At 57.7% G+C, this 84,602-nt stretch carries 84 protein-coding genes, 1 tRNA gene and 1 riboswitch (1 of these 86 only partly in view); of the genes, 31 read left to right on the forward strand and 54 right to left on the reverse strand.

Annotation, left to right across the window (positions count from 1 at the left end):
* A protein-coding gene (locus AC5S26_RS25625; protein ID WP_494187801.1) for an ArnT family glycosyltransferase crosses the window boundary here: on the forward strand, positions 1–888 show its 3' portion. 1,155 nt of this gene lie to the left of the window's left edge; only the last 888 of its 2,043 coding nucleotides appear in the window; the start codon falls outside the window, past its left edge; its stop codon occupies positions 886–888.
* A 213-nt stretch (positions 889–1,101) separates the two neighbouring features.
* On the opposite strand, the gene AC5S26_RS25630 is transcribed toward AC5S26_RS25625, so the two are convergent.
* Together AC5S26_RS25630 and AC5S26_RS25635 are read right to left on the reverse strand one after the other, a co-directional pair.
* Entirely contained in the window at positions 1,102–2,292 is a 1,191-nt protein-coding gene (locus AC5S26_RS25630) for a glycosyltransferase (RefSeq protein WP_494187802.1), read from the reverse strand.
* A gap of 105 nt (positions 2,293–2,397) precedes the next feature.
* Entirely contained in the window at positions 2,398–3,984 is a 1,587-nt protein-coding gene (locus tag AC5S26_RS25635; protein ID WP_494187803.1) for a DHA2 family efflux MFS transporter permease subunit, read from the reverse strand.
* Positions 3,985–4,457: 473 nt separating this feature from the next.
* On the opposite strand from AC5S26_RS25635, the gene dnaK reads away from it, so the two are divergent.
* From dnaK to AC5S26_RS25655, 4 genes are all read left to right on the forward strand, one after another.
* Positions 4,458–6,368 carry a molecular chaperone DnaK gene (gene dnaK, locus AC5S26_RS25640; protein WP_494187804.1) on the forward strand — a complete coding sequence of 637 codons (1,911 nt, stop codon included), beginning with the start codon at positions 4,458–4,460 and terminating at the stop codon, positions 6,366–6,368.
* A gap of 219 nt (positions 6,369–6,587) precedes the next feature.
* Complete coding sequence (locus AC5S26_RS25645; protein ID WP_494187805.1) at positions 6,588–6,758, forward strand: hypothetical protein; 171 nt, start codon at positions 6,588–6,590, stop codon at positions 6,756–6,758.
* A 144-nt stretch (positions 6,759–6,902) separates the two neighbouring features.
* Positions 6,903–7,787 carry an Fpg/Nei family DNA glycosylase gene (locus tag AC5S26_RS25650; RefSeq protein WP_494187806.1) on the forward strand — a complete coding sequence of 295 codons (885 nt, stop codon included), beginning with the start codon at positions 6,903–6,905 and terminating at the stop codon, positions 7,785–7,787.
* Positions 7,788–7,902: 115 nt separating this feature from the next.
* Positions 7,903–9,144, forward strand: a complete 1,242-nt coding sequence (locus AC5S26_RS25655; RefSeq protein ID WP_494187807.1) for a DnaJ C-terminal domain-containing protein — start codon at positions 7,903–7,905, stop codon at positions 9,142–9,144.
* Positions 9,145–9,148: 4 nt separating this feature from the next.
* Here AC5S26_RS25655 and AC5S26_RS25660 read toward each other — a convergent pair whose 3' ends face one another.
* Positions 9,149–10,294 (reverse strand): SDR family NAD(P)-dependent oxidoreductase, encoded by a 1,146-nt coding sequence (locus tag AC5S26_RS25660; RefSeq protein ID WP_494187808.1) that lies wholly within the window; start codon positions 10,292–10,294, stop codon positions 9,149–9,151.
* 52 nt (positions 10,295–10,346) lie between these two features.
* On the opposite strand from AC5S26_RS25660, the gene AC5S26_RS25665 reads away from it, so the two are divergent.
* The gene (locus tag AC5S26_RS25665) at positions 10,347–10,763 is read left to right on the forward strand and encodes a MerR family transcriptional regulator (protein WP_494187809.1); all 417 of its coding nucleotides are present in this window, start codon (positions 10,347–10,349) and stop codon (positions 10,761–10,763) included.
* A gap of 110 nt (positions 10,764–10,873) precedes the next feature.
* Entirely contained in the window at positions 10,874–11,236 is a 363-nt protein-coding gene (locus tag AC5S26_RS25670; protein WP_494187810.1) for a VOC family protein, read from the forward strand.
* A 72-nt stretch (positions 11,237–11,308) separates the two neighbouring features.
* On the opposite strand, the gene AC5S26_RS25675 is transcribed toward AC5S26_RS25670, so the two are convergent.
* From AC5S26_RS25675 to AC5S26_RS25700, 6 genes are read right to left on the reverse strand one after another with little or no spacing between them, the layout of a single operon-like run.
* A complete protein-coding gene (locus AC5S26_RS25675) occupies positions 11,309–12,307 on the reverse strand; it encodes a type II secretion system protein (RefSeq protein WP_494187811.1) in 999 nt (332 codons plus the stop codon).
* Between the two features lie 9 nt (positions 12,308–12,316).
* Complete coding sequence (locus AC5S26_RS25680; RefSeq protein ID WP_494187812.1) at positions 12,317–12,910, reverse strand: hypothetical protein; 594 nt, start codon at positions 12,908–12,910, stop codon at positions 12,317–12,319.
* Positions 12,907–13,596 (reverse strand): hypothetical protein, encoded by a 690-nt coding sequence (locus tag AC5S26_RS25685; protein ID WP_494187813.1) that lies wholly within the window; start codon positions 13,594–13,596, stop codon positions 12,907–12,909. The genes AC5S26_RS25680 and AC5S26_RS25685 overlap by 4 nt, the downstream gene beginning before the upstream one ends.
* A complete protein-coding gene (locus AC5S26_RS25690; protein WP_494187814.1) occupies positions 13,593–14,342 on the reverse strand; it encodes a PilN domain-containing protein in 750 nt (249 codons plus the stop codon). Before AC5S26_RS25690 ends, AC5S26_RS25685 begins: the two co-directional genes overlap by 4 nt.
* Positions 14,342–15,400, reverse strand: a complete 1,059-nt coding sequence (locus tag AC5S26_RS25695) for a type IV pilus biogenesis protein PilM (protein ID WP_494187815.1) — start codon at positions 15,398–15,400, stop codon at positions 14,342–14,344. The genes AC5S26_RS25690 and AC5S26_RS25695 overlap by 1 nt, the downstream gene beginning before the upstream one ends.
* A gap of 49 nt (positions 15,401–15,449) precedes the next feature.
* Complete coding sequence (locus tag AC5S26_RS25700) at positions 15,450–17,084, reverse strand: GspE/PulE family protein (RefSeq protein WP_494187816.1); 1,635 nt, start codon at positions 17,082–17,084, stop codon at positions 15,450–15,452.
* A gap of 229 nt (positions 17,085–17,313) precedes the next feature.
* Between AC5S26_RS25700 and AC5S26_RS25705 the strand changes: the two genes are divergently transcribed.
* On the forward strand, positions 17,314–17,874 hold the full coding sequence (locus AC5S26_RS25705) for an HdeD family acid-resistance protein (RefSeq protein ID WP_494187817.1): 561 nt from the start codon (positions 17,314–17,316) through the stop codon (positions 17,872–17,874).
* A 94-nt stretch (positions 17,875–17,968) separates the two neighbouring features.
* On the opposite strand, the gene AC5S26_RS25710 is transcribed toward AC5S26_RS25705, so the two are convergent.
* The 5 genes from AC5S26_RS25710 to AC5S26_RS25730 all read right to left on the reverse strand — a co-directional run bounded on the left by AC5S26_RS25710 (position 17,969) and on the right by AC5S26_RS25730 (position 21,469).
* The gene (locus AC5S26_RS25710; RefSeq protein WP_494187818.1) at positions 17,969–18,637 is read right to left on the reverse strand and encodes a DUF2959 family protein; all 669 of its coding nucleotides are present in this window, start codon (positions 18,635–18,637) and stop codon (positions 17,969–17,971) included.
* 48 nt (positions 18,638–18,685) lie between these two features.
* Positions 18,686–19,885: a type II secretion system F family protein gene (locus AC5S26_RS25715; protein WP_494187819.1), complete on the reverse strand. Its 1,200-nt coding sequence runs from the start codon at positions 19,883–19,885 to the stop codon at positions 18,686–18,688.
* A gap of 179 nt (positions 19,886–20,064) precedes the next feature.
* Positions 20,065–20,694, reverse strand: coding sequence for a hypothetical protein (locus AC5S26_RS25720; RefSeq protein ID WP_494187820.1), 630 nt, complete (start codon positions 20,692–20,694; stop codon positions 20,065–20,067).
* A gap of 1 nt (position 20,695) precedes the next feature.
* Positions 20,696–20,941: a helix-turn-helix transcriptional regulator gene (locus tag AC5S26_RS25725; RefSeq protein WP_494187821.1), complete on the reverse strand. Its 246-nt coding sequence runs from the start codon at positions 20,939–20,941 to the stop codon at positions 20,696–20,698.
* 141 nt (positions 20,942–21,082) lie between these two features.
* Complete coding sequence (locus AC5S26_RS25730) at positions 21,083–21,469, reverse strand: HesB/IscA family protein (protein ID WP_494187822.1); 387 nt, start codon at positions 21,467–21,469, stop codon at positions 21,083–21,085.
* 191 nt (positions 21,470–21,660) lie between these two features.
* Here AC5S26_RS25730 and AC5S26_RS25735 point away from each other — a divergent pair, with 191 nt between their 5' ends.
* Positions 21,661–21,834: a hypothetical protein gene (locus AC5S26_RS25735; RefSeq protein WP_494187823.1), complete on the forward strand. Its 174-nt coding sequence runs from the start codon at positions 21,661–21,663 to the stop codon at positions 21,832–21,834.
* 634 nt (positions 21,835–22,468) lie between these two features.
* On the forward strand, positions 22,469–22,741 hold the full coding sequence (locus AC5S26_RS25740) for a hypothetical protein (protein WP_494187824.1): 273 nt from the start codon (positions 22,469–22,471) through the stop codon (positions 22,739–22,741).
* A 109-nt stretch (positions 22,742–22,850) separates the two neighbouring features.
* On the opposite strand, the gene gnd is transcribed toward AC5S26_RS25740, so the two are convergent.
* Both gnd and AC5S26_RS25750 read right to left on the reverse strand, forming a co-directional pair.
* Positions 22,851–24,311, reverse strand: coding sequence for a decarboxylating NADP(+)-dependent phosphogluconate dehydrogenase (gene gnd, locus AC5S26_RS25745; protein WP_494187825.1), 1,461 nt, complete (start codon positions 24,309–24,311; stop codon positions 22,851–22,853).
* 200 nt (positions 24,312–24,511) lie between these two features.
* Complete coding sequence (locus AC5S26_RS25750) at positions 24,512–28,054, reverse strand: TonB-dependent receptor domain-containing protein (protein ID WP_494187826.1); 3,543 nt, start codon at positions 28,052–28,054, stop codon at positions 24,512–24,514.
* A gap of 640 nt (positions 28,055–28,694) precedes the next feature.
* Here AC5S26_RS25750 and AC5S26_RS25755 point away from each other — a divergent pair.
* Entirely contained in the window at positions 28,695–29,948 is a 1,254-nt protein-coding gene (locus AC5S26_RS25755; RefSeq protein WP_494187827.1) for a dipeptidase, read from the forward strand.
* 64 nt (positions 29,949–30,012) lie between these two features.
* Here AC5S26_RS25755 and AC5S26_RS25760 read toward each other — a convergent pair whose 3' ends face one another.
* From AC5S26_RS25760 to asnB, 3 genes are all read right to left on the reverse strand, one after another.
* Positions 30,013–30,495, reverse strand: coding sequence for a Rid family hydrolase (locus AC5S26_RS25760; RefSeq protein WP_494187828.1), 483 nt, complete (start codon positions 30,493–30,495; stop codon positions 30,013–30,015).
* A 31-nt stretch (positions 30,496–30,526) separates the two neighbouring features.
* On the reverse strand, positions 30,527–32,104 hold the full coding sequence (locus AC5S26_RS25765; RefSeq protein ID WP_494187829.1) for a flavin monoamine oxidase family protein: 1,578 nt from the start codon (positions 32,102–32,104) through the stop codon (positions 30,527–30,529).
* Positions 32,105–32,304: 200 nt separating this feature from the next.
* Complete coding sequence (gene asnB, locus AC5S26_RS25770; RefSeq protein ID WP_494187830.1) at positions 32,305–34,266, reverse strand: asparagine synthase (glutamine-hydrolyzing); 1,962 nt, start codon at positions 34,264–34,266, stop codon at positions 32,305–32,307.
* A 443-nt stretch (positions 34,267–34,709) separates the two neighbouring features.
* On the opposite strand from asnB, the gene AC5S26_RS25775 reads away from it, so the two are divergent.
* Complete coding sequence (locus AC5S26_RS25775) at positions 34,710–35,444, forward strand: MgtC/SapB family protein (protein WP_494187831.1); 735 nt, start codon at positions 34,710–34,712, stop codon at positions 35,442–35,444.
* Between the two features lie 121 nt (positions 35,445–35,565).
* A tRNA-Leu gene (locus AC5S26_RS25780) sits at positions 35,566–35,650 on the forward strand.
* A gap of 199 nt (positions 35,651–35,849) precedes the next feature.
* Here AC5S26_RS25780 and AC5S26_RS25785 read toward each other — a convergent pair.
* Positions 35,850–37,361, reverse strand: coding sequence for a PepSY domain-containing protein (locus AC5S26_RS25785; protein ID WP_494187832.1), 1,512 nt, complete (start codon positions 37,359–37,361; stop codon positions 35,850–35,852).
* 14 nt (positions 37,362–37,375) lie between these two features.
* The gene (locus AC5S26_RS25790; protein ID WP_494187833.1) at positions 37,376–39,673 is read right to left on the reverse strand and encodes a TonB-dependent receptor domain-containing protein; all 2,298 of its coding nucleotides are present in this window, start codon (positions 39,671–39,673) and stop codon (positions 37,376–37,378) included.
* 262 nt (positions 39,674–39,935) lie between these two features.
* A riboswitch (cobalamin riboswitch) is annotated at positions 39,936–40,125 on the reverse strand.
* A gap of 222 nt (positions 40,126–40,347) precedes the next feature.
* Between AC5S26_RS25790 and AC5S26_RS25795 the strand changes: the two genes are divergently transcribed.
* The 10 genes from AC5S26_RS25795 to AC5S26_RS25840 all read left to right on the forward strand — a co-directional run bounded on the left by AC5S26_RS25795 (position 40,348) and on the right by AC5S26_RS25840 (position 50,888).
* Positions 40,348–40,656 (forward strand): DUF3467 domain-containing protein, encoded by a 309-nt coding sequence (locus AC5S26_RS25795; RefSeq protein WP_494187834.1) that lies wholly within the window; start codon positions 40,348–40,350, stop codon positions 40,654–40,656.
* Positions 40,657–40,666: 10 nt separating this feature from the next.
* Positions 40,667–42,268, forward strand: a complete 1,602-nt coding sequence (locus AC5S26_RS25800; RefSeq protein ID WP_494187835.1) for an ArnT family glycosyltransferase — start codon at positions 40,667–40,669, stop codon at positions 42,266–42,268.
* A gap of 43 nt (positions 42,269–42,311) precedes the next feature.
* Positions 42,312–43,979: a tetratricopeptide repeat protein gene (locus tag AC5S26_RS25805; RefSeq protein ID WP_494187836.1), complete on the forward strand. Its 1,668-nt coding sequence runs from the start codon at positions 42,312–42,314 to the stop codon at positions 43,977–43,979.
* A 7-nt stretch (positions 43,980–43,986) separates the two neighbouring features.
* Positions 43,987–45,363: an NfeD family protein gene (locus tag AC5S26_RS25810; protein WP_494187837.1), complete on the forward strand. Its 1,377-nt coding sequence runs from the start codon at positions 43,987–43,989 to the stop codon at positions 45,361–45,363.
* Positions 45,364–45,444: 81 nt separating this feature from the next.
* A complete protein-coding gene (locus AC5S26_RS25815) occupies positions 45,445–46,152 on the forward strand; it encodes an outer membrane beta-barrel protein (protein ID WP_494187838.1) in 708 nt (235 codons plus the stop codon).
* Between the two features lie 33 nt (positions 46,153–46,185).
* Positions 46,186–46,482 (forward strand): DUF503 domain-containing protein, encoded by a 297-nt coding sequence (locus tag AC5S26_RS25820; protein WP_494187839.1) that lies wholly within the window; start codon positions 46,186–46,188, stop codon positions 46,480–46,482.
* A 95-nt stretch (positions 46,483–46,577) separates the two neighbouring features.
* Positions 46,578–46,991 carry a 30S ribosome-binding factor RbfA gene (gene rbfA / locus AC5S26_RS25825; RefSeq protein WP_494187840.1) on the forward strand — a complete coding sequence of 138 codons (414 nt, stop codon included), beginning with the start codon at positions 46,578–46,580 and terminating at the stop codon, positions 46,989–46,991.
* On the forward strand, positions 46,988–47,959 hold the full coding sequence (locus AC5S26_RS25830) for a DHH family phosphoesterase (protein WP_494187841.1): 972 nt from the start codon (positions 46,988–46,990) through the stop codon (positions 47,957–47,959). Before rbfA ends, AC5S26_RS25830 begins: the two co-directional genes overlap by 4 nt.
* Before the next feature lie 2 nt (positions 47,960–47,961).
* A complete protein-coding gene (locus AC5S26_RS25835; RefSeq protein WP_494187842.1) occupies positions 47,962–49,794 on the forward strand; it encodes an ArnT family glycosyltransferase in 1,833 nt (610 codons plus the stop codon).
* 80 nt (positions 49,795–49,874) lie between these two features.
* Positions 49,875–50,888: a GNAT family N-acetyltransferase gene (locus tag AC5S26_RS25840; protein ID WP_494187843.1), complete on the forward strand. Its 1,014-nt coding sequence runs from the start codon at positions 49,875–49,877 to the stop codon at positions 50,886–50,888.
* 30 nt (positions 50,889–50,918) lie between these two features.
* Here the strand turns inward: AC5S26_RS25840 and guaB are convergent, their stop codons facing one another.
* Positions 50,919–52,442, reverse strand: a complete 1,524-nt coding sequence (gene guaB, locus AC5S26_RS25845) for an IMP dehydrogenase (protein ID WP_494187844.1) — start codon at positions 52,440–52,442, stop codon at positions 50,919–50,921.
* A 342-nt stretch (positions 52,443–52,784) separates the two neighbouring features.
* Here guaB and AC5S26_RS25850 point away from each other — a divergent pair, with 342 nt between their 5' ends.
* The 4 genes from AC5S26_RS25850 (at position 52,785) to infB (ending at position 59,507) form a co-directional block, all read left to right on the forward strand.
* Positions 52,785–53,705 (forward strand): beta-1,6-N-acetylglucosaminyltransferase, encoded by a 921-nt coding sequence (locus AC5S26_RS25850; protein WP_494187845.1) that lies wholly within the window; start codon positions 52,785–52,787, stop codon positions 53,703–53,705.
* A 242-nt stretch (positions 53,706–53,947) separates the two neighbouring features.
* Positions 53,948–54,538, forward strand: coding sequence for a ribosome maturation factor RimP (gene rimP, locus AC5S26_RS25855; RefSeq protein WP_494187846.1), 591 nt, complete (start codon positions 53,948–53,950; stop codon positions 54,536–54,538).
* Positions 54,539–54,616: 78 nt separating this feature from the next.
* Positions 54,617–56,200, forward strand: a complete 1,584-nt coding sequence (gene nusA, locus AC5S26_RS25860) for a transcription termination factor NusA (RefSeq protein WP_494187847.1) — start codon at positions 54,617–54,619, stop codon at positions 56,198–56,200.
* Positions 56,201–56,324: 124 nt separating this feature from the next.
* Positions 56,325–59,507, forward strand: coding sequence for a translation initiation factor IF-2 (gene infB, locus AC5S26_RS25865; RefSeq protein ID WP_494187848.1), 3,183 nt, complete (start codon positions 56,325–56,327; stop codon positions 59,505–59,507).
* A 109-nt stretch (positions 59,508–59,616) separates the two neighbouring features.
* Here infB and AC5S26_RS25870 read toward each other — a convergent pair whose 3' ends face one another.
* Positions 59,617–60,393, reverse strand: coding sequence for a GntR family transcriptional regulator (locus AC5S26_RS25870; RefSeq protein ID WP_494187849.1), 777 nt, complete (start codon positions 60,391–60,393; stop codon positions 59,617–59,619).
* Between the two features lie 380 nt (positions 60,394–60,773).
* Here AC5S26_RS25870 and AC5S26_RS25875 point away from each other — a divergent pair, with 380 nt between their 5' ends.
* The 4 genes from AC5S26_RS25875 to AC5S26_RS25890 all read left to right on the forward strand — a co-directional run bounded on the left by AC5S26_RS25875 (position 60,774) and on the right by AC5S26_RS25890 (position 66,209).
* Positions 60,774–64,067, forward strand: a complete 3,294-nt coding sequence (locus AC5S26_RS25875; RefSeq protein ID WP_494187850.1) for a TonB-dependent receptor — start codon at positions 60,774–60,776, stop codon at positions 64,065–64,067.
* A 299-nt stretch (positions 64,068–64,366) separates the two neighbouring features.
* Positions 64,367–65,575: a M24 family metallopeptidase gene (locus AC5S26_RS25880; protein WP_494187851.1), complete on the forward strand. Its 1,209-nt coding sequence runs from the start codon at positions 64,367–64,369 to the stop codon at positions 65,573–65,575.
* Between the two features lie 44 nt (positions 65,576–65,619).
* Entirely contained in the window at positions 65,620–66,036 is a 417-nt protein-coding gene (locus tag AC5S26_RS25885) for a DUF6677 family protein (protein WP_494187852.1), read from the forward strand.
* A complete protein-coding gene (locus tag AC5S26_RS25890) occupies positions 66,033–66,209 on the forward strand; it encodes a hypothetical protein (protein WP_494187853.1) in 177 nt (58 codons plus the stop codon). Before AC5S26_RS25885 ends, AC5S26_RS25890 begins: the two co-directional genes overlap by 4 nt.
* A gap of 178 nt (positions 66,210–66,387) precedes the next feature.
* Here AC5S26_RS25890 and rplQ read toward each other — a convergent pair whose 3' ends face one another.
* From rplQ to rpsJ, 31 genes are all read right to left on the reverse strand, one after another.
* Entirely contained in the window at positions 66,388–66,864 is a 477-nt protein-coding gene (rplQ, locus tag AC5S26_RS25895; protein ID WP_494187854.1) for a 50S ribosomal protein L17, read from the reverse strand.
* A 102-nt stretch (positions 66,865–66,966) separates the two neighbouring features.
* Positions 66,967–68,064 (reverse strand): DNA-directed RNA polymerase subunit alpha, encoded by a 1,098-nt coding sequence (locus AC5S26_RS25900; protein WP_494187855.1) that lies wholly within the window; start codon positions 68,062–68,064, stop codon positions 66,967–66,969.
* A gap of 153 nt (positions 68,065–68,217) precedes the next feature.
* Entirely contained in the window at positions 68,218–68,850 is a 633-nt protein-coding gene (gene rpsD / locus AC5S26_RS25905; protein WP_494187856.1) for a 30S ribosomal protein S4, read from the reverse strand.
* Between the two features lie 117 nt (positions 68,851–68,967).
* Complete coding sequence (rpsK, locus tag AC5S26_RS25910; RefSeq protein ID WP_494187857.1) at positions 68,968–69,390, reverse strand: 30S ribosomal protein S11; 423 nt, start codon at positions 69,388–69,390, stop codon at positions 68,968–68,970.
* 3 nt (positions 69,391–69,393) lie between these two features.
* Positions 69,394–69,774, reverse strand: coding sequence for a 30S ribosomal protein S13 (gene rpsM / locus AC5S26_RS25915; RefSeq protein WP_026387042.1), 381 nt, complete (start codon positions 69,772–69,774; stop codon positions 69,394–69,396).
* 147 nt (positions 69,775–69,921) lie between these two features.
* On the reverse strand, positions 69,922–70,035 hold the full coding sequence (gene rpmJ / locus AC5S26_RS25920; RefSeq protein WP_013581269.1) for a 50S ribosomal protein L36: 114 nt from the start codon (positions 70,033–70,035) through the stop codon (positions 69,922–69,924).
* A 129-nt stretch (positions 70,036–70,164) separates the two neighbouring features.
* Complete coding sequence (gene infA / locus AC5S26_RS25925; RefSeq protein WP_130418683.1) at positions 70,165–70,383, reverse strand: translation initiation factor IF-1; 219 nt, start codon at positions 70,381–70,383, stop codon at positions 70,165–70,167.
* A gap of 198 nt (positions 70,384–70,581) precedes the next feature.
* Positions 70,582–71,331: a type I methionyl aminopeptidase gene (gene map, locus AC5S26_RS25930; protein WP_494187858.1), complete on the reverse strand. Its 750-nt coding sequence runs from the start codon at positions 71,329–71,331 to the stop codon at positions 70,582–70,584.
* 3 nt (positions 71,332–71,334) lie between these two features.
* Complete coding sequence (locus tag AC5S26_RS25935) at positions 71,335–72,090, reverse strand: adenylate kinase (protein ID WP_494187859.1); 756 nt, start codon at positions 72,088–72,090, stop codon at positions 71,335–71,337.
* A gap of 13 nt (positions 72,091–72,103) precedes the next feature.
* The gene (gene secY / locus AC5S26_RS25940; protein WP_494187860.1) at positions 72,104–73,516 is read right to left on the reverse strand and encodes a preprotein translocase subunit SecY; all 1,413 of its coding nucleotides are present in this window, start codon (positions 73,514–73,516) and stop codon (positions 72,104–72,106) included.
* Positions 73,517–73,624: 108 nt separating this feature from the next.
* The gene (gene rplO / locus AC5S26_RS25945) at positions 73,625–74,086 is read right to left on the reverse strand and encodes a 50S ribosomal protein L15 (protein WP_494187861.1); all 462 of its coding nucleotides are present in this window, start codon (positions 74,084–74,086) and stop codon (positions 73,625–73,627) included.
* 90 nt (positions 74,087–74,176) lie between these two features.
* On the reverse strand, positions 74,177–74,365 hold the full coding sequence (gene rpmD, locus AC5S26_RS25950; RefSeq protein ID WP_494187862.1) for a 50S ribosomal protein L30: 189 nt from the start codon (positions 74,363–74,365) through the stop codon (positions 74,177–74,179).
* 15 nt (positions 74,366–74,380) lie between these two features.
* Positions 74,381–74,887 (reverse strand): 30S ribosomal protein S5, encoded by a 507-nt coding sequence (rpsE, locus tag AC5S26_RS25955; protein WP_494187863.1) that lies wholly within the window; start codon positions 74,885–74,887, stop codon positions 74,381–74,383.
* A 60-nt stretch (positions 74,888–74,947) separates the two neighbouring features.
* Positions 74,948–75,313, reverse strand: a complete 366-nt coding sequence (gene rplR, locus AC5S26_RS25960) for a 50S ribosomal protein L18 (RefSeq protein WP_494187864.1) — start codon at positions 75,311–75,313, stop codon at positions 74,948–74,950.
* Positions 75,314–75,509: 196 nt separating this feature from the next.
* Positions 75,510–76,049 carry a 50S ribosomal protein L6 gene (gene rplF / locus AC5S26_RS25965; RefSeq protein WP_494187865.1) on the reverse strand — a complete coding sequence of 180 codons (540 nt, stop codon included), beginning with the start codon at positions 76,047–76,049 and terminating at the stop codon, positions 75,510–75,512.
* Between the two features lie 122 nt (positions 76,050–76,171).
* Positions 76,172–76,570, reverse strand: coding sequence for a 30S ribosomal protein S8 (gene rpsH, locus AC5S26_RS25970; protein WP_494187866.1), 399 nt, complete (start codon positions 76,568–76,570; stop codon positions 76,172–76,174).
* A 214-nt stretch (positions 76,571–76,784) separates the two neighbouring features.
* Positions 76,785–76,970 (reverse strand): type Z 30S ribosomal protein S14, encoded by a 186-nt coding sequence (locus tag AC5S26_RS25975; RefSeq protein ID WP_026387052.1) that lies wholly within the window; start codon positions 76,968–76,970, stop codon positions 76,785–76,787.
* A gap of 61 nt (positions 76,971–77,031) precedes the next feature.
* Positions 77,032–77,583 (reverse strand): 50S ribosomal protein L5, encoded by a 552-nt coding sequence (gene rplE, locus AC5S26_RS25980; RefSeq protein ID WP_494187867.1) that lies wholly within the window; start codon positions 77,581–77,583, stop codon positions 77,032–77,034.
* Positions 77,584–77,678: 95 nt separating this feature from the next.
* A complete protein-coding gene (gene rplX, locus AC5S26_RS25985; RefSeq protein ID WP_494187868.1) occupies positions 77,679–78,008 on the reverse strand; it encodes a 50S ribosomal protein L24 in 330 nt (109 codons plus the stop codon).
* Between the two features lie 78 nt (positions 78,009–78,086).
* A complete protein-coding gene (gene rplN / locus AC5S26_RS25990) occupies positions 78,087–78,458 on the reverse strand; it encodes a 50S ribosomal protein L14 (RefSeq protein ID WP_130418695.1) in 372 nt (123 codons plus the stop codon).
* 89 nt (positions 78,459–78,547) lie between these two features.
* Entirely contained in the window at positions 78,548–78,883 is a 336-nt protein-coding gene (rpsQ, locus tag AC5S26_RS25995; protein ID WP_494187869.1) for a 30S ribosomal protein S17, read from the reverse strand.
* Positions 78,884–78,886: 3 nt separating this feature from the next.
* A complete protein-coding gene (gene rpmC / locus AC5S26_RS26000) occupies positions 78,887–79,153 on the reverse strand; it encodes a 50S ribosomal protein L29 (RefSeq protein ID WP_494187870.1) in 267 nt (88 codons plus the stop codon).
* A 26-nt stretch (positions 79,154–79,179) separates the two neighbouring features.
* Positions 79,180–79,614, reverse strand: coding sequence for a 50S ribosomal protein L16 (rplP, locus tag AC5S26_RS26005; RefSeq protein ID WP_334270035.1), 435 nt, complete (start codon positions 79,612–79,614; stop codon positions 79,180–79,182).
* 87 nt (positions 79,615–79,701) lie between these two features.
* Positions 79,702–80,376 carry a 30S ribosomal protein S3 gene (gene rpsC, locus AC5S26_RS26010; protein WP_494187871.1) on the reverse strand — a complete coding sequence of 225 codons (675 nt, stop codon included), beginning with the start codon at positions 80,374–80,376 and terminating at the stop codon, positions 79,702–79,704.
* A 91-nt stretch (positions 80,377–80,467) separates the two neighbouring features.
* Positions 80,468–80,983 carry a 50S ribosomal protein L22 gene (gene rplV / locus AC5S26_RS26015; protein ID WP_494187872.1) on the reverse strand — a complete coding sequence of 172 codons (516 nt, stop codon included), beginning with the start codon at positions 80,981–80,983 and terminating at the stop codon, positions 80,468–80,470.
* Positions 80,984–81,031: 48 nt separating this feature from the next.
* A complete protein-coding gene (rpsS, locus tag AC5S26_RS26020; protein WP_494187873.1) occupies positions 81,032–81,316 on the reverse strand; it encodes a 30S ribosomal protein S19 in 285 nt (94 codons plus the stop codon).
* A 17-nt stretch (positions 81,317–81,333) separates the two neighbouring features.
* The gene (rplB, locus tag AC5S26_RS26025) at positions 81,334–82,158 is read right to left on the reverse strand and encodes a 50S ribosomal protein L2 (protein ID WP_494187874.1); all 825 of its coding nucleotides are present in this window, start codon (positions 82,156–82,158) and stop codon (positions 81,334–81,336) included.
* A 103-nt stretch (positions 82,159–82,261) separates the two neighbouring features.
* On the reverse strand, positions 82,262–82,555 hold the full coding sequence (locus AC5S26_RS26030; protein WP_494187875.1) for a 50S ribosomal protein L23: 294 nt from the start codon (positions 82,553–82,555) through the stop codon (positions 82,262–82,264).
* Position 82,556: 1 nt separating this feature from the next.
* Positions 82,557–83,234 carry a 50S ribosomal protein L4 gene (gene rplD, locus AC5S26_RS26035; RefSeq protein ID WP_494187876.1) on the reverse strand — a complete coding sequence of 226 codons (678 nt, stop codon included), beginning with the start codon at positions 83,232–83,234 and terminating at the stop codon, positions 82,557–82,559.
* 139 nt (positions 83,235–83,373) lie between these two features.
* Positions 83,374–84,114 carry a 50S ribosomal protein L3 gene (gene rplC, locus AC5S26_RS26040; RefSeq protein WP_494187877.1) on the reverse strand — a complete coding sequence of 247 codons (741 nt, stop codon included), beginning with the start codon at positions 84,112–84,114 and terminating at the stop codon, positions 83,374–83,376.
* Positions 84,115–84,212: 98 nt separating this feature from the next.
* Positions 84,213–84,530: a 30S ribosomal protein S10 gene (gene rpsJ, locus AC5S26_RS26045; protein WP_013581294.1), complete on the reverse strand. Its 318-nt coding sequence runs from the start codon at positions 84,528–84,530 to the stop codon at positions 84,213–84,215.
* Positions 84,531–84,602: the final 72 nt, after the last annotated feature.

An 84,602-nucleotide genomic window follows, 5' to 3' on the forward strand; every position in this document is an offset into this window, starting at 1 on the left:
CTGGAAGCAGCCCTTTCGCTCCTTCTCTGGACTGCCCTTGTCCTCGGGTTCTTCACCCTTTCCAGCAGGCAGGAGTACTACAGTCTCCCCGCTCTGCCAGCCCTGGCCCTGATGGCCGCCGGCCTGCTCGCGCAAGCCGATTCCGGCTCCGGCAAGGAAGGCAACTCGGCACGGACCAGCGCTCTCTCCTGGACACTCTGGTTCCTCGTCCCTCTCACCACGTTGGTCGCTCTGGTCTGCGGATACTTTGTTCTCACTGCACCGCGCCCCGCGCCCGGCACAGACATCGCTTCACTGATCGCGGCCAATCCGGAGTTCTACAATCTCTCCCTCGGCCACATCTTCGACCTCACGGGAGCGGCAATGGGCCTCTTCCGGGAACCGCTGGCCGCCGTCGCCCTCAGCATGTTTGCCATCGGCACCGGAAGCTACCTCCTCCGTCGCCGCGGTCTCCTCTTCGCCGCCAATCTCACCCTGGCAGCCGCGATGATCGTTACTCTATTGGCTGCGCACGAGGGCCTCGTTCGTTTTTATCCCATCCTCGGTTCCAAGAGCCTTGCCCTCACCATCAACCAGGCCGGGCTCCAACCCGGCGATCAGATCATTCTCGACGGCGAACTTACTTCCGGCTCTTCGCTGATCTTCTATACACACCACCCGCTTCATTTCATCAACGGCAACGTCAACGGCCTTTGGTACGGCTCTTTCTGGCCCGACTCACCCCGCATCTTCGAGACCGAAGACACTCTTCGCCATCGCTGGGCCGGCCCCGAGCGCATCTTCCTGCTCACCTATACGCCCTCTGCACGAGCGCATGATCTTGCCCGCTTCGGCCCAGTCCACACCCTTGCCTCCACAGGAGGCAAGACCGTCCTCACCAATCGCTGAGGATCACATCACTTAACGATCGTCATTCCGAGCGAAGTCGAGGAATCCCTGTATTTCTCCGGAGCTCCCGCAACTCTATCCCCGGCCATCTGCATCGATTCGCCACAATCATTCGAGGCTCTTCGCCTTTATCGCGCCTATGTGAGAACAAAAGAAATACACGGCATTCGTCGTTGCACAGAAGACGAACCAAGCATCCACCGCCTTGAAACGCTAAGGAGCTTCGACTCTTCCACCCTCACGAAGCCGGTACGTCTGCCCGCGATAGTAGAAGCGGTCCCCTCCGTAGCTTCCCACCCAGAGAATGCTCCCCAACAAGTCGCGCACAGGATAGATCGCCATTCCGCGCAGCCACTCCGTATCTCCCATCATCCGCAACACCATTCCAGCCTGCACCCAGCGGTTCGCCACCATCGCAGCAAGCCATGCCAGCCCCAGCGCAGGATGCCCGCTTAGCAGCCCCCACAGGAGCCCTAGCAGCCCGAAAGGCATCGCGAAGGTCAGCCCGCTGCCAAGATGTCCCCACGGTCGCGAGCGACGCGTGCTCTGCATCCAGCGAAGTTGATTGCGGAAGGAAACCCAGAACGGGGTATCCTCCACCAGCAGCCGGATCACATGCGTCGCCAGTACAACCCCCACCCCGCGAGTCGCCAGTCGATTGCCCAGCACAAAATCATCGGCATAGAACTGCCCCAGCTCTTCAAAACCTCCCGCCTCGACGAAGGACTGCTTCCTTACCGCCATGGTTACGCCGAGCGCGAACTTCGTCCCTTCAAGCATGTCGGCAACCATGACGCCCGAGCTCATCTCGACGCTCTTGCCCACCGCATCCAGCTGCGAAGAAAATCCCGCCGCCTGGCCGCGATGCACCGTTCCCAGATAGATACTCGAAGCCAGCCCTACCTTCGGGCTCTGCAGGTTCTGCACCATCTTTCGCAGATAGTCGGGAGTCACCCGTGCGTCGGCATCGCTGGTGATGTAAAGCTCATGCTTCGCTATCGAATCCATCTTCGACAACGAAAAGACCTTCGCATTGTGAAACTGCGGAGGAGGCTCTCCACAGGTTACATACCTTGCATCTACATCCGGATAGCGCTTCCCAACCTCCTGCGCCAGCTGCAGGCCTGCGTCACTCTCATGCCGCGCACAGAACAGTAACTCGAACTTTGGATAGTTCTGCTCGAAGAAGGTCTCGAGATTGCGCTCCAAACCATCCTCGGTGCCATGCAGCGGCTTCAACACGCTGACGGCAGGCAGGAAATCGGACATCTCGGCGGCTCGGTCTTCGCGGCGTCGGCGTACTCCAAACCGGATTGCTGCCGCAATCACCATCAGGCAGTAGATCGTCGACGTCACCGACCCGACCGCCGCGATCCAGAACACAACCTGTAACAGCAAACTCATCCCTTACCTGCAGACCTGCAACCTACTCGCAAACTTCGAGTTTATCGCAGCCGGAGGGGAGGAGCCCGGCAAACGCCGTTCGTGTGGAGAGCCTTTTCCAGTGCCTTAGTGAGCTCCAACCGGAGCCTTGCCCGGTTTCACTTTCTTCAGGAGCCAGACAGCCGCCACACAACCAAAGCTTAGCAGCGAAAGCCAGCGAAAGACATCCACGAAGGCCCAGTTTGATGCCTGACGTAACAATTCGCGGTACAGCGTGGCCTGCGCAGGACCCACCGCATTGGCCGGTCCAAAGTGGCCGGAAAGAAAACTGGTCGTGTCGCTAACCGAATTCTGGAACTGCTGACCGGTAATCGGGACCGAATTGATGATCAGGTTCTGATGCACCGCCTCCCGGCGCGTCAGCAATGTCTGCGCGACCGAGATGCCGATCGACCCTCCCACATTCCGCATCAGGTTGAACAGTCCGCTGGCATTGCCGAGCTGCTCGTTCGGAAGCGTGCCATAGGCCGCCGTCGTAATCGGCACAAAGACGAAACTCAATCCGAAGCCAGTGATCAGAATCGGGACCAGCATCGTCGTCGGCGAGATGTCGAGCGTGAGGTTCCCGAAGTAAAGCGTCGTGAAACCAAAGATCACGAACCCAAAGGTCAACAGATACCGCGGGTCTACCTTGTTGGCCAGATACCCGATCACGGGCATGCCGCAGATCGCCCCCAGGCCGCGGGGCGCAACCACGATTCCCGCAGTGAAGGCCGTATAACCCAGCAACTCCTGGTAGAAGAGCGGAAGCACCGTCACCGTCGAATAGATCGCCACGCCAAACAGGAAGATCAGCAGGCAGCCGATCGCAAAGTTGCGATCCTTCATGACCTTCAGATTGACCAGCGGATTCTTCTTCTTCCAGGAGATCCACACCCACCACACAAATGCGGTGATCATGAAGCAGAAGGCCCAGCGAATCCACGTCGCGCCGAACCAGTCGTCCTCCTGCCCCTTGTCCAGAATGATCTGCAGGCACCCCGTCCAGATCACCAGCATTCCGAATCCCAGATTGTCGAACGGCGGAACCTTGGCGTTCTTGATATAGGGCGGGTCATGGACGAACCGGCTGATCATGATTACCGCGAGGATTCCCACGGGAATATTGATGTAGAAGGCATAGCGCCAGGAATAGGTGTCGGTCAGCCATCCCCCCAGGGTCGGCCCAAGAACCGGAGCCACGACCACCCCAAAGGCAAAGACTGCCGCTGCTGCTCCTCGTTTGGCCGGTGGAAAGGATTCAAACAGGATCGCCTGCGACAACGGCTGCAGCGCACCGCCGCCTGCGCCCTGCACAATGCGCGCCAGCAGCATCAACGGCAGACTGGGAGCCGCACCGCACGCAAAACTGGCAATCGTGAAGATGATCACGCAGACCACCAGAAACCTCTTCCGGCCAAAACGCAGCGAGCACCAGTTACTCGCCGGAAGCACAATTGCGTTGGCAACCAGATAGCTGGTCAGAACCCACGTCGCCTCATCGTTCGAAGCCGACAAAGACCCTGCAATATAAGGAAGCGCCACCGAGGCAATGGCGGTATCCAGGACCTCCATAAAGGTCGCCAGCATCACCGAAGCGGCGATAAGCCAGGGATTTACCCCCTGCGTAACCTCTCCGGAATGATCGGCTGGTACGGTCGCAGCACTGGACATCGACAGACCTTTCCCATAGGCGCAAAGTAACAGATGTTGGTATTCGCGTTCAATGATGTGGGAGGAGACTCACCCTCTGCAACGGATAGGACGCAGAATTCACCCTCCGGGCTGGATGAACGGAGCGAAAGCCTTTGCATCCAACATCTGGAGACTCGAGCGCGATCAGCATCTAAATTTTTTGCGACCGAATTCGACATGGAGATCGTTCTCGACAATCAAATCCGTTCGGGGCGCATAAAAACCCAGATCCTGAAACGAACCTGGAATGATTCAGAATAGGCCTGAATAAGTTATTTAGAATGTGTAGATTTTATGCCTGAAGCGAAAATTCGCGAGCAAGGCGATATCATGCATCTTCTTGCATTGACCGACATCATATATATTGACAGTAAGTGACTCAAGGTGGGATGATCCACTAACGTCAAGAGATTCGGGCCAGACAACTTGGCCCACTATTGGAGAGATGAGCGATGGGAAAGATTATTGGTATTGACCTCGGAACCACCAACTCGTGCGTGGCCGTCATGGAAGGCGGCGAGCCGAAGGTGATTCCGAACGAGGAAGGCGGCCGCACAACGCCGTCCATCGTCGCCTTCACGAAGAGCGGCGAGCGACTGGTGGGCCAGGTGGCCAAGCGTCAGGCGATCACGAATCCTGAGAACACGATCTATTCGATCAAGCGGTTCATGGGACGTCGTTTTGATGAAGTCAACGACGAGATGAAGATGGTGCCCTACAAGGTTGTAAAGCAGGGCGACCACGTTGCCGTTGTAGCCCAGGGCAAGGAGTACACCGCGCCCGAGGTCTCGGCGATGATTCTGCAGAAGCTGAAGAAGGCTGCCGAGGATTATCTCGGAACGAGCGTGACCGAGGCCGTGATTACGGTTCCGGCGTACTTCAATGACGCACAACGTCAGGCAACGAAGGATGCAGGCAAGATTGCCGGTTTGGATGTAAAGCGCATCGTCAACGAGCCGACCGCGGCTGCGCTGGCGTACGGCCTCGACAAGAAGAAGGACGAGACCATTGCCGTGTACGACTTCGGCGGCGGAACCTTCGATATCTCGATCCTCGAAGTTGGCGAAGGCGTGATTGAGGTGAAGTCGACGAATGGTGACACCCACCTCGGCGGCGACAACCTTGACCAGCGCATCGTCGACTGGCTCATCAAGGAGTTCAAGGACGAGACAGGTCTCGACCTCACCTCCAAGGGCAACGAGATGGCCCTTCAGCGCCTGAAGGACGCGGCTGAGCGCGCCAAGATCGAGCTTTCGACGGCGCAGGAGACGGAGATCAATCTCCCGTTCATCACTGCCGACGCCAGCGGACCGAAGCACCTTGTCCGCAAGCTGACGCGCGCGAAGCTCGAGAGCCTGGTCGACGATCTGTTGCAGAAGTCGGTTGGACCCTGCAAGCAGGCGATGAAGGATGCAGGCGTCGACGCCAGCAAGATCGACGAGGTCGTTCTCGTCGGCGGGCAGACCCGTATGCCTGCGATCCAGGAGCTGGTAAAGAAGCTCTTCGGCAAGGAGCCGCACAAGGGCGTCAATCCGGATGAAGTTGTCGCCATCGGTGCGGCGGTTCAGGCTGGCGTGCTCTCCGGAGACGTGAAGGATCTGCTTCTGCTCGACGTCACCCCGCTGACCCTCTCGATCGAGACCATGGGCGGCGTGGCTACGCCGATGATCCAGCGCAACACGACCATCCCGACCAAGAAGACGGAGACCTTCTCCACGGCTGCGGACTCGCAGACCGAAGTTGAGGTTCACGTCCTCCAGGGCGAGCGTCCGATGGCAGCGCAGAACCGTACTCTGGGCAAGTTCAAGCTGAGCGGAATTCCTCCGGCTCCGCGCGGCGTGCCCCAGATCGAGGTGACCTTCGACATCGACGCCAACGGCATCCTGAACGTTACTGCGAAGGACAATGCCACCGGCAAGGACCAGAAGATCACCATCACCAGCTCCTCGGGCCTCAGCAAGGACGAGGTCGAACGCATGGCGAAGGACGCCGAAGCTCATGCCGCCGAGGACAAGGAGCAGCGCGATACGATCGAAGCCCGCAACGGCCTCGACTCGATGGTCTACAACGTCGAGAAGATGATCAAGGACGCTGGCGAAAAGGTCTCCGGATCCGACAAGAGCGACGTTGAATCCGCCCTCGAGGATGCAAAGAAAACGCTTGCAGGAACACCCGGCGCCAGCGAACTGAATTCCGCTCGCGAGCGTCTAACAACTGCAAGTCACAAGCTTGCGGAGGCGATGTACAAGGCGAATGCAGCAGCGCCGTCTGAGCCCGTCGCAGAGGCTGGATCCGCCGAAGAGCCGAAGAAGGACGAAGGCGTGATCGATGCCGAATACGTGGACGTCGACGAAAAGAAGTAACCGACGTACACCGTTTTGATGGTTAGCAGCGTGTAGAAGGAAAAGAGGGGCAGTTTTGCCCCTCTTGCTTTATAGACCCCAGATGGATTGTAGGTTTTGCACTACTTACTTCCAGGAAAGGTGTTGAACGTGAACAGCAGTAGAAATCGTAGGGAAGAAGTCTCCGATCTCATGTGGTTAGAAAACCTGGAACTCAATCGATTGACAGGAGGAAAGGCGATGACCGAGACGATGTGGAGATGTGATCAGGTACGTGCGGGTCAGCTTTATAACCGCATGATGTTCGATACGCGCGAAGAGGCTGTGCACTTTGCACGCAAGATGCAGCAGATGGAGCCGGACCAGATGTTTTCGATCGAGGCGATCGAAGCCAAACAGGTCTGGAACTAAGGCAGTGGTTCTGGTTGGGAAGTAGTTTTACTGCAGTTAGGTCTTCAGACGCAGCAATGGTTTTTCAGGCGACGGTAGTCTCTGGTGTGGACCAGTACCGTCGCCATCGTTCGTCTGGACCGTTTAGGAGGCGAAAAAAGAACGATGCCGGAAGGAAATGAGATTCATCGCTGGGCGGCCCGCCACCAGGCAGCCTTTGCTGGAAAGCCGGTTCGGGTAGACGGTCCCCAGGGCCGCTTTACGGATGCGGATGTACTCGACGGCCGCAAGCTCGAGCGCGTCCTCGCAGTGGGAAAACACCTTGGCTACGATTTCGGCAAAGACAGGATTCTGCACATCCATCTTGGCCTGCAGGGTGACTTTACCGAAGGATCGGGTCCTCTGCCAGAGATCAAAGGCGCACTGCGCCTGCGCATGTGGAACGCTGCTGCCGTCAGAAAACCTGCTGTGCCGGGCGAGAGCAAGCGCCATGCCTGGTACTCGGAAGACGACGGCACCGGACACCTCGACCCTGAGCAGATCGCATGGGTCGAGCTGCGCGGCCCCATGGACTGCTCGCTCTACACCCAGGAGAAGTGGGATGAGCTGCTGAGCCGTCTCGGCCCCGATCCCCTGAACGGCGATGGCCCCGAGAAGATGATTGCGAAGGTGCGCAAGAGCCGCAAATCCATCGGGGAGCTTTTGATGGATCAGACCATGTTTGCCGGAATCGGAAACATCTTTCGCGCCGAGCTGCTCTATCGTGCGCGGCTGAGCCCCTTCCGTCCGGGAAAAGACGTAGAGGAAGACACGCTGCGGTCGATATGGAAGGATGCAGGGGTGTTGATGCCAGCAGCGATGATCGATCGCAGAATCATAACCACGAAACCGTCAGACCGGCCTCATTCGCGCGGCAAGGCCCTCAAGGAAGAAGCCCATTACGTCTATCGGCGCAACGGTCTCCCCTGCTTCGTCTGCGGAATTGTAGTGAAGAAACAGGAGGTAGCGGGGCGAAATCTGTTCTGGTGCCCTGTCTGCCAGGCGGAATAAAAAACGGGTGCAGGACGAGATGAAGCGCATGTGGCCTCCCGCGTAGATTATCGAAGAGATGCGGATTTCGTGACGGAAGCAAACTTAGAAGTTAGATAATTAGAAAAAGAAAACTATGGCGACAAAGACGAAAGATTATTACGGGCTGCTTGGCGTAAAGAAGACGGCCACGGCGGATGAGATTCGCAAGGCATTCCGCAAAGCCGCGCGCAAGTACCATCCTGACGTGAACCCGGGCGACAAGAAGGCGGAGGAGAAGTTCAAGGAAATCTCCGAGGCCAATGACGTTCTGAGCGACGAGAAGAAGCGCAAGATCTACGATCAGCTCGGCTTCTACTCCGACTCCATCGATCCGGCTGCAGCTGAGGCCGCGGCTCGCGGCGGCTACGGCGGACCTGGCGGGTTTGGCGGAGGTGCACCCACCGGTCGCGGAGGCGCGCAGGAGGTTCCCTTCGACTTCTCCGGCTTCGACTTCTCCGACTTCCAGGCCGGGGCAGGCCGACAGGAGCAGACCGGCGCAGGCGGATCCGGTGGAGGCTTCCGCGACATCTTCAGCCAGATGTTCTCTGGCGGCCGCAACACCGCATCGCGCGGACCTCAACCTGGCACCGACCTCGAGTACCAGGTCAGCGTCGACTTTTGGACCGCCATTCGCGGCGGCATCGCTCGCCTCGAGATCCAGCGGCAGGAGGTGTGCCCCACCTGCAAAGGCAAATCGACCACGGGCGGAAGCATGGAGTGCCCCGAGTGCCACGGCTCCGGCCAGGTCACGCAGATGGGCGGACGCATGAAGTTCAACATCCAGTGCCCACGCTGCGGCGGGTCGGGCAAGGTGCAGAACAGCTGCCCCACCTGTGACGGCGAAGGCGTCGTCACCAAGCGCGAGCCGCTCGAGTTCCGCATCAAGCCGGGAACACGCGACGGGCAGCGTATCCGTCTGGCGGGAAAAGGCAACGCCGGAACTAACGGCGGCGCCGCAGGCGATCTCTTCCTGATCATCAAGGCAGGGACCCACCCTTTCTTCACCCGAACCGGGGACGACATTTACGTAACCGTACCGGTCACAATCTCTGAAGCCTCGCTGGGAGCGAAGATCGATGTTCCCACCATCGACACCCACGAAGGCGGAGGAAGGACGCAGCTCAAGATTCCGCCGGGCACTCAGACCGGTCAGAAGCTTCGCCTGCGCGAAAAGGGAGTTCCCTCAGCCGTTCACGAAGGCAAGCGCGGAGATCAAATCGTCGAGGTCAAGATCGTCGTTCCCAAGGTGCAGGACGAACGCTCCAAGGAGATTCTGCGCGAGTTCGCCAAGCTCAATCCCGACGACCCGCGCGAAGAGCTCTTCGCGAAGGCGTGAATCGCTACATCACCGGCTGATCCGCTGACGATACCCAGGGCGCGGTCGTTGCCCTCGCCTGTCGTTGTTCCAAACGCTTTTCCTCGACGGCAGGCCTCCTCAGCTGCGCGGTGGATGGGGAAGCCGGAAGCACAAACTCGTTGGCCAGTGCGGCCAGCCGATGCGTCGTCTCAGGGGCTACTGCTGCTATGCGTGCGGCGAGCCATGCGTGCGGAGTAAGAATGACCTCCGCGCGCCCTTTGGCGACTGCGTTATAGATGTGGTTGGCCGCGCGCTTTACCGACGCCGCAAGAATCGGGGTCGTGGCTCCAAGATCGAACCAGAGTGCCTCCTTCTTCTTGTCACCGACGAACGAAGCATGGTGATGCCCTCCCGTACGCATCAAGCCCGGGCAGACCGTCGTAACCCGCACGCCCTTATGGCGCAATTCAGCGTGCAGTCCCTCCGAGAACCCGACCAGAGCGAATTTGCTCGCCGTGTAAGGCAGCATGTGAGGCACCGCAACCTTCCCCCCGACAGAACCGATATTGACGATCGCCGCCCGATTCCTCCGTCCACGATGAAGCATGTACGGAAGGGCAGCCTGGGTCATGTGCAGCGCAGCGAAGAAGTTCGTCGACATGGAGCGGTGGAAGGCCTCGAGCGACTGGTCCTCGAAGGGGCCCACCTCCATGATGCCGGCGTTGTTGATCAGCACGTCGACGCGGCCAAAATGAGCGATGGCATGCTCGACAAGACTCGCTGCCTGCGCAGGGTCGGTCAAATCGGCAGGAATGAGCAGGACATCCTCGTAGGAGCGGGCCGCCTTGCGCTTCAGCAGCGTATTCCGCGCCTTTGTAAGCTCTTCGACGTCGCGCGCCGCCAGCACCAGTTTGTTCCCCGCACGGGCGAATCGCTCCGCCAGCGCCAAACCCAACCCGCGCGAAGCTCCGGTAATCAGCACGACACGATCGGAGACACGTTCTTTACGGCCGCGGACTCCGGACTCGCCCTGCCTCCTCCGCGAATTCAAAGCGTAGGCTGCCGCAGCGCCGGCGACTCCGGTAAGCATCTGAAGGAGAAGAGCGTTTCGTTTCATGTCAGGAATCCGATCCGGTACGGTAGTCTGAAGAGCATAACTGACTTGTTTGACGCTAACTTCAATCGTCAAGCTAGACTTCTCCTTGAGAAAAAGCTGGAAGGGAGACCGGGAGGACGGGGCCATGGCTACAAAGCGTAAGAGCAGAGGCGCATACATGATCTCGGCCGTCGCCGAGATGTATCAGATCCATCCCCAGACGCTGCGGCTGTACGAGCGCGAAGGTCTTCTGCGCCCCTCGCGCAGTGAAGGCAACACACGCCTCTACACCGACGAAGACCTGGAGCGTCTCGAGTTCATCCTCAACCTCGCCCGCGATCTCGGCGTCAATATCGCCGGAATCGCCGTCATCCTGCAGATGCGGGAGCGGATGGAAGAGATGAACCGGCAGATGCAGGGATTCGTCGACTACGTCAGAACCGAGATGCTGTCGAGGATGCAGCCGCAGGGCTCTTCCGCAGGGCTTATTCCCATGCGCCGTCCCGTTGTGGTGGCGCCCACTGCCCCAGGCAAAAAAAAGCGATCGGGTCCGGAGGAGTAGCTTCCGCTGGTCACAAATCTTCGGAAATTCACCCGGATCTCCTCGTCTCTCTTTGACGGGCGGAGTAGCATGAACCCGCTTGCATTCCGCATTTTCAAGGAGACTTTAAGATGGCTCAACCCTTCGTTCACATGGAGCTCAACACTCCCGACCTGGCAAAGGCAAAAGACTTTTACGGACAGCTCTGTGGCTGGACCTTCGACGACGTCGACATGGGAGCGCCCGCTGGAATCTACTCCGTATTCAAGCCTTCCAGCGGCCCCGGAGGCGGAATCTACACCATGCCAGGACCTCCTCCCGCATGGCTTCCTTACATTGGCGTCGAAGATCTGAAAGCCTCGACCGACAAGGCGATCTCTCTGGGCGCGAAGGTCCTCATGCGCGAGCAGGAGGTTCCAGGCCACGGCTCGTTCTCCATGCTGGTGGATCCTACGGGAGCCTCAGTCGCTCTTTGGCAAGCGAAACAAGCCTAGGCTGTAGCCACAGATTCCCTAAGCTACCCTCGCGGAGAGCTTAGGGAATCTGTGCGCCTGAAACTCCGCATCCTATTGCGGAGTCGTTGGGGTGGGACTGGTAGAGCCTCCGGAGCCGAAGCCCGAGCTCCCGGAAGATCCAAAACCGCTCGGACTGGAGTTCAAGCCGGGTGACATCGGACTTGTGGGTGAGCTGGAGCCAAAGCCTGAAGGAGAGCCCGACGACCCAAAGCCGGAGTTTGTGCCCCCGCCCAGCAAGGCCGCCTTCGCCTTCAACTGCTCGATCCTGGGATCATAGATAAACTCCCAGGTCTGATAGGTCGACTGCTCGTTCAGGATTGTGATCGAGGCTCCCGAACGCGAGCTGCCGATCCCTACAATCGGAGCGCCGCCGCCGGTAAAGCTGGTCGCGGACTGGCTGCCGATTCCGCCGGATGAATTCGAAGCACTGCTCGAAGAGACTGTAGCCGCCCCGCTCGAGCCTGGTCCTGAAGGCGAGCCTGAGCTTGAAGGTGAGCTGGTCCCGGAACTCAGGCTGAAGACTGACGAGGAACCTCCGGGGCTCGACGTCCCCATTCCACCCGAAGAGCCAAAACTTGACGAACCCGTCGTCCCTTGTGTCCCTCCCACCGTCGAGCCGGGCTGGCCCGGAGAAGCCATCGAAGAGGCTGACCCCAAACCTCCCCCGCCGCTCGGAATGCCCGCCAGCGGCTGACCGAAGAAACCCTTCACCGTGGTCTTGGCTTCGCCGACGTGGATCAACTTCCAGTCTGCTTTGCCGGTCATCGGGTCTGGGTACTTCTGGCGAAGAAACCGGATATTCGTCGACTTCACGAGCTGATCCATCGTTCCCGGATAACGTCCGAACTTCCGGTAATAGAGCTGGATCGCGCGAATATATTCGTTCCCGCGATGAATCGATTCCACCTCGCGGTCGCGGCGCAGATTGAGAGCCACCTTCGGAGCGGCGACGCTCAAAGCCAGCATCACCAGAAAGACAAGCACGATCACGCCGATGAGCATAAAGCCCTGTTCGTCTTCTCGCGTCCTGTTGTTCTCGTGATGCTGCATCGCCGTCACCTAGTGGACAATCAACGGGAGCGACTGCCGGTTGTTGTTCGCCATGTCTTCTACCAGAACCGAATTTGCCGAGATCGTAAGAATACGATACCGCCGCTGCACAACGTCGCCATCCTGTGCGAGAAAAACATCTTCCCCGTGCAGAAGGAAAGCATGCCGCTTTCCATTCGACGTGGTCTCTGTACCGAAGAACTTCAGCTCGATGGGCGGCGGCGGGGGCGGCCCGGGCGGAGGCGTATACACCGGAGCGGTCACCTTCGGACGCGCCGAAGCGATCGCCGTCGGAATCTCGACAGGCGCCGAGGTCGCAGAGAAAATATTGCGCCCCGTTCCGGAGTAGACCAGCCGTTCGGCAACCAGCATCGGCTCCATCTTCAGCGTCGGGTCCAGCTGGGTCGAAGCGGTTCCAACATTCTTCGCCTCGCCTGTAGAAGTGCGCAGACCTGTCGGCTTGGTCCCCTGCACTACGACCGGCTGCAACGGTCGCGGCGCCGGAGCGTCGTCCGAGAGCTGATAGTAGAGGATTCCGCCTGCAAGCAGAACAAACGCGCCGACCGCGAGGGCCTTCTTCTGGACATCGGGAGCCAACCTCATCGCGCCTCGCCTCCCCGCGTCGCGCCGTTCGCCGACGAGCTTTGTGGCTCTGCGTCTGCGGCTGCGGCTGCGTCTTTACCCGCCCGCAGATACGTCGTCAGGCTCAGTCGTAGTCCGACCATGCCGCTCGATTGGCCGGTCAGGGTTACGCCGCGAATCAGGAAGAACATCTTGTCGCGCTCAAGCGAATTGATAAAGAGAACCAGCGGACGATAGTCTCCATTGAAGCTCTCGTCCATGCGAACTTCCGTAAGCGCCCCGGCCGCGCCATCCAGCACGGGAGAATACGCGTACTGGCCGCGCGTCATCTTCACTCCCTGCTGCTTCGTCAGGGCGCCCAGCTCCGTAAGCACCTCGGAGTAGGCCACGGGCAGCCGCTTCAAATAAAACTCGTCCGAATCTTCGGTCGCCTTCGCCAGCTTGCCATCCAGTCCTTCAAGAGGCTTGGTTGCAATCTCGGCCGTCTTCATTACTAAGGTCTGCTGATCGAGTGCAACCGCGTTTTGGCTGCTGGCGGTCTTCCAGGCGATCCCCATCTGGATCAGAAGATAGAGGTTCACCAGCGCAAGCAGAGCGATGCCAGCGTAGTAGAGATTCAATCGCGTCAGCAAGACACGAATACGCTCTGAAACTCCCTGCACCCTCTTGGCGACCGTCGTTTGAGTCGTTTGAGTCGTTGTCGTCATCGCGGTCCTGCTCCTGGCGTGCGCGGTGCCGGAGAAGCCTTGGTCCCCTGCGAGCTTCGCGATCTCTTGGTCTTCGGCAGATCGGATGATTTCGTCTGCAACTTATCTTTATCAGCCACAGATGCGGTCTTGGCTTTCTTTTCGACGGCTACAGGAAGAGGGTTATAGCCACTGTAGATATCGAACTCGACCGCGCCGGGAGCGAGTCCCGAAGAGGCCGTACCGTTGTGACCTTCCTGCATCTGCGCCGATTCCGTGGCCAGGCGGGGAGCGATGAAGCGCTGCGACTTCTCAAGATTCCCTACCAGCTCGACTGCGCGCTCGCGCTCGCCGCTAACGCGAAGCCGGATGCTTACCTCGCCGGACTTGTTCGTCGCCGGCTCGATGCTTGTCACCTGAACGCCGGCAGGAAGCACGCGCTCCAGATCCATCATCACTGCCGTCCAGCTGAAGCTCTTCTTTGCGAACAGCGCGTTGAGAAACTGGCTTCGCTCGAGAACAGCCATATTCTGCGGCTGGTGCATTCGAGCCTCGTTGTGTTGCCGCAGCTGCTGATACTGCAGCGTCTTCGCCTTGAGGGCGTTCATCTGGGCCTCTGCGACACGTGCCCTCGCGTTCAGAAAATGCAACGCGATACCAAACACCACCGCTAGAAAGATAAGCGCAACGGCAGCCAGTCGAAGCCTGGCATACAGGGGACGCAGCTCAATAAAAGGACGCGTTGCAAGATTGACTGAGATTCGCATCAGTTCTTCAGAGCTCCCCTGACGCCGGCCAGCCAGCCTCGCGAAAGATGCGTGGCCGCAGCCCCGGCCGCAAGAGCATCCGCTCCGACCATCTCCCTCACATCCGCTCCTTCAAAACCGTTCTCCTCGAGAATCAAGCCCAAAGCCTCCGCCCCCATGGTTCCGGCAGAAAGAATTGCATCGGGCGCGCTTGCCAGCGTGTCCTCAAAGTAGGCCGCAGCCACACTCACGGCCTGGGCGATCTCACGACCCGTCATCGCCGCCTCAGCCGAGGCAAGCACCTGCGCCTCGATTGCCGCCGCTTCCTCAATGCGGTCATATCCGTTATCCCCCGCCGGTATCTGCAGCAAGGAGTCAGGATCCCCGATCGCGGGAAGCTCATTCGCGAGCTCGAGCGAGCGATGCAGCAAAAGCACGCCCGCGCGCACGATCGCGGTCGTAATCCCTCCATGCCCGGCATTCACCATCAGGACCGCCGACTGCTGCTCCTCAAGACCGGCCAGCGCGGCCAGCGTGCTCGGAAGCACCGCACCCGGCGTATAGCCAGCCGCGACGACCGCCTGCTCATACTCGTCTAGAACCTCGCGCGGCATGGCGACAGCCAGAACCCGCACCCCGTTCTTGTCGCTGGACATCACCTGGTAACTCAGCGCCGCATGGTCGCTATCGAACGGCAACAGCTTTTTCAGCCGGAACCGGACTACCGCCATCGCTTCGGCCGGCTTCGTGGGCAGGGCGTCGAACTCCAACAAAAGCACCCTCGCCGTCGCGTCCGGAACGATCACCGTAACCGCTCGTCCGCGATCCCCGGTACGTCGATCCCCCGTACGTCCCGCAACCGTATCCAAAGTCTCGCGCAGGGCCGCCACCACCCGATTCCGATCGGCGAAGTTTCCTGCCTTTAGCCCGATGGCGAGCGAGCTGCCATCCAGTGGGCTTCCGGCCACGGCCGTCAAAAGCGCCGCGGCGTCTTCAGCCCTGGCCGCAACAATACCTTCCGCTCTCAGCTCAACCGCGAGCCGGGGGCGCGTACCCAAAGTTTTCGGGAAAATCTCCATTCCGTCTCAGCTTATCCTGTTCTCTCGTCCTAACCACTTCGCCCTGAGACTAACGCCCCGCTTCGATGAAGGTTACCTTGTTGATCTCTTTGAGCGTCGTGATGCCATCGCGAACCCGCTCCAGAGCCGAATCGCGAAGAAACGCCATTCCCTTATCCCGCGCCTTCTTGCGAATCTCGCTTCCCGGCTTCTTCGCCAGCAGCATCTCTCGAATCTCATCGTCCAGCTCCAGCAGCTCGTGAATCGCCGACCGCCCCCGATATCCCGTTCCACCGCACTCAATGCATCCGGCTCCCTCGCGGAAGCGGAAGTTACGCCATTCCTCGGGCTTGAGACCACTCGCGATCAATTCCGCGTCATCGTAGCGAACATCCCGTACGCAAAAATCGCAAACCTGCCGAACCAGCCGTTGCGCCAGAATGCAGTTCAGCGCCGAGACGAAGTTGTACGGCTCCACACCCATGTTGAGAAAGCGCCCCAGCACGTCCACAACGTTGTTCGCGTGCACCGTCGTAAAGACAAGATGCCCGGTGAGCGCAGAGTTGATCGCGATCTGCGCCGTCTCCGCATCGCGAATCTCACCCACAAGAATCTTGTCCGGATCGTGCCGAAGAATCGACCGTAGACCGCGGGCGAAGGTCAACCCCTTCTTCTCATTCACCGGAATCTGCGTGATGCCGCGAATCTGATATTCGACCGGGTCCTCGATCGTAATGATCTTGTCCTCTTCGCTTTTGATCTCGTTCAGCGCCGCATAGAGAGTCGTCGTCTTTCCCGATCCCGTCGGCCCGGTCACCAGCACCATGCCATACGGCTCCTTGATATAGCGGCGAAAGCGCTCCAGATCGCGTGCCGCAAATCCCACCACCTCCAGCGAGAGCTTCTTGAACTTCTCGCTCATCGACTCCTTGTCGAGTACGCGAAGCACAGCATTCTCGCCATGGACCGTCGGCATGATCGAGACGCGGAAGTCGATCAGGCGCCCCTTATAGCGCACGCGGAAACGTCCGTCCTGCGGTACGCGGCGCTCCGCGATATCCAGCTCGCTCATGACCTTGATGCGGGAAAGGATCGTCTGGTGATGCTCGCGCGCAATCGGAGCCATGGCCTGCTGCAACACGCCGTCGATGCGATACTTCACCAGCAGCGAATCGTCGAACGTCTCCAGGTGAATATCCGAGGCGCGCCGCTCCAGCGCCGTAAAGATCGTCGTATCCACCAGCCGGATAATCGGCGAAATATCGTCTTCGCTCGTCAGCCGCTCGATCGAGATGTTCTCGTCCTGGTTCTCTTCACTCGACAGGACGTCGAACGCCAGCCCCTCGCTGGCCTCATCCAGCACGCGCTGCGACTGCTCCGTCTTCTTCAGCAGCTCCGTAATCTGCGACAGTGTCGCCACCCGCGTCACCAGCCGCATGCCTAGCAACCCGGAGATCTCATCCAGCACCATCAGCTTCGACGGATCGGAGACCGCAATCGCCAGCCGCGAGCCCATCTGCTCCAGCGGGACGAAGTTGTACCGGAACATCATGTCCACCGGTACGCGCTTGAACAAGTCGTGCTGAATCTTGAAGTTCTTCAGATCAATAAAGTCGGCATGGTATCTCCGCGCCAGCACCTGCGCGCGTTCGAATTCATCCATTCCCAGTTCGTTGACTGGGATCGCCAGCGGAAGATTTGCCATACCCGTAAGACTCCTATGCTCAGTGAAGCGTCACCTGAGAGCCCTAACAACTCCAGGACAACCTGAACTCTTTTCATTGCAACAAAACTAACAACTCTTTTTAGATATGCACGCGTGTCGCCATTGGATAGGCTTCGCGTAGTCATAGACTTCTTAATGGTACTATTTCGCTCCCTCGCTTTGTCTGACGTAATCGGGCCCAAAATCCCAATTCAGGAGGATTCGATCGATGAGCGATGCCGTTGCCCCGTTGTCAAACTTCGCCCACAGGACCGTCAACTGGTCCATCTTTCTCAGTATCCTGCTCATTCTGGCAGGCTTCCTCACTCTCATGATCCCCTTCCTCGGCGGCATCGGAATCACCATCTTCGTCGGATGGGCGCTGATCATTAGCGGTGTCACCCATTTTGTCTTCGCCTGGAAGAGCCATGCCACCGGAAGCCGCCTGTGGGAGCTGCTGGTCGGGCTGGCCTACCTCGTCGCAGGATTCTACATCATCCTGAATCCCGTCTCCGGCCTCGCTTCCTTGACCCTCCTGCTCGCCTTCTATCTCTTCTTCGAGGGAATCTTCGAGGTCATCGCCTTCTTTCAGGTAAAGCCCCGCCACGGAGCGGGATGGCTACTCTTCGACGGCCTGATCACCCTCCTGCTCGCCTGGATGATCTGGCGCCACTGGCCTTCCAGCTCCGTCTGGGCCATAGGAACCCTGGTAGGCATCAGCATGCTCTTCAGCGGATTCTCCCGCCTGATGCTCTCCATCAGCGCGAAACGCGTCCTCAAAGCCGCCTAGCTCACTCCCACGAAGCGTCATTCCGAGCGAAGCCGAGGAACCCCTGTATTTCGCCTTTGCCGCCATCACCTGAGCGCGTAAGTGAAGATCTGTCCTACTTATCCGCAGAATCCAGCGACTGGATCAGCGCATCCGCCTGCGCCATCGATCCATCCAGGCTGGTCAGCAGTACATCCACATCGGTCGAGATCTTCGCCGACGTCCCCTTCAACGAGCCAATCGCCCGTGCATTCAGGTTGTGCTTCAGAAAGACCACCTGGTCGTGGAACGCAGTGAGCACAGGAGTCATGCGAGCCTCCGTCTGCCGCATCGACTTGAGATAGCCCGCCTCCTGCAGTCTCGACTTCCGCAGCATGTCCGCCGATTGCTGTTTCAGCTTGCGGTTGTCCATCCCATCGATCTCCTTCTGCCACTCCTTGAAGAGATCGTTTGAGACCTTGTCGATCGACTCGATGCGGTCGTGCAGCTTCTTCGCCGCGTCATCCGCCTTCTCATACTCGCTGTTCAACTTCTTGTAGTTCTTCTCCAGTTGTCCGCCCTGAAAGCCCGTCAGCGCCTGAAACGACTCCATCGTGGTCTTGATCTGCTCTTTGGCCTGCTGCTGTTCTTTCTTCGAATCCTTCACCCGCGAGACTAGGATGTCCCGCTTCTCCTTGCCCAGCGTGGCCATCGCCTTGTAGTACGTCCGCGTGCATCCGGCAACCAACAGAACAGACAGAAGCGCGCAAGCCGTTGCGCAACGAGCTTTCACCGCAGAGTTCATCAAAACCCTCTCAAAAATAACTGAAGTGTAATTTGACGGGGCCCGGTACTAATGACCACTCATCCCGCTGGCTCCCAGGCTGAAGATCGGGAGATACAGCGCGATCAGAATGGTTACAACGACAACTCCCATCACGACCAGGATGAGAGGCTCAATCAGGCTCATCGCCGCCGTAAGGTTAGTCTGCACGTCCTCTTCGAAGAATTCCGCGACTGAGTTCAGCATCTGCGGAAGTGCTCCCGTCGACTCGCCCACCTCGATCATCTCGATGGCAAGCTCCGGAAATGCCTTGGTCTGCTCCAGGCTCTTCGACAGACCCTTACCCTCGCGAACCGTCTCCACCGAACGAAAGACGGCATTCGCTACCTGTCGTGAGTCGATGGAGCGCGCCGCCGTCTCCAGCGACGGGACCAGTGGAAGACCACCGGTAAGAAGGGTCGACAGGGTTCGGGAGAATAAGCCGACCTGATACTTCAGCCAGACGTCCCCGAAGATAGGAGTACTGATGCGAACCCGATCAATCAGCGTCGCTCCCGCATCGGTCTTGGTCCAGCGAAAAAACAGGTAGCCAAGGCCAGCCATCGCGACCAGGAAGTAAACGCCATAATGCTGGGCATTGCGTCCCAGGTCCATCAGGAATACTGTCAGCGCCGGCAACGCCGTTCCAAGCTGCTCGTACAACTGCGCAAAGCGGGGAACGACAAACGTGATCAGGAAGATGAACAACCCGATCACCATGAAGATCAGCAGTGCCGGGTAGATCAGGCTGGCCTTTAACTTCTTGCGAAACGTGAGCGAGACCCGCTGAAAGTCCAGGTAGCGCTGCAATACCTCTTCAAGATTTCCCGAGCGCTCCCCGGCCAGCAAGGTTGTCGTATAAACCAGCGGAAATCCGCCCTGCGCTTCAAAAGCCTGCGAGATCGACTCGCCCGTCTTCACCCGCGCCGCAACATCCTCGAGCTGCGCGCGGAACTGAGGCAGTTTCTGTCTTCGCCCCAGAAGATCGAGAGAGCCAAGAATTGGAAGCCCGGCACGTATCAGCGTAAGAAACTGCTGGTTGAAGATAAGAAAAGTCTCCAGCTTGACCTTCTTCCGGTTGCCGCCAAGATTTCCTCGTGTTTTGACCGAGTAAACGTAGTAGCCGGCCTGGGTAAAGCGGGCGCGCAACTCCTCGGCGGTGGCGGCCATGTGAGTCTGCTCCAGCACCTTTCCCCGTTCATCCGCCAACCGAATTACAAACTCGTTCATACTTATTCCATCTTAGACGTTCCGCATTGCATGCCAGCACAGCCATGGGGTAAACCCTGAATTAACAAGGAAAAACCCGGAATTCACGCAAAGTAAAACCTTCGAATCAGTACCACATTGCCTGTCATCCTGAGCGGAGCCCGAAGGGCCAAGTCGAAGGATCTGCGGTTACCACGAAACTATGCCTGTCTTTCATGCATGGCGATGACGGACGGCTCCCCCGGAGAATCCGCCTCCATCCACATCCAGACGGCATTCGGCAGCGCAAGCGCAAGGGTCACCAATCCGACGATCCAGACCGGTGGGTCGAGCCAACCCCGGGGATTCATGGACGATTCAGGCCTGACGGGGAGCCAGAAATATCCCACAAGATAGAGCAATAGAAAGATCCCGAAGCACCACCGCATGATTCGATACGCTGTCTCGTGCGCTCTGAGCCGCTCCATCTCCACACGTTCGTCCTCGGGCTCCAGCATCTTGTAGGTTCCGACGCGATAACGCGCAAGGATCTCTTTTTGCTCATCCTCTCTCAGGGCTTCGAAACTTCTACCGTACTCCAGCTGAGCCCGATCTTCGAGACCGGTTACGACCGGATTCCGCTGTCTGCGCCATCTTCCGTCGATCAATGGCAAAGTAAAAAACAGGGGATTTAGAAGCCGCAACATGTTGTAGAAGCCGTGGTGATTTTGTCCAATCAAAGTTAAGAGATAGAGCGCCCACAGCACCGCCAGGATCGACACATGCCTGCGTCGCCATCTCTGCGACCTGTATTTCAAGGCCTGACGCAGCAGAAGACTCGGCTTCGCCATATCACGCCTCCCTGCGTTGCATCTCGTAGACCTGCTCACTCAAAGGACGAAAAGGCTCTGGAGAAAATATGGCTTCGATCGGCAATTTAAAGTAGCGACTGATCTTGAAAGCCAGCTCAAGCGACGGGGTGTAATCCCCTCGCTCAAGAAATCCGATCGTCTGCGGATTCACGCCGACCTCACGCGCAAGCGACTGGCGGCTCAGCGATCTCTCGGATCGAAGTACGGCAATCCGGTTATAGAGCATCTCAAAAATCCTCTGCCAACAATATATTGCGTATAAGCAATAATTAAATACTTATTTGCAATAAATCTGTTTGAACGAGGAAGATTATAGCCAGCAAAAGCCCCGGCCATAGCCGGGGCTTTTATAAAGTTACAGAAATCGTTAGACGCTGAAGCTCGATCCGCATCCGCACGTCGACTTCACGGCGGCATTCTCGAACTTGAAGCCGGCAGCCTCGAGGGTCTCGACATAGTCCACCGTGCAGTTGACCAGATACATGGCCGAGGTAGCGTCGACAAAAACCTTCAGCTCGTCGAACTTAATGACCTTGTCCATCATGCCTGCCTGATTCTCGAACGACATCGAATACTGAAAGCCCGAACATCCGCCGCCCACCACACCGATACGCAGACCGGCGGGGACCGGGTTCTGAGATGCCATAATCTCCTTCACCTTCGCGATTGCGTTCGCGGTAAGGTTCACAGCTTGTGTGGAAACAGGAGCACCGGTAACAACTTCAGCGGTAGGGGTGACGGTGGCAGTAGACATCGAATCTCCTTGTCTTTTCTCAAGACTCTTTAAGTGTATGCTCCCTCAATCACAGGGGCAAGCCTCTTGAGCCGTCCCGGCGGAACATCCACCCATTGGATGTCGCCGCGGGATTCTGGATGCATCTCTTCGGCCAGGGAAAGCTGCTACCATCAGCTTTAGGGTAGTCCGCTCGGACAGCCCTGAACTTTATGAAACCTCTCCTTTTCCTCGCGAACGCCTTTATCAATTTCTTTGGAATTACCCAGCCAACCGAAGCGGCAGCCAACCGAGCGGCCCAGTTCATCGCCTCTCTGATCGGATTGGTCCTTCTGATATTTTTCAGTGTCGTGGGATTCGGGATCTATATCCTCGCTCACCACTAATTAGCTAACAAATAAAGACCACATCCACGCACAAAATAGAAAAACCCCACATACTCCGTCATTCTGAGCGGAGCGCAGCGGAGTCGAAGAATCCCTGTATTTTGCTTATGCCGTCACGAAAGATAGCCCCGGATTTGCCGATATCCACAGAACACAGCAGAACGGAATCCCTCACAAAAGTTGTCAAGCCTTACCTCCTCTAAATCACACAAACCAGGCAAGATCGTTATGCCGATCAGTTCCTTTCATTCTGCTAGCCTTAAATACAAGGGATGAATCTGCGTGGATCCCCTGAATCCCCATAGAATCAATATTTTGCGAATAATCTATTTATTTTCAAGACTTTGCACCTAAAGTCCGAATCTAAGTCCTTTTTATGGAAGACTTTGCGCAAAATTCAGGGAGGGGATCCAACTAATCTCCAAACAGGCCTTCCCGGGACCGGGGAAGGGTATTCAGGTATCGAGCCTGATCCGCCCGCAATTCCTCACAAATAGCTGGTTGATCCTTGAGAGACAGGCGTATTATCCCGTCGGACGGCCCTCGCTGCCATCCGTGCCTGCTGCCGGCCCGCAATGGCCCAGCCCGGATCGCCCAATTTGCTTGGCCCTGTAAAGGGTGGAGGGAAATTGCTATGAGCCTTGTACCCATCATGCTCATTGTCTGGGGAGTTGTGGCAGCCTGTTTTCTGGCACTACTCGCCTACCGCGGACAGCTCACTCGTTACGAGGATGATCAGCTCTTCCTGAACGAGCGAGAAACGCACGAACAAACCACACAGAACGAGATCGTCCGAAAAGTAAACAAGATCGGTCCTGCCATCCGCGTCCTCGGCTTCGCCGCAGCCGCGATGACCGTCGGTATCGTGGGCATCTTTACCTACGACGCCTGGCAGCGCCTCAACTAGGAGAAGAAGGCCTCGAGCCAAACATTCACTCCCCACAGAAGATAGAGGGCAAACGAGGAAGAGGGCAGGCGCAAAACGCCTGCCCTCTCTCCATCTCCACTCTGTTTCGCTACGCGTTATAAGTTGAAGACGAGACGCGTCCACCCTGACCGGTCCAGTTGGTATGGAAGTACTCCCCGCGCGGCTTATCCACACGCTCATACGTATGAGCGCCGAAGAAGTCACGCTGCGCCTGCAGCAGGTTCGCAGGAAGACGCTCCGTCCGGTAGCCGTCATAGAACGCTAGAGCGGTTGAGAAGGCCGGCGTGGGAACACCGATCTCGATCGCATGAACGATCGCCTTCCGCCACGACCATCCATACTTGTTCAACGCGCTCGAGAAGAAGTCGTCCAGAAGGAGATTCTGCAACTTCGGATTCTTGTCGAACGCCGCCTTGATGTTGCTCAGAAAGACGCTGCGGATGATGCAGCCGCCGCGCCACATCAGCGCGATGCCGCCCATGTTGAGTTCCCAGTTCTGCTCTTTCTCAATGGCGCGAAGCAGCATGTAGCCCTGCGCATAGCTCACCATCTTCGAGCAGTAGAGAGCCCGGCGCACATCTTCGATGAACTCCTTCTTCTCCGAGATGGTAAGCACCTTCTTCGGTCCCTGAAGGATCTTCGAAGCGGCAACGCGTTCGTCCTTCAGAGCAGAGAGGCAGCGAGCAAATACGCTCTCGCCGATCAGAGTGACGGGCTGGCCCAGGTCGAGCGCAGAGATCGCCGTCCACTTGCCGGTTCCCTTCTGTCCAGCCGTATCGAGAATCTTGTCGATCATCGGCTTGCCATCGTCGTCCTTCTTGGCAAAGATCTTGGTCGTGATCTCGATCAGGTAGCTGTCCAGCTCACCCTTGTTCCACTCGGCGAAGATCTCGCTCAACTCATCCGGCGTCAATCCAAGCGCGTCCTGCAGAAGCTGATACGCCTCGCAGATCAGCTGAATATCGCCGTACTCGATGCCGTTGTGCACCATCTTCACGTAATGACCGGCTCCATCGGGACCGACCCAGTCGCAGCAGGGCGAGCCATCTTCTACCTTGGCCGCGATCGCCTGGAAGATCTCCTTCACATGAGGCCATGCCGCAGGATCTCCACCGGGCATGATGGACGGGCCGAAGCGCGCGCCTTCTTCTCCGCCCGAGACGCCAGTGCCGACGAACAGGATTCCCTTCTCCGCGAGCTCTTTCCTGCGACGGTTCGAATCGGTGAACAGCGAGTTGCCACCATCAATAATGATGTCGCCCTTCTCGAGATAAGGCAGCACGTGATCGATCGTCTGATCGACAACATCTCCAGCCTTCACCATCAGCATCACGCGGCGCGGCCGCTTCAGCAGCTTGCAAAGCTCCTCGGCGGAGTGGGCTCCGACCACCTGGGTTCCCTTCGCCTCATGATTGATAAACTCGTCGACCTTGGAGGTCGTGCGGTTGAACACGGCCACTTTATATCCGTGATCATTCATGTTCAGTACAAGGTTCTGGCCCATAACAGCCAGACCTATCAAGCCAATATCGCAACTTCCTTCAGCCATCTCTTTCTCCTCAGGCGATCACCCCTGGTGTTCGCGAAATTAAACATGTTGTTACAAACGCCACAGACCGAAGGTGCGGTGGTCCGTCACGAGTCTGACTACATCATAGGGGGAGAGAGGGAGAACTGGCAGGCGAGGTATTCCACAAAAAAATGGAGCCTCCCATAAGCGAGACTCCATAGAGCGTATTGGTCTGGTTTTTAGAAGAAGATTCTGCCGCCCAGCTGCACCAACCTTGGGAAACCCAGGGTTCCAGTGATCTTTCCGGCTGAGCTGCCGCCGATCTGGAGATTTGGGCCGTTGAACTGGGGCGTGTTGAAGGCGTTGAGGGCCTCGGCGCGGAACTCCGCGTTCACTCTTTCGGTGACCTTGAAGTTCTTGTTCAGAGAGAGGTCGGAGTTCAGATATCCCGGACCGTAGCAATTCGTGGTGCGGGAAACATTGCCATAGGGCAGGCCACCGCCTGCTGTGGGAGTTCCGCTCTGAGTGAAGGCCGCCGTGTTGAAGTAAGAATCGAGACGATCCTGAGGAGATCCCGATTTACAGGGATTTACGCCAGGAACGAAGTTCGGACGCTGGGTGGAATTGCCATAGCTGCTGAGGTTATTGGTGGCCTGCGTAATCGGTAACGGACCTCCATCCTGAACGATCATGATGTCGTTGAACTTCCACCCGCCGACGGCAAGATCAACCCAGCGGTTGGCTCCGCCCAGGAAGGTCTTTCCGTGTCCGAAGGGAAGCTCGTAAGTGGCCGAGATGGTGAAGCGCTTTGGAATGTCATTGACCGCGCGAGCATATTCCGAGCTGATGTTGTAGGTATCCTGCGGACCATTGTTGCCGGGGTTGAGCGTGCTGCTGGCACCCCAGGCATTATCCCAGTTCGAGGACCAGGTAAAGGCGCCAAGAATCGTGAGGCCACGGTTGAACCGCTTCTGCACTTTGATGTCGAGAGCGTTGTAATCGGAGATACCATTGCTGACCGAATCCGTGATGGCGCCAAACTGAGGGTACGGACGAACGGTCTGGTTGTAGGGCTGGTTTATGTTTCTCCATGCTCCCAGGCCCGCGTACTTGAATGGTGTCGAAGCGCCAAGTGCCGTGCTTCCCATCGAGAGGTAACTGTCCTGAAGCTGGTTGATGTTCATGTTGTTGCTCTGATTGCGTGCATGGCCACCGACATATCCGACCTTGAGCGCGAATCCATAAGGCAACTCCCTCTCGATATCTGCCGAGTAAGACTCGTAAAGGGGGGCCTTGCGGTGCTGATCGATCACGGAGATCGTGCTGCCGATGCTGGTGCTGTATCCCAGCGAGTTGCCGGTGGGAGAGGTGCTGATGTTCGGGAACGGATTGCTTAGGCTGACGCCTGGAACACCGCTCTGCGAGTTGATGGAATTCGTCAGCACATAGCCCGGAGCAAATGCGGACGACGTGCTGTAGACGATGGGCTGATAAAACAGGCCGTATCCGCCGCGGACGACGGTCTTTTCGTTGACGGCATAGGCGAAACCAAAACGAGGTGACCATTTGTTCGCGGTATTGCCGGTCTTGGTGGGATAGCCGTTCTGACCCGCGAACATGATGCCTCCTGTTGCCGGGACATTCGAGCCAGCCACCGTATAAGTGGCCGCAGGATCAAAGCCGACCGCGTACTGGTTGTTGCGCTCTTTCACACCAGGTTCGTTCTCGTAACGGATGCCGAGGTTCAACGTGAGCTTCGCATTCACGCGCCAGTCGTCCTGAGCATAGATGGCGTTATATCCCGTGGTAATGGCGAGCTTCGCCGGAATCACCAGTGAGGCGCTGGTGGGATAGCCCAGAAGCAGGTCGGCTGCGGTTGCACCCGTGCTCGAAGCCGAATGCGGATCGGTGCTTGGAAGCCCCGAGTTCGTCAGCGTGCTATCGAAGACGAAGTTTCCGCTCGTATTGCTGAGATTGGTTGAGGTCACACTGATGGCGCGGAAGACATAACCCGCTTTCACGCTATGTTTGCCGAGGCTCTTTGCGACACCAACGACGAAGTTACGTGAGAAGTAGACAGCAGGGCCAGAGTTGGAGGTTCCCTCATTGGCTAGACCCGCGTCTGCATTGCCTCCGGGCCCGGTGATCGCCGGGAAACCAGACTTCGACAACGCCTGCAGATAGCTGTTGGGGAATCCGAGTGTGGACTGATCGAAGCCCGCACTGATGTCCTGGGTATCGTTGGGAAAACGGTTGAAACCAAATCCAACCGTGAGCACCGTCGTGGGATTCAACGTAATGGTGTTCTGGATGCCAACCGCATCGACCTTGCGATAGAGCAGATACGATCCCGAGCTACCAGCAAGGTTCTGGAGAGCGTTGCCGCCCGGCTCCTTGCTGCCGTAGTGCATGTAATAGAAGTCGGCGAGCCAGAAGTTTCCGAACTCATGGTTCAGCTTGCCGATGAACTCGTCCGCGCGATCACCCAGCGTATCGCCACCATTGAAGTTAAGACCGCCGTAACTGGTGATGGCGTTGTTTGGTTTTGGATACATCGAGAGAATGGCGTAGCCGACCGGGTTGATTCTGCTTGAAGGAATTTTATTGCCCGGAAAGGCCTTGCGCGTAGGGCTGGATGGATCGTAGATGCAGCGGCCACTGATGCAGTTTCCCGCTGCGTCGACCTGGCCAATCTCTGAGAAGTCACCGGCGTCCGCGATCGAGCTGCCGCGCTGCAGCATCGTCGGAACCGGGAAGGAGTTGGCCGCCGTAAGAGGAGAGCGTTGCCGGTAGCCCTCTTCGGTAATCCAGAAGAAGGTCTTGTCCTTTCCGCCAAGAATCTTGGGTAGAGGAATCGGTCCACCAATCGAACCGACATAGCTATAAAACTCGGCAGCACCGCGCGGTGTCGTCTGCGAGACGATATTGCCATTTGCGTCCTTCGTTGGAGTGCGGTTGTTGAAGAAGAGGTTCGCTCCCCAATTCGTCTGCCGTGTCTCACCCTGCAGGACGCCGTGCAGTGCAGCAGAGCCTGATCGGAGCGTCGTGTTGAACATGCCTCCGCTGGTACGGCCGATCTCGGCATCGTAAGTGTTGGCCTGTACCTTCACCTCTTCCACAGACTCAAGTGAAGGAATGATTACGGCGCGGTTGCTGAAGTCGGTGATGGGAATGCCGTCGACGGCGTAGTTGTTGGAGCTGAGCGGCGCGCCCGCGATAGAGATGGTCGAGGATCCGCTCTGATCCTGGAAGCGCACGAATCGCGGATCGCCCACCGGCGTCACGTTGTTGTCGAGCTTCGAAAACAGGAAGGGATTGCGTCCGGGATTCGGAAGATTAGTCAGCTTCTGCGAGTCGATGAGCTGCCCATTGTAAGAAGTCTGATTGTTCACCAGGGGCTCGCTCGCAGTGACTTCTACGCTCTCGCTCGCAGAACCGATCTTCATAGAAACGTCGAATGGAATCGTGTTACCCGAATCCACCGTGATCCCGCGCGTCTCCGATTTCTGGAAGCCGTCCATGGTGACGGTGATAGTGTAGCTGCCCGGATCGACGGCGTTGAACACATACTCTCCGGAGCCATTGCTGATGGTCTTTCGAGTTGTCCCTTTGGATTGGGATGTAAGAACTACCGTCGCCGGAGTCAGGGCACCTCCCTGAACATCTGTAACGGTTCCGCGGATTGCTCCATAGTTCGACTGCGCCAGTGCAGCTGTTCCAGCCACGACAGAGAACACGATGAGTAGAACAAATTTGTAAATTCTCTCTTGCAAGCGAACCATATTCAGCCTCCAGCGGGGGTATTCAACACATGTGGGGTCACAGCCTGTGCGTCCAGGCCACGGGAGAGGAAGGTCATCAAAGCAGACAGGTATGAAACCAGGACCGGAGCAGACGACGACTGAAGCCGCACTGAAAAGTGCAACTGGCGCCCATTGAAAGATGAGCTACCGCCGGATCGATCTGCGGATCGAGGAACTACTTCTTTATGAAGCTGTAGATAGCTGCGGGGGTCTCTACAATCTGCTCTCCGGCTACGCCGCCAGAGTTCCAGAACAGGCTACGAGAACACATCGAGCAGACGGACGGACGTTGTCTCTGCTCTTCCCTTGCATCGTTACCGAAGGGAGCTAAATATACACTTCTTAGAGCGAGGCCGAAGACCCCACCCAACGTGAAAAATAGCCTTTGTGGTATTGGGTTTGAGACTAGCGGACCGAATATAAGGTGTCAATAGAAATGTTCACGCGATATTGAATTCCATTGAGGCAAGACCGTGTTGAAGAAGTTTGCTTCACCAGCTTTGCCGGACCAATTTCACAAATCAAATTTTCGATAACTCATCCATCGCTTCTACCTTGTGTTTGCCTTTATGGTGTAAGGAACGGATCCAAATTCATTCCACCAGAAAAGGCGCCACCCTTGCTTACGCAACGTGTGTCTTTCATCACCGCTCTTGCTCTTGTTGCCCTTCCTCTTGTCGCTCAGCAGCACAAAGTAACGCAGGCTGAGGTCGATCGCATTACCCGGGATGCCATTCTCATCGACACGCATAACGATGTAACCTCGCTGACCGTTGAAGGGTACGACATCACTACCCCGAACAAGCGCGGTCAGACAGACCTTGCAAGGATGAAGGGCTTTCTCGGTGCTGAGTTTTTCGCGGTCTATGTTGGCGCGGAGTATGTGAACGGCAATCACTCAGCTAATCGCGCGTTGCAGATGATCGATACCGTTCGCACAGATGTCATTGCAGCGCATCCCAAGGAGTTCGTCTTCGCCACCACGGCCGACGATATCGTGCGAGCACACAACGAGCATAAGATCGCTGCGCTGATGGGCATCGAGGGCGGACATGCGATCGAAGATTCATTGCGGCTGTTGCGGGATTACTATGCGCTCGGCGTTCGCTACATGACACTGACCCACTTCAATACAAATAACTGGGCCGATTCCCAGGGTGACGCCGACAATCCCAAAGTTGCGCATCACAACGGTCTCACCCCGTTTGGAAAAGATGTCGTACGCGAGATGAACCGGCTCGGCATGATGGTCGACATCTCTCACACTGCCGACAGAACCTTCTGGGATGCGCTTGAGACGTCCTCGGCTCCCATCATCGCCTCTCACTCCGGATGTCGCGCGGTGACGACCTACACCCGCAACATGACCGACGAGATGATCAAAGCGCTGGCGGCGAAGGGAGGAACGATGCAGATCAACTTCGGCTGCGAGTTCCTGTCGCAACGCTACTTCAATGACTCCAAGCCGCTCCAGGCTTCCATGCGCGAACAGTACATGGAGGCGATGAAGCTGGAAGACCCGGCGGCCAAAGCCGCAGCAATCGAAAAACTTCGCTCAGAGTTCACCAGCAAGGTTCCCCCGGCTACGCTGGCGGATGTCGTGGCCCAGATCGACCACGCCGTCAAAGTAGGCGGCATCGATCATGTCGGAATCGGCACAGACTTCGACGGCGTCGCCTGCGTTCCCCCGGAGCTCGACTCTTACAACAAGTTTCCTGCGCTAACACGCGCCCTTCTTGAGAAGGGATATAGTGCCGAGGACATCAAGAAGATCTACGGCGGAAATCTTCTGCGCGTGATGCGCGCTGTCGAACAGCGGGCTCGTGAGCTTGGCTCGACGCCAGCGATTCACTCGGAGATCTCAAAGAAGTAAAACTCTTGCTTAAGTACGAGGGGACCCCTCTATCGGGGTCCCTTCTTTTTGCGTTCGATTCAGCTTACTTACTCTTTACGGCGATCACTTCGATCTCAAGCGCGGCCCATGGAGCGGCAAGCGCCGCAACCTGGAACGCTGAGCGAGCAGGCTTGTTCGGCTGCTCTTTGGTGCCGAAGTACTTCACATACTCCGACTGCATTCCAGCGAAGTCCAGCTTGCCCGTCTTTGGATCGGGTCCGAGGAAGACCGTCATCTTCACAACATCCTGCATGTCGAGCCCCTGCTCCTTCAAGGCCGCCTGGATCTTGGGGAAGATGCTTGCCGCCTGTGCCTTGGTGTCACCGTATTCGGCCTGTGTGCCCTTCGCAGCATCCGCCGGTGTGATCGGGGAGGCAAGCTGTCCGCTCAGGTAATACGTATCGCCGGCCCATACGCCTTTCGCGATGGCGGCCTTCTCGTCCTGGATGTGCTTCACAACCGTCTGCGCTTGCATGGAGAGTGCGCACACGGTCATCATCGCTGCTGCCATTAAGCTCTTCTTCATCCAACCATCTCCTTGTCGATCTCTTTCGCTCTTATGCTGAAACCGTCTGGCGATGCTTACCCTCAAGCCGCGCCGCCTTCACCTTGTCGCTGATCATCTGGACGGCTCGCCTTCCGCTCAACGCGGCGCCCTCCTGCCAGCCAACCACGTGGCTGGTGTGATCGCCTGCAAAATAGATGGGCCCATCGGGCTCGGTAATCACGGCATAATCGGCTGGAGAGTTTTGGCCGATCCATGAGCCTTCGTTCCACTTGATATGCTTCCATCCGCAGAAGACAGGCTTTTCGAGCTCCTTGCCGTGCCCCGGATGCAGCTTCTCGATGGACGCGCGTGAGGCCTCGAACTTCTGTTCTATGGTCAGCTGGTCGAAGCCGCCCATCGCCTCGTCCATATAGCCGGAGACGATGATGCCGCGATCGGAGAACATCGACGCGCTGGGATACCAGATCGGGCTCGGCCCCTGCGAAAGGAACGAGAGGCCGCCATAGATGTTGTAGTCCGTCTCCCAGAATCTCCGCGACTCCCACGGCACCTTGCAGGAACCGCGATAGGCCGCGCCGCCGCGGTCGACCGCGCCGCGGTGCGCCGGGTCGAGATCGGCCTTGATCTTCTTGAGAATCGTCAGAGGCATTGCGCACACAGCATAATCGGCTTCGATATGCTTGCCGCTGCCATAGGTCACACGCACACCCTTCGCCGTCTTCGCGATCTCAGTTACCGGAGCGTCGTAAACTACGACCGGTCCCAGGCTCTTCGCGAGCGCCAGGGAGATCTGCTGCATGCCATTTACCGGCTGGAACATGGTCGCCTGCCAGTCCCAGGCCTCCTCATAAAGCTCTGCATTCCAGAAGTTCGCATCCAGTAGCTCGTGAAGATTGAGTGGTTGATCGTCAACGATCATCGTCTGAGGTCCGGCGCCGGGGTATCGCTTGATATCGGCACGATCCGACCCTGCATATTTTCCGCTCTTATCGAGCGGGCCATAAATCTTCAGAACGTCGACCATTCTCTGCCGGTCTTCGGCGCTCAATTCCTGATCGAGTGCACCGCCGGCAAGCGCCTTCGTCAGCAGTTCGCTCACCTGCCCGCGCGTGTCATTGATGGCCTTGCGTTGACAGATTGCCTTGCCGCCGTTCACCTTATCGTTTTGCAACAACGAGGAGCGCGAGGTGTTGACCTCCACTTCAAGAGGAACCTTGAGCTCTCGACAATAGCCGAGCATGGTTCCATGTACCGAAGGAAGCCGCGCCGGGCCCATGTTCTGATACAGGCCTTCGCTCCAGGTAATCGACTGCTTCGTCCCATCAACAAACTCCACCACGTCGCCGTTCCGCGCGCTCCATGCGCGCCCGCCGGGACGATGCCGCGCTTCAAGCAGGGTAACGTCGTATCCCAGCTTCCTCGCTTCGTAGGCTGTGACCAGCCCGCCAACTCCGCCGCCCAACACGACGAGCTTTACTCCCTTGCCTGCTCCCGCTGCCGCCGCGATCGGCTCGGCCGCCATCGCTTTCATCGGCATCAGTCCTAACGACTGCATGGTTGTGAACGCAGCGCTGTACCCGCCAGCCTGCCCTACACGCATTAGAAAATCGCGTCTGCTGATTCCCATCGAAAGACACCTCGCCCTGGAAGGATTTGCGATCAACTCCCCTGTCGCCGGAGAAAATTGAAAGACCTGATTGTAAAGAGAGATGGAGCTTCGCCTGAGAGGCATCGTGGCCAATCGCGAAGATCTGCATGGATTCAAATAGCTGTAGCTTCACTGTAACGTAAATCGACAGGAGCTTGCCACACTTCTCTTCGTTAGATTTATGACGGTGGGTTTTGAACGAATCCAGTGCTCGTTTCGGTAGCGATCTGGACTTTCATGTGGTCTGCATGGATCGTCTTCCTGCCAGTGACATAAATAAGGGACTTAGCCGCATGGACTGGCTCATCAGACGGAAATACTTCCGGACAAACGCCCGTCCACAGTTTTCCGTACACGTACTTTGCCCAATGCCGCAGGCCGCGCTCAGGAGTCTCCTGCATCCACTCCCGCACCGGTACGCTAAAACCGCTCTTCGGCCGGTTCAGAATCTCTGGGGGAAGCGACCTCCTCAACGCCTTCGCCATCGAGGGCTTCCGCGGAGCCAGACCACTAGCCCGCAGTGGAGCTAACTTCTGCAGCAGCGTCATATCGACAAATGGCACGCGAATTTCGATGGAATGGGCCATGCCCGCCCAGTCCGCGTCGCGCAGGAGCTGAGAGCGCATGTAAAAGCTCATCTCCAATGCGGAAACACGCAAAAAGTCCACCTGCTTCCGCGAGGTGCCCCGCAAATCCGCCAGAGGCCGTACCAGCGCATTCATCTTCCCAATCGAACCCAGCTCTCGCCATCCTGTCCGCACCATCTCAGGATCCAGAAACTGCGGCAGCTCCCACGGCATAAACAGACCTCTTCGCAGCAGATAAGCTCCGCCCCAGGACCCGCCATATTCAAACAGGCTGGCATACTTGGGCGAAGTAAAACGCTGCATGAGGGGCGCAGTAATGCGATGCCAGCCGCGCGCGAGCATCGGAACCGAATTCACGGTACTCACCGTTCGAACCGTTGGGGGAATCTGTCTGAAACTCGGATATCCTCCGAAAAGCTCATCACCACCCAGGCCGCTTAGCGCGACCTTGAATCCCCGCTCTCGCGCGAACCAACTAATGAAATAGGCATTGATTCCATCAATCGTCGGCTGGTCCATCTGTTGCAATAATCTTTCACGATGCTTAACAAACGTGCCCTGATCGATAAAGCGCACGTAATGGGGCAACGCATATTCGTGAGCGACTCGAGCTGCCAGACACGTTTCGTCCTGGTCCGTCCCTCGCAGCAGGTCGAACCCAAGCGTTAACGCCTCAACATCGTTGTCATTTTCCGACGCCAGGGATGCAATCATTCCCGAATCGAGCCCCGCAGACAGAAAGATAGCCACGGGAACATCGGCGATCTCGTGCATTCGCACGCTCTCCTCCAGGGCATCGTGCAGACGGGAATCGCATTCGGCCTCGCTCTTTGGCAGCTCGCTCTGATGGAACTGCGTGAACTCTTCAATCGGGGAGCTGAACGGTTTAGGCTCTGAGATACCACAACTACCTGCGCGCAGCCACGTACCGCTTGGAAGACAGTGAATACCGCGATAGAGCGTAAGCGGCTCCGGCACCGACCCCCACACAAAGAATCCCACGTGAGCTGCACTCTGTTCCCGTAGATCGATACCAGGAGCGTCTAACAGCGCTTTCACCTGGGACGCAAAATACACGCAACCATTGCCCTGCCCATAATAAAGCGGTTTGATCCCGAACGGATCGCGAGCCAGGAAAAGCTCTTGCGCTTTCTCGTCCCAGATGCCGAAGGCGTACATGCCACGCAGGTGTTCGAGCATGGTCACCCCATACTCCACGTACATCTGCATTAACACTTCTGTATCACCTGTTGTTACAAATCGATGGCCCTTCCCCTCAAGCTCTCGGCGCAACTCTCGATAGTTGTAGATTTCTCCGTTGAACACGATCGTGTAGCGCTGATCCGTCGAATGCATCGGCTGATCCGAACGGGTTTCCAGGTCGATGATCGATAGCCTGCAATGACCGAGCCCCACGTTCGCCCGGGACGAAATCCACTGGCCCATGGCATCAGGCCCACGGGTCACCATTTTATGAGTAATGGCCGTAAGACTTTCCCGGAGATCGGTAGTACTCGAGGAGTGAGAGATGAAGATGCCTGCAATGCCACACATTGGATACTCCATGACACGGCATGTGTCGATGAAGATTCCCTTAAAAGCTCGGCCCCAGGGGGGAACTTCAGGCAGGACTATACGATTCCACTTTCAAAGAAACCACCGAAAAGCTACCCGGGTTACTAAAGATTCAGCTCCAGAAGATGGCTGCAAGACAGCTTTCGCCTAACGTCCTTCGTCTGTTTTCTCGCAGTTATCTCGGCACGGATCGATCTGTTGGAGCTTCGACCAGGAGGCATCATGGTCAATCGCGAAGAACGAAATGGATTTGAGTACTTGGGATCAGAGAACGAAGATCGAGCCTGCGGTATTGAAACTACGTGGATAATCTTCCGGGAATTCCGAGCACCTTGATTTAGTTGGTGTATTGTTTCTACGATCATTGAAGCGCAACACCTTAGGATCAAGATATCTCGATTGAAAACGCCGCCTAAAAAACTATGACGAATCCATGGCTTCACTGGTGGACGGACTCGGTATCTCTCCTCTACCAACCGAGCTTCCCTCGCCTGCTGCTTGCGTTGGTACTGGGCGCCTGCATCGGCGCCGAACGCCAATGGCGACAACGCGCTGCCGGCCTGAGGACCAATACTCTGGTCTGCTTTGGAGCAGCGGCCTTCGTCGACCTCGGATTGACGATCGCTCCCGGAACGACCCAGGTCGTCGCTTACGTCGTCTCTGGGGTCGGCTTCCTGGGAGCAGGCGCCATCATGAAAGATGGCGGCAATGTTCGAGGATTGAATACCGCCGCCACCTTGTGGTGTTCGGCCGCGGTAGGAGCATGCGCCGGGGCAGGAGAGTTGTTCGACGCAGTCTTTGTCATGGTGCTCCTGATCGCGATCAACTCCGTCCTGCGTCCGCTCTCCCGCTACATCGATCAGCGTTCTCTTGCGACTCTGGATACACATACGCTGTACCGGCTGAGGATGCTCTGCGACAGCGACCACCAGACTGAAGCGGAGTACCAGGTCACTCGTGCAGTCGCCGCCAGCCTGCTTGTGTTGAGCAAGATCCGGGCTGAGAAAGTGGACGAGACGGACACCTCGATCGTGCAGGCCGTCCTGGAATCGCCGACCCACGACCCAAACGCTCTAAAAGCGATCGTCGAGGAACTGAAATCCTTTCCCTGGAGCCGGTCTGTCGAATGGATGGAGACGGGGGCAGAGGTCGAATAGCAATCGCACTCCTTCGCGTGAGACTTCTGAGTTTCAAGGCCTATCGCGCACTCAGGAAACACCGTACAATTCATATGTCGATGGCTAGGCGATGAAGATCCGAATTCGTTTAGCAACCATTGCGAAAGTGGCGAAATTGGCAGACGCACCAGACTTAGGATCTGGCGGGGCAACCCGTGGGGGTTCAAGTCCCCCCTTTCGCACCAATAAGTTAGGGCCGATCTAAGAATCGGCCCTTTTCTCTTGTGCCCATTAATGTGCCCACCCGGTTCATCAATGGTTCTTCGTGCTCGCGGGCAATGACAGACCACTCGAATGCTCCGTTTGTCGAAAAGGCCCGTTCAATTGCGCCCGCTTGTTGTCTTGGAATCAACGACACGTTAATTCTTCCTAGAACGTGAAGGTTCAACGTTCTGACAGCTTTGGTTTAGATCGGATAAGTGGCCTGACAATTCTGCGATTGAGGCGCCTTGCCGCAAGAACACACCCGGTCACGGACAGTGCTATGCCACCCAGCATAAAGCCGATCACAAGTATGTCCCAAAGAGGCCTCGCCTTGTACAGTGCCGGGAGATCAAGTGAGTGAAGGCCGTTGTAGAGCCAGCGATCCCAGCGGGCAGCTGGACCATAACTGCCTACTAGAGCCCCGCTTCTCATATCGAAATAAAAGAAACACCTTGCCGGATCATTCAAGCGAAGATAGAGGGCCGGGAGCGGCTTCTCATGATGGCGATCAACATAATATGTCTCATAACCCGTGACTATGCGGCTTTCCACCACTAAATAAGGTGCAACCGCTCGGTTCACCGCGTCGCGGAATAAGTCGGGCTCCAAGGTGCGGGAAAGTTTGCCATCCAATCGGAGCAGTGCCGTCTGCGTTGAGGTCTCTGAAGCAAAATATGTGTAATCCTCCCCAATCTTAACGAGTTCCAGCTCGTGAGCGTGGACTAAAGCTGATATCCGGCTAAGTGCCCATTGCGGGGAATGCTCATCGAATTGCGGAAAAGCTTCCAGGCGAATCGGTTGCCGCACAGAGGTCCACACCTGGGTTTCGACCGTTTCCGGTTCCGTTTTTAAAGGAGACATAGACCACATACCACTGAAGATCCATGTCAATGTGGCTAGGCCGAAGACATAACCAAAAATGAGGTGCCAGCGCTTTTGCCCTTTGAACGGCACACCGGAAGGTCCGGAACGAAAGCGATAGCGTTTAGAGGGGGAATACAGCCAAACTCCGCCGATGATGCCAAGCAGGGTAATCGCTACTCCAGCGCCGGATAACGAAATGACAACAACACTCCACAGGGCGGCGTCTTTTCGAAGCCGGGTAAAGTAGATCCAGTGGGGGATCGCCCCAAAGTAAGAGCCCCACCGTGAGAGACGGTTGGTGTGCTGGACTACTTCACCAGAAACATCCGAAACATACACAACCTCTCCATCCTTACCATCAAATTTCCACAGCGGACGCAGCGAACGATATCTGGCTGTTACGGTCCACTGGTCTTCCTTCCACATCTTTTGTTCGAGGTGAACTTCCGCTAATGGCTGTCGGAGCCAGGCTGCCGCCACCTGCTGAGCCTGAGTCGCCTCGAATCCATGGAACACCTCACCCGTGTCGGCAAACACCACCCGATGATTCGTGCCCGATTGAAATCGATACACAGGTCGATCAAGTAACGAAGACACTCGAACGTCCTGAATGGCCTTTGTAGCTATCGTGGCGACTGCACGGGAAGGTGAAATGACAAACGAGAGACCGTTAAGCGTTCGCATATGCGCGAGACGCTCGGCGGGCCTCAGTTCAGGATACGGAACATACATCATGACAATGCCAGATACGAACCACATCAGAAAGAGCAGGCAAAAGACAATGCCTGTCCAACGATGCGTGAGTAAAACCCACTTTCGAACTGTCATCCCAAATCGCACGATCATTTATGGAAACGGACACTTGCGTAGACAGAGATAGGCGCTCCCGGATAGACCTGATTTTCATAAAGCCCGCCGGGAAAATACCGTTGTCTGTTGAAGAGATTCTCCGCATTCGCACTTACCTCATACGATTTGCGGCGATACGAAACGGCACCTTGAAAGACGGTAAATCCGCCGAGTAAAAATGCATTCTCGTCATCAATAAAGGTGCGGCTCTGATAGCGCATCCCGATGCTGCTCGTGAAGGTGTCCTTCCATATCTTCGACAACCATACGTTCGCAGCATGTTTTTGAGTAAAGTCTGGCTGATTGCCGGACAGATCCATCACGCCGTCGTTGTAGTTATCGAAGCGTGGCAAAGTGTAGCCGTAATTAACATTGAACCGAATCCCATGTGCAAGATTCCCGATAGCGTCGAAATCCAAGCCTTTTGACGATTCTTGACCTGCCTGATTGAAGTTGCCACCGGGTAGTGGGATGATTACGTTCTGTCGCGTGAGTCGATAAATTGCTGCGCTGAAACTCAACCGGCCTTGAAGAGGGCGCCACCGGTACCCACCTTCATAGCTCTGGCCCGTTTCCGGTAGAAGTTGTTTTCCGTTGACCGGCGTTACGGTAACCGGAGAAAACGAACTTCCCGAGCTAAAGTACAGCTCTTGGCTCTCCGTGGGTGCGAAGACAATACCCGCTCGGTAGTTATAAGCGGTTTGGTTTATTTTGACGTCAGGTCCTCGGCTAACGATGTGACTGTTATCCCACGGATCACTATGTGTACTTCGCTTGAAACTGCTCTCACGCCCACCCACGTTGATCATCCAGTGCTTTGCCAGGGCGATTTGGTCTTGCCAATAAAAAGCATTCGTCAGGTTCTCGAAATAGTTGATTTCGCTAATCGGAAACGATGAGACCGGCACATAAGTTTCCTGGAGAGTAAACACATTCATCGGCGGTGCGAAGCCATCCGAGGCATCGCTTTCATCGGTGTAGTTGTAGTAGTCCTCATACTCATATCCGGCCACAAAGTTATGATCCATACCGGCAAGATGGAAATGACCCAAAACATCCGCCATGTTCTGTTTGGGACGCCGGTGGTGCTTGAAGTAGAGGAATTGGCGATCGACATCGTTTGTCGCAGCGTCATACGAGAGCGATTCTGCGGTGTAATACTGGTCGTCGAATATTCGAAGCGCAAAGTTATCCCGGAACTGCCATCTCTCTGACAGGTTCACATTGACGCGTGTCTGTGTCAGCGCGTCAGTGCCTAATTCGAAATCCTGCGGCGTGTCGAAGCTTGTGCTGAGTTTGAAGCCAGGAATGTTGAGGACTTGCGCCGGGACACCGGCATCGGTTTTGAATCGATCGCGATTAAGGAATTCGGAAACAGTAAACTGCGCTCGGTTACCTATCAGCCAGGTCATCGTCGGCGATACATTAATGCGCTTCGCTCCATTGTTTCTCCAACCGCCGCTATTTTCGAAACTGGCATCTACACGATATAAAAGCGGATCTAGGCCGAAGAGTCTTCCTGCTGCACCTCCGGCCACTTGGTTTGTACCGTAGCTTCCGCCCCGATAGACCAAATCAAAAGTGGGAATCGCCTGTGGCTTTTTGTGAATGATATTAATCGCGCCGCCAAGAGCACCTGAGCCATACAAAATCGAAGCTGGTCCCTTCAAGACCTCGACACTGCGCACACTATTCAGCTGAGTGTTTAGCCGATTACCTTCGAGCCGCATTCCATCTGAAAGAACTACGACCGCGTCTGAGCCGCCCGTATTGAACCCGCGAACCGTGTAGTACTCGTAAACTCCATAGATCTTTTGCGCCGTTACACCAGAGACATTCCTTAGCGCCGTAACGAGGTCGTTCACACCTTGTTCGCGAAGTAGCGTGGATGGAATCGTGCTCACCTGAGCAGGAATTTCATTGTTAGGCACATCCATGTTTGAAGCGGTTGCCTTGGTCTCGGTAGCCGTAACGGAGATTTCAGTTGAGACACTCTTCGGGGCCAAACGAATCTCGATCTGAGAAGACTCCCTCTCTAGATCAATGGGGCGAGTTACGCTTTCGAAGCCATCCGCTTCAACCAGAAGTTCAGAGTGCCTCTTCGTCACATTGTCGAATGCGAAGTTTCCATTGTTCTCGGTCGTGGCCTTCTGTGTGCCTCCCGAAGTTATGAGTTGCACTGTCGCCAGTAGGCCCAGGCCTTGGTTGTCGCGTACTGTGCCAGAAACACGCATGGTTTGTTGAGCACACACTGGCAGGACGGCAAGCGCTATTAAGAAAATGATAGCCATGGGACGTCGTAGACCCACAATTTTGCACAGTCTTGTCCCAATTTGATGGCCATTACTTTGAAGTTTTGGCTTGCCGAAGACTCGGACGAAAAGATCGAGTGCATATCGGTAAGAATCCAGGGGGAGAACATTAATTGTGTTGCGGGGGATGCTCACTGTATAGCCTCCAGCTGGAATGGCTGTAGACTTTGCGAGCAGAGACGATCGAATTGAGACGTCGGGTGGGGATAACGAATCGCATTCTTCCTGTTCTCCGCAGGTAAGTCGTACAACATTCTCGGCAGGTTTCCTGGCTTCGAGGTTGCGATTCTTTGCTGGCCATTCACCTTCCCCAGCAATTGCTGAGTGGTATTACGAATGGCTTCCCTCGCTCACAGTGGCGGGACCGCGCCGGTCTTTCACCGGACTTCCCTATTAAGCCCTTGCGGGCACCTGAGAACTTTCAAGAAATAACATGGCGACTGATGAGCGTCAATCAGAGCCCGTCCTGGAGGTCGAGGAAATTACGGAATGGATGTGCCTAATTCGTGCCCGATGGTCGCTTGTTCCCGCTTATACTGATTGAGCGTTACGATGCAGCCAAGCCTTTTGCACCAAGCAGACGGATCTGGCGGGGTAATCCGTGGGGATTCAAGTCCCCCCTTTCGCACCAACTCTTTTTTAGAAAGTGACTCATGAATCAGCCGAAACCGAATGCGGAGCCGAAGCTCAATCTCTCCACCACCCCGGATTATCGCGAGGGCTATGCCAACAGCGTTCAGGTTCGCATGTCGGTGTGGGACTTCCTGTTGGTCTTCGGGACCATGAGCCAGGACACTCCTGACGAGCTTACCGTGAAGAACTTTCAGGGTATTTACCTGAGCCCGCAACAGGCCAAAGCTTTGCTCAATGTGCTCGGCCACAACCTCGCGCAGTATGAGCAGACCTTTGGCGCCATCGCTCTCGATCAACAGGTCCCCCAGGTCGGCGGTCCCGTCCATTAATAAAACACGCGTGCGATCCTCTCCAGACTCTCGCCGCGCTCCTGCCGAGCTTCCTACAGGACTGCTCTTTCCTCTCTTCTTCGCTGCGGTTTACCTCAGTCACCTTACGCTGCTTCGCCTGCCTTACTTCTGGGACGAAGCCGGTTACTACATCCCGGCCGCGTGGGATTTCTTTCGCACCGGCTCGTTGATCCCCCAGACCACGCTCTCCAACGCGCATCCTCCTCTGCCTTCCATCCTGCTGGCTGCATGGTGGCACCTCTCCGGATTCGTCGTCAGTGGAACCCGCACGCTGGTCGTCATGATTACGGCTACGGCGCTGGTCGCGGTCTTTCACCTCGCAAAATCCCTTCGCAACACCCCCGCCGCAATCGCCACCGTCACCCTGACCGCGCTCTACCCTGTCTGGTTCGCGCAAAGCACGCTGGCTCACGCCGATATCTTCGCTGCCGCCTTCACCCTGTGGGGCCTGGCCCTTTATTTCGAGCCCGGCGCCGAGAATCAGATCCTGGCCTCTGGACTCTTCTCTTTCGCCGCGCTTTCGAAGGAGACGGCCATCGTTACTCCGCTCGCACTCGCAGGGTTTGAGGCCGTCCTCCTTCTTCGTTCGCACAATCCATCGCAACGACGCTCGCATCTGCTTTGGCTGGTATCGCTTCTCTCTCCACTGATTCCACTGGTCGCGTGGTATGCCTATCATCGCCATCAAACCGGGTTTATCTTCGGCAATCCTGAGTTCTTGCGCTACAACGCCACTGCCAACCTCGAGCCGCTCCGCATCCTGCTCTCGCTGTGGCATCGGTTCCTGCACCTCGCAACGCATATGAACATGTACGTTCCGGTCGTATGCGCGATCGCCGCGATCTTTATCCCTCTGAAGCCATCGGCCGCGCCGGCTTTGCCGCGCCGGGCCCTCGCCGGGATCATCACGGTTCTTATTGCCAATTGGATCGCCTTCTCGGTGCTCGGCGGAGCCCTGCTCACCCGTTACCTGCTGCCGATGTATCCGCTGACCCTGCTTCTCTGCGTCACCGTCTGGCAGCGCCACCTCAAACAATGGTGGCTCCTTGCCGCGTTCAGCGGCGCCGCGTTTCTCGCCGGCATTTGGATCAATCCGCCCTACGCGTTCGCGCCCGAGGATAACCTCACCTACCGTGACATGATCGTTCTGCATCAGCAGGCCGTCTCGTTCATCGAGAATCGCTATCCCCAGGCCACAGTCCTCACCGCGTGGCCGGCAAGCGCAGAGCTCACCCGGCCCGAGCTTGGATACATTCACAAGCCGGTCAAGGTCGTCCCCGTCCAGAACTTCGCGATCGACCAGCTGGAGCAGGCAGCGCAAGATCCCGGAGCCTACGATACGGCGCTCTTGTTTTCAACCAAGTGGGAGCCCCCTGCGAACCGGCTCGATCTTGGTAGAGCAAACCGCCATCTCAACACGAAGTACTTCGACTTCCATCACGACCTCTCCCCATCCGAAGCGGCAGCTTTGCTTCACGGCGAGATCGTCTGGCAGGCCCGGCGCAAAGGCGAGTGGGCAGCCGTACTGCGCTTCCCACGTGCGATCAATGCATCCTTGACCTGGCCCCGAAGAACCCGCCCGATGCGTTAAGACGATCGGCTCCCGGCCAGGCGCAACGCTCTATACTCAACCTGTGCTCAGGTTCCTCTCATCTCGTTTCGCGTTTCGCCGCTCTCGCACTCTTCTCGCGCTGTGTGTCCTCGTCTCTTCCGTCTCATTGTTATTCGGTCAGGCATCCGACCCTTCCGCGCCAGCTGGTCGTGTCGTCCTTGTCCTTCCCTTTGAGAACCGCTCCGGCCAGCCCGACCTCGGCTGGATTGGCGACTCTTTCCCCGACACGCTCAATCAGCGGTTCTCCTCGGCGAGCTTCCTTACCATCTCGCGCGAAGACCGCCAGTACGCGCTCGATCATCTCGGCTTCCCTACCGACTTTCGCCCCACTCGCGCCACCACCATCCGCATCGCCCAGACCCTCGACGCCAACTACGTCGTCATCGGCAGCTACCACGTCGCCAACGGACGCATCTCTGCCCAGGCGCAGGTCCTTTCGGTCAGCGAGCTTCGGATGTCTCCGCCGATCGAAGATTCCAATGACCTGCAACGTCTCTTCGACGTGCAGAACACCCTCGCCTGGAAAATCGCGAAGTCGATCGATCCTCATTTCAACGTCGCACAACAGACCTTCCTTTCCGCCTCCGGACAGGTCAAGCTGAGCGCCTTTGAAAACTATATCCGCGGAACCGCAGCCACCACGCCGCAGGAACGAATCAAGCGGCTGCAGCTCTCTGTAAGGGAATCTCCCAGCTACACCGCCGCCCTTCTCGCTCTCGGCAAGGCGCAATACAGCGAGCGCGACTACGATCAGGCTGCCGCTACCCTTGCCCGCATATCGTCCACCGACCGTCTCGCTCTCGAGGCGAACTTCTATTTGGGCCTCGCCCGTTTCAACGCCGCTCATTATGCCGAGGCAGAAAAGGCCTTCGCCTTCGTCGCCACTCGCCTTCCCCTCCCCGAGGTGGTGAACAATCAAGCTGTCTCCCTGAGCCGCCAGGGACACAATGCGACTGCTTTGTTTCAGAGAGCCGTGGCCGCCGATCCGAAAGATCCGGACTATCACTACAACCTGGCAGTCTCCTCGTATCGCTCCGGAGATCAGGCCACTGCGCAGCGAGAAGTCGATCAGGCCCTTAAACTTCGCCCGACCGATCCTGAAGCTCCCAGCCTCAAGGCGCTTATCGCGCATGGGGGTCCGCCATCCTCGGCCGCTCCGTCAAGCGCAACGGTTGTAAAAGCTTCCTCGCCCGCGCCCTCCACAAACTCCACCTTCGAGCCGCTCGAACGCATTCGCCGCACTTATTCTGAGGCCTCTTTCCGTCAGGCTGCCTTTCAGATTGATCAAATGCGGGCCGTCCGCCTGGCAACTCTCCCTCCCGCCGAACAGGCCACCCAGTATGTTCAACTCGGTAGCGACTACCTCGCCCAGGGCCTTATTCCCGAAGCTGAGAGAGAGTTTCAATCCGCCCTTGCCGCCAATCCCGCCAGTGCCCAGGGCCGAGCCGGCCTGGCAGAAATCCGCGAGCAGAGTGGTGACTCGACAGCAGCTCGCAATGAGGCAGAGGCATCCCTGAAGCTCAGCCCCAACGCACCCGCCTATCTGGTGTTAGCGCGACTGGAGCTCAACGGAAATCAGACCGCTGCCTCCGCAGCCGATGTCGCGCGAGCCCTGAAGATCGAGCCGAACAACACCGCCGCTCTCGGCATGAAGCAAGCACTCGCGGCACGTGGACAGAGTCTTCCATGACACTTTTATGACCACCCGCCATCATCCCGTGTCGAGCACGATCGGACCAATACCTGGTGTTCTTCCGATCGTGCGGCTGCAATGCCTCCCTCAACTGGCTCTTCTCTTCTTCCTCTGTCTCACTCAGGCGCATGGGCAACCCGCTCCTGTCATCAAGCTGACGATCCACGACACAATCCAGCCCGTCTCCGCTGGATATCTTGAACGCGGATTGGCGGAGGCAGACCGTCGCAATGCAGCCGCCGTTCTCGTCTCTCTGGGAACGCCCGGTGGCCTGCTCGACTCCACGCGCGTGATGGTCCAGGCCATAGAACATTCGCGGATCCCCGTCATCGTTTATGTCTCTCCGGCAGGAAACCGCGCGGGCTCAGCCGGCTTCTTTCTCCTCGAAGCCGCGGATATCGCCGCGATGGCTCCCGGAACCAATGCCGGCGCAGCCCATCCGCTGGTCGAAGGCCGCCAGCTCGATCCCATCCTCAAGCAGAAGGTCGAAAATGACGCAGTTGCCTTCCTGCGTTCCTACGTCTCGCGCCGTGGACACAACCTTCAGGCGGCCGAAGATGCAGTCCTCAACTCAAAGTCCTACAGCGATGAAGAAGCGCTAAAGCTCAACGTGATCGATGTGACTGCCCCTGACGATGCCTCTCTGCTGCGCAGCCTCGACGGCCGGCAGATCCACCGCTTCGACGGGTCTTCCCAGACACTTCATCTCTCCGGATCCTCTGTCATCCTCCTCGAGCCCTCGCTTCGCGAGCGCATTCTCGGTCGCCTCGCCAACCCGGATCTTGCCGTGCTCGTGCTCGTGCTGGGCGGCCTGCTGATCTATCTCGAGTTCAACGTGCCGGGAACCATCGTTCCAGGTACTATCGGCAGCCTCTTTGTTCTGCTCGCGCTCTTCGGTCTCAACCTGCTCCCCATCCATCACACCGCCGTCTTTCTTTTGCTCGCCGGCGTTGCCATGTTCATCCTCGAGGCCAATTTTCCCAGCCATGGCGCCCTTGCTCTTGTAGGAACCCTTAGTCTGATCGTCGGTCTCGCGACCCTCGTAGATGGCCCCATCCCCGAGCAGCGCGTTCGCATCACGACCGCCATTGCGGCAGGCGCCGGTTTCGGGGGAATATCCTTCGCACTTGCGTGGATCGCTTTGCGAGCCAGACGCAGTAAAGTTCTTACCGGTCCTCAGGCCATGATCGGAGCCGTCGCTCTAGTCCGTCCGCCTCTCTCGGACGCCCGATACGGCGACACCTTTCAGGTCGAAATTCGCGGTGAACTTTGGGAGGCGAGACTTTCCTCGCCGGATCTTCCCTCTCCTTCGTCCGGTTCGAGCGTCCGCGTGAATGCCGTGGAAGGTCTCGTCCTCCTGGTTGAGCCCTACACTCCCTGAGGCCTCAACTCACACGCGCGACGCCAATCCAGAGTAGACTGGAGGGGGAAACACTTTTCGTTTCAAGGGAGTTCTTTGCTGATGTCGATCGCGTCTCGCCCACTGCGTGTGTGGAGCCTCGTTTTTTGTCTTTCTGTAACCCTTGCGGCCTCTTCAGCCCGCGCCCAGGCAACCAGCGGCAATCCAGCTCTCGACAAGCAACTCTCCCGCATTGATCTGGCCATAAGCGGTATTGGATCCTTCACGAAGGATACCTCCGGGACCAACAATCTCGGAGTCAAGGTCGACCAGATCCCCGGCTCCACCCTGGGCGCTCTCGTGACCGTTCGCTACACGAAGTCTCCCTACTTCGGCCTGGAGTTCAACTACACCTACGCTCGCTACACGCAGAAGTTCAAGTGCAATACCGGCACGCCAACCTTCCCATGCAACCCCGGCGATGATCTCTATTTCCCCGGCGGCGTACAGAATAACGCCAGCGAGTACTCGTTCGGCTATGTGATCCATCCCCCCCGCGAGTTCTTCGGAGCCAAGCCCTTCATCTCTCTGGGAGCCGGAACGACCGCCTTCCGCCCCACTACTGGCGGCGGCCAGGGACTGCACGGCCGGGCTCGCATGACTTACTTCTATGCTGTCGGTCTTGAGAAACAGCTAAGCCCGCACTTCGGGATTCGCGGTCAGCTGCGCCAGACCTTCTTCAAGGCGCCGGACTTCGGCGAGAGCTTAATCACCCTGCAGCAGCAGACATGGACCATTGAACCGGGTGGCGGCTTTGTGATCCACTTTTAGTGACCACCTTGCTTCGTCCGGTTCTTCGTAACAGTGCCTATCGCCAAGCTCATGCTCGAGATCGAGATTCCTCACGCTCAGTCGATCAAAGACCGAAGACAGGTTGTTCGCTCGCTCAAAGACCGTTTACGCCACGCCTTCAATCTCTCCATTACGGAGTTGGACGCGGGCGAAGTATGGAATCGTGCAACGCTGGGGATCGCCGTCATCTCTGGCTCCACAAGTTATCTCACTGGCCAGCTCCAGAAGATCGATCAGGCTGCTCACCGCATCACCCGATCTCTTGGAGCCGAAGTTACTGATTCTTATGCGGAATTTCTCTCGGACTAGACCCGATATCCACCTAGAAATGAAATCCACCATTTCCTTTCTAGGTGGAACTCTTCAAGTCTGATACCCTAACCAGTTCACTAAGGCCAACAGGTATGCCAGAGCAACGAGCCCGAACCCATCACCGCAACCGCATCGCCAATACCTTCTCTGAAGAGATCGGCGCAATGCTGGAAGGTGAGTTATCCGACCCCAGAATCGCTCCAAGCTACGTCACCGACGTGGTACTGGCGCCAGGCGGAAAATCTGCCCGCATCTACGTCGCAGTCCATGGCAATGAGCAGGAAGAAGAGTCCACACTCGCCGGCCTGATGACAGCGCGCGCCTACATTCGATCCCAGCTGCGCGAGCGAATGGGAGTCCGTCACGTCCCCGATCTCACCTTTGCGATCGACAGGTCGGAAAAGATGACCGGGCGGATGGAAGAGCTTCTCGGTCGAATGCGAAAACGGGAGAAAAAGCAGGCATCTTCCGATGTGAAGAGCTCGCAGGCATCGACCCACTCATGAAGATTGAAGCTCCCATCAACGCCTTGCTGGAAAGGTTCCGGTCCCATTCCCGCTTCCTGATCACCTCGCACGCGCGGCCGGATGGCGATGCAATTGGCTCTGTCCTTGCGCTTGCTGAGGTCCTTGAGCAATTGGGCCGCGAGTGCGTCGTAGTTCTCGCCGACGAGGTGCCGGTCATCTACCGCACCATGCCCAATCTCTCACGGATCCGCTTCACGACAGATGCGCGTGAGGTAGAACCAGACCTCAACATCCCGGCAGTTCTGCTGGAATGCGATGGCATTCCACGGACCGGCCTGGCTGGACTGGAAGGACGCTGCCTCATCAACATCGATCATCACGCCAGCGGCCGCCCATTCGGGGCCCTGAACTGGATCGACGAGAATGCTTGCGCGGTCGCGGCCATGGTCTACCGACTTGCCTTGGCTGCGGAAGTTGAAATTACCCCAACGATGGCGACCTGCCTCTACACGGCCATCATCTCCGATACCGGCTCATTCACCTATTCCAGTACAACCACCGAGACCTTCGCCCTGGCCCACGATCTTGCCGCCCACGGCGCGAATCCGGGTCAGATTGCACGCGATATCTACTTCTCCAACCCGGAGAGCAAGATTCGCCTGCTCGGCACCGCTCTCTGCAACCTTCGGACAGAGGGCCCTTTGGCATGGAGTTGGGTCACCACCCGCGATATGGAGCAGGCCGGAGCAGGAGCCGAGGACTGCGAGGGTGTGGTGAATTACCTGATCAGTATCGCCGGAGTCGAATCTGCGGTCTTTCTCCGCCAGCTGCCGGAGGTTGACCGGTATCGCCTGAGCATTCGAAGCAAGGGAAAAATCGACGTTGCTCGGGTCGCCGAAACCTTTGGTGGTGGTGGCCATCGCAGCGCCAGCGGATGCACACTGGACGGTCCGCTCCCCTTAGCCACCGAGCGGATTTTGACCCAGCTCAGGATGGGGCTCTGTTAATCTTGTCTCGCTCTTCGGAAATGACAGGCCCTCAACAATCCGCCGGGGATGGCGCAGGAGACAAACGCGCATCGCAGAGTTGGCTTCGCCGCCTGCGAAGCCGGCCTGAGGCTTCCGTCTCTCTCGAACTCCTGATCCTCGTCCTCGTCAGCGGCTTTCTTCTCCTCTACGGCCTCGTTCCCGCTTTTGGAGGCGATCAGCTCGGACTGGTAGGAGCCGACGAGCCCCGCTATGCCCAGGTTTCGCGCGAGATGCTCGAGGCGCACTCCGAGGCCTGCCACGAGGTCAACGCGAAGATCTTTCCTCACAGTCTTCGCCTGGCGGATCTCAAGGCGTCCTACCACTGTCTGGCGGGAGGAACCGTAACTCCCATCCTCTATGGCCAGCCGTGGCTGGAAAAGCCCGCCCTCTACTACTGGCGAGCCATGGGATTCTTCAAGGAGTTCGGGGTCTCGGACTGGTCTGCACGCCTGCCCTCCTCTTCGGGAGCCTTCGCCCTTATCCTGTTGATCTTCCTGCATATGCGAAGGTTCCGGCCCGGGGGCCACCTCGATGCAGCCCTGATCACTACCTCCTGCGTCGCCATCGTCAGCTTCGCGCGGGGAGCCTCCACCGATATGCAGCTCGCCGCTCCCTTCTGCATCGGCATGCTGGGATGGTATGCGTGGTATGAGACTGGAAAGAAGTTCTGGCTCTTCGATCTCTACTTCTTCGGAGCAGCGGCAACCCTCGCAAAAGGCCCGGTGGCTCCCTTTCTGGCGCTGACCATCATTCTCCTCTTTGCCGGTCTACGCCGCGAGTGGTCGCTGCTGCGGAGGACCATCTGGCTGCCCGGCGTCGCGCTTTACTTCGCGATGGTGCTTCCCTGGTTCATCGCGGTCCAGCATCATAATCCGACCTTCTTCCGGGTGTTCTTCAAGGAACACAACCTGGAGCGGTTTGCAAGCAACCGCTACCAGCATCACCAGCCCTTCTGGTACTACATCGCGGTCCTGATCATTGGGCTGATGCCGTGGACCGTGATCGCGACTCGCGCCCTGATCGACTCGATCGAGGTCTCGATTGCGGAATGGAAGGTAAGGCACAACCCGAAACGCTACCTCGGTCACACCCGCGCAGGCGACGCCTTTCCGGAGTTCCTGGTCCTGTGGGCACTCTTTCCTATCTTCTTCTTTTCGTTTTCAGGCTCCAAGCTTCCCGGCTACATCCTCCCGTCAATTCCCCCGCTCACCATCCTGGCCGCCGATTACCTGAACCGGGTCCGCAGGCAGGGATTGCCGCGCTGGCTCTTGTGGGCACATGCGGCCACCTGCGCCGTCCTGGTCTTCGTCCTGACCCTGGCTCCGCAGCATATGAAGTACGAAACCCTGGTGCCCTCAGCGAGCTGGTTGACCGCCGCCGCCACCGCCGCGCTCATCTTTGGCGCCCTGGTCTTCGTCATGGTCCGCCGATGGGGAGTCTCCCAGGTGGCCAATGCCACGCTGCTGCCTATCCTGGCAACACTGATCTTCCTGCTGGGATTCCACGGCAAAGACCTGGACATCAACTACTCGGCTCGTCCGCTCGCAAGAGAGATGGCGCAAAAGGCTCCCGATATCCATGTGGTCGCGGTTGAGTCGGTGAGACGCGACCTCGATTACGGGATCGCCTTCTACCGCAATGAGCCCACAGTTCACTACGCCAAGGACGGCATTCCGGACGGCGAACACCTTCTGGTGATTCCCACCAACGACACGGCTGATCTGGAGCGCTACCTGGCGGGACGTATGTACACGCCCCTGTTCCTCTATGACGCGCAAGGGCTGGAAGTCTATCGCGTTTCGGCCCGGCCCTGACCAGAAAGAGTCTCTCTGGAAGGAATAGCGCGTCGCAGCCCGGCAAAATTCTGTAAGCTCAACGGGAGACTTTTGCTGTAGTGGTGCGTAGTTCTGTGGAGATGCCCGTAGCGACCCAACTCGAGCTCCTGGACCTGAGAGAGTTTTCAGCGCGTCAGCTTCGGCCACTGCTGGAGGCGGAAGCGGCAGTGTGGCAGGAGAGGTTGCGATGGGACTACAGAAGCTCGACCGAGCTACTGCTGCAGTATCTGGACTCCCGCATCCTTCCCGGCTTCGTCGCGCTCGATCGTGGGAGAATCGCAGGCTACACCTTCTGTGTCTACGAAGGACAGAAAGCTGTGGTCGGGGACGCCTTCGCGTTCATGCCGAGCGCTGAGCAAAACCACCAGATCATCGACGCTCTGCTGCGAAAGCTGCTGGACCTCCTTCTGCATACATCCAGCATCGGCCGAGTGGAATCGCAACTTCTGCTCTATGACGCCGGACAGATCGATGGGGGCTTTCCCGCTGCCGGATTCGTCCGCCATCAGAGGTTGTTCATGGAGCTCAACCTTGCCGAAGCGAGAGGCGCCGCTTCCCCAGCCGCGCAGGCCAGTGGCATAGAGCTGATTCCATGGTCCTCTCTTTACTACCAGGCTGCCGCGGAGCTGATTCATGCGGCATACCTGGGGCATATCGATGCAGAGATCAATGACCAGTACTGCTCGCTGCACGGCTCGCTGCGATTCCTGCACAATATCGTGCGGTTTCCCGGCTGCGGCGTCTTCGAGGAGAACCAGTCGTGGCTGCTGCGTGAGCGGGACTCCGGCAGGCTGGCGGGAATGATCCTGTGCTCCCGCGTCGCCCCGAACGTGGCCCATATCACGCAGCTCTGCGTCTCTCCTTCGCAGCGTGGACGAGGGCTGGGCCGGCTGATGCTGAGTCATGCAGCGCAGAGTCTCCGGCGAGCGAAGACCGCGGCGATCACCCTCACCGTCACCGAATCGAACCGGCAGGCGGTCGCGCTCTATGAGGAGGCCGGCTTCGAGGTCCGGCATCGGTTCGATGCCATGGTCCTGTCCCGGAACTCCGCTCTATGGCTGCGTGAAGCATAACGACGTTCTTGCCTGCTTCAGCTCTGCTCTTTACTCCACATGGTAGTTGGGCGCCTCGCGGGTGATGATGACGTCGTGGACGTGGCTCTCGCGCAGGCCGGCGCCGGAGATGCGGATGAAGCGGGAGTTCTGCTGGAGTTCTTCGATGCTCGAGCAGCCAAGGTAGCCCATGCCGGAGCGAAGGCCGCCGACGAGTTGGTAGACCATTCCTTCGAGAGGACCGCGGTGCGGCACTCGGCCTTCAATTCCCTCAGGGACAAACTTGGCCAGACGATTGGAGGAGGACGTCTCACGCGCAGTGAGGTTTGGGCGCTCAGTCGAAGCATCCGAAATGTCGTCCCTGCCCTGGAAGTAGCGCTCGCCTGAACCCTGCGCCATGGCCGACAGCGAGCCCATGCCACGATAGGCCTTGAAGCTGCGGCCCTGATAGAGGATAGTCTCGCCAGGAGACTCGTCGACGCCGGCGAAGAGCGAGCCCATCATGACGACCGAAGCTCCCGCGGCGATAGCCTTGGTGACGTCGCCCGAGTACTTGATGCCTCCGTCGGCGATGATCGGGATGTTGTTCTCGTGGCCAGCCCGGAAGGCCTCGGAGATGGCGGTGATCTGCGGCATTCCGGCTCCGGTGACCATGCGGGTGGTGCAGATGGAACCCGGACCGATGCCAACCTTGACGGCATCCGCTCCCGCCTTGATCAGAGCAAGAGCCCCTTCATAGGTGGCGACATTTCCCGCCAGGACATCGATCTCCGGGAACTTTCTCTTGGCCTCGCGGACTGCCTCGAGAACACGCGAAGAATGGCCGTGGGCCGAGTCGATCGCCAGAGCATCGACTCGGGCGTCGACGAGCTCCTGGGCACGTTCGAGGAAGTCTCCGGTGGCGCCGATCGCCCCGGCCACGCGAAGGCGGCCCTGCGAATCCTTGCTCGCATTGGGGTACTTCAGCTTCTTCTGGATATCTTTGACGGTGATCAGGCCCTTGAGCTCATACTCGTCGTTGACGACAAGGAGCTTTTCGACGCGATGCTTGTGGAGGATCTGCTCGGCCTGTTCGAGGGTAGTTCCCACGGCGACGGTGATGAGGTTTTCCTTGGTCATCACGTCGGAGATAGGGATGTCGGTGCGGGAAACGAAGCGTAGGTCGCGGTTGGTGAGGATTCCGACAAGCTTCTTGTTCTTGGTGACGGGAACGCCTGAGATCTTGTAACGGCGCATCACCTCAAGAGCGGCGGCGATGGGCTGCTCCGGCTCGATCGTGACAGGATCGACAATCATGCCGGACTCCGAGCGCTTGACCTTGTCAATCTCTCCGGCCTGCTGCTCGATAGTGAGGTTACGATGAACAACTCCCATACCTCCCTGCTGGGCCATCGCGATGGCCAGGCGCGACTCGGTAACCGTGTCCATTGCCGCCGAGAGCAGCGGTGTGTTCAGGGTGATGTTCCGTGTCAGCTGAGTCTGGGTGGAAACCTGGGTGGGGATAACTTCGCTGTAGGCAGGTACGAGGAGAACGTCGTCGAAGGTGAGGGCTTCGGGTACAGGGAGATTGATCATGTCTTCTTTTTTCCGCAGGGTGCGGCCTGAGACAGGCGGGTTGCCGTTAGAGATTTAATATTTGATTGTAGGGGAGGGACGGAGCATGGGGCAAGGCAAGTGGGTTGCTGCCGGATAAATATTGCGTGACGAGATGGCCCTCTCCGTTTTGCCGACGATCTTTAGATCGTACGAGATCGGAATCAGCGCACATGCAAAACCTGAAAAGAATAGCGTGATGCCACGAAACTTCTTTTAAAATGGTCTCACCCCTTCTAGGGTCGTGATTGAGGGGCATCCATAGGTCTGACGGGCTCGCTTTTTCAGCTGAATTTACATTTCCTCTCTGAAGAGGTTACAGGTTTGAATCCACCCATTGGGTTTGTGCTTCTCACACACCAGAATCCCTCTCAGATTCTTTTTCTGTGCGAGCAGCTGACGAAGTTGTTCGATCGCGCCCCGATCGTCATCCATCATGACTTCAGCAAGAGCAAGCTGAACCAAGACCTCTTTCCAGGGAATGTAAGCTTTGTCGCCGACTGGGAAAATACAAGATGGGGAGGCTGGGGTGTGGTCGCAGGTCAACTCAAGGCTACCCGGCAGCTTTATTCCCAGCACAACCCCGATTGGTTCGTGGTTCTAAGCTCCGCTGATTTTCCGGTGAAGCCGGCCCGCTCCATCCTTGAAGACCTCTACGGCGGGGGATTCGACGCCTATCTCTATCACCGTCGAATCGGATACTGCATGCTCCCCTTGCCGCAGGCGGGCTTTGGGGCGGAGAACTTCGCCCATCCCGCCTGGGAAAGGCTTGCCTTTGAGAGATATGTGGCGCTAGGGTTCGGCTTTTACAAGCTTGCCACCCGGTTGAAGTGGAAGACCAAGGCGCTCTATCTTCGCCAGCAGTTCTTTATCAGGAGGTTTACGCCGTTCGATGGTTCCATCGAATGCTTTGCAGGAGAGTACTGGTTGACGGGAAATCGCTCTACCGCGGAAGCTCTGCTGAGCGACAATGCCAGAAACCGCAGGCTGACCGCCCATTTTCAGCGTCGTCCCAATCCGGACGAGGGATTCCCCCACACCGTCCTGTGCAACACGCCGTCCTTGAAGATCTCGCCTGACAGCAAGCGCTTTTCAGACTGGGAGGGTCAGATAAACCATCCACGCACCCTGACGGAGGCTGACTTCCCTCTCCTTCTGGCATCGTCCGCCCACTTTGCCCGCAAGTTCGATTTCAACCCGCAACAACTGCTTCGACTCAGCTCCTTGCTGGAAAATAGGGGCTGAGCCCAGCCAAAGACAGAGATTGCTGCCTGCGGAGACGCTCTTCCGGAGCGCGTTTGAATTACCACGAAAGTGGATGTATCATATGGATTGCAGCGTTTTTTCCGTTGTCCGCAAGTGACCGTGAACCTGGCCGGTGTAGGACGGAAGAGATGAGTGGGCCACAGCCCACTTTTTATTTGCTCTGAAATAGGCTCTAGCCGGCACCGGCAAAAGTCGCGGGACAGGCAGCAAGAACGACAGGTATGGCGCTGAATCTGGACACAATACGGGCAACGGCGGATCGTGTCGCCGCCTCGCACCACCTGGAGGTGGTCGAGCTGGAGTTTACCGGAGGAGCAAAGTTCCGGACGCTCCGGATCTTCATCGAGAAAAATGCGGAGGAGCGGGCTAAGCTGGCGGCAAAGGCCACCGAGGAAGATGCGGAAGCCGATGCGACCCTGCCGAAGGGGGTTCCAGTCGAGATGCTTTCGGGCGTAACCCATGAGGATTGCACAGCGTTCGCACAGGACTTCGGTACGGTGCTCGATGTCGAAGACCTGATGCCGGGAGCGGAGTACACGCTGGAGGTTTCCAGCCCCGGACTGGAACGCAAGCTGTTCCGTCCCGAGGACTACACCCGGTTCAAGGGGAGCCTGGTGAAAGTACAGACTTTTACGCCGGTCAGCAACAACCGGCAATGGCAGGGACGGCTAACGGGATTTGCCGGGAACGTACTGACGCTGGACCTTTCGGCGGTGAAGCAAAAGGGCAAGGCGAAAAAGGCAGCCGTAGCAGCGATCATCGAGATTCCGCTGGCGAATGTAGAGAAGGCGCAGCTGGTGGCTGAGTTTTAGCCCGGTTGCAGCATCAGAGGAAACAGGAACGATAACGCTCCGGGGGAAATCCACCGGGGGCATGAAGGAAGAATGACGATGGCAAGCGCTTTGTATCAGTCGATTGAGATGTTGAGCCGCGATAAGGGCATCGAGCCGGGTGTGGTAGTGGGCGCCGTAGAGGACGCGATCGCGCTGGCGACGAGGAAGTTCTACAAGACGCAGGAGAATATGCGCGCCGAGATGGACCGCGAGAGCGGTGAGATTCGCGCCTACGTGTTCAAGACCGTGGTCGAGGGTCCGGAGCAGGTGGAGGACGAGATCAATCAACTGACGCTGGATCAGGCCCGCGCGCTGGCTCCCGAGGTTGAGGTTGGTGCAGAGCTGCGCTTCTACAAGGACACGACCCCGCTGGGTCGGATTGCGGCGCAGATGGCCAAGCAGGTGATCTTCCAGAAGGTTCGCGAGGCCGAGCGGGACACCGTATTCAACGAATACAACCATCGCGCGGGAGAGGTTTTGACGGCGACGGTGAAGCGGCTGGAGCCGATGGACGTGATCTTCGACATCGGCAAGGCCGAGGCCAGGATGCCGAAACGCGAGCAATCGCGGCTGGAGCAGTTTGCCGTGGGCGAGCGCGTACGCGTGGTTCTGCTGCGCGTAGACCGCGCGGCGAAAGGACCGCAGGTCATCGTGTCGCGAGCCTCCCCGGTGCTGGTATCGAACCTCTTCCAGAGCGAGGTTCCGGAGATTTACGACAACACAGTCAGCATCAAGGCGATCGCCCGCGAGGCGGGAGAGCGTACCAAGATCGCCGTGCAGAGCCGCGACAAGGATGTCGACCCGGTGGGAGCCTGCGTCGGCATGAAGGGAATGCGCGTGCAGTCCATCATTCGCGAGCTCAGGGGCGAGAAGATCGACATCATCGAGTTCTCCGACGAGATCACGACCTTTGCCGAAAAGGCGCTGCAGCCCGCCAAGGTAAGCCGCGTTTCGATTACGGACCTGGGCGAGAAGCAGATCGAAGTCATCGTCGACGATACCCAGCTGTCGCTGGCGATCGGCAAGAAGGGCCAGAACGTCCGACTGGCGGCGAAACTGCTGCAGTGGAAGATCGACATCAAGAGCGAAGAAGAGAAGCGCCAGGAGGTCGAGCAGCAGATGCAGGCCATGGGCGGCGGACCTTCGACGCCGATCGAGCAGGTCACGGAGCTGGGAGAGACGATTCTCGAGAAACTGATCGCAGCAGGAATTACAACCGTCGAAGCGCTGGCGGATATGACTCCGGAGCAGTTGGAAGAGGTTCCCGGCATTGGAGAGAAGACAGTCGAGAAGATCTCGGTCGCAGTACGCCACTACTTCGGACAGTACGAAGATGGCGAAGAGCGGCCGGCTGGAGCGGCGACTCCGGCGGCGGAACAGCAGGAGAGTTCAATGGATAGAACACCAGAGGAGATTCTTGCCGGCGAGGCAGGAGAGGGCCGCGCAAAAGAAGTAAACGGCCTGTCGGCAGAGGACCTTGCGGAGGCCGAGGATGAGGCTTCCGGTTCGGACGCCTTCAGTGATGCGGATGCCCGTGAGGAGCGGATTGAGCTGAACAACGACTCGGTGGACACGCTGGTCGATGAGGCCCAGGAATTCTCCGACGAAGGCATCGACAATGACGGACATGACCGTGGCTAGGCTCGGCAGAGAAGCGCCGCACCGCAGGTACAGTAAGTTCAGAGATAATAGATATAACCACCATTCCTACCTCGAAGAGGCGATATGAGCAGCTAAGGGCGTTAGGGAAGCGAAAAAGGAACGGATGAGCAAAGTTCGAATCAACGATCTGGCACGTGAACTGGAAGTGAAGAGCAAGTCGATTCTGGACGCATTGACCGCAGTCGGCGTTTCGGAGAAGAAGACCCACTCCAGCTCGATCGAAGCCGATGAAGCTGAGAAGGTCCGCGCGTACCTGACGCGCGGCAGCCGCGCAGGTACAGGAATGTCGAGACCGACGGACAGGCCGAAGTTCGATCTCTCAAAGGTGTCGAAGCCCGGCGACGCTCTCAAGGCGATCCTGGAGCGCAAGCAGGCCGAGGCAGCTGCGAAGGCGGCTCCTCCCGTGGTGGCGCGCCCGGCCGTGGTTCCGCCGCCAGTGGTTTCGCCGCCAGTCGCTCCGCCAGCTGCCCCTCCGCGACCGGGCATCGCTCCAAACGTGACAGCGGCGGCGAGCACACCGCCACAGAACGCTCCGGCCGCCGCGCCGGCGCCACGCAGGATCGTTCCTCTGCCTCGTCCTCAGGCGAATATTGTGGCTCCGCCCCCAGCGGCGCCGGCGATAGCAAGCAGGCCTCCGGCTGGCCCGGTAGTAGCCCGGCCGACTGTCGCCGTTCCTCCTGCTCCGACGGCTGCTGCTTCCGCGCCTCATACCCCGCAGCAGCGCCCGGTTGTAGCTCCTGCAACGCCGCCCGTCGCCGCGACCCCGAAGCCTGTGACGCCGCCGCCTGTTGTGGAGCAAACCCCCGCGGCTTCTCCATCAGCCCCAGCGGCCGCGCCTGCGCCCGACGCAACACCTGCTCCGCAGCCGCAGGCAGCAACGCCTGCCGCCCCGGCGCCACCAGAAACTGCAGCAGCCCCGGTAGCTCCAGCCGCCCCGGTCCCGCCTGCTGCCCCGGCCCGCCGCGTCATCATGCCGCAAACCGGACCGCGTCCCATCTATACGGCTCCTCCCCCTGCTCCGGGAGCACCCCCACGGAATCGTCCGATCTTTGAGAGGCCGCGTCCGCAGGGTCCTGGAGGACCAGGTGGTCGTCCGTCTCTGCCTCCAGGCGCACGGCGGCCCATGCATCCGACCCGCACCTTCCCAGGAGGGCCGGGCGGCGGTCCAGGCGGAAGGCCTGGATTCGCTGGACCTGGAGGGGCACGGCCAGGGTTTGGCGCGCGACCCGGATTCGGCGGACCACGGCCGGCAGGACCGGGAGGCTTATTGCCGGGACCGGGTGAGGGTGCTCCAGCCGGGCGTCCGGCAGGAAGACCACCACAGCGTCGCGGTGGCAACCAGCGCTACGAGAAGACCAAAGAAGGCCCGATGAAGGGCTTCGCTCCACCGCCGCGGTTTGGCGGGGTGCAGATTCCGCAGCAGCCTCTGCCCATCACCCGCACCATCACGGTGACAGAGGGCATCAGCGTAAAGGACCTGGCCGAGAAGCTGGATATTCGCGGCAAGGACCTGATCGCTACCCTGCTGATGCGCGGCGTCTTCGTCACGGTCAACCAGTCGCTCGAGGGCGAGCTGGTTAAGGACGTGGCACGGCAGTTCGGTGCCGACGCCACCATCATCAGCGTTGAAGAGCAGCTGGAGAACGAGGCCATCGAGGGCTTCCTCGAAGATACGACCGGAATGACCGAGGTCGTCCGTTCGCCGGTAGTCACCGTCATGGGCCACGTCGACCACGGAAAGACCTCCCTGCTGGATGCCATCCGGCAGACGGATGTGGCCGCCGGCGAAGCTGGTGGAATCACGCAACACATCGGCGCCTACAAGGTGCATGTCACCAAGCCGGATTCTCCCGCATTCGGTCGCGAGATCGTCTTCCTCGACACCCCGGGTCACGAGGCCTTTACCCGCATGCGTGCGCGCGGCGCGAAGGTGACGGATATCGTCGTCATCGTCGTCGCAGCCGATGACGGCGTGATGCCACAGACGCTCGAGGCGATCGACCATGCCAAGGCAGCCAACGTACCGATCATCGTCGCGATCAACAAGATCGACAAACCGGACGCGAATCCGGATCGCATCAAGCAGCAGCTCGGCGAACGCGGCCTGCAGCTGACGGGATGGGGCGGCGACGTAGAGTACGTTGAAGTCTCCGCCAAGAAGCGCATCAACCTCGATCGCCTGGAAGAGATGATCTGCCTGGTGGCCGACGTCAACGAGCAGAAGTCGCAGCCGGATCGTCCTGCCGTCGGAACCGTAATCGAAGCGAAACTCGATCGCGGGCGCGGCGCTGTGGCCAGCATCCTGGTGCAGAACGGAACCCTAAGAACGGGAGACAGCTACATCGTCGGTAACACGTTCGGCAAGGTTCGCGCCATGTTCGACGACCGCGGACGCACCATCACCGAGGCTGGACCGTCGACCCCGGTCGAGATCCTCGGTCTGGAGAGCATCCCGGATGCGGGCGATACCTTCCTCGTCATGGCGGACCGCGACAAAGCCAAGGGCATTGCGCAATACCGCAAGATGAAGGAGCGCGAGGCGCAGCTGGCCAAGAGCTCGCGTGTCTCGCTGGAAGGACTTGCCGAGCAGATCAAGCAGGCCGGCATGAAGGACCTGAACCTGATTCTGAAGGGCGACGTGCAGGGCTCGGTCGAAGTACTGGCCGATTCCCTCGAGAAGATGTCGACCGAAAAGGTTCGTGTTCGCGTCCTCCGTGCAGGCGTCGGCGCCATCACCGAGTCGGACGTTCTGCTGGCCTCAGCCTCAAACGCTGTCGTCATCGGCTTCAACGTGCGGCCCGACCGCAAGGCAGCCGAGATTGCCGAGCGCGAGAACGTCGAGATCCGCATCCACTCGATCATCTACGAGCTGCAGGACGAGATCACGAAGGCGATGTACGGGCTTCTGGAGCCAGTGTTCAAGGAGAATTACCTTGGACGGGCCGAAGTGCTCAATGTCTTCAAGATCACCAAGGTCGGCCAGATCGCCGGTTGCATCGTTCGCGATGGCCTCATCCGGCGCGATGCGCAGGTCAAGGTCATGCGTAACGGCGACGAGGTCTGGAAGGGCAAGATCGCGTCTCTCAAGCGCTTCAAAGACGACGCGTCCGAAGTGCGGCAGGGTGTCGAGTGCGGTATCGATCTGGGGAACTTCAAAGACATCCAGGTCGGCGACTTCATCGAAGCCTTCACCACCGAGAAGCTGGCAGCCGAGCTCGGTCAGACTGCAGCCGAGCGCAAGGCGGCGGCAGCGACAACACCCTCGACAGAGTCGGTCAACGCATAACTTCATCCTCAACAAAAAAGAAAGAGCCGGGAGCAATCCCGGCTCTTTCTTTTCTCCCCGCGCAACTGGCAACACACGCTTCACCCTAAGAGCCATCGAAGTGCTCAGGCTATTCAATCTTTGTCGTTGGAATCCGAATCGAAGCGCGATAGCGGTCGCCGCGATAGCGTGAGCAGGCTACCTCGATTGGAGTCTCCGCCATGGTCATGATGATCCGCGAGATCGACAGCACACTGGCCTTCTTTGGAATCGTAAGCAGCTCCGACTCTTCGTCCGTGGCAGGCACAGCTTCAATCACCTCGTCGGCCCACGCTGCCCGAACGCCATAATCTTTCCGAAGCTTGGAATAGAGCGACTGCTGCGAAAAGTCGACTCTCTCGAGACCTGGAAAAAGCTTGAGAGAGAGATGCGACTCCTCAAGAGCCATGGGAACTCCGTCCGCCAGGCGCAGTCTCCGCAGCCGCATGACCGGCTCTCCGACCTTCACCTTCAAGCCGTGCGCGAGATCTTTTGTCGCCTTGATCGCCAACTGCTCCAGCACTCGCGAGCTCGGAACCATCCCGCGCTGTTGCATGTCCCCTGTAAATCCCATCAAGTGCATGATGTTCTTTTCCAGCTTCGGCCGAGTCACGAAGGTTCCGCGCCCCTTCTGGCTGAACGCATAGCCGCCGCTCTTCAACCCGTGCAGAGCCTGGCGTGCCGTCATTCGGCTCACCTGGTATGCGCGCGCCAACTCCTCCTCTGACGCCAACGCATCTCCCTCCGACAATTCACCGGAGTGGATCTCCTCCATCAACGCCCTTTGAATCTGGAAATACAAAGGGATAAACCCGTTTTTGTCCAGGGAGCGAACAGCCGGCTTAGATTGAGGCAGAAGCTTCGGCACTCTTTCTCCTAACTCGACCCGGGCACATATCCGTCGGCATTCAACCCTGTCACCGCTTGCGTTTACGAACCGGGTCGCCCTGCCACGTCATCGGCTCTGTTCGCTTGTACCTTCTGCTGATCCTTTACTTAGCCGTCGACTCTTCAAATCAGTGAAAACGTTTGCTGAATCGCCTTTCACCCCAAATTCAACCCGTAAAAATTCAAAGAATATTTCGCTTGCAAAGATTGGTTAAGTTGTCTATACAATAGGTCAAGTTTATATCCCAAGTAAACAGACAAAAAGGCGCACAGGGATAAGTTTCACCCTCCGTGAAATTTGCGAAGATGCGGCCGAGTTCCACAGGTCCCTACGACATTTAAATTTTGGAGGTGCATCAAATGAGATTCCGTATCGCTCTCTACAGTCTCTTCACTCTTCTCGTGAGCTGTTCTATCGCCATGGGACAGACCATCACAGGTTCCGTCACCGGTACTGTCACCGATGCCAGTGGCGCCGCAGTAAACGCAGCCAAAGTCACCGCAACCAACGTCGACACAGGCGTTGAGACTCCCACGACAACGAACGCCGATGGCGTCTACGTCCTTCGCTTTCTCCAGATCGGACACTACAAGATCTCCATTGAAGCCCAGGGCTTCGGCTCTGCCGCGGTCGGTCCCTTCAGCCTCGAAGTAGGTCAGGAAGCCAAGGTGGACGTCAAGCTCAAGGTTGGCTCGATAAATGAAGAGGTTGTCGTCACCACCGCCGCCCCGATCCTGAACACGGAGAATCCGAGCACAGGAACCTCCATCACTGCGGCGCAGGCCACCGAACTCCCGCTGCAGGCACGTAATTTTTCCTCGCTCACAACCCTCGTCGCCGGCGCTGTTGCAACCACTCCTGCAAATACAAACAACGTTGGACGGCCCACCTACAACAGCGGCTTCTTCGTCAATGGCAACCGTGAGCAGACCAACAACTACACCCTCGATGGTGTCGACATCAACGACGCCATTGATAACTACATCAACTACAGTCCCAACGTAGACGCCATCGGCGAGCTCCGCATCATCAGCGGCAACGCTACCGCAGAATACGGCAACGCCAACGGCGGCCAGGTCGTCATGGTAACTAAGAGCGGAACCAATACCTTTCACGGCAATGCCTTCTGGTTCCTTCAAAACACCAACATGAACGCCAACAGCTGGACGAACAAGCACACTCCTGACAAGTCGGCCATCGGCCCCGTGCCCTCGCTGGACCGCAGCATCTTCGGCGGCACCTTCGGCGGCCCTGTTATCCGTGATCGCCTCTTCTTCTTCGTGGATTATCAGGGAGCGCGCCAGCATAACAGCAGCACCGAGTTCGACAGCGTGGCAACCGTGGCCATGCGGAATGGCTTCGCCCCAAACCTTGGGCAAACCGTTGCGGTTCTCAACCCGGTTGCGCGCTATCTCTTCGCTCATCCGGAGATCTATCCGCTCCCCAATGTCGCCACAACCGACATCACCAACAACTACGTCGGAACCAGGGCAAGTGCTACAACGAACAATCAGGGTGACATCCGGGTCGACGGTAAGCTCACGGACAAGGACAATCTCTCCGGCCGCTTTACTATCGGGCGAGAAAGTGATGGCGACAGCAAAGTCTCGATTCCAACCCGGCTCGGCACTGCCAACATCAGTCCCTATACCGGATTTTCCGTCAACTGGACCCACGTTATCTCCACACGTATTGTCAACGAGGCTCGCGCCGGATTCAGCCGTGGCCGTTTCTCCAATCTCGGCTCCGATCCTGGAGGCCAGCTGGGGCTCAATGCCAACCAAGCGCTCGGAATTCCTGGCGCACAGATCGCTCCCGGCATGACCGCGTTCAACATCAGCGGCTATACCCTCGGCAGTCCCTCCGGAGGCTCCAATCCCGCATTCGGTGGACAGGCTGTTCAGAACGATAGTCTTACCAATGCCTTTACCTATGGCGACAACCTCAGCTGGCAGCGCGGTCGCCACACCCTCAAATTCGGTGTCACCGCCATTCGCTATCAATCCAACCGCAACTATTCAGGTAACGACGGTGTACTCGGTCACTTCGACTACAACGGCACCTATACCGCAGCCCGAACGGGTATAAGTGACGCTTGGGCTGATTTCCTCCAGAATCAATCCTCTGCCTTCGGTCAAGGTTCCTACGTTACCAAGTGGGGACAGCGGCAGTGGCGCGACGCCCTCTTCTTCCAGGACGACTGGAAGGTAACGTCCGACCTCACTCTCAATCTCGGCATGCGTTGGGAATGGGACCAGGGCCTCTATGAATCCCACAACAAGGAATCGAACCTTAACATCACCACTGGGGCAATCACCATCGCTGGACAGAACGGCGCGAATCGCGCTCTCTATAACACGTTCTGGAATGGATGGATGCCACGTGTTGGATTTGCCTACTCTCCTTCAAGCCTGAATGGAAAGTTTGTCATTCGCGGCGGATACGGCATCACGAACTTCCTCGAGGGTACCGGAGCAAATCTCCGTCTTACTCTCAACCCGCCGTTCTTCAGTAATTCGTCGGGTCAGCAGAGCGGAACTAACCCGTTCTTTCAGACAGGAAACGGCTTCCCCCTACCAACTGCCACCAACATCTGGTCCGGCAATGTTCGCGCCTGGGATCCGAACCTGAGGCCCGCGCTGATACAGCAGTTCAACGTCACCACGGAAACCCAGCTCGACAACAACACCTCACTCGTCATCGCCTACCTGGGCCAGACCGGGAACCACCTCGTGGATCCACGCGAGGGCAATCAGCGGCCCTGCAAGACCTGTGCCCTGCCCATCACGACCCTTTCACAGTTAGCCCCGTTCTCGGCCAGCTCGCCGAATCCGCAGATCTCGCAAATCTCTCAGATCAGCTACACCGAGTCCCGGTCGATGATGAACTACAACGCTCTCCAGATCACCGGCCGTCGCCGTCTGAATCATGGTCTTGAGGTCCTTACAAACTACACCTGGAGCAAGAGCCTCACCAATAACCTCGGCTACTACGGAGGAACCGGTTCCTCGCAGAGTGCCTACTGGCAGGACGCCTACAACGGTAGGGGAGACTACGGCCCGGCCTTCTTTGACGCGACCCATATCTTCACCTTCGCCGGATACTACGACCTCCCCTTCGGTCGCGGTCGCCAGTTCGGTGGAAACATGAATCGCTTCGTCGATATGGTCGTAGGCGGATGGAAGGTCGGCACTGTCGCCACCCTTCACTCCGGCTTCCCCTTCACCGTCTTCTCACCAGGAAACTATGCTGTAAATCAGCGCTCGAATCGTGGTAACCGCTATCGCAAACTCGTCGTGCAGAATCGTTCGATAGACCATTGGTTCGGCACCGGTCCTTCCGCGACCCAATGCGGCGTCGATACCGACAATGGCGTCTGCGCCTACGGGCAGGAAAGCACGACAGGCTTTGGCACCGCCTCAGTTGGTTCCGAACGCTCTCCTGGATTCAAGAATGTTGACGCGAACCTGAGCAAAGGCTTCAACTTCTATCGAGAGACGAAGCTCGATTTTCGTGCCAGCTTCTATAACGTCCTAAACACGGTCAGCCTGGCGGCGCCTGCGAATGACATCTCGGCCGCCACCTTCGGTCAGATCACAAACACGCTTTCCACAGAACGGCAGATCGAGCTTGCTTTGAAACTATCCTTCTAAACGCAACACCCTAAAAAGACTTGTGCTGTAAGGAATGCCAACGCATCGGCATTCCTTACAGCATTTTTTATGATCTCTATCCGGCACTTCACAGTCCCATCTAAAGCTGGCAATCCCCATCCAACATGTCTTGCCAGTCTTCGCCACTTGACATGCCTGATAACCTCAAGGAAGCGGAAAACGAACCCGGCAATGCCGGGTTTTCTCATTTAAGCTCGGGATCCCCTGACACGAAGTCCGGACTCATGTCACCTGTTTTGAAGACTTTGCATACTTTAGTATGGGGGGAGGGGTACATCATGACCGAGAGCTCTGCCACACCGTCCACCGACACCGGATTCGACCTCGTCGCCGTTCAATCCGCCCTCCGTGAAAATAAATTTGACGGCTGGCTCTTCTACGACCACCACTACCGAGACCCTCTGGCCTACCGCATCCTGGGTCTCGGCGAAGGCCTGCACGTGACCCGGCGATGGTTCTACTTCATCCCCGCGAACGGCGAACCGAAGAAGCTGGTCCACCGGATCGAGTCAGGACGACTAGACACACTGCCGGGAGCGAAAGCGGTGTACTCCTCCTGGCAGGAACTGGAATCGCAGGTCGGAAACCTGACCTCCGGAGCAACGAAGATCGCGATGCAGTACTCTCCGCGCAACGCAATCATGTATGTCTCGATGGTGGACGCGGGCACTGTGGAGATGGTGCGTGGCCTGGGCAAGGAGGTCGTCAGCTCTGCCGACCTGGTGAGCCGGTTCGAAGCGGTCCTGAACGACGATCAGATTGCAACGCACTACGTCGCGCAGCAGAAGATCGACGCCGTGCTCGCGGCGGGATGGCAGGAGATCGGCCGCAGAGTACGGGCCGGAGGAACGCATGAGTTCGCCATGGTGGAGTTCCTCTCCGAGGCGATGAGCCGCGAAGGCTTGGTATGGGATCATGGGCCGAATGTGAGTGCGGGCGCGAACTCGGCCGACTCCCACTATGAGCCCACGGCAGCCAATTCAAAGCCGATTCGGAAAGGCGACTTCGTGCTGATCGACATCTGGGGCAAGCTCAATCGCCCGGATGCCTGCTACTACGACATTACCTGGACCGGTGTCGTGGATCGAGAGCCGACACCCCGCGAGCAATTGGTCTTCGAGACGGTTCGCGATGCCCGGGATGCTGCGGTGAAGGTTGTAAAAGAAGCCTTCACGACCCAGACTCCCATTGCCGGGTGGAAGGCGGATGACGCGGCCCGAGAGGTCATTGCGCAAGCCGGATTCAAGGAATGGTTTACACACAGAACCGGACACAATATCGGGGTAGAGCTGCATGGCAATGGAGCGAACCTCGACAATCTGGAGACGCATGACGAGAGGCTGATCCTGCCGAAGACGTGTTTTTCCGTCGAGCCTGGAGTGTATTTTCCCGGTGAGTTCGGTGTGCGGAGCGAAGTGGATATGATTGCTCTGCCGGGAAGCGCCGAGGTGACCGGTAAGGTGCAGATGGAGCTGGTGCGGATCTAAAAGCTGCGGTATGTACCTGTTCCCTGCTGGTATGATTAGACGAGATGACGACGAACGTTCAGGCGCCGGTCCGAGCCGCGCAGAAGACAACGACTCTTCCGCCAGCGCTCATTTTGATCGCAGGCTGGCTGATTCCGGGCGCGGGACATTTTCTGCTGAAGAAGTGGATCCGTGGATTGCTGCTGTTTATCTCGATCGTGGCTATGTTCGGGATCGGTCTGGCATTGAAGGGTAAGATCTACGGTCCCAACACGGCCGAGCTACTGGATATGCTGAACTTTGCCGGCGACCTCGGAGCAGGCCTGCTCTATGTACTTGCGCGAGTCTTTGACCTCGGCCACGCCGCGGTGCAGATCGCGATTGCCGATTACGGAACGAAGTTCATCGTAGTGGCCGGCCTGCTGAATGTGATTGCAGCAGTCGATGCCCACTCACTGGCTACAGGGAGGAAGGCATCGTGACCATCTCCCACTTTGGAGCCGTGCTGCTCTTCTCACTGTTTACGTCAGTTGTCTTTGGAATTACGCAGCGGTCGGATCCGAAGAGAATGATCCGGTTCGGAGCATTCTGCTTTGCGCTGTTTGTCGGCGGGACGATCGCGGCAAGCTGGCTGATGTGGCTGATCAAGCACTAGAGTCAAGAAAACGAAGCGGAGAGAGCGCACCTGCATGGTGCGCTTTTTTCGTGCGATGGTCTACGCGGCGATGTATTTCTGTGCGGAGACTCGCGACCCTGAATGCGCGGAGATCAGGCCAAATCAAAAGGCGCATCCGAATTTCGGATGCGCCTTTTGATTTGCTTGAGATTGAGGCTTAGGACTCCTGGCCTTCTTCGCCGGCCGGAGGATTCTGCTCCTCGAGCTGCTTCTGGAGTTCTTCGCGCTTCTTGGTGCGGGCATCAGCACGCTTCTGCGCCTTCTCATTGAGTTCCTGCTCGGCGCCGAGCAGCTCGATGAAGGCCATCTCGGCGGCATCGCCCTTGCGGGCTCCTGTGCGGGTGATACGCGCGTAACCACCGTTGCGCGCTCCGTAGCGAGGAGCAACGGTAGCGAAGAGGCGGTCGACCGACTCGGGGGTCATCAGATAGGCGGCAGCCTGGCGGCGGGCATGAACATCGCCGCGCTTGCCGAGGGTGATCATGCGCTCGACCAGCGGCTTCGAAGCCTTGGCTTTGGTGATGGTCGTCTCAATGCGATCCATCAGAATGATGGAGGTGACGAGGTTGCGCAGGGTAGCGCGACGGTGACTGGTATTACGTCCTAATTTAAATCCTGCATTGCGGTGGCGCATGATGATCTCCTTCGGTTTGAGCTTGAGCCCAGAACCGGAATTGCTCTGTGGTGCGTTTGGGATGGGAGCAGGTAATGGTTCCCTGCCCCCTCCAGTTGCGGTTTAGAAGTTCTCTGTCTCAGCGGGGATGTGGAGGTCTTCGTCCTCATCCTCGTCTTCGTCATCGTCGTCGAAGTGGCCGAAGCTGGCGGCGAGTGTGGCGGCCGGCAGAACGGAGGTCGGTCCGGGCTGCGGGTTGCCGTTCTCGTCGATCTTCATGCCGAGCGACAGGCCCATCTGCGCGAGGATCTCTTTGATCTCGTTCAGGGACTTGCGGCCGAAGTTCTTCGTCTTCAGCATCTCGGCCTCGGTCTTCTGAATCAGCTCACCGATGGTCGCGATGTTAGCGTTCTTGAGGCAGTTGTAGCTGCGGACCGAGAGCTCAAGCTCCTCGACGGAGCGATTGAGGTTCTCGTTGCGAATTGCTGGGCCGTCATGGGTGCTATCGTGACCAGCCTCCATCTCTTCTTCGAAGTTGATGAAGATGGTCATGTGGTCTTTGAGCAGCTTGGCCGAGAGACCCAGCGCATCGGCGGGCGATACGGTGCCGTTGGTCCAGATCTCGAGCGTGAGCTTGTCGTAGTCGGTGATCTGACCGAGACGAGCGGCTTCGACGAGGTAGTTGACCTTGCGGACGGGCGAATGAACGCTGTCGACCGGGATGAAACCGAGGCCAAGGTCAGCATCGAAGTTCTTGTCGGCCGAGATATAGCCGCGGCCGCGCTTGAGGCGCATCTCCATGTCGATCTTGCCGCCCTCGGAGATGGTGCAGATGTAGACGTCCTTGTCGAGGATCTCGACATCGCCGTCTGCTTCGATGGAGCCAGAGGTAACGACACCTGCTGCATCCGAGCGAAGGTAGAGAGCCTTGGGGCCTTCTCCGTTCAGCTTGAATGGGATCTGCTTGAGGTTGAGGATGATGTCGGTCGCGTCCTCAACGACGCCAGCGATGGACTGGAACTCGTGCAGCACGCCCTCGATGCGAACCGCGGTGACAGCCGCGCCCTCGATGGACGAGAGCAGGGTGCGGCGAAGGGCGTTGCCGACGGTGGTACCGAATCCACGCTCAAAGGGCTGAGCGCTGAACTTGCCGTACTTTTCGGTGAGAGACTCGCTGTCGACTGCGAGACGCTTGGGCTTTTGGAATCCTCTCCAAAGCATGTGTTTTCTCCTTTCCGTCCTAGCCGCGAAGCATTCTGCGGTCTGGCGGGTGATGCGGTTGCGTATTCGGTTGTGGTGTTCGCTGCAGCCGTCAGGACACAGCGTTTGCCGCCGGTCTCCACACTTGCGTGAGAGACCGGCAGCGAAGCTTGATTACTTGCTGTAAAGTTCGACGATCAGCTGCTCGTTGACCGGCAGGTTGACGTCCTCGCGCTTCGGCAAAGAGAGAATCTTACCCGAGAGGTTGTCGCGATTGATGTCGATCCAGGTCACAGAACGCTGACCGCTGGCGAAATTCTTCGCCTCCTCGAGCAAGGTGATGGACTTCGAACCTTCGCGGATCGCGATCTCGTCGCCGACCTTGCACTGGAAGGACGGGATGTTGACCTTGCGGCCGTTGACCTGAACGTGACCGTGGCGGACGAGCTGGCGAGCCTGACGACGGCTCTGCGCGAAGCCAAGACGGTAGGCTACGTTGTCCAGACGAGTCTCAAGCTGCTGCAGCAGGAGCTCGCCGGTAACGCCGGTCCGGTTCGAGGCCTTCTCGTAGTAAGCGCGGAACTGGGTCTCAAGTGTGAAGTAGATGCGCTTGGCTTTCTGCTTTTCACGCAGCTGCAGACCGTAGCCGACAACCTTCTTCTGCTTCTTGGACTGGCCATGCTGGCCGGGGGGGAAGTTGCGCTTCTCAACGGGGCATTTCTCGGTGAAGCACTTGGCTCCCTTGAGGAAGAGTTTGGTACCGTCGCGGCGGCAAAGGCGGCAGACGGGTCCGGTGTAACGTGCCATGACTTTCTATCTCCTGACTTCGGGTGTCGATCGTTTTACGCGCTGGCTGCGCTTCGTCACGATCCTGTTAGTAATTTCCGCGGGAGCGCTGAGGCTCCCGCGGACAATTGAAAGTAGTTATACGCGGCGGCGCTTCGGAGGACGGCAGCCGTTGTGCGGGATCGGCGTAACGTCACGGATCGAGCGAACCTCGATGCCTGCCGAGGCGAGCGCACGGATCGCCGACTCACGGCCCGAACCGGGACCTGAGACGCGGACATCCACCGAACGCAGACCGTGCTCGCGAGCAGCATTAGCGGCACCAACGGCAGCCTGCTGCGCGGCGAACGGGGTTCCCTTGCGGGAGCCACGGAAGCCGAGCGAGCCGGAGCTCTTCCAGCTGAGCGTGTTGCCCGTCTGGTCGGTGATGGTGACGATGGTGTTGTTGAACGAAGCCTGGATAAAGACCAGACCGAATGGAACGTTCTTCCGTTCACGCTTCTTGAACTTCTTACCCTTGCCGGACTTGGCGCCGGCTGTCTTCTGCTGAGTCTTCGCCATGGCTTATTTCGTCGCTTTCTTCTTACCAGCGACGGTGCCCTTGCGAGGACCTTTGCGGGTACGAGCGTTGGTGTGGGTGCGCTGGCCGCGAACTGGGAGCGAGCGGCGGTGACGAAGGCCACGGTAAGACTGGATTTCGATGAGGCGCTTGATGTTGAGCGAGACATCCTTGCGGAGGTCGCCTTCAATCTGACCTTCCTGCTCGATGACGTGACGGATACGGTTCAGCTGATCCTCGTCGAGCGTAGCGATCTTGGCAAACGGATCGACATCCGCCTTTGCCAGGATCTTCGCTGCGCGCGAGTCGCCAATACCGAAGATATAGGTGAGTCCGATGCGTACCTGCTTATTGTTCGGTACGTCGACTCCAGCAATACGTGCCATTGGGGTCCTTATCGTTGGGCTCCGGAGGCTTCGCCACGGAGCGGGTTGACGGTCTCGGCGGTATTCGCGGGGTTCATCGCACGCCTTGACTTCGGCGAACTAGCCCTGCGAGGCCGACGGAGAGGCGAACAAAGTTCGCCCGGTTAGCTATCCCTGACGCTGCTTGTGCTTGGCGTTCTCGCAGATGACGCGAACCACGCCGCGGCGGTGGATCACCTTGCACTTGTCACAGATCTTTTTGACTGACGCACGAACCTTCATTACTTCTCCTAAAACAGCTGTTGGCTTCTAGCGCCTAGTTTTGTCTAGAGGCTATCGCCGCAAGCCTGATTACCTGGGTTTGCTGCTCCATCCGACTAAAGCTAAAAGCTCAAGCCGAAATCTCTCCGTCTACTTGTAGCGGTAGACGATTCGTCCGCGGTTGAGATCATACGGGCTGAGCTCAATCGCGACACGGTCGCCGGGGAGGATGCGGATGAAGTTCTTACGCATGCGTCCTGAGACGTGCGCCAAGGCCTGGTGCTTGTTCTCAAGCTCGACCCGGAACATCGCGTTCGGCAGAGTCTCAACGACTACCGCCATTACCTCAATTGCATCTTCCTTCGACAAACGATCTCCTTCAGGAGAGTTCTTTCGACTCTCTCCACAAACTGTTCTGGATGCCTGGGGCCCATACATGTTCCCGCGAGTGGAAATGGGGATCCATGGACGCGCGGCGTACCGCACACAGCATCTCTTATAGTACCGCAACTTCGGACCTTTTCCTAATCCCAGGCCGATTTCTTCCCCCTTTTCTAGGGGGATGTTTTAGCGCGTCAAGACCAGGGGGCCGTCCCTGGTGAGGGCAACAGTGTGCTCAAAATGGGCACTATAGCTGCCGTCTACCGTAACTGCGGTCCAACCGTCCTTTAGGACCTTGACCTCAGGAGCGCCCGCGTTGATCATCGGCTCGATGGCCAGGACCATCCCAGCTTTGAGCCGGAGGCCTTTGCCGCGAGTTCCAAAGTTCGGGACCTGGGGATCTTCGTGCATGCTGCGGCCGATACCGTGGCCGACGAATTCACGAACGACCCCGAAGCCTTCGGCTTCGCAGATCTCCTGCACGGTAGCGGAGATATCGAAAAGCCGTCCACCTACCTGGCACTGCTCGATTGCGGCTTCAAGGGAGGCTTTGGTTACATCGAGGAGCTTCAGGATCTTCGGCTCGGGCTCGCCAATGGCGTAGGTAACGGCGGCATCGGAGTAATAGCCGTCGATAATGACTCCGCAATCAATTGAGAGAACGTCGCCATCCTTCAGGATGCGCTTAGCATTCGGCATGCCATGGACTACTTCGTCATTGATGGAGGTGCAGAGCGCGGAGGGATAGCCATGATACCCCTTGAAGGCGGCCTGGCCGCCCAGCTCGGCGATCTTCGCAACGGCGATCTGCTCGAGATCCATGGTGGACGCTCCCGCAACGACATGGGGAGCGATCGCATCGTGAACCTTGCGAAGGGCGATGCCGGAGATCCGCATCTTTTCGATCTCCTGCGGAGTTTTGATCATGATGGCCATGGTTTAAAGATTCGCCTGAGAGCTAAACGTTCCGGCGGGAAATTGCTGGCGCAGCTCTTTTAAAGCCGACTCGATGGCGGCGGTCACGTGCTCGACTGACTGGCTACCATCCACCTCACGGAAACGGCCCTGTCGGCTATAGTGCTCGATGACAGGCGCAGTCAGGGAGTTGTAAGCCTTCATACGCTCGGTAAAGGCAGCCTCAGTGTCGTCGGAACGATGCTGCAGGGGCCTGCCATCGATATCACAGATGCCTTCCTGTTTCGGCGGCTTTGAGTAAATGTTGTAGATATGCTTGCAGGCAGAACAGATCCGGCGGCCGGTGATGCGGCGGAGAAGCTCCTGCTCCTCGACGCGGATGCTGATTGCGATGAGAGGATCTCCGGCTTCCACAGCAGAGGCGAGGTGACGATCAAGCCATTCTGCCTGTCCCAGGGTTCGCGGATAACCATCCAGAACATAGCCTCGCTTGACGTCGGGCTGGGCGAGTCTCGTTCCCACCATATCGTTCACCATCTGGTCAGGAACAAGCTGGCCCTGGTCCATAAGACCTTTGGCGGCCTTGCCGAGATCGGTCCCGCGCCCGATATTGTCGCGAAGGATATCACCGGTGGAGATCTGCGGAATGCCGAAGTCTGCCATCAGGCGCTGGGCCTGGGTTCCCTTTCCGACGCCTGGCGCTCCCAGAAGAAGGACCGGCCCGGGCAGGAAAGTTGAGGCTGCCGGGGCCGGTGTATGTGCTGCAGATTCAGAGGTCAAAGCTTCCAATTCCCTACCAGCTCTTGCGTCCGCGGATACGGCCACTCTTGGGAGTGAAGCCGTCATAGTGGCGCATGATAAGTTGCGATTCGATCTGCTGAACCGTGTCCATGGCGACACCAACGACGATCAGAAGACTGGTTCCGCCGAAGTAGAAGGTCACGCCCAGACCGTTGGTCATCCAGGTTGGCAGCCTGTCGAAGACGGGACCGATCAGCCAGAGATGATTGAAGTGGATTCCGCTGATAATCATCTGCGGAATCATGACGATGATGATCAGGTAGACTGCGCCCACCAAGGTGATGCGAGTCAGTACATCGTTGACGAAATCGGCCGTACGCTTACCAGGACGGATGCCGGGGATGAAGCCGCCATACTTCCGCATGTTGTCGGCGATGTCGTCCGGGCGGAAGACGATGGAGATATAAAAATAGGCGAAGAAGACGATCGCCACCATGAAAACAAGCTCATAAAACGGCTCGCCCGGTTGAATGTACTGGAAGATAGGGCCAAGCAGCTTGGTATCGCGCAGCGGAGCACTTCCGAAGAAGCTCATCCCAGCAAAGAGCAGCGGAGCCGAGAGGATCGAGCTGGCGAAGATGACCGGCATAACGCCACCGGAGTTGACCTTGAGCGGAAGATGCGTGGACTGCCCACCCATCATGCGGCGGCCAACGATCCGCTTCGCATATTGAACCGGGATTCGACGTTCAGACTTTTCCACGTAGACGATGAAGGCAACGACCGCGATCATGCCGACAATGAGGATAGCGACCGCTACGGGAGTGAAGGCTCCCCATGCGCTGGTCTGGACCTTGTCATACAGTTCGGCAACGCCCTTGGGAACACCGACCACAATTCCAGCGAAGATCAGCAGAGACATACCATTGCCGATACCACGCTCAGTGATCTGCTCGCCGAGCCACATGATAAACGCGGTTCCTGCGGTAAGCGTGAGCACGCAGAGAGGAATGAAAGCGCCGCGCGGAATCGTGACCATCGACGATCCGGTCGAGGTGTTCGTCAGCGTCAGCGCAATGGTGAACGATTGCACGATGCCGAGAAGTACCGTCACGTAGCGGGTCCACTGAGTAATTTTGCGGCGGCCCAGCTCACCTTCTTTCTGCAGCTTCGCCAGCGGCTCATAGATGACGGTGAGCAACTGGAAGATGATCGACGCCGTGATGTAAGGCATGATGCCGAGGGCGAAGATCGTGAGCTTTCGCAGGTTACCGCCCGAGAACAGATCGACGAGACCGAGAGCGGAGCCGGAGTTCTGGTTGAAGAACTCGGCGAGCATGGTGCCATTGATGCCCGGGGTGGGAATGTGGGATCCGAGACGATAAACAGCCAGCAGACCAAGCGTAAACAGAACACGCTTGCGGAGGTCTGGGATACGGAAGATGTTTGCGAACTTGTCGAACATCGGAGAGCGGGACCTCGAGGGTGAGACGGACGATTCGGGGTGAAACGGCGATGCGAGGGAATCTCTCCCTCGCCTGCCCTAATTCTACATGCTCGCAGCCATGGCCAATTAGCCGATGAGAACGGCTTTTCCGCCAGCTTTCTCGATCGCCTCCTGGGCGGTCTTCGAGAACTTGTGGGCATGAACGGTGACAGCTGCCTTGATCTCTCCGTTATTGAGGACCTTAATGAAGCCCTTGCGCTTACGGAGAAGACCGAGGGAGACAATCTTGTCGAGGGTGAACTCCGTCTCCGAGGATGCGGCGTTGATCTCGGCGATCCGATCAAGGCCCAAGACGGTGTACTCCGTCCGGAAGATATTGGTGAAGCCGCGCTTGGGAAGGCGGCGATGCAGCGGCATCTGGCCGCCTTCGAATCCGCGCATCAGGCTGGAACCGGAACGCGATCCCTGGCCCTTGTGACCACGAGTGGACGTCTTACCCATGCCCGAGCCCATACCGCGACCGACACGCTTCTTGTTGCTATTGGCCTTTGCGGGGGCCTTCAAATTGGAGAGATTGCGGATTGCCATGATTTCCTCGCTATAACGCCGGGAGTCTGGCTCCCGACTCGCATTTTGGGATCGGCACGAAGCCAATCAATGAATACTAATGACGCCTTCCTACTCTACGATACGGACGAGATGCGGAACCTTGGCGACCATGCCGCGGATGGACGGCGTGTCCTCGCGCTCGACGATCTGGTTCAGGCGGGTAAAGCCGAGGCCCTTGACGACGAGCTTATGCTTGACCGGCGTGGCGATCTTTGAGCGAAAGTACTGCAGCTTGATTTTGGCTTTGGTTTCGGCCATGACTAGGAGCTCCTCTTACAGTTCTTCTTCAGCTTTGCCACGCAACGCAGCGACTTCAGCCTTATTACGAAGCTGGGTGAGAGCGTCGAAGGTGGCCTTGATGACGTTGTGCGGATTCTTAGTGCCGATGGACTTGGTCAGAACGTTCTGAACGCCAGCCGAGGTCATAACGGCGCGAACCGTGCCCCCGGCGATGACACCGGTACCCTCGGGAGCGGGCTTCAGCATAACCCGGCCTGCACCGTAGTGTCCGAGTACCTGATGCGGAATCGAGGTGTCAGTGAGGTTGATCTTGAAGAGATTCTTCTTGGCGGCCTCGATGCCCTTGCGGATGGCCTGCGGAACCTCTTTGGCCTTGCCCGAACCATAGCCCACAACGCCTTCGGCCGGATCACCGATCACGACCAGCGCGGCGAAGGACATGTTCTTACCACCCTTGACGACCTTGGTGACGCGGTTGATGCTAACAACCTGGTCCTTCAGGTTGAGCCGGTTCGCGTCGATCTTTTTCTTTAGTGCCATAATTCTTATCCAGCTTTCTGGCTGCCCGGTTGCGAGCGCCGTTCGAGAAACTTAGAAAACCTAGAACTCCAGGCCCGCTTCGCGAGCCGCGTCGGCCAGAGCCTTGATGCGGCCGTGATAAAGATAACCGCCGCGATCGAAGACCACCTTCTTGATGCCCTTCTGCTGCGCGCGCTCCGCGATAAGCTTGCCGACTTCGGCAGCTGCTGCGATGTTGCCGCCAGCCTTCTTCTCTTCGCCTTTTTTGTTGAGCGTGGAAGCTGAGGCCAGGGTGACACCGGATGCATCATCGATCAGCTGCGTGTAGATGTGATCGAGCGAGCGATAGACATTGAGACGTGGACGCTCGGCGGTTCCGGACATCTTTTCACGGATTCGTGTGTGGACCCGCTTGCGGATGACGTCGCGTTTGCGAGGGTTGATCATAGTTCGTTTTCCTTCCTAACAGCGTCGCCAGAGTGCTGACGACGTTCGGTTTTAACTTCTAATCAGGGAACAGGGACCAGAGGCGGGGCTTCAGAGCTCTCTCGAATGTGCTGGATTCTTCCTGACCCAGCCTCTGGTTCCTAACTTGTGCGACTACTGATGCCAAACGCGGGGGGTGAACCTAATCCTCCCCGATTTACTTGGCGCCAGTCTTGCCAACCTTCTTCTTCAGCTTCTCGCCGGTGTAGCGAACGCCCTTATTCTTGTACGGGTCGGGCTTGCGAAGCGAACGCATGTCAGCAGCAACCTGTCCGACCTTCTGACGATCGATGCCGGAGATGGTGACGTGGGTCTGCTTGGGGTCGATAGTGACCTCAATGCCGGCAGGCAACGGAAACTCGATCGGATGGGAGTAGCCCAAGGTAAAGACCACAACCCCTTTTCCCTTCATCTCGACACGGTAACCGATGCCGACGATGTCGAGTTCCTTGGTCCAACCGGTGGTGACGCCGTGGACGGCATTGAAGACCAGCGCACGAGCGAGGCCATGAAAGGCCGCCTGCTTATCGCTTTCACGCTCGGCGACGATGGCGCCATCCTTCTGGACCAGCGAGATGCCGGCGGGAAGCAGCGCTGTGACCTTGCCCTTCGGACCCTCGACCAGAACAGTGTTGCCGTTGACCGTGTACTTTACGCCGGTGGGCATCGGAATCGGCTTCTTGCCAATACGAGACATGGTGAATTCCTTTTCTTGGCTTGCGAGTCGCGAAGCAAAACGGTTCTTCTTCGTTCCACTGCAGCCTGGCAGCATTACTGCCGGTAATGCTTAATACAAAACTTCAAATTAAAGCCTGCGAATTACCAGACTTCGCAGAGAATCTCGCCGCCTACACCTTCGCGACGAGCCTGACGGCCAGTCATGACTCCCTTGGGAGTCGTCATAATGGAGATGCCCAGACCTCCCTGAACGCGGCGGATCTCATCGCGGCCGACATAAACGCGGCAACCGGGACGCGAGACACGCTGCAAGTCACGGATCGCAGCTTCGTTATTGGTGCCATATTTCAGGTACACGCGAATGACTTTTTGACCATTCTCCTCAGTCGCCTTGAAGTTGGCGATATAGCCTTCATCCTTGAGGATGCGGGCGATCTCCGCCTTCAGCTTAGAGGCGGGAACGTCCAGCTTCTGGTGACGTGCACGGATGGAGTTGCGGATACGGGTCAGAAAATCTGCTACTGGATCGGTGAGGTTCATTCATTCTCCTTCATTCTCCGTTCGCTCGCGACAGTGGCGAGAACCAGCAAGAATGTCTTGGTGCCTGTGCTTGTTTACGTTCCAGACTTCTGCATCCTAAGCCTTGGCTTGAATGAGGTCTCTGGAGCGGGCATGCAAGCGAATTCCAAGCATGCAATGTATGGATCTAATTATATCAGGCAGAAATCTGCCTGAACCTATGTGCGGCCAGCGATTACCAGCTCGACTTCACGACGCCCGGAATCTCTCCCTTGAGAGCGAGCGAACGGAAGCAGAGACGGCAGACTCCGAACTTGCGAAGGAAGGCGCGAGGACGACCGCAGAGCTGGCAGCGATTGTGCTGACGGGACTTGAACTTCGGCTTTCTTGCGTCTTTGACGCGCTTTGCTGTAGTTGACATAACCTTTACTCTCTATCCTTCAAAAAACTGTTTACGGTGCCGCACTTTGAGACCGCGCGTTTTACGCTCCCTGACGGAAGGGCATGCCGAAACCCTTCAACAGGGCACGTGCTCCATTGTCGTCCTGGGCTGTAGTCACAATGGTAACGTTCATACCCTTGATCTTGTCGACCTTCGCATAGTCGATTTCGGCGAAGATGAGCTGATCGCGCAGGCCAAGCGTATAGTTACCGCGGCCGTCAAAGCTCTTGGACGAGACCCCACGGAAGTCGCGAACGCGAGGCAGCGCGATCGAAACCAGGCGATCGAGGAACTCGTACATCGCATCGCCGCGAAGGGTAACCATGGCGCCGATCGGCATGCCCTCGCGAACCTTAAAGGCGGCGATCGACTTCTTGGCCTTGGTGGTCACAGGCTTCTGGCCGGTGATCGAGGCAAGGTCAGCTACCAGGGGATCCATGATCTTGACATTCTGGGTCGCTTCGCCCAGGCCCATGTTGACGACGATCTTTTCCAGCTTCGGGATCGCCATCACGTTCTCGATGTTGAGCTCTTTGGCGAGAGCCGGTTTGATCTCTTTGTCGTACTTCTCTCGGAATCGTGACACTGCCATTTTATTCTTTCGCTTTCTCCACGGTTCCGGATTGGCTTGCGCCGTATACCGTTTCGTGGGGTGAACCTTTGAAGGATCGAACTACCTGTTGCGTTTTACTTCTTTTTCTCGGCGATCGCGTTTCCGCTCGCCTTCGAAACACGAACTTTCTTGTCACCCTCGATCCGTGATGCAAGACGGGTCCTATTGCCCTCGCCATCGACCAGCATCACGTTCGAGATGTGAATCGGCGACTCCTGCTCGGCGATTCCGCCCTTGATGTTGCGCTGCGGGTTCGGCTTCATGTGCTTCTTGACCATCATCACATGCTCAACCAGAACACGGTCGCGGTCGGCGATAACGCGCAGAACCCGGCCTCGCTTGCCCTTGTCTTTACCCGCGATGACCTCGACGGTATCGTTACGCTTGATCTTGATGCCTGCCATAACTGTTTGACCTCTCCTACCTCGGCGATCTGTCGGAGCCGGAATCCGCTATGTAACCGCCTAAGCGGCTTGAAACAGTTAGATAACCTCAGGTGCAAGCGAGGCGATCTTCAGAAACTTCTTCTCCCGAAGCTCGCGGGCGACGGGACCAAAGACGCGGGTTCCGACCGGCTCCATCGCATCGTTGATGACGACGGCGGCATTCTGATCGAAGCGGATATACGTTCCATCCTTGCGCCGATACTCCTTCCGCGTCCGTACGATCACAGCCTTGACGACCTTGCCCTTCTTCACGGTTCCGTCCGGGGAGGCCTCTTTGACTGCCGCAGTGACGACGTCGCCCAGGCCGGCCTTCTTGCCGAGACCGCCACCAAGGGGCAGGATCACCTGCAACTTGCGTGCGCCGGAGTTATCGGCCACGTCAAGAATTGTTCTCATCTGTACTGACATCGTTCGTCTCCTGGTGGTGCGGCCGGGGCGTTTCTTCCCCTGGCTTTGAATCCAAAATCTTCAATGCCGCGCAAAACGCGGTTACAAGTCTATTTGCTCTCGGTCGCTGAGGTCTTCTCGTCTGCCAGCTGCGCGAGCGAACTGCGACGAACGATCTCTTCGAGGGACCAGCGCTTCAGCTTGGAGAGAGGGCGTGCCTCGCGGATGCGGACAACATCACCCACACGGGCCGAATTTTGCTCGTCATGCGCGTAGAACTTCTTGTTCGACTTCATGACGCGCTTGTACTTGGGATGCGCCTTGCGCATCTCGATCTCAACGACGATCGTCTTCTGCATCTTGGTTGAGACGACCAGTCCGACCTTTTCATTACGACGGGACGGGGCCTGCTCGGCGGTTTCGGGTTTGTTTGTGGTCTCTGCCATGGCTTAATCCTTCTTTGCTTTCTTGCGAGTGCTCTTGGCCGGAGCGGCCGCAACAGCTGCGGGCTTTTCGGCGGTTTCACCGGCCAGCTGGCGCTCACGGGCGACGGTCTTGATACGGGCGATGTCCAGCTTCAGCGTCCGCATCTTTTTAACACCCTCGGTATTTCCGAGGCTCTTCTGAAAGCGGATACGGAAAAGCTGCTCGGCAGCCTTGGCCTGCTCGCCCTTGAGCTCTTCGTCACTGAGGTTGCGAATCTTATCGAGTTCCATGTGTCTCTTCCTTCAAACCGAATCTCTTACTTGGCCGCAACCGTGTTGACCACGTCGTGGCGCTGAACGAAGCTGGTCTTGAGCGGCAGCTTGTGAGCGGCGAGGCGCATTGCCTCCTTCGCCATCTCGGGATTCACGCCTTCCATCTCGAACAGAATCCTGCCCGGACGAACGACGCATACCCAATGGTCGGGAGCGCCCTTACCTTTACCCATACGGGTTTCGGCCGGCTTTTTCGTGATCGGCTTGTCCGGGAACAGCCGCAGCCAAACCTTGCCACCGCGCTTGATGAAACGCGTCATCGCGATACGGCTGGCCTCAATCTGGCGGTCAGTAATGTAACCGCACTCCATAACCTTCAGGCCGTAATCGCCGAACGAGAGATCGGAGCCGCGCCACGCCTTGCCGGTCATCCGGCCGCGCTGCTGCTTGCGATACTTCACCTTCTTAGGCATCAACATAATAAAACCCCTAGCTATTGGCTGCTAGCTTCCAGCTCTTAGCCAGACCTAGCTCAATCAAAACTTATTCCTGCAACTTGCCTGTAGTTACGACGCGAAGACACCTGCGGTCGTACCCTGATCGCGACGCTTCTTCTGTTCGTAGATATCGCCGCGATAGACCCAGGTCTTCACGCCGATGATGCCGTAAGTGGTATGTGCCTCGGCAAATCCGTAGTCGATATCAGCGCGCAGCGTGTGCAGCGGCAGACGGCCTTGGAGATACCACTCCGAACGAGCAATCTCATTTCCGTTCAAACGGCCGGATACACGAACCTTGATACCCTTGCAACCGAAGCGGAGCGCGGAGTCAACGGACTTGCGCATCGCGCGACGAAAGCTGACGCGCTTCTCCAGCTGCAGCGCGATGTTCTCGGCCACCAGCTGAGCGTCGAGCTCAGGCTTGTTCACCTCGAGAATGTCGACAAAAACCTCGCGGTTGGTCCGCTTCTGGATGTCGGCCTTGAGCTTGTCGATCTCAGCACCCTTGCGACCGATGATGATGCCCGGGCGGGCGGTGCGAATGATCAGGCGCAGCTTGTTGCCAGGGCGCTCCACCTCGACCGAGCTGACGCCAGCGGCCTTCAGCTTCTCGCGAAGCTCAGCCTTCAACTTGACGTCCTCGACCAGCAATTTGTCATAGCCGCGCTCAACAAACCAGCGTGACTTCCACGGCTTGTTTACGCCGAGGCGAAACCCATACGGATGGACTTTCTGTCCCATAGCTTCCCTTTACTCTGCGCTCCTGACCGGTTGAGCCGGCGGGCGGTAGTGCAAACCTATATTTTAACTCAAGCAGACGTCGAAAGTTCGCTTACTTGGCGGCTTTCTTGGTTGCTGTCTTCTTCGCCGCAGCCTTCTTGGCTGGAGCCTTCTTCGCTGCTGTCTTTGTTGCCGTCTTTTTGGACGTCTTCTTTGCCGGAGCTGCCGTAGTCTCTTCCGTAGCCACCGTAGACTTGTTCTTCTCGGCCACGGTCACGATGATGTGGGCGAGACGACGCTGATAGCGGAACGCGCGTCCCATCGGAGCAGGCCGAATCCGCTTCATGCGCGGGCCCTCGTTGGCCACGGCAGACTTCACATAGAGGTTATCGACATCGACATCCAACCCCTGCTCCTGCGAGAGATAGTTCGCGTTCTGGATCGCTGAGCGCAGAACCTTCTCCACTACTGGAGCGATGCGCTTGTTGTTGAAGTGGACCGTGTTGATCGCCTGCTCCACGCGGAGCCCCTTGATCAGGTCCAGAACGAGCTTCGCCTTCTGCGGGCTGGTGCGCTGAAACTTCGCCTCCGCGCGGAACTCTCTTATCTTCTCTGCTGCCTTAGCCATGACTTTCAGTCCTTAGAAACTAAACAAATACTGGTAACGTGACCGCTCTTATTTCGGCTTCGCCGCAGATTCGGTCTTGGCGGAGTGGCCCTTGAACGTGCGGGTGGCCGCAAATTCGCCGAGCTTGTGGCCAACCATATTCTCGGTCACATAGACCGGGATGAATTTGCGACCGTTGTGAACCGCAATGGTGTGACCCACGAAGTCCGGATGAATCGTCGAACGGCGTGACCAGGTACGAAGGACCTTCTTGTCGTTCGTCTGGTTCATGACGTTTATCTTCGTCATGAGGTGGTCGTCGATAAAGGGACCCTTTTTAGTAGAACGTGCCATCTCTTAGCTCCGAATTCTTATTTGCTTCTGCGGTTGACGATGAACACATCCGTCCGCTTGTTGTTACGGGTCTTGTATCCACGAGTCGGCTGGCCCCATGGTGTCACCGGATGACGGCCGCCCGAGGTCTTGCCCTCACCACCGCCGTGCGGATGGTCGACCGGGTTCATCGAGACGCCGCGGTTGGCCGGGCGGATGCCCTTCCAGCGATTACGTCCTGCCTTGCCGATCGTTACGTTCTCATGATCGGTGTTGCCAACCTGACCGATCGTCGCCATGCACTCGATGAGAACCTTGCGGGTCTCGCCGGAGGGCAGCTTCAGAAGCGCATAGTCGCCTTCCTTGGCAACCAGGTTTACCTGGGCTCCAGCCGAACGTGCCATCTGCGCGCCCTTGCCAGGACGGAGCTCGATGTTGTGCACGATCGTACCAACCGGAATGTTCTTTAGCGGTAGAGCATTTCCGACCAGGATGTCGGCCTCGGGACCGCTCATGATGGTCTGTCCTACCTTCAGACCAATGGGCTGAATGATGTAGCGCTTCTCGCCATCGGCATAGCTGACCAGCGCAATGCGGGAACTGCGGTTCGGATCGTATTCGATCGTCGTAACTGTGGCCGGGATCCCGTATTTATCGCGCTTGAAGTCAATCAAGCGTAGCTTCTTCTTGTGACCACCACCATGGTGGCGGATGGTCAGCGAACCCGACGAGTTGCGGCCGCCGGTGCGCTGTTTGACAGCGAGCAGCGGCTTGTGTGGCTTGTCCGTCGTCAGGTCATCGTTAACCAGCTTCGTCGCGAAGCGGAGGGATGGTGTAATTGGTCGAAATGATTTGATCGGCATCGTCTTCTTTGCTCCTAGCTTTTTACTTCCGAGCTAGTGTCGAAACTTCAAACTCTGTTCGAGCTGATTCATACTTTGGCGAATCAGCTGGCGGTCGGCAGGACTACAAACTGTCGAGATACTCCGGCATCTTCTCGCCCGCCTTCAGGCGGACATATGCCTTCTTCCAGTCAGGGCGGTAACCGGCGAACTTACCCCGGCGACGCTCCTTGCCCTCGACGATCGAAGTGCGAACCGCAGAGACCTTCACCTTGAAAAGGGTCTCGACAGCCTGCTTGACTTCGGTCTTGGTTGCCTTCTCGGCAACTTCAAAGACCAGGGTGTTCTGAGTCTCTTTGACGCCCATGCCCTTCTCAGTGATCAGGGGGCGGCGAATGACGGTATAAAGGGTCGGCATGTTACGCGACCTCCTTCTGGGCCTCAACGGCCTTTCTCTTCGAAACGTATTTCTTCAATGTCTCTTGCAGAGCCTCAATGGCATCCTTGGAGAAGACGGCATGCTCATAGCGAAGCAGATCATAGGGATGAACCTCGGAACTGAGCACCAGTTCAACACCAGCCAGGTTACGTGAGCCAAGATAGAGCTTCTCATCGAGCTTCTTGCTGGTCTCAACCAGGAGTGTCGTCTTGCCCGCTTCGAGCTTGTCAAGAGCCTGGCGGAAGAGCTTGGTCTTGGCTTCGGGTACCGAAAACGAGTCGACAACTGTGATCTTGCCCTCGGAGATCTTCGCCGCGATCGCCGACCGAAGTGCGCCCATCAGCTTCTTCTGCGGAAAGGCATATTCGTAGCTGCGCGGCTGAGGTCCATGGACCGTGCCACCGCCACGCCAGAGCGGAGTGCGGATCGAGCCTACGCGTGCGCGTCCAGTTCCCTTCTGCTTCCACAGCTTCTTTCCTGCGCCGGAGACAAGCTTGCGGTTCTTGGTCGCAGCCGTTCCCTGACGCAATGCGGCGCGGTAGTGCTTCACCGCCTCCCATAGAAGCGCGTCGTTGACCTCGCCGGCGAAGACGGAGTCTGCGAGCTCAAACTCGCCGACCTTCGTTCCACCGAGATTCACTACGTTGATGTTTGCCATCGTCCTTCAGTTCTCTTTCTGTGCGGCCATCGATGCGGCGCGCCCTGACTTTATTTCTCTGCTTTAGCCGGTCTGTTTTCCGAGCAGAGGGTTTGTTCATTTCAACATGCAAAACTAAAGACGTTCTGCTTGTTTTTCTTTACTTCTTCTTCGGTGCAGCTTTCTTCGAAGCCTTCAGCGGATCGAGTGTTCCCGCTCCGGCGAAGCCACGGCGCTCACGCGGCGGAGCCTTAGCCTTTGAGATCAAAACATATCCGTCACGCGGTCCAGGCACTGCTCCCTCGACCATGATCAGGTTGTCGTCGAGATCGATACCGCGGATGCGGAGATTTCGGACTGTCACCTGGTCGTGTCCCATGTGGCCCGGCATGCGCTGGCCCGGGAAGACACGCGAGGGGAACGAGGATGCTCCGATCGAACCTTGCACCTGGAACATGTGACCGTGCGACTTGGGTCCGCCGCCAAAGTTATGACGACGAATGACACCCGCAAAGCCACGGCCCTTCGAAGTTCCGATGATGTCCACGAACTTCTCGTCCGAGAAGATATCCACCAGAATACGATCGCCAGCCTTGACGCCATTCGACTCTCCGCCATCCTTCGCGGCAGCCTGCGTCTCGACCGCAACTTCCTTCAATACACGAACCGGGGGGACGTTCGATTTCGCGAAGTGGCCGGTCATGGCCTTGTTCACCTTCGAAGCCTTGACGAAGTCCACATAGCCGATCTGAGCGGCATCGTAGCCGTCCTTGGCCATCGTCTTGAGCTGCGTAATCACGCATGGGCCAGCCTTCAGTACGGTGACCGGGTGAACATCGCCCTTCTCATCGAACATCTGGGTCATGCCGACTTTCTTGCCGAGAATTCCTGATACGGACATCTTCTTTTCCTTTCCTCATCATGCTGGCGTACATGCTCAGCACTGCCGGGTTGATACTGCGAAAAATAACGAAGGCTTTTACCTTTTGAGTAAGGCCCTTACTTCTGCACCGTCTTGATCTCAACATCGACGCCGGCCGGAAGATCCAGCTTCATCAACGCGTCCACAGTCTGCTGGGTCGGCTCGAGAATATCGATCAGGCGCTTGTGCGTACGAATCTCGAAGGCCTCGCGCGACTTCTTGTCGACGTGGGGCGAACGCAGAACGCAATACTTGTTCTTCATCGTCGGCAGCGGAATGGGCCCTGCAACCTGCGCGCCTGTGCGCTTCGCTGTCTCGACGATCTCTCCTGTGGATGTGTCGAGTACGCGGTAGTCATAAGCCTTCAAGCGAATTCTGATTCTCTGTCCTGCCATCGTCTTTTCTCTTTTCTTTGCGCAAAGAACTTGCTTGAGTCGCCGCCGGCTTCCCGCCGGCGGCGCTTTGGT

The sequence above is a fragment of the Edaphobacter sp. FHG110511_03 genome (assembly GCF_059115365.1).

Excerpts from the sequence above, each read along its gene's own strand:
- AC5S26_RS25630 (WP_494187802.1), bottom strand. The coding sequence starts at position 2,292 with ATGAGTTTGCTGTTACAGGTTGTGTTCTGGATCGCGGCGGTCGGGTCG.
- AC5S26_RS25635 (WP_494187803.1), bottom strand. The coding sequence starts at position 3,984 with ATGTCCAGTGCTGCGACCGTACCAGCCGATCATTCCGGAGAGGTTACG.
- dnaK (WP_494187804.1), top strand. The coding sequence starts at position 4,458 with ATGGGAAAGATTATTGGTATTGACCTCGGAACCACCAACTCGTGCGTG.
- AC5S26_RS25645 (WP_494187805.1), top strand. The coding sequence starts at position 6,588 with ATGACCGAGACGATGTGGAGATGTGATCAGGTACGTGCGGGTCAGCTT.
- AC5S26_RS25650 (WP_494187806.1), top strand. The coding sequence starts at position 6,903 with ATGCCGGAAGGAAATGAGATTCATCGCTGGGCGGCCCGCCACCAGGCA.
- AC5S26_RS25655 (WP_494187807.1), top strand. The coding sequence starts at position 7,903 with ATGGCGACAAAGACGAAAGATTATTACGGGCTGCTTGGCGTAAAGAAG.
- AC5S26_RS25665 (WP_494187809.1), top strand. The coding sequence starts at position 10,347 with ATGGCTACAAAGCGTAAGAGCAGAGGCGCATACATGATCTCGGCCGTC.
- AC5S26_RS25670 (WP_494187810.1), top strand. The coding sequence starts at position 10,874 with ATGGCTCAACCCTTCGTTCACATGGAGCTCAACACTCCCGACCTGGCA.
- AC5S26_RS25675 (WP_494187811.1), bottom strand. The coding sequence starts at position 12,307 with ATGCAGCATCACGAGAACAACAGGACGCGAGAAGACGAACAGGGCTTT.
- AC5S26_RS25680 (WP_494187812.1), bottom strand. The coding sequence starts at position 12,910 with ATGAGGTTGGCTCCCGATGTCCAGAAGAAGGCCCTCGCGGTCGGCGCG.
- AC5S26_RS25685 (WP_494187813.1), bottom strand. The coding sequence starts at position 13,596 with ATGACGACAACGACTCAAACGACTCAAACGACGGTCGCCAAGAGGGTG.
- AC5S26_RS25690 (WP_494187814.1), bottom strand. The coding sequence starts at position 14,342 with ATGCGAATCTCAGTCAATCTTGCAACGCGTCCTTTTATTGAGCTGCGT.
- AC5S26_RS25695 (WP_494187815.1), bottom strand. The coding sequence starts at position 15,400 with ATGGAGATTTTCCCGAAAACTTTGGGTACGCGCCCCCGGCTCGCGGTT.
- AC5S26_RS25700 (WP_494187816.1), bottom strand. The coding sequence starts at position 17,084 with ATGGCAAATCTTCCGCTGGCGATCCCAGTCAACGAACTGGGAATGGAT.
- AC5S26_RS25705 (WP_494187817.1), top strand. The coding sequence starts at position 17,314 with ATGAGCGATGCCGTTGCCCCGTTGTCAAACTTCGCCCACAGGACCGTC.
- AC5S26_RS25710 (WP_494187818.1), bottom strand. The coding sequence starts at position 18,637 with ATGAACTCTGCGGTGAAAGCTCGTTGCGCAACGGCTTGCGCGCTTCTG.
- AC5S26_RS25715 (WP_494187819.1), bottom strand. The coding sequence starts at position 19,885 with ATGAACGAGTTTGTAATTCGGTTGGCGGATGAACGGGGAAAGGTGCTG.
- AC5S26_RS25720 (WP_494187820.1), bottom strand. The coding sequence starts at position 20,694 with ATGGCGAAGCCGAGTCTTCTGCTGCGTCAGGCCTTGAAATACAGGTCG.
- AC5S26_RS25725 (WP_494187821.1), bottom strand. The coding sequence starts at position 20,941 with ATGCTCTATAACCGGATTGCCGTACTTCGATCCGAGAGATCGCTGAGC.
- AC5S26_RS25730 (WP_494187822.1), bottom strand. The coding sequence starts at position 21,469 with ATGTCTACTGCCACCGTCACCCCTACCGCTGAAGTTGTTACCGGTGCT.
- AC5S26_RS25735 (WP_494187823.1), top strand. The coding sequence starts at position 21,661 with ATGAAACCTCTCCTTTTCCTCGCGAACGCCTTTATCAATTTCTTTGGA.
- AC5S26_RS25740 (WP_494187824.1), top strand. The coding sequence starts at position 22,469 with ATGAGCCTTGTACCCATCATGCTCATTGTCTGGGGAGTTGTGGCAGCC.
- gnd (WP_494187825.1), bottom strand. The coding sequence starts at position 24,311 with ATGGCTGAAGGAAGTTGCGATATTGGCTTGATAGGTCTGGCTGTTATG.
- AC5S26_RS25750 (WP_494187826.1), bottom strand. The coding sequence starts at position 28,054 with ATGGTTCGCTTGCAAGAGAGAATTTACAAATTTGTTCTACTCATCGTG.
- AC5S26_RS25760 (WP_494187828.1), bottom strand. The coding sequence starts at position 30,495 with ATGAAGAAGAGCTTAATGGCAGCAGCGATGATGACCGTGTGCGCACTC.
- AC5S26_RS25765 (WP_494187829.1), bottom strand. The coding sequence starts at position 32,104 with ATGGGAATCAGCAGACGCGATTTTCTAATGCGTGTAGGGCAGGCTGGC.
- asnB (WP_494187830.1), bottom strand. The coding sequence starts at position 34,266 with ATGTGTGGCATTGCAGGCATCTTCATCTCTCACTCCTCGAGTACTACC.
- AC5S26_RS25775 (WP_494187831.1), top strand. The coding sequence starts at position 34,710 with ATGACGAATCCATGGCTTCACTGGTGGACGGACTCGGTATCTCTCCTC.
- AC5S26_RS25785 (WP_494187832.1), bottom strand. The coding sequence starts at position 37,361 with ATGACAGTTCGAAAGTGGGTTTTACTCACGCATCGTTGGACAGGCATT.
- AC5S26_RS25790 (WP_494187833.1), bottom strand. The coding sequence starts at position 39,673 with ATGGCTATCATTTTCTTAATAGCGCTTGCCGTCCTGCCAGTGTGTGCT.
- AC5S26_RS25795 (WP_494187834.1), top strand. The coding sequence starts at position 40,348 with ATGAATCAGCCGAAACCGAATGCGGAGCCGAAGCTCAATCTCTCCACC.
- AC5S26_RS25810 (WP_494187837.1), top strand. The coding sequence starts at position 43,987 with ATGACCACCCGCCATCATCCCGTGTCGAGCACGATCGGACCAATACCT.
- AC5S26_RS25815 (WP_494187838.1), top strand. The coding sequence starts at position 45,445 with ATGTCGATCGCGTCTCGCCCACTGCGTGTGTGGAGCCTCGTTTTTTGT.
- rbfA (WP_494187840.1), top strand. The coding sequence starts at position 46,578 with ATGCCAGAGCAACGAGCCCGAACCCATCACCGCAACCGCATCGCCAAT.
- AC5S26_RS25830 (WP_494187841.1), top strand. The coding sequence starts at position 46,988 with ATGAAGATTGAAGCTCCCATCAACGCCTTGCTGGAAAGGTTCCGGTCC.
- guaB (WP_494187844.1), bottom strand. The coding sequence starts at position 52,442 with ATGATCAATCTCCCTGTACCCGAAGCCCTCACCTTCGACGACGTTCTC.
- rimP (WP_494187846.1), top strand. The coding sequence starts at position 53,948 with ATGGCGCTGAATCTGGACACAATACGGGCAACGGCGGATCGTGTCGCC.
- nusA (WP_494187847.1), top strand. The coding sequence starts at position 54,617 with ATGGCAAGCGCTTTGTATCAGTCGATTGAGATGTTGAGCCGCGATAAG.
- infB (WP_494187848.1), top strand. The coding sequence starts at position 56,325 with ATGAGCAAAGTTCGAATCAACGATCTGGCACGTGAACTGGAAGTGAAG.
- AC5S26_RS25875 (WP_494187850.1), top strand. The coding sequence starts at position 60,774 with ATGAGATTCCGTATCGCTCTCTACAGTCTCTTCACTCTTCTCGTGAGC.
- AC5S26_RS25880 (WP_494187851.1), top strand. The coding sequence starts at position 64,367 with ATGACCGAGAGCTCTGCCACACCGTCCACCGACACCGGATTCGACCTC.
- AC5S26_RS25885 (WP_494187852.1), top strand. The coding sequence starts at position 65,620 with ATGACGACGAACGTTCAGGCGCCGGTCCGAGCCGCGCAGAAGACAACG.
- rplQ (WP_494187854.1), bottom strand. The coding sequence starts at position 66,864 with ATGCGCCACCGCAATGCAGGATTTAAATTAGGACGTAATACCAGTCAC.
- AC5S26_RS25900 (WP_494187855.1), bottom strand. The coding sequence starts at position 68,064 with ATGCTTTGGAGAGGATTCCAAAAGCCCAAGCGTCTCGCAGTCGACAGC.
- rpsD (WP_494187856.1), bottom strand. The coding sequence starts at position 68,850 with ATGGCACGTTACACCGGACCCGTCTGCCGCCTTTGCCGCCGCGACGGT.
- rpsK (WP_494187857.1), bottom strand. The coding sequence starts at position 69,390 with ATGGCGAAGACTCAGCAGAAGACAGCCGGCGCCAAGTCCGGCAAGGGT.
- rpsM (WP_026387042.1), bottom strand. The coding sequence starts at position 69,774 with ATGGCACGTATTGCTGGAGTCGACGTACCGAACAATAAGCAGGTACGC.
- rpmJ (WP_013581269.1), bottom strand. The coding sequence starts at position 70,035 with ATGAAGGTTCGTGCGTCAGTCAAAAAGATCTGTGACAAGTGCAAGGTG.
- map (WP_494187858.1), bottom strand. The coding sequence starts at position 71,331 with ATGGCCATCATGATCAAAACTCCGCAGGAGATCGAAAAGATGCGGATC.
- secY (WP_494187860.1), bottom strand. The coding sequence starts at position 73,516 with ATGTTCGACAAGTTCGCAAACATCTTCCGTATCCCAGACCTCCGCAAG.
- rplO (WP_494187861.1), bottom strand. The coding sequence starts at position 74,086 with ATGGCAATCCGCAATCTCTCCAATTTGAAGGCCCCCGCAAAGGCCAAT.
- rpmD (WP_494187862.1), bottom strand. The coding sequence starts at position 74,365 with ATGGCCGAAACCAAAGCCAAAATCAAGCTGCAGTACTTTCGCTCAAAG.
- rpsE (WP_494187863.1), bottom strand. The coding sequence starts at position 74,887 with ATGGCACTAAAGAAAAAGATCGACGCGAACCGGCTCAACCTGAAGGAC.
- rplR (WP_494187864.1), bottom strand. The coding sequence starts at position 75,313 with ATGATCAACCCTCGCAAACGCGACGTCATCCGCAAGCGGGTCCACACA.
- rplF (WP_494187865.1), bottom strand. The coding sequence starts at position 76,049 with ATGTCTCGTATTGGCAAGAAGCCGATTCCGATGCCCACCGGCGTAAAG.
- rpsH (WP_494187866.1), bottom strand. The coding sequence starts at position 76,570 with ATGAACCTCACCGATCCAGTAGCAGATTTTCTGACCCGTATCCGCAAC.
- AC5S26_RS25975 (WP_026387052.1), bottom strand. The coding sequence starts at position 76,970 with ATGTCAACTACAGCAAAGCGCGTCAAAGACGCAAGAAAGCCGAAGTTC.
- rplE (WP_494187867.1), bottom strand. The coding sequence starts at position 77,583 with ATGGCAGTGTCACGATTCCGAGAGAAGTACGACAAAGAGATCAAACCG.
- rplX (WP_494187868.1), bottom strand. The coding sequence starts at position 78,008 with ATGGCAGGCATCAAGATCAAGCGTAACGATACCGTCGAGGTCATCGCG.
- rplN (WP_130418695.1), bottom strand. The coding sequence starts at position 78,458 with ATGTCAGTACAGATGAGAACAATTCTTGACGTGGCCGATAACTCCGGC.
- rpsQ (WP_494187869.1), bottom strand. The coding sequence starts at position 78,883 with ATGGCAGAGACCACAAACAAACCCGAAACCGCCGAGCAGGCCCCGTCC.
- rpmC (WP_494187870.1), bottom strand. The coding sequence starts at position 79,153 with ATGGAACTCGATAAGATTCGCAACCTCAGTGACGAAGAGCTCAAGGGC.
- rplP (WP_334270035.1), bottom strand. The coding sequence starts at position 79,614 with ATGTTGATGCCTAAGAAGGTGAAGTATCGCAAGCAGCAGCGCGGCCGG.
- rpsC (WP_494187871.1), bottom strand. The coding sequence starts at position 80,376 with ATGGGACAGAAAGTCCATCCGTATGGGTTTCGCCTCGGCGTAAACAAG.
- rplV (WP_494187872.1), bottom strand. The coding sequence starts at position 80,983 with ATGGCTAAGGCAGCAGAGAAGATAAGAGAGTTCCGCGCGGAGGCGAAG.
- rpsS (WP_494187873.1), bottom strand. The coding sequence starts at position 81,316 with ATGGCACGTTCTACTAAAAAGGGTCCCTTTATCGACGACCACCTCATG.
- rplB (WP_494187874.1), bottom strand. The coding sequence starts at position 82,158 with ATGCCGATCAAATCATTTCGACCAATTACACCATCCCTCCGCTTCGCG.
- AC5S26_RS26030 (WP_494187875.1), bottom strand. The coding sequence starts at position 82,555 with ATGCCGACCCTTTATACCGTCATTCGCCGCCCCCTGATCACTGAGAAG.
- rplD (WP_494187876.1), bottom strand. The coding sequence starts at position 83,234 with ATGGCAAACATCAACGTAGTGAATCTCGGTGGAACGAAGGTCGGCGAG.
- rplC (WP_494187877.1), bottom strand. The coding sequence starts at position 84,114 with ATGTCCGTATCAGGAATTCTCGGCAAGAAAGTCGGCATGACCCAGATG.
- rpsJ (WP_013581294.1), bottom strand. The coding sequence starts at position 84,530 with ATGGCAGGACAGAGAATCAGAATTCGCTTGAAGGCTTATGACTACCGC.